Annotated in this window: 119 protein-coding genes, 2 tRNA genes, 1 other RNA gene and 1 pseudogene (1 of these 123 cut by a window edge); 48 read left to right on the forward strand and 75 right to left on the reverse strand. The window is 70.6% G+C overall.

Annotated elements, in window-relative coordinates; all coding sequences use genetic code 11:
• Window positions 1–76, forward strand: partial view of a carboxymuconolactone decarboxylase family protein gene (locus ACNAYW_RS01150; protein WP_415847922.1) — the 3' portion only. It extends 335 nt beyond the left edge of the window; the window shows 76 of its 411 coding nt (coding positions 336–411); the start codon falls outside the window, past its left edge; it ends in the stop codon at window positions 74–76.
• Here the strand turns inward: ACNAYW_RS01150 and ACNAYW_RS01155 are convergent.
• Complete coding sequence (locus ACNAYW_RS01155) at window positions 24–734, reverse strand: phosphatase PAP2 family protein (RefSeq protein WP_415847923.1); 711 nt, start codon at window positions 732–734, stop codon at window positions 24–26. The genes ACNAYW_RS01150 and ACNAYW_RS01155 overlap by 53 nt on opposite strands.
• Window positions 735–828: 94 nt before the next feature.
• Between ACNAYW_RS01155 and ACNAYW_RS01160 the strand changes: the two genes are divergently transcribed.
• Entirely contained in the window at window positions 829–1,527 is a 699-nt protein-coding gene (locus ACNAYW_RS01160) for a hypothetical protein (RefSeq protein ID WP_415847924.1), read from the forward strand.
• A 481-nt stretch (window positions 1,528–2,008) separates the two neighbouring features.
• On the opposite strand, the gene exaC is transcribed toward ACNAYW_RS01160, so the two are convergent.
• From exaC to ACNAYW_RS01175, 3 genes are all read right to left on the reverse strand, one after another.
• Window positions 2,009–3,532 (reverse strand): acetaldehyde dehydrogenase ExaC, encoded by a 1,524-nt coding sequence (gene exaC / locus ACNAYW_RS01165; protein ID WP_415847925.1) that lies wholly within the window; start codon window positions 3,530–3,532, stop codon window positions 2,009–2,011.
• 135 nt (window positions 3,533–3,667) lie between these two features.
• A complete protein-coding gene (locus tag ACNAYW_RS01170) occupies window positions 3,668–4,900 on the reverse strand; it encodes a GAF domain-containing protein (protein ID WP_415847926.1) in 1,233 nt (410 codons plus the stop codon).
• Between the two features lie 31 nt (window positions 4,901–4,931).
• The gene (locus ACNAYW_RS01175; protein WP_415847927.1) at window positions 4,932–6,959 is read right to left on the reverse strand and encodes a CocE/NonD family hydrolase; all 2,028 of its coding nucleotides are present in this window, start codon (window positions 6,957–6,959) and stop codon (window positions 4,932–4,934) included.
• Between the two features lie 201 nt (window positions 6,960–7,160).
• On the opposite strand from ACNAYW_RS01175, the gene ACNAYW_RS01180 reads away from it, so the two are divergent.
• From ACNAYW_RS01180 to ACNAYW_RS01190, 3 genes are all read left to right on the forward strand, one after another.
• A complete protein-coding gene (locus ACNAYW_RS01180) occupies window positions 7,161–7,601 on the forward strand; it encodes a DUF6918 family protein (RefSeq protein WP_415847928.1) in 441 nt (146 codons plus the stop codon).
• A gap of 2 nt (window positions 7,602–7,603) precedes the next feature.
• A complete protein-coding gene (locus ACNAYW_RS01185) occupies window positions 7,604–7,996 on the forward strand; it encodes a RidA family protein (RefSeq protein ID WP_415847929.1) in 393 nt (130 codons plus the stop codon).
• Between the two features lie 121 nt (window positions 7,997–8,117).
• Window positions 8,118–8,732 (forward strand): putative glycolipid-binding domain-containing protein, encoded by a 615-nt coding sequence (locus ACNAYW_RS01190; protein WP_415847930.1) that lies wholly within the window; start codon window positions 8,118–8,120, stop codon window positions 8,730–8,732.
• 13 nt (window positions 8,733–8,745) lie between these two features.
• Here ACNAYW_RS01190 and ACNAYW_RS01195 read toward each other — a convergent pair whose 3' ends face one another.
• A complete protein-coding gene (locus ACNAYW_RS01195) occupies window positions 8,746–9,705 on the reverse strand; it encodes a prephenate dehydrogenase (RefSeq protein WP_415847931.1) in 960 nt (319 codons plus the stop codon).
• A 79-nt stretch (window positions 9,706–9,784) separates the two neighbouring features.
• Here ACNAYW_RS01195 and ACNAYW_RS01200 point away from each other — a divergent pair, with 79 nt between their 5' ends.
• From ACNAYW_RS01200 to ACNAYW_RS01210, 3 genes are all read left to right on the forward strand, one after another.
• Window positions 9,785–10,303, forward strand: a complete 519-nt coding sequence (locus ACNAYW_RS01200) for a tRNA adenosine deaminase-associated protein (RefSeq protein WP_415847932.1) — start codon at window positions 9,785–9,787, stop codon at window positions 10,301–10,303.
• A 29-nt stretch (window positions 10,304–10,332) separates the two neighbouring features.
• Window positions 10,333–10,767 (forward strand): nucleoside deaminase, encoded by a 435-nt coding sequence (locus tag ACNAYW_RS01205; RefSeq protein WP_415848207.1) that lies wholly within the window; start codon window positions 10,333–10,335, stop codon window positions 10,765–10,767.
• Window positions 10,768–10,813: 46 nt separating this feature from the next.
• Window positions 10,814–10,901, forward strand: a tRNA-Ser gene (locus ACNAYW_RS01210).
• Here ACNAYW_RS01210 and ACNAYW_RS01215 read toward each other — a convergent pair.
• Together ACNAYW_RS01215 and ACNAYW_RS01220 are read right to left on the reverse strand one after the other, a co-directional pair.
• Window positions 10,883–11,572 (reverse strand): DUF2306 domain-containing protein, encoded by a 690-nt coding sequence (locus ACNAYW_RS01215; RefSeq protein ID WP_415847933.1) that lies wholly within the window; start codon window positions 11,570–11,572, stop codon window positions 10,883–10,885. The two genes, ACNAYW_RS01210 and ACNAYW_RS01215, sit on opposite strands and share 19 nt — an antisense overlap.
• A 221-nt stretch (window positions 11,573–11,793) precedes the next feature.
• Window positions 11,794–12,189 (reverse strand): hypothetical protein, encoded by a 396-nt coding sequence (locus ACNAYW_RS01220; protein WP_415847934.1) that lies wholly within the window; start codon window positions 12,187–12,189, stop codon window positions 11,794–11,796.
• A gap of 229 nt (window positions 12,190–12,418) precedes the next feature.
• Between ACNAYW_RS01220 and ACNAYW_RS01225 the strand changes: the two are divergent.
• From ACNAYW_RS01225 to ACNAYW_RS01240, 4 genes and pseudogenes are all read left to right on the forward strand, one after another.
• A pseudogene (locus ACNAYW_RS01225) lies at window positions 12,419–14,629 on the forward strand (MMPL family transporter); the annotation flags it as partial.
• Window positions 14,630–15,187: 558 nt separating this feature from the next.
• Window positions 15,188–16,498 (forward strand): tRNA guanosine(34) transglycosylase Tgt, encoded by a 1,311-nt coding sequence (gene tgt / locus ACNAYW_RS01230; protein ID WP_415848208.1) that lies wholly within the window; start codon window positions 15,188–15,190, stop codon window positions 16,496–16,498.
• A 34-nt stretch (window positions 16,499–16,532) separates the two neighbouring features.
• A complete protein-coding gene (locus ACNAYW_RS01235) occupies window positions 16,533–17,522 on the forward strand; it encodes a GlxA family transcriptional regulator (protein ID WP_415847935.1) in 990 nt (329 codons plus the stop codon).
• A 57-nt stretch (window positions 17,523–17,579) separates the two neighbouring features.
• Window positions 17,580–17,798, forward strand: coding sequence for a hypothetical protein (locus ACNAYW_RS01240; RefSeq protein WP_415847936.1), 219 nt, complete (start codon window positions 17,580–17,582; stop codon window positions 17,796–17,798).
• On the opposite strand, the gene gluQRS is transcribed toward ACNAYW_RS01240, so the two are convergent.
• The 4 genes from gluQRS to ACNAYW_RS01260 form a co-directional block, all read right to left on the reverse strand.
• Entirely contained in the window at window positions 17,787–18,644 is an 858-nt protein-coding gene (gene gluQRS / locus ACNAYW_RS01245) for a tRNA glutamyl-Q(34) synthetase GluQRS (protein ID WP_415847937.1), read from the reverse strand. The two genes, ACNAYW_RS01240 and gluQRS, sit on opposite strands and share 12 nt — an antisense overlap.
• The gene (locus ACNAYW_RS01250) at window positions 18,641–19,018 is read right to left on the reverse strand and encodes a GNAT family N-acetyltransferase (protein WP_415847938.1); all 378 of its coding nucleotides are present in this window, start codon (window positions 19,016–19,018) and stop codon (window positions 18,641–18,643) included. The genes gluQRS and ACNAYW_RS01250 overlap by 4 nt, the downstream gene beginning before the upstream one ends.
• 134 nt (window positions 19,019–19,152) lie before the next feature.
• Window positions 19,153–19,401 (reverse strand): type II toxin-antitoxin system TacA family antitoxin, encoded by a 249-nt coding sequence (locus tag ACNAYW_RS01255; protein WP_415847939.1) that lies wholly within the window; start codon window positions 19,399–19,401, stop codon window positions 19,153–19,155.
• Window positions 19,402–19,479: 78 nt separating this feature from the next.
• Entirely contained in the window at window positions 19,480–20,439 is a 960-nt protein-coding gene (locus ACNAYW_RS01260) for a helix-turn-helix transcriptional regulator (protein ID WP_415847940.1), read from the reverse strand.
• 63 nt (window positions 20,440–20,502) lie between these two features.
• Here ACNAYW_RS01260 and ACNAYW_RS01265 point away from each other — a divergent pair, with 63 nt between their 5' ends.
• From ACNAYW_RS01265 to ACNAYW_RS01290, 6 genes are all read left to right on the forward strand, one after another.
• Window positions 20,503–21,033: a DinB family protein gene (locus ACNAYW_RS01265; RefSeq protein WP_415847941.1), complete on the forward strand. Its 531-nt coding sequence runs from the start codon at window positions 20,503–20,505 to the stop codon at window positions 21,031–21,033.
• A 55-nt stretch (window positions 21,034–21,088) separates the two neighbouring features.
• A complete protein-coding gene (locus tag ACNAYW_RS01270) occupies window positions 21,089–22,117 on the forward strand; it encodes an ATP-dependent DNA ligase (RefSeq protein WP_415847942.1) in 1,029 nt (342 codons plus the stop codon).
• The gene (locus tag ACNAYW_RS01275; protein ID WP_415847943.1) at window positions 22,117–23,205 is read left to right on the forward strand and encodes a DNA polymerase domain-containing protein; all 1,089 of its coding nucleotides are present in this window, start codon (window positions 22,117–22,119) and stop codon (window positions 23,203–23,205) included. Before ACNAYW_RS01270 ends, ACNAYW_RS01275 begins: the two co-directional genes overlap by 1 nt.
• 51 nt (window positions 23,206–23,256) lie before the next feature.
• Window positions 23,257–24,780 (forward strand): esterase-like activity of phytase family protein, encoded by a 1,524-nt coding sequence (locus ACNAYW_RS01280; RefSeq protein WP_415847944.1) that lies wholly within the window; start codon window positions 23,257–23,259, stop codon window positions 24,778–24,780.
• Window positions 24,781–24,854: 74 nt separating this feature from the next.
• Window positions 24,855–25,205: an ArsR/SmtB family transcription factor gene (locus tag ACNAYW_RS01285; protein WP_415847945.1), complete on the forward strand. Its 351-nt coding sequence runs from the start codon at window positions 24,855–24,857 to the stop codon at window positions 25,203–25,205.
• Window positions 25,202–25,843 (forward strand): SRPBCC family protein, encoded by a 642-nt coding sequence (locus ACNAYW_RS01290; RefSeq protein ID WP_415847946.1) that lies wholly within the window; start codon window positions 25,202–25,204, stop codon window positions 25,841–25,843. The genes ACNAYW_RS01285 and ACNAYW_RS01290 overlap by 4 nt, the downstream gene beginning before the upstream one ends.
• Window positions 25,844–25,847: 4 nt before the next feature.
• Here the strand turns inward: ACNAYW_RS01290 and ACNAYW_RS01295 are convergent, their stop codons facing one another.
• Window positions 25,848–27,347 carry a PE-PPE domain-containing protein gene (locus ACNAYW_RS01295; protein WP_415847947.1) on the reverse strand — a complete coding sequence of 500 codons (1,500 nt, stop codon included), beginning with the start codon at window positions 27,345–27,347 and terminating at the stop codon, window positions 25,848–25,850.
• 129 nt (window positions 27,348–27,476) lie between these two features.
• Here ACNAYW_RS01295 and ACNAYW_RS01300 point away from each other — a divergent pair, with 129 nt between their 5' ends.
• Window positions 27,477–27,917 carry an SRPBCC family protein gene (locus ACNAYW_RS01300; RefSeq protein WP_415848209.1) on the forward strand — a complete coding sequence of 147 codons (441 nt, stop codon included), beginning with the start codon at window positions 27,477–27,479 and terminating at the stop codon, window positions 27,915–27,917.
• Between the two features lie 28 nt (window positions 27,918–27,945).
• Here the strand turns inward: ACNAYW_RS01300 and ACNAYW_RS01305 are convergent, their stop codons facing one another.
• The 16 genes from ACNAYW_RS01305 to ACNAYW_RS01380 all read right to left on the reverse strand — a co-directional run bounded on the left by ACNAYW_RS01305 (window position 27,946) and on the right by ACNAYW_RS01380 (window position 44,585).
• Window positions 27,946–28,239: a DUF1330 domain-containing protein gene (locus ACNAYW_RS01305; protein WP_415847948.1), complete on the reverse strand. Its 294-nt coding sequence runs from the start codon at window positions 28,237–28,239 to the stop codon at window positions 27,946–27,948.
• Window positions 28,240–28,674: 435 nt separating this feature from the next.
• Window positions 28,675–29,352, reverse strand: a complete 678-nt coding sequence (locus ACNAYW_RS01310) for a glycine-rich domain-containing protein (protein ID WP_415847949.1) — start codon at window positions 29,350–29,352, stop codon at window positions 28,675–28,677.
• Window position 29,353: 1 nt separating this feature from the next.
• On the reverse strand, window positions 29,354–31,045 hold the full coding sequence (locus tag ACNAYW_RS01315; RefSeq protein ID WP_415847950.1) for a phage upper tail fiber protein: 1,692 nt from the start codon (window positions 31,043–31,045) through the stop codon (window positions 29,354–29,356).
• A complete protein-coding gene (locus ACNAYW_RS01320; RefSeq protein WP_415847951.1) occupies window positions 31,029–31,358 on the reverse strand; it encodes an LtfC-like domain-containing protein in 330 nt (109 codons plus the stop codon). Before ACNAYW_RS01320 ends, ACNAYW_RS01315 begins: the two co-directional genes overlap by 17 nt.
• The gene (locus tag ACNAYW_RS01325; protein ID WP_415847952.1) at window positions 31,355–31,642 is read right to left on the reverse strand and encodes a hypothetical protein; all 288 of its coding nucleotides are present in this window, start codon (window positions 31,640–31,642) and stop codon (window positions 31,355–31,357) included. Before ACNAYW_RS01325 ends, ACNAYW_RS01320 begins: the two co-directional genes overlap by 4 nt.
• The gene (locus ACNAYW_RS01330) at window positions 31,639–32,805 is read right to left on the reverse strand and encodes a hypothetical protein (RefSeq protein ID WP_415847953.1); all 1,167 of its coding nucleotides are present in this window, start codon (window positions 32,803–32,805) and stop codon (window positions 31,639–31,641) included. Before ACNAYW_RS01330 ends, ACNAYW_RS01325 begins: the two co-directional genes overlap by 4 nt.
• 2 nt (window positions 32,806–32,807) lie before the next feature.
• Complete coding sequence (locus ACNAYW_RS01335) at window positions 32,808–33,146, reverse strand: hypothetical protein (RefSeq protein ID WP_415847954.1); 339 nt, start codon at window positions 33,144–33,146, stop codon at window positions 32,808–32,810.
• A complete protein-coding gene (locus ACNAYW_RS01340) occupies window positions 33,143–33,601 on the reverse strand; it encodes a hypothetical protein (protein WP_415847955.1) in 459 nt (152 codons plus the stop codon). The genes ACNAYW_RS01335 and ACNAYW_RS01340 overlap by 4 nt, the downstream gene beginning before the upstream one ends.
• Window positions 33,598–33,996 (reverse strand): phage holin, encoded by a 399-nt coding sequence (locus tag ACNAYW_RS01345; RefSeq protein WP_415847956.1) that lies wholly within the window; start codon window positions 33,994–33,996, stop codon window positions 33,598–33,600. The genes ACNAYW_RS01340 and ACNAYW_RS01345 overlap by 4 nt, the downstream gene beginning before the upstream one ends.
• Before the next feature lies 1 nt (window position 33,997).
• Window positions 33,998–35,557, reverse strand: coding sequence for a hypothetical protein (locus tag ACNAYW_RS01350; protein WP_415847957.1), 1,560 nt, complete (start codon window positions 35,555–35,557; stop codon window positions 33,998–34,000).
• Window positions 35,554–36,408: a hypothetical protein gene (locus ACNAYW_RS01355; protein WP_415847958.1), complete on the reverse strand. Its 855-nt coding sequence runs from the start codon at window positions 36,406–36,408 to the stop codon at window positions 35,554–35,556. Before ACNAYW_RS01355 ends, ACNAYW_RS01350 begins: the two co-directional genes overlap by 4 nt.
• A complete protein-coding gene (locus ACNAYW_RS01360; protein ID WP_415847959.1) occupies window positions 36,405–36,830 on the reverse strand; it encodes a phage gene 29 protein family protein in 426 nt (141 codons plus the stop codon). The genes ACNAYW_RS01355 and ACNAYW_RS01360 overlap by 4 nt, the downstream gene beginning before the upstream one ends.
• 11 nt (window positions 36,831–36,841) lie before the next feature.
• Window positions 36,842–38,548, reverse strand: coding sequence for a Gp37-like protein (locus ACNAYW_RS01365; RefSeq protein WP_415847960.1), 1,707 nt, complete (start codon window positions 38,546–38,548; stop codon window positions 36,842–36,844).
• Entirely contained in the window at window positions 38,545–39,498 is a 954-nt protein-coding gene (locus ACNAYW_RS01370; RefSeq protein ID WP_415847961.1) for a phage tail protein, read from the reverse strand. Before ACNAYW_RS01370 ends, ACNAYW_RS01365 begins: the two co-directional genes overlap by 4 nt.
• Window positions 39,495–44,096, reverse strand: coding sequence for a tape measure protein (locus tag ACNAYW_RS01375; RefSeq protein WP_415847962.1), 4,602 nt, complete (start codon window positions 44,094–44,096; stop codon window positions 39,495–39,497). The genes ACNAYW_RS01370 and ACNAYW_RS01375 overlap by 4 nt, the downstream gene beginning before the upstream one ends.
• A gap of 6 nt (window positions 44,097–44,102) precedes the next feature.
• Window positions 44,103–44,585, reverse strand: coding sequence for a DUF7426 family protein (locus ACNAYW_RS01380; RefSeq protein WP_415847963.1), 483 nt, complete (start codon window positions 44,583–44,585; stop codon window positions 44,103–44,105).
• Window positions 44,586–44,694: 109 nt separating this feature from the next.
• On the opposite strand from ACNAYW_RS01380, the gene ACNAYW_RS01385 reads away from it, so the two are divergent.
• On the forward strand, window positions 44,695–45,024 hold the full coding sequence (locus tag ACNAYW_RS01385) for a hypothetical protein (protein WP_415847964.1): 330 nt from the start codon (window positions 44,695–44,697) through the stop codon (window positions 45,022–45,024).
• Here the strand turns inward: ACNAYW_RS01385 and ACNAYW_RS01390 are convergent.
• The 10 genes from ACNAYW_RS01390 to ACNAYW_RS01435 all read right to left on the reverse strand — a co-directional run bounded on the left by ACNAYW_RS01390 (window position 45,021) and on the right by ACNAYW_RS01435 (window position 50,058).
• On the reverse strand, window positions 45,021–45,683 hold the full coding sequence (locus ACNAYW_RS01390) for a DUF7426 family protein (RefSeq protein ID WP_415847965.1): 663 nt from the start codon (window positions 45,681–45,683) through the stop codon (window positions 45,021–45,023). The genes ACNAYW_RS01385 and ACNAYW_RS01390 overlap by 4 nt on opposite strands.
• 9 nt (window positions 45,684–45,692) lie before the next feature.
• Window positions 45,693–46,208 carry a phage tail tube protein gene (locus ACNAYW_RS01395; protein WP_415847966.1) on the reverse strand — a complete coding sequence of 172 codons (516 nt, stop codon included), beginning with the start codon at window positions 46,206–46,208 and terminating at the stop codon, window positions 45,693–45,695.
• Complete coding sequence (locus ACNAYW_RS01400) at window positions 46,205–46,663, reverse strand: hypothetical protein (RefSeq protein ID WP_415847967.1); 459 nt, start codon at window positions 46,661–46,663, stop codon at window positions 46,205–46,207. The genes ACNAYW_RS01395 and ACNAYW_RS01400 overlap by 4 nt, the downstream gene beginning before the upstream one ends.
• Entirely contained in the window at window positions 46,660–46,977 is a 318-nt protein-coding gene (locus tag ACNAYW_RS01405; RefSeq protein WP_415847968.1) for an HK97 gp10 family phage protein, read from the reverse strand. The genes ACNAYW_RS01400 and ACNAYW_RS01405 overlap by 4 nt, the downstream gene beginning before the upstream one ends.
• Before the next feature lie 11 nt (window positions 46,978–46,988).
• The gene (locus ACNAYW_RS01410; RefSeq protein ID WP_415847969.1) at window positions 46,989–47,318 is read right to left on the reverse strand and encodes a hypothetical protein; all 330 of its coding nucleotides are present in this window, start codon (window positions 47,316–47,318) and stop codon (window positions 46,989–46,991) included.
• Entirely contained in the window at window positions 47,315–47,719 is a 405-nt protein-coding gene (locus ACNAYW_RS01415) for a hypothetical protein (RefSeq protein WP_415847970.1), read from the reverse strand. Before ACNAYW_RS01415 ends, ACNAYW_RS01410 begins: the two co-directional genes overlap by 4 nt.
• A complete protein-coding gene (locus tag ACNAYW_RS01420; protein ID WP_415847971.1) occupies window positions 47,716–48,009 on the reverse strand; it encodes a hypothetical protein in 294 nt (97 codons plus the stop codon). Before ACNAYW_RS01420 ends, ACNAYW_RS01415 begins: the two co-directional genes overlap by 4 nt.
• Window positions 48,010–48,082: 73 nt before the next feature.
• Entirely contained in the window at window positions 48,083–48,394 is a 312-nt protein-coding gene (locus ACNAYW_RS01425) for a hypothetical protein (RefSeq protein WP_415847972.1), read from the reverse strand.
• Window positions 48,394–49,368 carry a major capsid protein gene (locus ACNAYW_RS01430; RefSeq protein ID WP_415847973.1) on the reverse strand — a complete coding sequence of 325 codons (975 nt, stop codon included), beginning with the start codon at window positions 49,366–49,368 and terminating at the stop codon, window positions 48,394–48,396. Before ACNAYW_RS01430 ends, ACNAYW_RS01425 begins: the two co-directional genes overlap by 1 nt.
• Before the next feature lie 54 nt (window positions 49,369–49,422).
• Complete coding sequence (locus ACNAYW_RS01435) at window positions 49,423–50,058, reverse strand: hypothetical protein (protein WP_415847974.1); 636 nt, start codon at window positions 50,056–50,058, stop codon at window positions 49,423–49,425.
• An 88-nt stretch (window positions 50,059–50,146) separates the two neighbouring features.
• Here ACNAYW_RS01435 and ACNAYW_RS01440 point away from each other — a divergent pair, with 88 nt between their 5' ends.
• Window positions 50,147–50,311 carry a hypothetical protein gene (locus ACNAYW_RS01440; RefSeq protein WP_415847975.1) on the forward strand — a complete coding sequence of 55 codons (165 nt, stop codon included), beginning with the start codon at window positions 50,147–50,149 and terminating at the stop codon, window positions 50,309–50,311.
• Window positions 50,312–50,492: 181 nt separating this feature from the next.
• Here the strand turns inward: ACNAYW_RS01440 and ACNAYW_RS01445 are convergent, their stop codons facing one another.
• The 4 genes from ACNAYW_RS01445 to ACNAYW_RS01460 are packed head-to-tail and all read right to left on the reverse strand — an operon-like array spanning window position 50,493 to window position 55,009.
• A complete protein-coding gene (locus ACNAYW_RS01445) occupies window positions 50,493–51,572 on the reverse strand; it encodes a phage minor capsid protein (protein WP_415847976.1) in 1,080 nt (359 codons plus the stop codon).
• 6 nt (window positions 51,573–51,578) lie between these two features.
• On the reverse strand, window positions 51,579–53,198 hold the full coding sequence (locus ACNAYW_RS01450) for a phage portal protein (protein ID WP_415847977.1): 1,620 nt from the start codon (window positions 53,196–53,198) through the stop codon (window positions 51,579–51,581).
• On the reverse strand, window positions 53,199–54,488 hold the full coding sequence (locus ACNAYW_RS01455; RefSeq protein ID WP_415847978.1) for a PBSX family phage terminase large subunit: 1,290 nt from the start codon (window positions 54,486–54,488) through the stop codon (window positions 53,199–53,201). It lies immediately after the preceding gene.
• Complete coding sequence (locus tag ACNAYW_RS01460; protein ID WP_415847979.1) at window positions 54,485–55,009, reverse strand: hypothetical protein; 525 nt, start codon at window positions 55,007–55,009, stop codon at window positions 54,485–54,487. Before ACNAYW_RS01460 ends, ACNAYW_RS01455 begins: the two co-directional genes overlap by 4 nt.
• A 449-nt stretch (window positions 55,010–55,458) precedes the next feature.
• Here ACNAYW_RS01460 and ACNAYW_RS01465 point away from each other — a divergent pair, with 449 nt between their 5' ends.
• Window positions 55,459–56,007, forward strand: coding sequence for a hypothetical protein (locus tag ACNAYW_RS01465; RefSeq protein ID WP_415847980.1), 549 nt, complete (start codon window positions 55,459–55,461; stop codon window positions 56,005–56,007).
• Here the strand turns inward: ACNAYW_RS01465 and ACNAYW_RS01470 are convergent, their stop codons facing one another.
• The 14 genes from ACNAYW_RS01470 to ACNAYW_RS01535 all read right to left on the reverse strand — a co-directional run bounded on the left by ACNAYW_RS01470 (window position 56,008) and on the right by ACNAYW_RS01535 (window position 62,965).
• Window positions 56,008–56,688, reverse strand: coding sequence for a hypothetical protein (locus tag ACNAYW_RS01470; RefSeq protein WP_415847981.1), 681 nt, complete (start codon window positions 56,686–56,688; stop codon window positions 56,008–56,010). It abuts the gene before it with no gap.
• A gap of 258 nt (window positions 56,689–56,946) precedes the next feature.
• The gene (locus ACNAYW_RS01475) at window positions 56,947–57,219 is read right to left on the reverse strand and encodes a hypothetical protein (protein WP_415847982.1); all 273 of its coding nucleotides are present in this window, start codon (window positions 57,217–57,219) and stop codon (window positions 56,947–56,949) included.
• The gene (locus ACNAYW_RS01480; protein WP_415847983.1) at window positions 57,216–57,581 is read right to left on the reverse strand and encodes a hypothetical protein; all 366 of its coding nucleotides are present in this window, start codon (window positions 57,579–57,581) and stop codon (window positions 57,216–57,218) included. Before ACNAYW_RS01480 ends, ACNAYW_RS01475 begins: the two co-directional genes overlap by 4 nt.
• On the reverse strand, window positions 57,578–57,973 hold the full coding sequence (locus tag ACNAYW_RS01485) for a hypothetical protein (RefSeq protein WP_415847984.1): 396 nt from the start codon (window positions 57,971–57,973) through the stop codon (window positions 57,578–57,580). Before ACNAYW_RS01485 ends, ACNAYW_RS01480 begins: the two co-directional genes overlap by 4 nt.
• The gene (locus tag ACNAYW_RS01490) at window positions 57,970–58,392 is read right to left on the reverse strand and encodes a hypothetical protein (RefSeq protein ID WP_415847985.1); all 423 of its coding nucleotides are present in this window, start codon (window positions 58,390–58,392) and stop codon (window positions 57,970–57,972) included. Before ACNAYW_RS01490 ends, ACNAYW_RS01485 begins: the two co-directional genes overlap by 4 nt.
• A 320-nt stretch (window positions 58,393–58,712) precedes the next feature.
• Window positions 58,713–59,246, reverse strand: coding sequence for a hypothetical protein (locus ACNAYW_RS01495; RefSeq protein WP_415847986.1), 534 nt, complete (start codon window positions 59,244–59,246; stop codon window positions 58,713–58,715).
• Window positions 59,243–59,530 carry a hypothetical protein gene (locus tag ACNAYW_RS01500; RefSeq protein WP_415847987.1) on the reverse strand — a complete coding sequence of 96 codons (288 nt, stop codon included), beginning with the start codon at window positions 59,528–59,530 and terminating at the stop codon, window positions 59,243–59,245. The genes ACNAYW_RS01495 and ACNAYW_RS01500 overlap by 4 nt, the downstream gene beginning before the upstream one ends.
• 1 nt (window position 59,531) lies before the next feature.
• Window positions 59,532–59,858, reverse strand: coding sequence for a hypothetical protein (locus ACNAYW_RS01505; RefSeq protein WP_415847988.1), 327 nt, complete (start codon window positions 59,856–59,858; stop codon window positions 59,532–59,534).
• Window positions 59,855–60,286 (reverse strand): hypothetical protein, encoded by a 432-nt coding sequence (locus ACNAYW_RS01510; RefSeq protein WP_415847989.1) that lies wholly within the window; start codon window positions 60,284–60,286, stop codon window positions 59,855–59,857. The genes ACNAYW_RS01505 and ACNAYW_RS01510 overlap by 4 nt, the downstream gene beginning before the upstream one ends.
• Window positions 60,286–60,438 carry a hypothetical protein gene (locus ACNAYW_RS01515; protein WP_415847990.1) on the reverse strand — a complete coding sequence of 51 codons (153 nt, stop codon included), beginning with the start codon at window positions 60,436–60,438 and terminating at the stop codon, window positions 60,286–60,288. The genes ACNAYW_RS01510 and ACNAYW_RS01515 overlap by 1 nt, the downstream gene beginning before the upstream one ends.
• Window positions 60,439–60,559: 121 nt before the next feature.
• A complete protein-coding gene (locus ACNAYW_RS01520) occupies window positions 60,560–61,042 on the reverse strand; it encodes a hypothetical protein (protein ID WP_415847991.1) in 483 nt (160 codons plus the stop codon).
• The gene (locus ACNAYW_RS01525) at window positions 61,039–61,956 is read right to left on the reverse strand and encodes a hypothetical protein (protein ID WP_415847992.1); all 918 of its coding nucleotides are present in this window, start codon (window positions 61,954–61,956) and stop codon (window positions 61,039–61,041) included. The genes ACNAYW_RS01520 and ACNAYW_RS01525 overlap by 4 nt, the downstream gene beginning before the upstream one ends.
• The gene (locus tag ACNAYW_RS01530) at window positions 61,956–62,504 is read right to left on the reverse strand and encodes a hypothetical protein (protein WP_415847993.1); all 549 of its coding nucleotides are present in this window, start codon (window positions 62,502–62,504) and stop codon (window positions 61,956–61,958) included. Before ACNAYW_RS01530 ends, ACNAYW_RS01525 begins: the two co-directional genes overlap by 1 nt.
• Window positions 62,465–62,965, reverse strand: a complete 501-nt coding sequence (locus ACNAYW_RS01535; protein WP_415847994.1) for a single-stranded DNA-binding protein — start codon at window positions 62,963–62,965, stop codon at window positions 62,465–62,467. The genes ACNAYW_RS01530 and ACNAYW_RS01535 overlap by 40 nt, the downstream gene beginning before the upstream one ends.
• A gap of 37 nt (window positions 62,966–63,002) precedes the next feature.
• On the opposite strand from ACNAYW_RS01535, the gene ACNAYW_RS01540 reads away from it, so the two are divergent.
• Window positions 63,003–63,131 (forward strand): hypothetical protein, encoded by a 129-nt coding sequence (locus ACNAYW_RS01540; protein ID WP_415847995.1) that lies wholly within the window; start codon window positions 63,003–63,005, stop codon window positions 63,129–63,131.
• Between the two features lie 29 nt (window positions 63,132–63,160).
• On the opposite strand, the gene ACNAYW_RS01545 is transcribed toward ACNAYW_RS01540, so the two are convergent.
• From ACNAYW_RS01545 to ACNAYW_RS01585, 9 genes are read right to left on the reverse strand one after another with little or no spacing between them, the layout of a single operon-like run.
• Entirely contained in the window at window positions 63,161–63,409 is a 249-nt protein-coding gene (locus ACNAYW_RS01545; RefSeq protein ID WP_415847996.1) for a hypothetical protein, read from the reverse strand.
• On the reverse strand, window positions 63,406–63,672 hold the full coding sequence (locus tag ACNAYW_RS01550) for a hypothetical protein (RefSeq protein ID WP_415847997.1): 267 nt from the start codon (window positions 63,670–63,672) through the stop codon (window positions 63,406–63,408). The genes ACNAYW_RS01545 and ACNAYW_RS01550 overlap by 4 nt, the downstream gene beginning before the upstream one ends.
• Window positions 63,669–63,896, reverse strand: coding sequence for a hypothetical protein (locus ACNAYW_RS01555; protein WP_415847998.1), 228 nt, complete (start codon window positions 63,894–63,896; stop codon window positions 63,669–63,671). The genes ACNAYW_RS01550 and ACNAYW_RS01555 overlap by 4 nt, the downstream gene beginning before the upstream one ends.
• On the reverse strand, window positions 63,893–64,801 hold the full coding sequence (locus tag ACNAYW_RS01560) for a hypothetical protein (RefSeq protein ID WP_415847999.1): 909 nt from the start codon (window positions 64,799–64,801) through the stop codon (window positions 63,893–63,895). The genes ACNAYW_RS01555 and ACNAYW_RS01560 overlap by 4 nt, the downstream gene beginning before the upstream one ends.
• Window positions 64,801–65,751, reverse strand: a complete 951-nt coding sequence (locus ACNAYW_RS01565) for a lambda-exonuclease family protein (protein WP_415848000.1) — start codon at window positions 65,749–65,751, stop codon at window positions 64,801–64,803. Before ACNAYW_RS01565 ends, ACNAYW_RS01560 begins: the two co-directional genes overlap by 1 nt.
• On the reverse strand, window positions 65,748–66,017 hold the full coding sequence (locus tag ACNAYW_RS01570) for a hypothetical protein (RefSeq protein WP_415848001.1): 270 nt from the start codon (window positions 66,015–66,017) through the stop codon (window positions 65,748–65,750). Before ACNAYW_RS01570 ends, ACNAYW_RS01565 begins: the two co-directional genes overlap by 4 nt.
• Window positions 66,014–66,235, reverse strand: coding sequence for a hypothetical protein (locus tag ACNAYW_RS01575; RefSeq protein ID WP_415848002.1), 222 nt, complete (start codon window positions 66,233–66,235; stop codon window positions 66,014–66,016). Before ACNAYW_RS01575 ends, ACNAYW_RS01570 begins: the two co-directional genes overlap by 4 nt.
• On the reverse strand, window positions 66,232–66,507 hold the full coding sequence (locus tag ACNAYW_RS01580; RefSeq protein ID WP_415848003.1) for a hypothetical protein: 276 nt from the start codon (window positions 66,505–66,507) through the stop codon (window positions 66,232–66,234). Before ACNAYW_RS01580 ends, ACNAYW_RS01575 begins: the two co-directional genes overlap by 4 nt.
• Window positions 66,504–66,866, reverse strand: a complete 363-nt coding sequence (locus tag ACNAYW_RS01585; protein WP_415848004.1) for a hypothetical protein — start codon at window positions 66,864–66,866, stop codon at window positions 66,504–66,506. The genes ACNAYW_RS01580 and ACNAYW_RS01585 overlap by 4 nt, the downstream gene beginning before the upstream one ends.
• A 566-nt stretch (window positions 66,867–67,432) precedes the next feature.
• Between ACNAYW_RS01585 and ACNAYW_RS01590 the strand changes: the two genes are divergently transcribed.
• The 3 genes from ACNAYW_RS01590 to ACNAYW_RS01600 are packed head-to-tail and all read left to right on the forward strand — an operon-like array spanning window position 67,433 to window position 69,097.
• A complete protein-coding gene (locus tag ACNAYW_RS01590; RefSeq protein ID WP_415848005.1) occupies window positions 67,433–67,921 on the forward strand; it encodes a helix-turn-helix domain-containing protein in 489 nt (162 codons plus the stop codon).
• 59 nt (window positions 67,922–67,980) lie between these two features.
• The gene (locus ACNAYW_RS01595) at window positions 67,981–68,421 is read left to right on the forward strand and encodes an ImmA/IrrE family metallo-endopeptidase (RefSeq protein ID WP_415848006.1); all 441 of its coding nucleotides are present in this window, start codon (window positions 67,981–67,983) and stop codon (window positions 68,419–68,421) included.
• A 55-nt stretch (window positions 68,422–68,476) separates the two neighbouring features.
• A complete protein-coding gene (locus ACNAYW_RS01600; RefSeq protein WP_415848007.1) occupies window positions 68,477–69,097 on the forward strand; it encodes a hypothetical protein in 621 nt (206 codons plus the stop codon).
• Here the strand turns inward: ACNAYW_RS01600 and ACNAYW_RS01605 are convergent.
• Together ACNAYW_RS01605 and ACNAYW_RS01610 are read right to left on the reverse strand one after the other, a co-directional pair.
• Window positions 69,094–70,212: a tyrosine-type recombinase/integrase gene (locus tag ACNAYW_RS01605; protein ID WP_415848008.1), complete on the reverse strand. Its 1,119-nt coding sequence runs from the start codon at window positions 70,210–70,212 to the stop codon at window positions 69,094–69,096. The genes ACNAYW_RS01600 and ACNAYW_RS01605 overlap by 4 nt on opposite strands.
• An 84-nt stretch (window positions 70,213–70,296) precedes the next feature.
• Window positions 70,297–70,385, reverse strand: a tRNA-Ser gene (locus ACNAYW_RS01610).
• A 61-nt stretch (window positions 70,386–70,446) separates the two neighbouring features.
• On the opposite strand from ACNAYW_RS01610, the gene ffs reads away from it, so the two are divergent.
• The 7 genes from ffs (at window position 70,447) to ACNAYW_RS01645 (ending at window position 79,199) form a co-directional block, all read left to right on the forward strand.
• An RNA gene (ffs, locus tag ACNAYW_RS01615) (signal recognition particle sRNA small type) lies at window positions 70,447–70,541 on the forward strand.
• 35 nt (window positions 70,542–70,576) lie between these two features.
• On the forward strand, window positions 70,577–71,863 hold the full coding sequence (locus tag ACNAYW_RS01620; RefSeq protein ID WP_415848009.1) for an aminotransferase class I/II-fold pyridoxal phosphate-dependent enzyme: 1,287 nt from the start codon (window positions 70,577–70,579) through the stop codon (window positions 71,861–71,863).
• A gap of 28 nt (window positions 71,864–71,891) precedes the next feature.
• Window positions 71,892–73,196 (forward strand): glycosyltransferase 87 family protein, encoded by a 1,305-nt coding sequence (locus tag ACNAYW_RS01625; protein ID WP_415848010.1) that lies wholly within the window; start codon window positions 71,892–71,894, stop codon window positions 73,194–73,196.
• Window positions 73,186–74,409: a threonine/serine exporter family protein gene (locus tag ACNAYW_RS01630; RefSeq protein ID WP_415848011.1), complete on the forward strand. Its 1,224-nt coding sequence runs from the start codon at window positions 73,186–73,188 to the stop codon at window positions 74,407–74,409. The genes ACNAYW_RS01625 and ACNAYW_RS01630 overlap by 11 nt, the downstream gene beginning before the upstream one ends.
• Window positions 74,410–74,474: 65 nt before the next feature.
• The gene (gene phoA / locus ACNAYW_RS01635; RefSeq protein ID WP_415848012.1) at window positions 74,475–75,944 is read left to right on the forward strand and encodes an alkaline phosphatase; all 1,470 of its coding nucleotides are present in this window, start codon (window positions 74,475–74,477) and stop codon (window positions 75,942–75,944) included.
• Window positions 75,945–76,182: 238 nt separating this feature from the next.
• Window positions 76,183–76,761, forward strand: a complete 579-nt coding sequence (locus ACNAYW_RS01640) for a hypothetical protein (protein ID WP_415848013.1) — start codon at window positions 76,183–76,185, stop codon at window positions 76,759–76,761.
• Between the two features lie 77 nt (window positions 76,762–76,838).
• Entirely contained in the window at window positions 76,839–79,199 is a 2,361-nt protein-coding gene (locus ACNAYW_RS01645; protein WP_415848014.1) for a DNA polymerase III subunit gamma and tau, read from the forward strand.
• Window positions 79,200–79,229: 30 nt separating this feature from the next.
• On the opposite strand, the gene ACNAYW_RS01650 is transcribed toward ACNAYW_RS01645, so the two are convergent.
• Entirely contained in the window at window positions 79,230–80,531 is a 1,302-nt protein-coding gene (locus tag ACNAYW_RS01650; protein ID WP_415848015.1) for a class I SAM-dependent methyltransferase, read from the reverse strand.
• 1 nt (window position 80,532) lies between these two features.
• Window positions 80,533–81,984: an FAD-binding oxidoreductase gene (locus tag ACNAYW_RS01655; protein ID WP_415848016.1), complete on the reverse strand. Its 1,452-nt coding sequence runs from the start codon at window positions 81,982–81,984 to the stop codon at window positions 80,533–80,535.
• Between the two features lie 135 nt (window positions 81,985–82,119).
• Between ACNAYW_RS01655 and ACNAYW_RS01660 the strand changes: the two genes are divergently transcribed.
• Together ACNAYW_RS01660 and ACNAYW_RS01665 are read left to right on the forward strand one after the other, a co-directional pair.
• On the forward strand, window positions 82,120–82,569 hold the full coding sequence (locus ACNAYW_RS01660) for an SRPBCC family protein (protein ID WP_415848017.1): 450 nt from the start codon (window positions 82,120–82,122) through the stop codon (window positions 82,567–82,569).
• A gap of 28 nt (window positions 82,570–82,597) precedes the next feature.
• Window positions 82,598–83,545: a pseudouridine synthase gene (locus ACNAYW_RS01665; protein ID WP_415848018.1), complete on the forward strand. Its 948-nt coding sequence runs from the start codon at window positions 82,598–82,600 to the stop codon at window positions 83,543–83,545.
• Window positions 83,546–83,569: 24 nt separating this feature from the next.
• On the opposite strand, the gene ACNAYW_RS01670 is transcribed toward ACNAYW_RS01665, so the two are convergent.
• Entirely contained in the window at window positions 83,570–84,394 is an 825-nt protein-coding gene (locus tag ACNAYW_RS01670; protein WP_415848019.1) for an Rv3717 family N-acetylmuramoyl-L-alanine amidase, read from the reverse strand.
• 94 nt (window positions 84,395–84,488) lie between these two features.
• On the opposite strand from ACNAYW_RS01670, the gene ACNAYW_RS01675 reads away from it, so the two are divergent.
• Genes ACNAYW_RS01675 through ACNAYW_RS01700 form a run of 6 tightly spaced genes read left to right on the forward strand, consistent with a single transcriptional unit; the run spans window position 84,489 to window position 87,661 of the window.
• Window positions 84,489–84,797: a YbaB/EbfC family nucleoid-associated protein gene (locus tag ACNAYW_RS01675; RefSeq protein WP_415848020.1), complete on the forward strand. Its 309-nt coding sequence runs from the start codon at window positions 84,489–84,491 to the stop codon at window positions 84,795–84,797.
• 10 nt (window positions 84,798–84,807) lie between these two features.
• Entirely contained in the window at window positions 84,808–85,455 is a 648-nt protein-coding gene (gene recR / locus ACNAYW_RS01680; RefSeq protein ID WP_415848021.1) for a recombination mediator RecR, read from the forward strand.
• A 4-nt stretch (window positions 85,456–85,459) separates the two neighbouring features.
• Window positions 85,460–86,008 carry a uridine kinase family protein gene (locus ACNAYW_RS01685; protein WP_415848022.1) on the forward strand — a complete coding sequence of 183 codons (549 nt, stop codon included), beginning with the start codon at window positions 85,460–85,462 and terminating at the stop codon, window positions 86,006–86,008.
• 32 nt (window positions 86,009–86,040) lie between these two features.
• A complete protein-coding gene (locus ACNAYW_RS01690) occupies window positions 86,041–86,637 on the forward strand; it encodes a DinB family protein (RefSeq protein ID WP_415848023.1) in 597 nt (198 codons plus the stop codon).
• Between the two features lie 9 nt (window positions 86,638–86,646).
• On the forward strand, window positions 86,647–87,135 hold the full coding sequence (locus tag ACNAYW_RS01695; RefSeq protein WP_415848024.1) for an SRPBCC family protein: 489 nt from the start codon (window positions 86,647–86,649) through the stop codon (window positions 87,133–87,135).
• A 1-nt stretch (window position 87,136) separates the two neighbouring features.
• Window positions 87,137–87,661 (forward strand): methylated-DNA--[protein]-cysteine S-methyltransferase, encoded by a 525-nt coding sequence (locus ACNAYW_RS01700; RefSeq protein ID WP_415848025.1) that lies wholly within the window; start codon window positions 87,137–87,139, stop codon window positions 87,659–87,661.
• 217 nt (window positions 87,662–87,878) lie between these two features.
• Here ACNAYW_RS01700 and ACNAYW_RS01705 read toward each other — a convergent pair whose 3' ends face one another.
• Together ACNAYW_RS01705 and ACNAYW_RS01710 are read right to left on the reverse strand one after the other, a co-directional pair.
• Window positions 87,879–88,586, reverse strand: a complete 708-nt coding sequence (locus ACNAYW_RS01705; RefSeq protein WP_415848210.1) for a type 1 glutamine amidotransferase — start codon at window positions 88,584–88,586, stop codon at window positions 87,879–87,881.
• 26 nt (window positions 88,587–88,612) lie between these two features.
• Window positions 88,613–89,854 carry a Mur ligase family protein gene (locus ACNAYW_RS01710; RefSeq protein WP_415848026.1) on the reverse strand — a complete coding sequence of 414 codons (1,242 nt, stop codon included), beginning with the start codon at window positions 89,852–89,854 and terminating at the stop codon, window positions 88,613–88,615.
• 38 nt (window positions 89,855–89,892) lie between these two features.
• On the opposite strand from ACNAYW_RS01710, the gene ACNAYW_RS01715 reads away from it, so the two are divergent.
• A complete protein-coding gene (locus ACNAYW_RS01715) occupies window positions 89,893–90,639 on the forward strand; it encodes a class I SAM-dependent methyltransferase (RefSeq protein ID WP_415848027.1) in 747 nt (248 codons plus the stop codon).
• Here the strand turns inward: ACNAYW_RS01715 and ACNAYW_RS01720 are convergent.
• Window positions 90,526–91,521, reverse strand: coding sequence for an EamA family transporter (locus ACNAYW_RS01720; RefSeq protein ID WP_415848028.1), 996 nt, complete (start codon window positions 91,519–91,521; stop codon window positions 90,526–90,528). The two genes, ACNAYW_RS01715 and ACNAYW_RS01720, sit on opposite strands and share 114 nt — an antisense overlap.
• A 139-nt stretch (window positions 91,522–91,660) precedes the next feature.
• On the opposite strand from ACNAYW_RS01720, the gene ACNAYW_RS01725 reads away from it, so the two are divergent.
• From ACNAYW_RS01725 to ACNAYW_RS01735, 3 genes are read left to right on the forward strand one after another with little or no spacing between them, the layout of a single operon-like run.
• The gene (locus ACNAYW_RS01725; protein ID WP_415848029.1) at window positions 91,661–92,383 is read left to right on the forward strand and encodes an SDR family oxidoreductase; all 723 of its coding nucleotides are present in this window, start codon (window positions 91,661–91,663) and stop codon (window positions 92,381–92,383) included.
• Between the two features lie 22 nt (window positions 92,384–92,405).
• A complete protein-coding gene (locus tag ACNAYW_RS01730; protein WP_415848030.1) occupies window positions 92,406–93,296 on the forward strand; it encodes a LysR family transcriptional regulator in 891 nt (296 codons plus the stop codon).
• Between the two features lie 33 nt (window positions 93,297–93,329).
• Window positions 93,330–94,604 carry an MFS transporter gene (locus ACNAYW_RS01735; RefSeq protein WP_415848031.1) on the forward strand — a complete coding sequence of 425 codons (1,275 nt, stop codon included), beginning with the start codon at window positions 93,330–93,332 and terminating at the stop codon, window positions 94,602–94,604.
• Here the strand turns inward: ACNAYW_RS01735 and ACNAYW_RS01740 are convergent.
• Complete coding sequence (locus tag ACNAYW_RS01740; RefSeq protein WP_415848032.1) at window positions 94,560–95,144, reverse strand: TetR/AcrR family transcriptional regulator; 585 nt, start codon at window positions 95,142–95,144, stop codon at window positions 94,560–94,562. The two genes, ACNAYW_RS01735 and ACNAYW_RS01740, sit on opposite strands and share 45 nt — an antisense overlap.
• A gap of 90 nt (window positions 95,145–95,234) precedes the next feature.
• On the opposite strand from ACNAYW_RS01740, the gene ACNAYW_RS01745 reads away from it, so the two are divergent.
• Together ACNAYW_RS01745 and ACNAYW_RS01750 are read left to right on the forward strand one after the other, a co-directional pair.
• Complete coding sequence (locus ACNAYW_RS01745) at window positions 95,235–96,947, forward strand: FAD-binding dehydrogenase (protein ID WP_415848033.1); 1,713 nt, start codon at window positions 95,235–95,237, stop codon at window positions 96,945–96,947.
• Window positions 96,944–97,750 (forward strand): SDR family oxidoreductase, encoded by an 807-nt coding sequence (locus ACNAYW_RS01750; protein WP_415848034.1) that lies wholly within the window; start codon window positions 96,944–96,946, stop codon window positions 97,748–97,750. The genes ACNAYW_RS01745 and ACNAYW_RS01750 overlap by 4 nt, the downstream gene beginning before the upstream one ends.
• 388 nt (window positions 97,751–98,138) lie before the next feature.
• Here ACNAYW_RS01750 and leuA read toward each other — a convergent pair whose 3' ends face one another.
• Window positions 98,139–100,007, reverse strand: a complete 1,869-nt coding sequence (gene leuA / locus ACNAYW_RS01755; RefSeq protein WP_415848035.1) for a 2-isopropylmalate synthase — start codon at window positions 100,005–100,007, stop codon at window positions 98,139–98,141.
• A 562-nt stretch (window positions 100,008–100,569) separates the two neighbouring features.
• On the opposite strand from leuA, the gene ACNAYW_RS01760 reads away from it, so the two are divergent.
• The coding region (locus tag ACNAYW_RS01760) for a condensation domain-containing protein (RefSeq protein WP_415848036.1) at window positions 100,570–101,921 on the forward strand (1,352 nt) is incomplete at its 3' end.
• Between the last annotated feature and the right edge of the window lie 73 nt (window positions 101,922–101,994).

Here is a 101,994-nt window from a genome sequence, read left to right on the forward strand (position 1 = left end):
GTACGCGGGCTTCCCGCGCGCGATCAACGCGACGCTGGTCGCGCGGGACGTGTTCGCGGAGCGCGAGAACGCCTGACGGTGTCGCCCGCCCAGCGGTCCCACCGCGCCCACGACGCGGGTGGGAGCAGGGCGAGGCCCACGGCGACGCCGGCGAGGCCGATCGCGAACCCGGCCGCCGTATCGGAGAACCAGTGCACGCCCAGGTACAGGCGGCTCGCCGCCACGGCGCCGATCACCGCGGCGGGGACGAGGAGCGCGAGCAGACGCCGGCGGGCGGCCCAGCCCGCGGTGACGGCCACCGTCGTGGCCAGGAGCAGGGCCGTCGTGCCCGTGACGTGGCCCGACGGGAAGCCGTAGTCCGTCTCGTTCGCGAGGTGGTCGACGAGCGGCGGCCGCTGTCGCGCGAAGGCGTCCTTCAGCGCCAGGGTGGCTGCCGACGCGACGGCGGTGCTGCCGAGCACGAAGGCGGCGGAGGCGGCGGACCGTCGCCACGCGAGGAGCGCGGCGACGAGCACGCCGAGCGCGATCGTGCCGCCCGGCGAGAAGACGTCGGTGATGAGCCGCATCGCGGTCGTGACGGCCGTGTCGCGGTGCTCGATCATCTCCTCCAGCACCTCGCCGTCGGCCTCGGTGACGGGCCGCCACCCGACGAGCAGGCCGAGGGCGACCACGGCGCCGAGGAGCGCGACGGCAGCGGCCAGGTAGGGCCGGCCGCGCCGGTCGAGAGTGGGCATCGCACCAGATTGCCCGCGCGAAAGTCGTTCGCGCAACCCAAGACCGGGTAAAGCGCCCCTCATGACCGGGGGTGGTGCGGGTAGCGTGGACGGTGTGAGGAAGCGACTGAGGCGGGCGCGCGCGGCGCGGTTGCAGCGCGACACCCTGTACGCGGACGTCTCCGAATGGCAGCCGGAACTGCCCGAGAAGTATCCCTACCGGTGGGTCGCGATCCGCTCCAACGACGGCACCTACCGCGACCGCCGGTTCGCCGCCAACTGGGACACGGTGCGGCGGATGCTCGACGACGGCCGGCTGGTCGGCGCCATCGTGTACGCGGTGGTGCGCCCCAACTGGCAGGACAGCCTCGCCGTGCACGTGGAGATGCAGGGCGAGGACCGCCCCGACGTGGTGACGATGGCCGACGCGGAATCCTGGGGCGGGCAGATCGTCGGCGATCACTCGGAGGCCTTCAACGGCTTCACGTGGGGCGCCTCGGACTGGCGCGGCGGTGGCGCGGATCCGCGGCCCACCCGCTGCATCGGCTACCTCAACCCCAACGACATCGGCATCTGGCCGACGCTGCCCGAGATGCCCTTCGTGGTGCCCTCCTACGGCGCGCTGCCCGACTTCAGTCGGGCGCCGGAACTGGGGCGGCGCTTCGCGATCCACCAGTACACCGACGGCAGCGGGTACGGCGGTGGGCTGCCCGAGGGCTACGGCCGCGTGCGCTGCGACATGAACGCCGCCAACGGCCTCGACCCGTGGCAGCTCGGCGACCTGCTCGGCACCACCACGATCCCGGTGGACTGAGTCAGCCGCCGTACGCGGTGTAGTACCCCTCCGGGGCAGTGGGCAGCCGTCGACCCACGCGCCGGCGTAAGCCCCAGTCGCCGCCCGCGTGGTCCACAGCGCGGTGCTGCTGTAGTCGCTGATCAGCCGAACCTCGGTGCGTGTCGGCGACGATCCACCGGCGTGTCGTCGCAGGATTGCACCGAGGATCGGAAGGCGTGCGAGAGCCCGAGGGCTCATCCGGTCGGATCGTGCGGCGGCGGATGCGGGGGTATGCGCGCCACGCATCGCTCGCTCCCCCGAAATGGCTGTGAACTGCGCATTCAGGGGTATGCGCGGCACGCATGGCTTGCGTGGACAACACGGCACCGTCAGCGTGCCGCCGCCCTGCCGCCCTGCCGCCCCGCGCACCGTCGGGCAGGAGCACCCGGACGTGCGAGCGGCGCCGTCCCCGGATGGGGGACGGCGCCGCGGACACCCTCAGGCGTAGCCCGGGCAGGGATCAGAAGAAGCCCTGCGCGCCCGGTGCGTACGAGACCAGCAGGTTCTTGGTCTGCTGGTAGTGATCGAGCATCATCTTGTGGTTCTCACGGCCGATGCCCGAGTCCTTGTAGCCGCCGAACGCCGCGTGCGCCGGGTACTGGTGATACGTGTTCGTCCACACGCGACCGGCCTGGATGTCGCGGCCCGCGCGGTAGGCGACGTCGCCATTGCGCGACCAGACGCCGGCGCCGAGGCCGTAGCGCGTGTCGTTGGCGATCTCCATCGCGTTGTCGTAGCCGTCGAACGACGTGACCGCGAGCACCGGGCCGAAGATCTCCTCCTGGAAGATCCGCATGTCGTTGGTGCCGGAGAAGATGGTCGGCTGGATGTAGTAGCCGCCCGAGAGGTCGCCGCCCAGGTCGGCCGCCTCGCCGCCCGTCACCAGGGTCGCGCCCTCGTTCTTACCGATCTCGATGTACGACAGGATCTTCTCGTGCTGCTCCTTCGAGGCCTGCGCGCCGATCATGGTGTCGGTGTCCAGCGGGTCGCCCTGGATGATCGACTTGGTGCGGATGGAGCCGAGCTCGAGGAACTCGTCGAAGATCGGCTTCTCCAGCAGCGCGCGCGACGGGCAGGTGCAGACCTCGCCCTGGTTGAGCGCGAACATCGTGAAGCCCTCGAGGGCCTTGTCCTGGTAGTCGTCGTTCGCGGCCATGACGTCCTTGAAGAAGACGTTCGGGCTCTTGCCGCCCAGCTCGAGGGTCACGGGGATGAGGTTGTCGGCGGCGTAGCCCGCGATCAGCTTGCCGGTGGTGGTCTCACCGGTGAAGGCGATCTTGCGGATCCGCTTCGACGAGGCCAGCGGCTTGCCGGCCTCGAGGCCGAAGCCGTTGACGATGTTGACCACGCCCGCGGGCAGCAGGTCGCCGATGAGCGACCACAGGTACAGCACCGACACGGGGGTCTGCTCGGCGGGCTTCAGCACGATCGCGTTGCCGGCGGCCAGCGCGGGCGCCAGCTTCCACACGGCCATGAGGATCGGGAAGTTCCACGGGATGATCTGGCCGACCACGCCGAGCGGCTCGTGGAAGTGGTACGCGACGGTGTTCTCGTCGATCTCGGAGATCCCGCCCTCCTGGGAGCGCAGGCACGACGCGAAGTACCGGAAGTGGTCGATGGCGAGGGGGATGTCGGCGTTGAGGGTCTCGCGGATCGGCTTGCCGTTGTCCCAGGACTCGGCGAGCGCGATCGACTCGAGGTTGGCCTCCATCCGGTCGGCGATCTTGAGCAGGATCCCCGCGCGGACGGCCGGCGCGGTCTTGCCCCAGGCGGGGGCGGCCGCGTGCGCGGCGTCGAGCGCCAGCTCGATGTCCTCGGCGGTGGACCGCGCCACCTCGCAGAAGCCCTGGCCGGTGACCGGGGTGACGTTCTCGAAATACTGGCCCTTGACGGGCGCGACCCACTCGCCGCCGATCCAGTTGTCGTAGCGGGACTGGTAGCTCATGAGGGAGCCGGGGGCGCCGGGGCGTGCGTAAACGGTCATGAAGGACCTCCAGATGAGTGGCGTGATGTCAGTCACATTCCACCCTACGCAGTGACCGTTGCAACAACGTTGCAGTCGGTTGCTACCCCGATCGCCCCTGGTCAAGCGGACGACGTACGGTGCGCTACGGCCCAGTCAGGCCAGATCGATGGCGATGGCCGCGAGGCGGCCGTCGGCCTCGGCGCGGGCCCGGGCGTCGCCGTGCGCGCGCAGCACCCGCCAGCCGTGCTCGTCGTCGCGCGCATCGGGCAGATCGAGCCACCGCCGGAGCAGGCCCAGGTCCCGGCTCGCCAGTACGGCCGAGCGGAGGCTCTCGGCCAGCTCGGTCCGCAGCCGCGCGACGCCGGGGGCCGCGGAGTTGGGCAGCAGGGGCCCGCGGTAGACCGCCAGGGCGTCGGCGACGCGGCCCGCGCGGATCGCGCGCGCCGCGTCGTCGGCGTCGGAGGCCAGTGGGCCGAGCAATCGGTACGGGCGCGAGCCCAGCAGGTCCGCTCCGACCGTCTTCCGCAGCCGGGAGACCTCCGCGCGGACGGTCACGACGTCGAGGTCGCGCTCGTCGAGCAGCAGGGCCAGGTGATCGGCGGTCAGGCCCTCCGGGTGCCGTGCGAGCAGCGCGAGGATATCGGCGTGCCGGCCCGTGAGCGGCACCTCGCGACCGTCCTTCTCCAGCATCGGGCGGCCGCCCAGCAGTCGCAGCCGCGGCCCGGCCGCAGGGGTGGGCGGGGCGAGCCGGAGGATCGCCAGCTGCCCCTCGACGGCCAGCGCCGCGGCCCGCACCAGGGCCAGGGCCTGGGGCGTCGCCACCTCGGGCCCGCCGGTCACGTCGAGCACGCCGATCGGCGCGCGCGTCACGGGGTCGTGCACCGGGACGGCAGTGCAGTTCCAGCGGTGTGCGCGCCGGGCGAAGTGCTCCGACCCGGCGATCTGCACCTCGGTGTCCAGCGCGAGCGCGGTGCCCGGCGCGTTGGTGCCGGCCGCGGTCTCGCTCCAGTTCGCGCCCGGGATGAAGTTCATGGCGGCGGCCCGGCGGACGGCGGTGCCGTCGCCCTCCACCCACAGCAGGGTCCCGTCGCGGTCGCCGACGGCCACCATCGCGCCGGCCGAGTCGTCCACGAGGAGCCGGCGGATCACCGGCATCACGCCGGACAGGGGGTTGCGGGCGCGCAGAGCGTCGAGCGCACCGTCGCCCGACGGTGCCTCCCCGTCCGGGTTCACGCCCAGGTCGCGGCTGCGCTGCCAGCTCTCGGCGATGAGGTGCCGCAGCTGGGACGCGCGCAGCGCGGCCTCGTCGACCGCACCGTCGACGAACATGCTGTGCAGCCGCGCGGCCGCACCCGCGGACGCGACGGCTCGGGAACCGGTCACCATCGTGCCTTCGACGATAGCCCGGAAGGGGCGGTCACCAGCCCGGATCGCCCACGATCTGCAGGCTCACGTAGGACGGCTGCTCGGGGCTGAGCAGGACGGTCTGCTTGCCGAACCGGGTCTTCACCAGGTCGGGGACCGTCGCCAGGTAGCGGGGCACGCTGCCGGCGTAGACGTCCACGCGCAGGCGGTGGCCCTCCTCGAGCACGGCATCGGTGGGCACCACGTCGACGTCGAGCTCGATCGTCTCGCCCGGCACCACCCGCTGCTTCGCGGACCAGGTCAGCGGGTGGAACGCGCCGAGCAGCTCGCCGCCCAGGTCGTAGGTGCTGCGGGCGGGGTCGAGCGCACGGTTCGAGGCCATGAGGGCGCCGCCCGAGAGCACCGTCGACGTGCCGTCGGGTGCGACGTCGTTGACGGTGACCGTCCAGATCGCCTCATCGCCCTCGCACTGCGTCACGAGGTGCACGTTGACCGCGCCGCTGAGCTGCACCGGCGCCGCTGCGGGCGGCGAGGTGAAACAGATCGCGCCGCGCTCCTGCACGCCGGCGGTCTCCAGCGCCGGGACGGCCTTCGTCAGCCCGGCGAGGACCTGCGTCAGGTCGGGCGAGGCGAGGCCCCGCAGGTCGATCCGCGTGGACGCGGACGCGCGCCGGCGTTCCGGGACGGTGGCGAGGCCGCCGTCGTACCGGGCGTGCGGCGCCGTGCCCGACGGCGCCGGGGTGGCGTAGAGCCGCTGGGTGCGGGCTCCGGCGCGGGGGAACGACTCGCCCGCGCTCCAGCCGCCGCCCTGCTGCTCCAGGGTGACGGGCCCGTAGCGGTCGACGCCGTTGTCGATGCCCTTGAGCCAGCGGTCGTACCAGGCCCGCTCGAGCACGTCGATGCGCGGCGGCGCCTGGGTGCCGCCGAAGCCGGCGCCCATGTCGAAGTGGTAGCCGTTGGTGATCACCATCTGCTTACGTCCCGCGGGCAGGTTGAGCCGGGCGAAGACGCGCGGCGTGCTCCGGCCGAACAGGTCGTGCCAGCCGCCGAACAGGAAGGTCGGCGCGGTGATCGACTCGATCTTCGCGTTCCGCTCCGTGAAGTACGGGTTGTCGTTCACGCGCGGATCGCGCCCGGTGAGCACGCCCGTCACCACCGACGGTATCTCGGTGGCGGGCGAGACCAGGCGGCTGTGCAGCCAGCGGAAGATGTTGCCGTTCACGGTGTCGCGCAGGAGGGTGCGCGGGTTGTACAGCCACTTGAGGGCGTTCACGGCGCCGAGCCACAGCGGGATGAACACCGACGGGAGGCCGCCCGTGATGTAGATGTCGCGGACGATGTCCTCGCTGCCCTCGATCGCGAAGACCGCGCCGAGGCCCTCCGGCGCATGCCCCGCGGCCTGCAGCGAATTGATCGCGGAGTACGACCAGCCGCCCATGCCGAGCGCGCCGTCGCACCAGTCCTGCGCACGGGTCCAGCGCAGCACCTCCACGGAGTCCTGCTGCTCGCGCGGGCCGAGGATCTGCCACACGCCGTGCGAGGTACCGGTGCCGCGGACGTCGACGATCACCTGCACGTAGCCGCTGCGCACCAGCCGGCGGTTGATGCCGAAGCCCTGGAGCAGGCCGCCCGAGAAGTCGACGGTGCCGCCCGTGAGGGCCTTCGAGGCGTTGGTCAGCGCCGGCCCGACGAAGGCGGCGTGCGTGGTCTCGTCGATCGCGTCGACGACCATCCGGTTGTACGGGTTCAGGTTGAGGATCGCGGGGTACGGGCGTTCCACGGGCACGCCGTCGATCTCGGCGGGCCGCACGACGGTGGCGCGCAGGACCACCCCGTCGGACATGCGGATGTCGACGTTGCGGTCGATGTGGACCCGGGGGTAGGTGAGCCGGCCGTCGACGGCCTCGCGCCAGGCGAGGGCGTCGGCGCCGCCGGTGGGATCGCCGAGGGGGAGGGTGTGGTCGACGCGCGGGTGGTGCCGGCCGCCCGCGGGGGCGGGCAGCGCGGGGCTGCGGTCCCAGAGCGGGAAGCGCACGCCGGACAGTCGTGCGTTCGCTCTACCGGATCGGCTGGTCACCATTGCAACCCCTTCCTTCAACCGTCAACCTAGAGCACGGGTGACGTACCTCACAAACCGCGGGTGCGGTTGTTGCAGATCCGATGCAGAACAGTTGCATTCCCGGCAGGTCCCGATCAGCGCGGATGCAGCACTCCACACGTCGCCGGAAGGCCCGATAAGCTCGTTCTCGCAATCGACCGCGCCAGACCCGGAGGTACCCCCATGTCGCTGACCACCACGCTCCTCGATCCCGCGCGCCAGCCGGCCGTCGTCGCCGACTTCGCGTCGGTCGTCGAAGCCGAGGTCGGTGACAAGAGCGGGCTGTCCGGCACCGTCATCAAGACCGCCTACAGCGCGGTCAAGAAGGTCTCGCCGAACGTCATCGAGTCGGCGCTGACCAAGCTGCTGCCGGACTTCGCCGCCGCGCTCGACCCCTTCTGGACCGAGTTCCAGGCCCAGGGCCCCGGCGACTTCGGCCAGTTCCTCGCCGCCCGCGGCGACGCGGTCGGCGACGCGCTGCTCGCCGTCACCGACAGGAAGGCCGAGTCCACGAGCCAGCCCGCCCTGCGCAAGGCCTACTCGAGCCTGCGCGGCAAGGCCAAGGAGAACGTCGTCGCGGCGCTGCCCCGCGTCGGCGCGGCCGTGCAGAAGAACGCCGCCTGATCATGGCTGAGGTGCGACTCCACGGCTCGGACCGGCTGACCACCGCGGTCGGGCACGCGTACAGCGCGACGGTGCCCGCGGGCGCCACCCTGCACATCGCGGGCGTCGCCCCGCTCGACCAGGGCGGCACCACCGTCGCCCCCGGCGACGTGCAGGGCCAGGTCCGCGCGGCCGTCGGGAACCTGCGGGTGATCCTCGCGGAGCGCGGCGGGCAGTTGTCCGACGTCGCGCGCCTGACCGTCTTCGTCGCCGAGCACCTGCAGGTGGACCTGCAGGTGGCGGGGGAGACCCTCGCCGAGATCTTCGTGGATCTGCCGCCCGTGTCGATCGTCGGCGTCAGCCGGCTGCGCTACGACGATCAGGTCGTCGAGCTCGAGGCCGTCGCGGCCCTGTAGGCGTCCGGGACCGGCGGCTCCCCCGGCCGCCGCCGTGTGAGCGCCGGCACAGCGGCGGCGCGGAGCGAGCGGCGGCCACAGGGGTTCGTTGGGGCCGGATGCGAGGAGTTACCGTAGGGGCGTGAGTACCCCTTCATCCGCAGACGCAGTGGCCACCGTGATCACCGGCGCGAGCTGGCCCAGGATCCTCACCTGGCGGTCCGAGGACGGCAACCTCCTCGAGTCGGTCCGCGTGCAGCTCACGGGCGACCGGATCCGCGCGTACGGTCGCATCATCGCGGCCCCGTCGGCCGACGGCCCCGCCTTCAACGCCTCGTACGACCTGGTCACCGACGACGAGGGCGTCACCAAGCGGCTCTCCGTGCACGCGCTCACCGCGGCCGGCGAGTCCCAGGTGACGATCGCCCGCGACGGCGAGAACCACTGGCTCGTCCAGGGCGCGCAGGGCGCTGAGCGCGGCTTCTTCTCCGGCGCGCTGAGCGTCGACGTGCTCAAGTCCGCGTTCTTCAACGCCCTCACGATCCGCCGGTTCGACCTGCAGAGCCATCCCGAGGAGATCGACGTGCCGGTCGTGTACGTGGACCTGCCGAGCCTCGCGGTCAAGGAGACGGTCATCAACTACGACGGTGCCGCCGACGGCATCACGGTGATCTCCCCGATCAGCAGCTCGAAGATCTCGGTCGACGCCGACGGCTTCGTCGTCGACTACCCGGGCCTGTCGCGCCGCGTCGAGTAGGTCTCGCGCAGCGTCATCGGAGAGCGGTGATCACGCCTCCGGCGTGACCGGCCTCGCGCAGCGCCCGCTGCCACCCCGCCCCGTCGAGCACGGGGGAGAACGAGGTGCGGCGGGCGTTCTCGTACCGCTTGCGCGCCGCGTAGCCGCGCTCGGTGATCGCTCCGACGGTGCCCCGCTCGGCCAGCTCGGCGCGGGCCGCGATGAGCTCCGCGATGGTGTCGTCCAGGGCGTCGAGCAGCGCGCCCGCGTTCGCCTCGCACATCGCGTTCACCAGCGACGGTGCCGTGCCGGCGACACGGGTGACGTCGCGGAAGCTGCTCGCCGCCAACGAGAGGGCCAGCTGCTTCGCGGCCGGGTCGAGCTCGGCGGTGATCGCGACGGCCTCGGCCACCACGTGCACCGAGTGCGAGATCCGCGCGACGGCCGCGTCGTGCTCGGCCGAGCCGGCGGGCACGATCACCGCCCCGCAGTCCAGCCCGACGGTGGCGGCCAGGCGCCAGGCCTCCGCGGGGGTCTCGTCGTCGGCGGTGACCACCCACGTCGCGCCGTCGAACAGGGTGGCGTCGGTCGCTTCCCAGCCGGAGTGGGCGGTCCCGGCCATCGGGTGACCGCCGGCGTACCGGTCCGTCAGGCCGGCGGCCGCGACGCGGCGCGCGACGTCGGCCTTGACGCTCACGGCGTCGGTCAGCCACGCGTTCGGCGCGTGCTCGGCGACCGCGGCGAGCACGCCGTCGAGTGCGGGGACGGGCACCGCGACGACGATGACGTGCCCGCCCGCTTCGGCCCGACGCAGCGTCGCCACCAGGTCCGACGAGGCGTCGAAGCCCGCGGCCCCGGCGTCGTCGACGGCGGCGGCCGAGCGGTTCCAGCCGTGGGCGGGTCGCCCCGCGCGGCCGAGGGCGCGGAGGATCGAGCCGCCGATCAGGCCGAGGCCGAGGACGCACACGGGGACGCCGGAATGAGGTGTGGACACCCCGCCAGCGTTCCACACCGGCGTGAGGAAGCCGTATGAGACGTGTCGCGGACGCGCGTTTACGGATACGGTTTCACCCATGGCCGCAGAGACCTCACCGGAGCGCTACGACGACACCGACGGCTACGCCGTGGCCGTGACCCGCGGGGAGACCGCCTGGACGGTGCACCTGCTCGACCCGGGCGCGCTGGGCAGCATCGCCAAGGCCGAGCAGGAGCTCAAGGCGCTGCGTGCCACCGGCGCCGTGATCGGGCTGCTCAACGTGGACGACGAGTACTTCGTCATCGTGCGGCCCGGCCCGTCGGGCACGCGGCTGCTGCTCTCCGACGCGACCGCCGCGGTCTTCGACGAGCTCGCGGTCCAGGCGCTCGACCGGCTCAACGTCGACGTGCCGGACATCGACCCCGAGGAGATCGAGGACACCGATCCCTGGCCCGAGGGCGACCTCGGCATCCTCGGCGACCTCGGCCTCGGCGAGCAGGAGCTCAGCGTGCTGCTCGCCGACCCGGACCTCTACCCCGACGAGCAGCTGCAGGTGATCGCCGAGCGGCTGCGCTTCGACGGCGAGCTGGGCGCGATCCTCGATTCGCTGGGCTAGTGGCGCTGCTCGACGCCGAGCGCGCGGCGATGGGCTTCGCGCTCGAGGCGGCGGGCCTCGCGGGGCCCGACGACGTGCCCGTCGGCGCCGCCGTCATCGCGCCCGACGGTGCCGTGCTCGCGCGGGCCGGGAACCGCCGGGAAGCGCTGGGCGATCCGACGGCCCACGCCGAGATCCTCGCGATCCGCGCGGCGGCGGCGACGTTCGGCGACGGCTGGCGGCTCGAGGGCTGCACCCTGGCCGTCACCCTGGAACCCTGCGCGATGTGCGCCGGCGCGCTCGTCTCTGCGCGCATCGGCCACCTCGTCTTCGGCGCCTTCGAGCCGAAGACCGGGGCGGTCGGCTCGGTGTGGGACGTGGTCCGCGATCCCCGCGTGACGCACCGCGTCACGGTGCGCGGCGGCGTCCGGGAGGCCGAGTGCGCCGCGCTGCTGCACGAGTTCTTCCGGCCGCACCGCTCCTGACCTGCCGATTTAACGCCTGGGTCGTCGTCCGGTAAAGTACTCCGACGGTGGCGTGTCCGAGCGGCCGAAGGTGCAGCACTCGAAATGCTGTGTGCGGTAACCCCGTACCGAGGGTTCAAATCCCTCCGCCACCGCTGAGGGAAACCCTCTCCGATTCCGATCGGAGGGGGTTTCTCCCGTTCCGGGGCCACGTGCCCGGGCTACGGCGCCGGCCCCGCGGGGTGCGCCGCAGCCACCACTCGCAGAAGCCGATCGCGATCAGCCAGCTCGGCCACGCGACGATCGCCGGCCCCCACGCGTCCATGAAGGACTCCGGCACGCCGGCGGCGTCGAGCATCAGGAACGAGATCGGACCCAGGATCCGGTTGATGATCACCGAGTACATCAGCGCCGCGCTGCGCAGCATCCAGCGCCGGTGGGACGCCACATCACCGCCGACGATCGCCCGCACCCCCAGCGCCGTGAAGAGCAGCATCAGCGAGCCCAGCGTCACGTTGGAGGCCGCGTTGACCGGCCCGAAGGGCGTGACCGTGCCGATCGCGATGGCCGCGAGCCCGACCGGCAGCGCGCACGCCACGTAGATCCGGCCCGCGATCCAGTGGTACTTCGCGAACCAGCGGCGGCCGAGCTGCACCAGCCCGGCGAGCATCGCGACGGACCCGAGCAGGATGTGCCCGACGAGCAGCCCGTAGTACCAGTTGGGCTGATCGTCGAGCGGGACGCGGCTGCCGCCCGTGAGGTAGGGCGGGAGGGAGTAGGCGAGGAAGACGAGCACCAGCAGGGCGCCCACCAGCAGTTTCTTCATACGGGGAACGCTAGGGAGGGAGCCCGCGGCGGCGGATCACCCGCGCGGGTGGACCCGCGTAGTCCGCGCGGGTGAGGCACCACGATCGCGGCCGCTGGTGAAAACCGCCGAATCCTGCGGTACGAGGCCGATATCGGCTTCGTGCCACCCGAATCGGCCGATTTCACGACGGCTTTCAGCGGGAGGGGATCGATGAACGACGACGAGCGCGCTCGCGGCCGTCAGTGGGAGCTGAAGAAGCCGATCGCCTTGTCGCCGCTGTCGCAGCGCGCGAGCATGCCGGGGGTCTGCGGGAACGTGCAGTTCCAGCCGTCGACGGTGACGGGCTTCGCCATCGCGATCTGCGGGCCGAAGGCGTTCGCGACGCGCATGGCCTCGGCGCAGTCCACCTTCGCGGTGCCGAGCGCGTGCACGTACAGCGCCCCGTCGGGGCCGCGGGTCTGCCCGCACATCTCGGCGCGGTTCTCGGCCGTCGTGGCGGAGGCCGACGGTGCGCCGGACGACGCGGGGCTCGCTGCGGGGTCGGACGAACTGCCGCAGCCCGCGAGGAGCAGGCCGCACACTGTTGCAGTAGCGACGGCTGTGACAGGCGTTGCGAAGCGTTGAAATGCGGTCATGTCCTGCACGCTACCCGCGACCTGGTGATGAGCCTCACAAAAGTGCCGGTCAGCGATATTATTGCGGGCGGCAACGATCGGTACACTCGACAGCGACCCGTATCGCGCAGCCCGTCGGGCCTCGACGACCTGGAGTGACCGCATGGCACTGTTCCTGTACCGGCTGGGGAGGTTCGCCTACCTCAACCGCTTCAAAGTCATCGTGGTGTGGCTGCTGATCTTCGCCGGCATGCTCACCGGCGGCGCCCTCCTCAAGGGCGCCACCGTCGACAACTTCTCGCTGCCGGGCCTGCCCTCGGCGAAGGCGACGGACATCGTCTCCGAGAACTTCGGCGACAGCGGCGGCGACCCGTTCACCACCGCCTCGGCGACCATCGTCTTCCACACGAAGGACGGCAAGCTCACCGATCCGGCGGCCGCGGCGGGCATCGACCGGACCATCGCCGACATCAAGAACCTCACCAAGGACGAGAACGGGACCAGGGTCTCCGTGGTGCAGGACCCGGAGCTCCTGCACAACCCGACGGGCAAGCTCGATGAGGGCGCGATCACCCCGGAGCAGCGGTCGAAGCTCGAGGCGGTCACGGCGCAGGCCAAGGACATCGCGTCGACCAAGACGCAGGCGCAGAAGGACGCCGACGCGGCGGCCACCTCGTCGGTGAGCCCCGACGGCAAGACCGCCAAGATCACCGTGAACTTCGTCGGCAAGGTCACGGACCTGCCGGACACCCTCTCCGAGGACATCAAGAAGGCCCGCGAGGCGGGCGAGGCCGCGTCGAACGGCACCCTGCAGGTCGAGGCCGACGGTTCCGCCGCCCGCGGCGCCGAGGACATGGGCCTGACCAGCGAGATCATCGGCATGATCGTCGCCGCGATCGTGCTGATCATCACCTTCGCCTCGCTCGTCGCCTGGGGGCTGCCGCTGCTGAACGCGATCATCGCCGTGCCGGTGGCCATCGGCGGCGTCATGATCGCCTCCCACTTCATCGAGCTCGGCACCTTCCCCACGGTCCTGACCTCGATGATCGGTCTGGCCGTCACCATCGACTACGCGCTCTTCATCGTCTCCCGCTACCGACACGAACTGCGGCGCCTCGGCGCCACCACCAAGGAGCAGCGGGCCGAGGCCGCGGGCATCGCCGTCGGCACCGCCGGCACCGCGGTCATCTTCGCCGGCCTGACGGTCATCATCGCGCTCGCAGCGCTCGCCTTCATCGGCATGGACTTCCTCGGCCAGATGGGCGTCGCCGCCGCGTGGGGCGTGTTCATCGCCGTCATCGTCGCGCTCACGCTGCTCCCGGCGCTGCTGGGCCTGTTCGGATCCAAGGTCTTCGCCGGCCGGGTCAAGGGCCTGCACCCGCAGGACACCGACCAGGGCGAGGGTCGCGTCGCCAACGGCCTGCGCTGGGCGAACCTCGTGAAGAAGGTCCCGGTCGTCACCCTCATCGCCGGCGTCGCCGTGCTCGGCATCCTCGCCATCCCGATGAAGGACATGAAGACCGCCCTGCCCGGCTCGGGCATGAGCGAGAAGAGCACATCCGAGCGGCAGGCCTACGACCTCATCTCCGACGCCTGGGGCAAGGGCACCAACGGCACCCTCCTCGTCGCGGTCGACGGGGCCGGGGCCCAGCCGAACCAGCGGCTCGGCGCCTACAAGCAGATCGTCGATCAGCTCAACTCGAATCCCGCCATCGCGCCGCTGATCGCGAACGCGCAGATCGCACAGCTCGCGTCGGACAACAAGGCCGCCACCATCATGGTGACGCCCAAGTCCGGACCCAACGACGACGACACCAAGACGCTCGTGACCAAGCTCCGGAACATGGTCAACGGCGACGCCGGCACGAAGGCCCGGCTCGGCGTGGACCTCGGCGTCGCGGGCAGCACCGCCATCGAGATGGACATCTCGGACGAGCTCAACAAGAACGCGCTGCCCAAGTACCTGGCGATCGTCGTCGGGCTGGCGTTCCTGTTGCTGCTCATCGCCTTCCGCTCGATCCTGGTGCCGCTCACCGCTGCGCTGGGCTTCCTGCTGTCCGTGGTCGCGACCTTCGGCGTGACGTCGGCGATCTTCACCGACGGCGCCCTCGGCCTCATCGACAACACGCAGCCGCTGGTGTCGTTCCTGCCGATCTTCATGATCGGCATCGTCTTCGGCCTCGCGATGGACTACCAGGTGTTCCTCGTCTCCCGCATGCGCGAGGAGTTCGTGCACACCGGCGACGCGACCGGATCCGTGGTGACGGGCGTGCAGTACGGCGCCCGCGTGGTGACCGCAGCGGCGATCATCATGATCTCGGTCTTCGCCTCGTTCATCCTCAACGAGCAGGTGTTCATCAAGGAGATCGGCTTCGGCCTCGCGGCCGCCGTGCTGCTCGACGCCTTCGTCGTGCGCCTGGTGCTCATCCCGTCGGTGATGATGCTGCTCGGCAAGTGGGCCTGGTGGCTGCCGAAGTGGCTGGACAAGATCCTGCCGAACGTCGACATCGAGGGCGAGGCGCTCGTCGCCCAGCTCGGCCGCGGCGACGCGAACGCCGACACCGCCGCGATCCCCGCGACGATCACGGCCGAGATCCCGGTGCCCACCGAGCAACTCGTGGCCGCCGGCGCGACCGACGTCCACGCCCGCGGCAAGGCTCGAGTCGAGCAGGCCGGTACGAACGGTCGCACCAACGGCACGGCCAACGGGGCCGAGCTGCCCACGGCCGCCCCCACGGTGCCCGTGCCGCTGGTGCCCCTGGGCAAGGACGACGAGCACGTGACGGAGCAGGCCCCGGTGTACGCCGACACGGAGCAGGTGGCCGCGGCGGCGCCGGACACGGCCGCACCGGACACCGGCGAGTACCCCGTCGCGCGGCCCGGCGTCCCCCGCCCGGACCAGACGTCGACCGGACCCATCCGCCCGCGCGACCGCACCCGCGACGAGATCGCCCAGTTGCGCGAGCAGAACAAGGCGATCGCGGCGGAGCTCAGCGCGCTGCGCTCCGACTACCGCTCGATGGCCGGCCGCACCCGCCTGCAGAGCGAGCACATCAGCGATCCCACGCGGTTCGAGATCGAGGGCCGCCTCGAGGGGCCCGATGGTCCGCTCGGCCGCGCCGGCCGGCTGCTGACGCCGCACGGCGAGATGCTCACGCCCGCCTTCATCCCCGTCGGGACCAAGGCGACGGTGAAGACGGTGCTGCCCGAGGCCGTCTCGGAGCTGGGCGCGCAGGCGGTGCTGGCGAACGCCTACCACCTGTACCTGCAGCCCGGCCCGGAGATCGTGGAGCAGGCCGGTGGCCTGGGCGCGTTCATGAACTGGGACGGCCCCACCTTCACCGATTCCGGTGGCTTCCAGGTGATGTCGCTCGGCTCGGGCTTCAAGAAGGTCATCGACATGACCGGCGGGGACTCCGGCGACGGGCCGCTCGGCGACGACGCGATCGCCGAGGGCAAGGACCGGCTCTCCCGCGTGGACGACGAAGGTGTGACCTTCCTGAGCCATCTCGACGGCACGGAGCACCGGTTCACCCCGGAGCGCTCGATGCAGATCCAGCACCAGCTGGGCGCCGACGTCATCTTCGCCTTCGACGAGCTGACCACCCTGCACAACACCCGCGCGTACCAGGTGGAGTCGCTGGAGCGCACCCGCCTGTGGGCGCGGCGCTGCCTCTCCGAGCACAACTGGCTCACCGCGCAGCGGCGCGACGCGATCTCCCTCTGGGGTGTCGTGCAGGGCGCGCAGTACGAGGATCTGCGCCGCAAGGCCGCCCGCGATCTGCGGGCGCTGAGCGACGAGGACCGGCTCTCCGGCGGCCTCGGCTTCGGCGGCTACGGCATCGGCGGCGCGCTGGAGAAGGCGAACCTGTCGACCATCGTGCGCTGGGTGAACCAGGAGCTCGAGGAGGACAAGCCGAAGCACCTGCTGGGCATCTCCGAGCCGGACGACATCTTCGCCGCGGTGGAGCAGGGCATCGACACCTTCGACTGCGTCTCGCCGTCGCGGGTGGCCCGGAACGGCGCGATCTACTCGCTGGACGGCCGCTACAACGTGACCAATTCGCGGTTCAAGACGGACTTCCGCCCGCTGGACCCGGAGACGCAGAACTACACCTCGCAGTACACCCGCGCCTACATCCATCACCTGTTCAAGGCGAAGGAGGGCCTCGCGGCCACGCTGTGCACCATCCATAACGAGCAGTTCGTCGTCTCCCTGGTCGCGAAGATCCGGCAGTCGATGCTCGACGGCACGTACTGGGAGTTCAAGGAGGAGTTCCTGGGCCGCTACTACAAGGGCACCCAGCAGCACCTCGCCAAGTCCGACTAGCGCGGCGGGCGCCGTCCCGCCGTAGGATTCGGACATGCCCCACGTCGTCGCACTGCCCGTCTGCGACGGCATGACGATGCTCGAGTACGGCACCGTCATCGAGGCGCTGGGCTTCGCGTGGGCCGACCTGCCGTCGCTGGGGTACGACGTGCGCGGCTGCGGACCGGCCGACGGCGTGCAGACGCTCGGTGGGGCCGTGCTGCACCCCGCGTTCGGGCTCGACGAGATCGCCGGCGCCGACACCGTGATCGTCACGGCGGTCACGGATCCGCGCACCGACTCCAACCCGGAGTGGCACGAGCCGCTGCGCGCCGCTGCGGCGAACGGTGCGCGGATCGTCTCGATCTGCACCGGCGCCTTCGCGCTCGCGGCGGCGGGCCTGCTCGACGGCCGGCGGGCCACCACGCACTGGCGCCACGCGGGCCTGCTGCAGTACCGGTTCCCGCGGGTGCACGTCACGCCGTCGGAGCTGTACATCCAGGACGGCCCGGTGCTCACGGGCGCGGGCTCCGCGGCGGGCCTGGACCTGTGCCTGCACCTGATCCGCTCCGATCACGGCGCGGGCACCGCGAACGAGGTGGCGCGCCGCCTCGTCGTGGCGCCGCACCGCGACGGCGACCAGTCGCAGTTCGTCAACATCGACACCCTGCGGCCCGACATGGACAAGCGCTTCGCCGACTTCCTACAGGGCCTCGCGCACGGCATCGGCGGCGTCCGGGGGCTCGATGACATGGCTGCCCGCGCCGGCGTCTCGCGCCGCACCCTGCATCGCCGGTTCCGGCAGTACACCGGCGTCGCGCCGCTGGAATGGCTGATGCGACAACGGGTCTACCGGGCCATGCGGCTGCTGGAGACCACGAACGACTCCGTCACCGCGATCACCGGCCGCGCGGGCTTCGACGCCGAGGAGACGCTGCGCTACCACTTCAAGCGGCAGACCGGCCTCGCGCCGACGGCCTACCGCGACCGCTTCCGCGGCAGCGAGGTGGGCCGCAGTTCCGGCCGGCCCGTGGCCGGATCTTGAGGAATTCCGGCACCGCACACCTGGGCGGCGCACCACGGCCCGGATAGCGTTTCGGCCATGAGGATTCAGCAGATGAGGAAGGTCTTCGGCGGCACCCGGGCGGCCCCGACGACGGTGAACGGAAACCGGGGATGGATGCGCGAGTTCGCCTCCGGCATCGCGGCGGGCAACCTCGTGCGGCACGGCGCCGGCGTGCCCGGCGCGCACGCCTCGCGGATCTGCGAGCGGCCCCGGCTGGGGCCGGCGCCCGCCGGGCGGCACGCGTCAGAGCGGTAGGGTCCAGGGCTCCCGCGGAAGCCGATCCGGGTCGAACGACTCGAGCATCTCCCGCGGGGTGCGGCCCCGCAGCCCCAGGCTCGCGGCCAACTCCGGCAGCACCACCGGGGCCCCGCCGCGCTCGGCGAGGGTGACGGCACCGTCGCGCTTGGCGAGCCGGACACCGGTGGGCCCCAGCACCATCGGCACGTGGGCGTAGGTCGGCGGCACGCCGCCCAGCAGGCTCGTCAGGTACGCCTGACGCGGGGCGGAGGAGAGCAGGTCGTCGCCGCGCACCACCTGGTCGATGCCCTGGGCCACGTCGTCGACCACCACGGCCAGGTTGTAGGCGTACGTCCCGTCGCCCCGTCGGAGCACGACGTCGTCGACGGCCCCGGTGTACTCGCCGTGCAGCAGATCCGTGACGGTGAAGGACGGGACCGTCGCGCGCAGGCGCACCGCCGCGGGCCGCTCCCGCCGCCGGACCTCCCGTTCGGCGTCCGTGAGGTCGCGGCAGGTGCCGGGGTACGCGCCCTCCGGGGCGTGCGGCGCCGACGGTGCCGCGAGGATCTCCCGCCGCGTGCAGTAGCACTCGTACACGTCGAGTCGCTCCAGCGCCGCCGCGTAGCGCGCGGTCCGCTCCGACTGCCGCACCACGTCGCCGTCCCAGTCGAGACCGAGCGCGGCGAGGTCGGCCAGCTGCCGGGCCTCGGCACCATCGGCTGTGCGCCCGGTGTCCAGATCCTCGACGCGCAACAGGAAGTCCCGCCCCGTCGAGCGGGCGAAGAGCCAGGCGAGCAGGGCCGTCCGCAGGTTGCCCACGTGCAGATCGCCCGACGGGCTCGGCGCGTACCGTCCAGCTGTCACCGCAGGCCCAACGTCCGTCGGATGTCTTTCACGAGGAGGACGAGATGTAGCGGATCCGTCGGGCTCTGCTCGAATTCAGGGACGAGGTGCAAGTAGAAGTCGCGGGCGGCATCGGATTCCGCATGGACGAGCAGGCCGCGACACCCGATCTCGTCCGACAGCGCGGCGACTCGCAGGATGACGTCCGTGAGCAGTCCGGCACCGAGTCCACGTCCTTCGTGACCGTGGTCGACCCCGAGTCGGGCGAGGAGGGCGACCGGCTGCGGGTACTGGCCGGCGCCGCGACGCAACCGGGACGGAGCGTCGTCGACCTTCGCCTGCGCCATGCACCACGCGTAGTAGGCGACGACGCGATCCGAGCCCGATTCGGTCACCGCGAACACCTTGGTGGAGCCCGCGGATGCGGACTGCCGCGCGTATCGCCGGAGCCACGTGGTCTGTTCGGTGGAAGGGCAGTCGAATTCGTCGAGGACGTGGTGGGACCCGAGGGGGACCGGGGCGCTGTACGTCACTCGGCGAACGGGGACGGGCGGCGGAACAGAGCGGCGAGCCCGGCGAGCTCACGTGCGGGGCGCGAGTTCACGTCGTCCCACTCGGCGCGGGCCTCCGGGGTGAGGACGAACGTCTGCCGGTCGGCGAGGACGCGACGAGCGGCGTCCGAGGCGTGGGAGATGACGAAGTCGGTGAGGTCCGTTCCCGATGCCGTCACCGCACGATCGATGAGCCGTCGCTCCTCGTCTGTCGTGCGCAGTTCCATGCGCCGATTACGGCGGCGTGTGTTCACGTCGGCCATGACACCTCCTTCGCGTACGTCCATTGTACGGCCGTGGGTCTTCTACGACAACGGTCCGGTCGTGCGCGCGAGGTTGCCGGCCCAGCGCGCGAGGTGCGCCGTCAGCTCGGCCGGCTCCACGACGGTGACCTCGGCGTCGAGGACCGCGATCGCCATCGCGGGCCAGTCGAGCGAGTCGGCCTCCATCCGCACGACGGTGACGTCCTCCGATTCCTCCAGCCGCGCGTACCGGCCGATGAGCGACCGCACGTGTTCGACGGGCGCGGCTACGCGGAACTCGATGCGGTGGGCCGGCGAGCGCTGGCCGACGGACGCGCGGACGTAGGCGGCGGCATCCTCGGCCGGCAGCTCGCGCGGGCGGAACCGCACGCCCGTCCGCGACGGTCCGCTGATCCGATCGAGCCGGAAGCTGCGCCAGTCGTGCCGGTACAGGTCGTACGCCACGAGATACCAGCGGCGCCCGAGCGGCACGAGCCGCATCGGCTCGGCGAGCCGGTCGGTGCGTGCGCCGTCGGCGGCGGTGTAGCCGAATTCGATCCGCTCCTCGGCGCGGCACGCCTCCGCGAGGCCCGTGAGGACGCGCGGGTCGACGGCGGGGCCGCCGGTGAGGACGGCGGGCTGGGTGACGGCGCCCAGCGCCTCGACGCGCTTGCGCAGCCGGGGCGGCATCACGGCGGCCACCTTGCCGAGCGCCCGCACCGAGGTCTCGGCGATGCCGGCGATCCCGCCCTGCGCGGCGGTCTGGAGGCCGACGGCGATCGCCACCGCCTCCTCGTCGTCGAGGACCAGCGGCGGCAGCGCGGCGCCGGCGGCCAGCTGGTAGCCGCCGTCGAGGCCCCGGGTCGCGGAGACGGGGTAGCCGAGGTCGCGCAACCGCTCGATGTCGCGCCGCAGGGTGCGCACCGACACCTCGAGCCGGTCGGCCAGCTCGGTGCCCGGCCAGTAGCGGTGCGTCTGCAGCAGTGACAGGAGCCGCAGGGTTCGGGAGCTCGTGTTCGCCATGTTTTCCAGTGTGTTCCGCATTAAGGACAGAAACTGACACTAATACCTCATAGCCTTCTTCACATGACCGAGACACAGAACCTCTCCGCCGAGCGCAACGACATCCTCAGCCTCCTCGCCGAGCGCCGTCATTTCCTGCGTTTCACCGCGCAGGGCCTGACCGACGAGCAGGCCAATACCCGCAGCACCGTCAGCGAGCTGACCGTGGGCGGCCTCATCAAGCACGTCACCGAGGTGGAGAAGGGATGGCAGGACTTCGCCCAGGGCAAGGGCCACGCGATGGACGGCATCGACTTCGAGAACATCACCCCGGAGCAGCAGGAGGCCTTCGCGAACACGTTCCGCCTCACCGACGGCGAGACCATCGAGGGCGCCCTCGCCGAGCACGAGCGCGTCGCGGCCGTCACCGACGAGCTGGTGCGCGCCCTCGACCTCGACACGGCCTTCGAGCTCCCCGAGGCGCCGTGGCAGCCGCCGGGCGTCTTCTGGACCGTGCGCCGGGTCTTCCTGCACATCGCCGGCGAGACCGCCCACCACTCCGGCCACGCCGACATCATCCGCGAGAGCATCGACGGCCAGAAGAGCATGGGCTAGCGGGATTTCCCCGCGGCGGGGCCACGTGTCGGTGGCCCCGCCTACGATCGTGGCTGTGGACCTCCCCGTGAACCCGCCGTTGGACCCGATGCTCGCCAAGGCCGCGAAGGCGGTCCCGGGCGAGGGGTATTCGCACGAACCCAAGTGGGACGGCTTCCGCGCCCTGATCTTCCGCGACGGCGACGAGGTCTTCATCGGCTCCCGCAGCGGCAAGGACCTCGGCCGCTACTTCCCCGAGGTCGTCGCCGCCGCGCGGGCCGAGCTGCCCGAGCGCTGCGTGCTCGACGGGGAGATCGCGGTCGCCGTGCGCCGCGAGGGTCGCAAGCGGCTCGATTGGGAATCGCTCTCCGCGCGCATCCACCCCGCCGAGTCGCGCATCACGAAGCTCGCGGAGGAGACGCCGGCGATCTTCATCGGCTTCGACGCGATCGCCATGGCCGACGTGGATCTCACGGGCAAGCCCTTCAGCGCGCGCCGCCAGGTGCTCGTGTCCGCGTACGCCGGGACGGGGACCTGCAGGATCAGCCGGGTCACCACCGACGCCGCCGCCGCCGCGGACTGGTTCGAGCGGTTCGAGGGCGCCGGGCTCGACGGAGTGATCTCCAAGCGGATCGACGGGCACTACCTGCCCGGCAAGCGCGAGATGATCAAGGTCAAGCACGCCCGCACCGCCGAGGCCGTGGTCATCGGCTACCGCCCGCACAAGTCGCAGCCGAACGCCGTCGGCTCCGTGCTGCTCGGCCTGTACCGGGACGGGGAGCTGCTGCCGATCGGCGGCATCGGCGCCTTCACCGCCGCCAAGCGCGAGGAGTATCTGCAGCTCCTCGAGCCCATGCGCACCGCCGACTCCGTGCAGGGCGAGCCCAACCGCTGGGCCACCCCGGAGAAGACGGGGGAGTGGGTGCCCGTGCGCCCCGAGCTGGTCGTCGAGTTCGATTACGACCAGATGGAGGGCATGCGCCTGCGGCACACCGCCAAGTTCCAGCGCTGGCGCCCCGACCGCGACCCGTCGAGCTGCGGCTACGAGCAGCTCGAGGTTCCCGTCAACTACGACCTCGACGATGTGCTGCAGGAGGGCGAGTGATGGCGAAGGCCCCGGCAGCCGAGGTGGTGGTCCCCGGGCCCGACGGTGACCGCGCCGTCCGGGTCTCGAGCCCGGACCGGATCATCTACCCGGCGACCGACCTCACCCCCGAGGTCTCCAAACTCCAGGTGGCGCAGTACTTCGCTGCCGTCGGCGAGCCACTGCTCGCGGCCATCGGCGACCGCCCCACGGCGCTCGAGCGGTGGCCCGGCGGCGTCCACCCCGGCGGCCGGCTCGCCCAGGGGCCACAGGACAGGGACGCCGACGGCTTCTACCAGAAGCGGATGATGAAGGGCGCTCCCGACTACGCACAGACGGTGCGCATCGCCTTCCCGTCCGGCCGCCCCGCCGACGAGCTGTGCCCCTCCGAGATCGCGATCCCCGTGTGGTGCGCGCAGATGGGCACCATCACCTTCCATCCCTGGCCGGTGCGCAGCGCCGATGTGGACCACCCCGACGAGTTGCGGATCGACCTCGATCCCCAGCCCGGCACCGACTTCCGCGACGCCGTCCGCGTCGCGGGCATCGCCCGCGAGCTCGCCGACGACCTCGGCCTGCGGGCGTACTGCAAGACCTCCGGCAACCGCGGCGTGCACGTCTTCATCCGCATCGCGCCGCGGTGGGACTTCGTGGACGTGCGCCACGCCGCCATCGCCTTCGGCCGCGAGCTGGAGAAGCGCGACGACGGCGTCACCACCGCGTGGTGGAAGGAGGAGCGCGGGGAGCGGATCTTCGTGGACTACAACCAGAACAGCCGCGACCGCACCATCGCGTCCGCCTGGTCGCTGCGCGCCGTGCAGGGCGCCACGGTCTCGACGCCGCTGACGTGGGACGCGCTGGCCGAGCTGAAGGACCCGCACGAGCTCAACCTGTTCACCGTGCCCGAGCGCCTGGCCGATGGGAACCCGTGGGCCGACATGGACGAGGTGGCCCACGACCTGACGCCCCTGCTGGAGAAGTGGGAGCAGCACCCCGTCGAGCTGAACTACCCGCCCGATTACCCCAAGATGCCCGGCGAGCCCCCGCGCGTGCAGCCCAGCAAGAAGGTCGCCGAGCACTGGGACGCCGAGGGCAACCGGATCGAGTAGGTGGGCGATCGGCGGCACGCGCGGTTCACGGTGGTCTGGTAAGCACAGGGCATGCGTTCGAACCGCCGCCTCGCCGTTGCCCTCGTCGCCGTCCTCGCGGGCGGCTCACTCGTCGCCTGCTCCTCGGGCGGAGGAGAGGACGCCGCGAAGCTCGACCTCAAGACCGGCACGAACTCGCCGATCACCATCACCGCCGCGCAGCTCGCCGGGCTCGCCCAGGGCGGCGCCGTGGTGGACGTCAAGCCCACGGCCGACGGAACCGTCGAAGCGGCGAAGGGCGGCGCCCTCGTCTTCAAGCCCAGGGCCGGATTCACCGGCTCCGTGCAGCTCAAGGCGGTCGTCTCGCCGGCGGTCGCGCTGTACTCGTCGAACATCCCGCCGCTCGCCACCGTCGGCGGTGTCTCCATCGACGGCAGCGGCTACGGCTCGTCGTGGACGCCGGTCCCCGGCGCGCCCGGCGAGTTCTACGGTCTCACCGACCGCGGCCCCAACGTGGACGGCCCGAACAAGGACGAGAAGGTCGTCGCGACGCCGGACTTCACCCCGCAGATCGGCCGGTTCAAGCTCGAGGACGGCGCCGCCGTGCTGCAGAGCGTCATCACCCTCAAGGGCCGCGACGGCCGCCCGCTCAACGGCCGGAACGACACCGCGGCGCCGACCGGCGAGAAGATGCTCGACCTCGACGGCGTGGAGCTCCCGCCGACCGACCACGGCATCGACTCCGAGGGCCTCGTCGCCCTGCCCGACGGCTCCTTCTGGGTCTCGGACGAGTACGGCCCCTTCCTCATCCACTTCGACGCCAACGGTCAGGAGCTCGAGCGACTGCTCCCGGGCCGAGGGCTGCCCGAGGTCCTCAAGAGCCGCACGCCCAACCAGGGCATGGAGGGGCTCACCGTGACGCCCGACGGCAAGCGCCTGGTGGGAATCATGCAGTCCGCCTTGAACGTTCCCGGACTGAGCGGCAACGCCAAGGAGGTGCCCGTCACGCGCATCGTCGCGATCGACCTCGCCACCAAGGCCGTCCAGCAGTACGCCTACCTGCTGGACAACCCGAAGGACACCAAGAAGGCCGTCTCCGAGATCACGGCGATCTCCGACACGGAGTTCCTCGTCGACGAACGCGATGGGAAGGCCGCCCCCAAGGCGAACAAGACGATCTACCGGATCAGCCTCGACGGCGCGACGCCGCTCGGCGAGCAGAACCCCGAGACGATCGCCGGCGTGACCACCACCGCGGAGGCCGAGGCGGCGCTCAAGGGCGCGGGCATCACCCCGGTCCGCAAGACGCCAGCCCTCGATCTCAGCGGCCTCGTCGACAAGCTCAACCCCGCCGGGAAGTTCTTCGGCCACGACAAGGTGGAGGGCCTGGCCTCGCCCGACGGCGGGAAGACCCTGTTCATCGCCAACGACAGCGACTTCGGCCTGGCCGGTATCGCCGGTCCCAAGACCCCGTTCCAGCTCAAGGCGAAGACCCTCGCCAACGGCCTGCAGGACAGCCTCGAGGTGCTCAAGGTCGACACCACCAAGCTGAACGAGCCCGCCGCCGAGCGCACGATCACCGTCACCGTCGGGTAGCCCGACCAGGTATTTCCCGCCTCGACCTATTTCATCCTTGACTTATATAAGTCAAGGATGAAATAGTCGTTCTCGTGCACGCCTTCGACATCCTCGGTGACCCCGTCCGCCGCCACCTGATCGAGCTCCTCGCTCGTGGGGAGCTCTCGGCGGGGGAATTGAGCGACGAGGTGCGTGCGCGTTTCGGCATCAGCCAGCCCGCGGTCTCGCAGCACCTCAAGGTGCTGCGCGAGGCGGGCTTCGTCACCGTCCGGCCGGAGGGGACGCGCCGCCTGTACGCGGTGCAGCCCGAACCCCTGCGGGAGGTCGACGACTGGCTGGTCCCGTTCCGGCACTTCTGGGAGCCCAAGCTGTGGGCCCTGGGAACGGAGATCTCGCGCGGCAAGAAGGCGCGCCGAACGGCTACCGAGAAGGACGAACAATGACGTACGACATCGACGATCTCGCCGCGGCCCAGCCCGCAGCGGTCACCCGGCGCGCCGAGGTGCGCGACAGCGGCGAGGGAGACGTCTTCGTCTCCGCCTCGCTCAGCCAGACCTACCCCACCGACGTCGCCGACCTCTGGGACGCGGTGACCAGCGCCGAGCGCCTGCCGCGCTGGTTCGCCCCCGTCCACGGCGATCTCGCCCTCGGCGGTCGTTTCCAGGTGGAGGGCAACGCCGCCGGCACCGTCCTCGAGTGCGACGCCCCGCGCCGCTACCTCGTCTCCTGGGAGATCATGGGCGGCACCTCGCAGGTGGAGGTCGTCGTCGAGGCCGACGGTGACGGTGCCCGCCTCACGCTCACCCACTCGGGCGAGAACGTGCGGGACTTCTACGAGCAGTTCGGCCCCGGCGCCACCGGCGTCGGCTGGGACCTCGCCTTCCTGGGCCTGAGCGCCCTCCTCCGGACGGGCCAGGACCGCCCGGAGGACGCCGAGGCGTTCTTCGCGACGCCCGCCGCCAAGGGGCTGGTCGCGGCGTCGGCGAAGGCGTGGACCGAGGCGACGATCGCCGCCGGCGTGCCTGTGGATCAGGCTGTCGCGCAGGGCGAGCGCACCGCCGCCTTCTTCTCGGGCGAGTAGTCGCTCAGGCCGCGGCGGCCGCCACCACCGGCTCGTCCGCGGCGGGCTCGTCCGCCTCGGGCTTCGACTCGGTCGCCGTCGGTGCGGTGGTCTTCTCCGCCGAGGTCGCCGCGGGGGCGGCGGTCTCCTCGGCCGTCGTGCTCGGCTCGGCCGGTCCGCTCGTCTCGACGGTGCCGGTCGGCGCGGCCTCCGAGGACGGATCGGACTGCGGCTCCGTGGTCTTCGGCTCCGCGGTCTTCGCGAGCTGCAGCAGGGGCGACTGCTCCCGCGTGGTCTGCGGGGCCGACGGTTCCGGGGTCGTCGTCTCGGCCGTGTCCGCGGCGCCGGTCGTCGCCGGAGCGTCGCTCGTCGCCGGGGCGGTCGGCTTCGGCGCGAGGAACTTCGAGGCGTCGCCCGTGCCGGTCACGGCCTGCCCGACGCCCTGCGCGGCGGCACCGATCAGGTCCACGCCGAGGCGCAGCGGGTCGATCACGGGGAACAGCCCGAAGGGGCTCGCGGCGCCGTAATCGCGGCGGTCGTAACCGGTTTCGATGAGCACGCGGGCCACGGGTGAGACCAGGTCGACGAAGGGCGTGACCAGCCCGGTGGTGCCCGTTGCCTCGCCGAGGTCCAGCAGTGGCAGCATGAGCGGCAGGATCTTCGCCGGCAGCGTCACGTAGCGGGTGTCGCCGCTCACCTGGCAGTGGGTGCCGGCGGTGCAGTTCGCGGTGGCCGCCTCGACGGCCGCGCGCACCTCGTCCGGGGTGTAGCCGATCGGGGTCGCCGACGGATCGTCGGAGCCCTTGGGCGCCAGCATCTTCCCGTGGACGTACCAGAACCCGGCGAGCGCGTTGGCCGTCGCCAGCAGGTTGCCCGGGTACTTGGGGAAGTCGGTCACGCCGTCGTACTGGAAGCCCACGTCGGTGGTATTGACGGGGCGGGTCGGGGTGCCGGTGTTCGTCGGCGTACCGGGGCCGAAGGTCACGTCGAGGATCGGGATGTGCCCGAGGAACGAGGGCCGGGTGAAGAGGCCGCCGTTGGGCCGGCTCGCGTTGCCGATGAGCACGAAGGAGACGGTGTCGGGCACGCCGCCGTTCTCGGCCAGCTGCTTCTTCATCGCCGTGACCACCGTGCCGCCCTGCGAGTACCCGAAGATCACGATCGGCGAGTCCTTGTCGGTGGCGGCGTACTGCTCGTTCAGGCTGGTCACGCCGCTCGCCACCGAGTCGTCCCACTTCGCGCCCTGCAGGCCGCCCCAGCCCTCGAGCGGGACCGGCCAGAACTCGGCGATGTAGGGCACCGGCTTCGCGACGCAGTCGGTGACGCCGCACGCGCCGGTCGGTGCGACGTAGTAGCCGATCGCGTGTTCCTGGTAGCCGGTGACCTTCGACGGGTCCTTGGTCCCCGTTCCGGGGACGACGAGCACCGTCGTGGCCGCCCAGGCGACCGCGGAGGTGAACGTGAGGGCGATCGCACCGAGCAGTGCGACCAGGACGTATCCGAGCTTGCGGGCGGTTTCGCGCATGACGGTGCGACCTCTCGTGTTCAGGTTGCGCTCAGTTTCGCACGACGTGCCTCGTTGCGCTTGCGAACCGCATCGGTGCGAACCGCCCGAGCGGGGACCGGACCGTGCTTCACTGGTCGCGTGTTCGAGATGGAGCGCGACCCGACGATCGTCGAGCTGGACCGCTTCGTGCCGCGGGCCCCGGCAACGGTCTGGCGCGCCCTCACCGAGCCCGAGATCGTGGAGCAGTGGCTGGTGCGGTCCGTCGGGCTCCGGCCCGAGGAGGGCACGACCTTCATCCTGGAGATCCCGTCGGACCCGCCGGGAGAGGTGTCCTGCGAGGTGATCACCGCCGTTCCCGCCGAGCGCTTCACGCACAGCTACACCGATCTCCGTGCCCCGCGCCCTGCACGGTGGGTCGTGGACTGGCGGCTGGTGCCGGAGGGGAAGGGCACCCGCGTCGTGATGACGATGTCGGGGTTCGACGCCGGCGACCGGAAGCAGATGTTCGCCCGCAACGCCGCGGAGCGCGGCTACCGCAACACGCTGATCCCCAAGCTGGCCGACGCCGCGGCGGCCATCACCGACTGACGGGTCGCGCTGCGATGCGGTGTCGGGATCAGCCGAGGCCCTCGACGATGCGGAAGTCACGCTCCACGGCGTCGCCGAGCGCGGCCAGCGCCTCCTGATACGCCGCGCTCTCGCGGGCGGCGACGGCCTGCTCGAAGCTCGCGAACTCGATCACGATCGTTCGCTCGGCGACGCCCTGCTCGTACGGGGCGACGCGACCGTCGCGGGAGAGGAGCCGCCCACCGCCGGCCTGGACGGCCACGCGCGCCAGTTCGTCGTAGGCGGCCAACTTCTCGGTGTCCTTGATGGCGTGGTAGACGCTCACCCAGTAGCCCTTGGCCACGGTGTCTCCTTGCTCGGAGTGAGGGTTCCCACCGATCAACCGACGGGGTGCGCCCGTTATGCCGACGAACGACTCAGGGGCGGCTCCGATGACATCGGAACCGCCCCTGATCTGCGGAGGATAGGGGATTTGAACCCCTGGTCCTTCCTGGTGTTTTCATGCCTTGACCTCAGTCTATTCGGTTTTCGGGGGTGTTGACGGGAGGTCTAAACCCACAGGTCAGATTCGAGCCCGTTGACGGCGTCAACAGGAGGTTTGGCGGCTCGCGCTGGAGTACTTCGAGAACCACCCGAAGGTCAGTCGCCCCCACGAACGATGGAAGCGGCCCCCGACTGGTGAGAGCCGAGGGGCCGCCCGCGATGTGGCATGATGCGTCTCACGCCTATTTAGTTGTGGTGCACACCTTACCGAGTTCGTGCGCGCCCGGGAACCGAATCAGTACGAGCGGAAGCGGTACCGGATTTCGCCTCGCCCGCCCGCGCCGGAGTACTTGTTCAACCCGTTCTGCGTCCACCCGACGCTCGGGCCGCCGAGCCCGCCGCCGCCCGGCGGGTTGCCGTCGACGATCGTGGTGTCGTCGGCGTTGCCGGGCGAGTTCACGTCCGACGACCCCGGCAGGCTCAGCGCGGCGACGGATGAGGCGGCCGCGCCCCGGCCGGTCCGGGTGTTGTTCGCCGTGTTCCCGGCGGGACCGAGCGAGCCGGCCGACGCGATCACCGTGCTCCCGCCCTTCGTGACCGTGGAGGCGGTGCCGTCCTCGCCCTTCGTCTTCACGCCGTTGCGGCGCGTGCCGCCGGTACCCACGGTGTAATTGAAGACGTCGCCCGGCTTGACGGGCACCGTGGTCGATTGCCACACGGCGGCCGGGGCGCCTGTGCCCGCTGCGGTGGTGATCCCGTTGTCGCCCGTCGAGCCAGACGCGGCGCCGCCGATGGCGCCCACGTCCATGAAAGCGGCGTACGAGGGCGCGGTGAACGAGCCTGACCCGGAAGTGAGCACCGTGTCGACGGGATCGCGGCGCCAGACCTCGACGGTGCCGAGGAAGGCGCGGAGGACTGGCGTGGTTCCGCGGTAGATCGCTCGGACGAGGCTCCCGCCCCGGTAGATGGGCACGTCAGACCACCAGGTAGACGGTCGCGCTGTCTTTGGTCCCGATGGCGTCGTAGTTCGCCTGTGTGCCGTCCCACAGGGTGCGGCTCGCCGGGGTGCCGTTCGCGGAGCCGGTCACGCGCCCGGTGCCCATCTTCGCCGGGGTGATGGCGCCGTCGGCGACCTTCGCGGTGGTCACCGAGTTGTCCGTCGGCACGCGCTGGTCGCTGAGCCGCGGGTCGTTGCCCTGCGCCGAGGTCCCCGCGGTGGTGCCGTACGGGACGGAGAGTGTCCGGTCCGTGGTGAGGTCGCCGCCGCCTGCGAGGCCCGTGCCCGCGATGATCTTGCGCGCGGCCGGCGCCTTCGCGTCGAGCGCGGCCTGTGTGGCGGTGCTGACCGGCTTGGCCGCGTCGCTCGTGTTGTCGACGGCGCCGAGGCCGACGTCCTGCTTGCCGAGCACGACCGGGCCGTTGTACCCGTTCACGGACGTGACTGCGTCCGTGGGGGCGACGGCGAGCACCCACGAGGCATCCTGCGAGGGGTCGGCGTCCTTGAGGAAGTACGTGCCGCGCCCGGGATTCTGTAGCTGGACGCACCGGTCGCCCGGCTGCACGTCGGTGCTGGTGAGGGCGAGACGTTGCGCGGTGGTGTCGACCACCTTCGTCTCGATGGTGGCGAGCGCCGGGATCTGCGACGACGGGATCTTCCCGTCGACCAAGTCGGCCTTCTTGTTCCAGCCCTTGACGGTGGGGTGGTCCCACGTGCCGCCGAGCTCGCCGTCCTGACCGCCGGGGAGCAGGATGCCGCCCTTGGTCATCGCGGTCGCGTCGGCCACGCCCGCGTTGACCGCGCTCTCGGCCCGCGTAGCGGCGTCCTCGGCGCGCTGCGCGTCGGCACTGGCGGAGTTCGCTCGAGACTCCGCGTTCGCGGCGCTCGCGCCGGCCTCGGCCGCCTTGCTCGTCGCGGTGTCGCGCGACGCGGCGGCGTTCGTCTCGGACGTCGAGGCCTTGCTCGCGTTGGTGGTCGCACCAGTGGCCGCGGTCTCGGCGCGATCGCGCGCCGCGGTGGCCGCGATGGCCTGCGCGCTCGCGTCGCTCGCGCTCGCGGTGGCGGCGTCGCGCGCCTGCGTCGCCTCGTCGGCCTTCGTGGTGGCGACATTGCGGGCGGTGTTCGCGTCCGCGGCGAGAGCTGCCGCCCCCGCCTCGCTGTCCGCGGCCTCCTCGGCGGAGGACTGCGCGGCGGCGCGCGACGCGGCGGCCTGAGTGGCACTGTCGGCCGCCGCCTGCGCGCTGGCCGAGGCGGCGGCGATCTGCGGGACGGTTACCCGGTCGGCCGTGCCGTCGCTCGCGGAGAACGCGAGCTTGTCGCCCGCGATCGTGACCCCGGTGTACCCGCGGCCGGTGTCGCCCTTGTCGCCCTTGAACGGGGAGCCGTTCGTCTCGGCCGGCCACTCGGTGCCGGACCAGACGAACAGCTTGCCCGCTGCAGGTGAGCCCTCGGGACCCTGGACAACGTAGGACGCGCCAGCCTTGCCAGGGTCCACCGGGAGGTCGGCGTACGTGGCGACGGCGCCCGTGAGGTTCACGCCCGCGCCGTCCTTGCCCTGCACGACGAGGATCTCGACGCCCTCGATCGACGGAGCGTCGAGCACGGACACGTCGGTGCTGGGCACCTCGATACTCAGGTCCGGGTCGGACCAATCAAGCGGGGTCGACACGCTTCACCTTCCCGGTCGTGATGACCTTGGGGTTGCCGTTCGGGGTCTCGGGCGTCTTGATGTAGAACCAGAACTCGGTGCCGTCGGGGATGGTGTCGGCGGTGGCGGCCTCGATGTGCGCGGTGAGGGTGCCGTCGGTGATGGCGACCTCGATGTCGAGCGGCGTAGGCAGCCATGCGCGGAACCACGCGGTGGTGCCCGTCGGTGGGATCCACGGCTCGCCCTTGCGGAGGAACCGGGCGGCGACGTCGATGTCCTCGCCGCGATGGAGGGTGATGTCGCGCTTGGGCGCGCGACTGCGCCACGTGCTCATGGCTGCTCCTGTTCGGTGACGGTCCAGCCGAGCTGGCCGAGGATGTTGGCGTGGGTGTCTACCTCGTAGCCCTGGGCGAGTGCCTCGACGCTGTCACCCGGGATCACGCCGTCGGAGTTGACGCCGACGGCCTGCCATCCGGCGTTGTGCCAGCCTTCGGGCGTGGGGATCACGGTCATGGCGACGTGGTCGAATCCGCCCCACGGGGTGTCGAGCTCGTAGAGGCGGGTGTTCCCCATACCCCCGGCCCAGGTGCCGAGGTCGGCGCGTTCGATTGCGATCATGCTGCGGTCTCCATCGTGTAGAAGGTCCAGACGTCGACGCGTCCGTTGCGGCCAGGGCCGCCGTTTCCGGGGTTGTACGGGCCGCCGCCCCACGGCTTGGTGCCGACGGCCGCGCCGCCTCCGCCGCCTCCGCCCCCGGGGTCGCCTCCCGGTGCACCGTTCTGCCCGTCGGCGTTGGCGCCCGCCGCACCGCCGCCAGCGCCGCCGCCGCCAGAGGCGAGGCTGTCGTCGGAAGCTGCGTCGGCGCCGGCCTCCGGCGCGGTGCCGGGTGACGTCGAGGGGAACCACCCGCCGCTGTTCGTCGCGGGCGCGCCGCCTCGGCCGCCAGCGGCGCCGGAGGTGGATTCGCCGTTCTCGCCGAACGCGGCGGCGTAGGTCACGGTGACGTCGGTGACCGCGCCGTCGGCGTTCTTGGTGGTAGCGATCTTGCTGACGTAGACGCCGCCGCCACGCCCGCCATCGCCAGGACGCGCGGCCGAGCCCATGACCCCCTGGACGGTCTGGATCGAAGTGCCACCCGGGACCGACGCGAGCAGGTTCGAGAACTTGGAGAGCCCGCCGAGCTGGCCGTAGCCCGGCGAGCTCGCACCGACGCCACCCGCGCCAACCGTGACGTCACGCTCGCCGGTCCCCATCTGCGCGGGAGTGACCTGCCGGTAGGTGAGGCCGCCGTTTCGCCCACCCGGCGGGCCGTCGCCCGCGCCGTTCGCGTTCTTCCCGCCGCCCTCGGCGCCGCCGATGCACTGGATGCCATAGCCAGTGCGCTTGGCTCCGGGCGGGATCGCGGGCGGGGTCCACTTGCCGTTGGCGACGTAGGTCTGTCGGATGAAGTACTGACCGTCGATGAATCCTGTTGTGACGGCGATGTTCGCGGTCGCCGCTGCCACGGATCCGGCCTGCGCGGCGACCTTCTCGACGGTGCCGACGCGGCCGGTGAGGAGGTTGACTGCCCCGCCGATGATGTTGATCGCGTCGCCGAGCACGGGCACTTTGGAGAGCGGCGAGTTCTGAAAGTCTCGGAACCAGTTGCCGATTCCCTGGTAGGGCTTCTGGTGCTGGCCGAGCATGTCCTCCTTCCACTCGGCCTCGGTGGTCTGCGCCCACGTTGCGTACGACTCGGCGTTGGCGGCGGTGCTCGGTGTCTGGCCGTTCGGCGTGGTCATAGCTAGATGACCCGCTTGACGGTCGAATTGGCGCGACGCAGTGCCGCCGCGGCGAGCGGGTGGTCCGCTTCCAGTAGGGGGAGAACCTCGTCCACTCGCTCGGTGAGGTGGTCAACAGCCTCGCGGGTCTGACGCATCTCGGTTCGCACGGTTGAGAGCTCCTCTCGAACCAGCCCGAGCTCCTTGTTCACCTCAGCCGCGAGACTTGCGGCGGTTGTGGTGATGATCTGGGCCGCCTCGGCGCGCGACTTCCCGCGGCCGGCGATCGCGCCGATCAGGGCCACGACGATGGACCCGATGACGCCACCGCCGCCGAGGCCGACGATCAGGTCGGTGGTCATCGCACCCCCTGGGCGCGCAGTGCTCGCGCGAGCACGCGGGTCTGGTGGATGCGGCGGCCGTCGCGGAGGATGATCGCCGCGGTGCACACGGTGAGGCCGACGTAGCCCCACACGGCGAACACGCCGGTTCCCCACCATGGGGACTGCAGGACCGCGGCTACGTAGGTCGCGAGGCACGTGACGACGCCGAGGTTGCCGCCGAGCTGTAGCCACAGGCCGGACCACTTGTTCGGGACGCGGGTCCCGATGAACACGACGAGCGGGCAGGCGATCATGAGCGCGATCCAGGTGTAGTGGGCGTGCGCGCCCATGGCCTGCTGGATCGTCGAGGGCGCGCGGCCGAACGACGCCATGTACACGCCCGCGAACAGGTAGCAGGTGTACATGACCGCCTGGTAGAGGCGGACGGTCTCGCTGTCGATGAGCTGCCAGAATCGAGCGATCACGGGGCTCACCAGTTCTCACCCCCCTCGGCCGGGGTGGTCTCTGTGTTCGCGCCGGCCACGCCGCCGCCGAGCAGAATCGGCACGATGGCGGAGACGATGGCCCACTGCGCATTGGTGACGACGCCGACGAGGGCGAGCACGGTGCCGAGGGCTGCGAGCACGGGGTAGAGCCAGCGGCGGAAACCGCTCGCGGTGTTGACAGCTGCGAGGCTCGCGTCGGTGACGGCAACGACGAGGGCGACCGCTGCGGCAACGATCTGCGCAGTGTGCGCTGTGAATGCCGACGTGCCGAGCAGGATGCCGGCGACCGCGGGCGCGGCCGAGTGGATGAACGCACGCACGTCGCCCCACGTGCGGATGTTGAGCAGCGATGCGGGGTTGGTGGTTTCGGGGAGGCGGTGCATTTCAGGCGTCCTTTCCGATGGTGACTACGCCGTCGGGCGACCACGTAGCGGTGACGTGCTCGAACGACTGAATCCGGGTGCCGTCGGGGCCGTCGGTCTCGTTGGTGATCGGCCATCCCCACGGGCCGGCCTCCCAGCCGGTGGCGGCGTAGCGCTTGCCGATGGCTCCGGTGACGTACGCGCCGCGCTCCGAGTCGTTCTTGCGGAACAGGACTCCGCCCTCGAAGGCCTGCACACCACCGTCGGGGAGCACGGTGTGCCCGCGGGCCGGGAAGCCGAGCGGACCGGCTTCGTAGTCGAGGGCCGCGTACGCCTCGAACAGGCCGCCCTTGGGGACAGGGATCGCGGCGGGAGCGCCCTGCTTGTAGTAGATGGCGCCGTTCTCGAACAGGGCGACCTTGCCGCTGCCCGCCGGGCGGGTGTTGCCCTCGCCCTGCGTGATCCGTTTGCCGAGCCAGTTCGCGGCCACCTTCGCGGCGATGTCGATGAGGTTCGGCGCCGGGGTGAGGAGGGCCTGAGCTCGGCGAAGGAGCTCGTCCATCGGGAAGCCGTCGCCGGGGTCGGTGTGGCCGCCGCCGCGCTGTCCGAAGTCGCGGTGACCGACGTTGCCGCTCGCCTTCACCGGCCAGCCGGAGCGCCCACCGTCGCCCACGTACGTGAGCGGAACGCCGAACTGCTGGTTCACGGCGACCGCGATGCGCGCGCCGCGGTCGAGGGCCAGCGACTCGGACAGGCCGTCACCCGAGTCGTCGCCGTCGTCGAGCCACTGGTTGCGGGTCCACTCGGCGAACGATCCCGCGAAGCACACGTGCACGCCGATGTCGTTTGCGGCGGCGGCGGCCCACGGGCCTTCGCCGACGGGGACAATCTCGACGGTGTCGCGGCCGTCGACGGCGAAGTTGTACGCGACCGGGTTGGGACCCTCGGCGCTGTTGATGCAGAACGTGGCGAGGTTGACCGCGGTGCTCTTGGCCTGCTGCGTGTGCCACACCAGGTATGGGGTGCGCGTGCGGGGGCCGTTGCTGTTGCCGATGCCGGCGCTGTCGGCGTTGTAGCCGTGCATGACCTTGGTGATGCCGTAGTCGGGCATGGGGGCGCCTCCTGTGGTGGGTGCGGGATTCGGGGCCGCGGTTGTGGCGAGCCGGTCGTAGATCCGCTGCGCCTCGCCCATGCGGGTGGCGTAGCGGTCGGGGTAGGCCGACTGCTGGACCTGCTGGGCGATTCGGCCCGCGGCAGCATCGGTCGTGGCGGTGGCGTACGGGAGCTTCACGAGCTCGGCGTAGAACAGGCGCGAGCTCAGTGTCGGATCCATCCGCTCGCGGGCGGACGTTCCCCACCACGGGGCGCGCTGCTGGAGCGGGCCGACGCTGTTGGCGTCCGACCCGACGGCGTCGTGGGGCTCGTTCATCGAGGCCGGGTCGGCGCGGTTGGCGTAGACCGTGAGGTTGGACTCGACGAGCCCGGTCGCGATGCAGATCACGATGCCGCGGGGCGCCACGTCGAGGCGGCGGCCCTCCGCGATGAACTCAGCGGCGACCTGGTCGGGGGTGCGGTAGGTCATGCGATGGCCTTCTCTCGAGAGATGCGCCAGGCGATCTGGCGGGCGAGGAGCTCGATGCCGGAGACGGGCCGGTTGGCGCTGTCGCGCCACATCGGCAGGCCGTAGTCGAGCGTGTGAGTGCGCTGCATGAATGCGGCGAGGTCGCCGATCCACGTCCACCAACGGGGGTTCGCCCAGTTGCCCACGTTCGCGAGGTTCTCGACGATGCCCTCGATGCCGCCTTCGCGGAGCTGCTCGACGAGGTCGCCGGGGCGCCGGAAGTCGAAGGCCATGACGGGGCCAGCGAACGCGTGCAGTGGGGACACTGCGGGACACGAGGTCATGACGTCGCTGGGGTTGGCGATTTCCACGAGCGGGACCGCGGTGCCGAGGGAGTGCACGGCGGTCCCGGTGCCCTGCGTGGCGTAGATCCCCGAGCGGCGGTCGTTGGCCCGGGTCATCGGGTTGTGGTCGAGCCCCTCGGGGAGGCCGTAGATCGTGCCGGCGCGGCGTGACGGGCTCGCGATGTGCCCGTACATGAGGCAACGGTGATCGCCGCCGTAGAGCTTGAGGTGGCGCGCGGTGCCCACTGCGCCGAGGCTGTAGCCGAGCACGATGTACCGGTCGTCGGGGCCGAGTTGCGCGATGCGGGCGCGGAGCCACGCGACGATCTGGTTGGCGGAGTTGTTGCCTGACGGGGCGAGCGGGTCGCGAGTCGCGTTGTTGAGCGAGATGGATGCCGCGTGCACGACGTGCTCGACCCGGACGTCGGGGTGCGCTCTGCGCACGAGCGCGATCACGTGGCCGAGCATGTTGCCCTCGTACGGCTCCGTAGTGCCACGGGCATCGAAGATGAAGAACCGCTGGGTCATTGGGCGCCGCCTTCCAGCTGCGTGTTGTTGGCCTCGGTGAGCTTCTTGATGAGCACGGAGCGGTCGTAGGGCGACATGTTCTCGACGACGGCGTCGAGCTTGTCGGCCTGCGTGCCGCCCTCGGGGTACGGGCCGTCCTTCCAGACAGGCGGGTTGTAGAGCTGGTGGACACCGCCGTGCGCGGGCATCTCCAGGTGCTTGCGCGGGCCGGGCTCGTGCCCGCACTCGGGGCAGCGGATCATCGCGCCGAGCTCCCACCAGTGCTTGGAGAGCATGCGCAGGTAGCCCGTGGTGAACGGGAGCGCGCCGCCGGTAATCATCGGCGCGCCGACGAGGAGCCACAGAAACATCTCCTCCGGGTCGTCGAGGTTGCAGTTCTCGCGAGTCGGGAAGGTGTCGGGGCCGAAGGTAACGTTGGGCATTTTGTTGTCTCCTAGAAGATTCCGAGGTCCTTGAGGGATGCCTGGAAGGTCTGCGCGTGGCGCATGATCCGAACCTCGGGCCGTTCGAGCTGCTTGTCGCGGCCGACGGTCACCTTCCAGTTCGGCGACTTGTCGCGGTCCCACGCGAGCACGAGCTCGGTCACCTGGTCGACGTAGATGCGACCCTTCTTCATCCCCTTGATCGTGGCGCCGATCCGGTCGCCCAAGAAGAAGTGACCCTCGCCCCGCTCGCCGACGAGATACGGTCGTCCGTCGGCAATTTCAAGCTTGTAGCTGGTCTGCTGATCGGTGGCGATGAACGCCATGCGCATGACCATCAGCGAGGTGATCGTGTACGCCTTGTCCGCGCCGGTCTGGAAGAACTCGTTGTAGCGGGACCACCCGAGAGCGTTGGCTCGCATGAGCGACTTGAACGCCATGAACGCGAGGATCACGTCCTCGTAGAGCGGTTTGAGGAGCGCGTCGATCGCGCCGCCTTGCGCGCCGATCCCCCACCCGTAGAACTGGATGTTGGATGTGACGATGTCGCCCGCGGCCTGAATGCCGGCGCTGATCGCCTCATTGACGCCGGGCATCGAGTGGCCGCCCGCGTTGATCTGTGTCGCGGTGGCCGGGCTGTGCGCGAGCTCGGACGACTGAATCCCGGTGATCTCGCCCTCGCGGTAGACCACCCACGGCGAGCGCGGGACGGTGCCGAGCCAGAACGGGCTCTTGTACTCGACGAGGTCGTTGGGGTCGTCAACGACGTTGACCCATTCCTCAATGTAGTTGGGCTGGAACGTCTGCAGGGTGTTGATGAAGCCCTCGAAGATCGTTCCCGAGAACACGCCGCCGCTCGTGGTGTTGCGCAGGGAGCTCTTGTCGAGGATGTCGACGACGAGCTGTCCGTTGCGCATGTTGCGGACGTCCGCGCCCTCCCATGGCGGGTCGTCCCCAGTGAGCCATCGGCGGCACTCGACGTACAGCTGCGCGTCCTCCAGGGGCGCGGCGCAGAGGTCGTGCCACGACTTCCAGCGCGACCCCATGACGGTCCACGTCGAGGAGTCGCCGAGGAAACTCGACGGCTTGACGATGATGGGCCAGTTCTTGAAGTCGGCGAAGCGGAAGTACTGCGCGGGGTCGATCGGGTCGTCGGGGAGCTGCCACAGGTTCCCTTGCAGGCGTAGCAGGTTCGAGAAGAGCATCATCTTGCAAACCCAAATCGCAGGGCCCGCGAGGATGAACACCTTGGGGAACTGGAAGATCGCCGGCAGGATCGGATTCGACCAGCAATCGATCCACTTGAGCTCCTCGTAGTCGTGCATGAAGTTCACGACGACCGTGGTGTTGCTCTCGGTCTTCTTGACGATGAAGTTCTTCATGCGCCCGCCCCACCGCGCGCCGTCCTTGTCGACGGTGATGTGCACGTTCTTTTTGGGGCGGCCGTCGTAGTCGACGATCCACTTGGCGATGTAGTGGTTCTCGGGGAGCTCGATGGTTCCTGTGCCGGTTTCGTTGAGCTTCCAGTGGAACTCGCCCATGTACTCGGCCTGCACCTCGCCGCGGAGGTTCCAGTCGCCGTCCCAGATCCGCACCCACGGGCGCGCGAGACGCTTCCGGCGCCGCGCTTCCTTCCGGTTCTGGGATCGCTTGTAGACCCCGTCCAGGAGGTCGATCGGATTCTCGATCGCTGGCGGGGTCGTGGTGGGCGCCGTCACGCGCTGATCACCTCAGGGCTCCGGTCGATGAGCCGGGTCCGCTGGAGGCCCCACGGGCGCGACCAGCGCCGCCGCATGCGCACGCGCGCCGTGGCGCCCACGGGGCCGCCCGTGACGCGCACAGGGAGCTCGATGGGCGCGGTGTACGGCGGCACCGGATAGAGGAACTCGATCGCGCGCATGCGCGCCCACACGAGCGACTCGTCGTCGGCGTCGACGCGCTCGTTGTCCGGGTAGGTGTCGAGGTTGACGTGCTGTCCGGTGCCGAGGCTCGGGAGGACGATGACGCGGTTCGCGTGCTCGACCGCCCACCCCTTGGAGTTGTCGCCGAAGCTGTAGTCCGGGAGGCGCCAAATGCCCGGCGCCGTGAGCTCCCATTGCAGCCACAGCTTCTGGTCCGTGGGGTTGGAGATGGTCACGGTGCCGCTGGCGTCGTTGCTCGTCGTCGCGGTCCAGTGGTCGAGCGCGTCGGGCTCGTAGAAGAACGGATCGCCCGCGGCGAGCGTGAGCACGACGTTGCACCGGTCGATGAGCCGCATGTCCTTGCTCAGCGGCGTGATGACGTCGGGCTCCTTGCCGAGGCGGAGCTTGATCGTGCGCACGGACGGCCGAGCGCCGTCGGTACTGATCCGGATGATGGTGTCGGTGTCGTAGTCCCAGGCCATGCGCCATCGAGACTCGGTGTCCGCGACTCCGTCGCCGCGGTCGTAGCACTTCACCATGAGCACGGGGTTGCGCATCATGACGCGCTTGCCGCCGTAGGTCGCTCCCTCCTGGAAGGCGGTGGCGTTGTAGATCGTCTTGACCGGCACGTCGCCGAGCTCCTTGGGGTCGACGCCGAGCTGCGCACCCTCGACGCCCGACTCGAACGGGTCGTCGGACTGGATGCACCAGTAGGAGCCGTCGGCGCCGAACACTTCCCACTTGGAGATGGGATCGCGGCCGGTCACGGGAGCTTGCCCTCGAAGGCGGCGGCGTCGCGGTTCTGCTTGGTCTGCCACTGGCGGAACGCGTCGTCGGTGTTCGTGGCGTTGATGGTGACGTTGTTGACCACCTGGTTGCCCCCGTTCTGGCTGCCGCTCGATGCGGTCTCGGTGCGCTGGTTCTGCTGCGAGGACTGGAGGCCGTCGCCGATGGACTTGGCGAGCCCCACGGAGTTGGTGAGGATGCTCGGGAGGGCACCGCCGGGCACGAGCGTCTGGATGGCGGCGTCCTTGGCGATGCCGAGCATGTCGACGCCGAGCTTCGTGAGGCGCTCCTGCGTGTACTTGGCGCCGTCGAACGTGGTCGCGGGCGCCTGGGAGTCGGCGAGCTGCGGCGCCCCGGCCCCGTCGGCGATCGGCAGAGCCATGCCCGGGCCGAGGACGGGCGCCTTGACGTCGATCTTGGGCGCCTCGATCTTCGGCGCGGCGATACCGCCCGCGGCGAACGCGTTGACGCCGAGGCGCTTGCCGGTCTGCTGCCAGATCGCGAGCGACCGTGCGCGCTTGGCGGGCGAGAGCGGGATGTAGGCCTCGCCGCCGGTCTCGGGCTCGCCGAACACGCGGAGCTTGTCGGTGATGTGCGCCGTGTGGTCCTCGATGCCGCCGTTGGCGAACAGGGAGAAGCTGACGCCGGGCGAGCTGTTGCTCGTCGACCCGGTTCCGATGCTGTCCAGGCGGCCGCCCGTGACGTACACGCGCTGCCCGTCGCCGCTCGGCGTGGCCTTCTTGCCGTCCTCGTCGGCGCCGGAGCCCCCGGACGTTGGCGAGCCGGTTGTCGCACCAGGGTCGCCCGTTGTGCCGCTGTCGCCGAGCATGAGGTAGGCCTGGTTCGAGAACTGCGGGTCATCGGCGCCGGCCGCCTTGCCGCCGACCTGACCGTTGCCGCGCGCGCCGCCCATCTCGACGTTGGTGCCGTCGGGCAGGGTGCCCGCGGTGTGGCCTCCACCGGGGCCGCCGTTGACCCATCCGAAGCGGAGGGAGCCAGCAGGGCCGCGGCCGGTCTTGAAGCCGCGCTTGGCGAGCTCGGCGCCTTCCGATGCGGTGGCGAACCGGGAGGCGAACGGCGCGAGCCCGACGGCGAAGTTGGCGATGGCCGACATGGCGCCGGAGCAGTCGCCCCAGTTGACCCCGCCCCACTTGTACGGCGAGCCCTCAAGGCCGCCGGAACGCGGAAAGTCGTTGATCGCGGCGGCGGTGCGGAGGCCGCCCTCGGCGAACGACTGTGTCGGCCCCACGAGGGTCATGCCGAACAGCCGGGCGACCTCGCCGAGGATCGCGGTCGAGCGCCCGCGCTTGCCGCTGGCGAGCGGGATGTAGGCCTCGCCGCCGGTCTCCTCCTCGGCGAAGATCGTTCCCGCACCACGGCCGGCGTAGATGCCGGCGATCTGCGGCTTGGCGATCTGGCGGAGTCCGCCCTGGGCCATTGCGACAATCGCACCGAAGGCCCGCCCGCTCACCGCACTCGTCACGCCCGGCGCCATGGGGATCTGCGACGGATCCGGCGTGAAGTTCGGGTTAACGTTCCCGCTGTAGGTGACTCGAATCCGCTTCTCGCCTGGAATCTGTTCGATGGTGGCCTTGAGGCCGTTGAGCATGTTGAGGGTTTCGGTACCCCCAATAGACTTGACGCTGATCGTCTTGTCGTTGTTCTGGCGCACCTCAATGCCGAGCTGCTTGAGTGTTTCGAGCACGCTTGGGGCCAACGGCGAAGCGACACTGATGTTCTTGTCGTTGTTCGTTGTAACCTCGACGCCCATCGATTTGAGCAGGTCGTAGACAGCCTGCCCGCCCGGCGCCGATACATTGACCGGCTTGTCGCCAGGGATATCCGTGGTCACGACGTGCTGGATGTCGGCTAGACGAGCCTTGGCCTCGTCAGTGTTAGCGGTGATCGTTGTCGTGCCGTCCGGGAGGCTCTGGACGGTGAAGCCGACCTTGCGGAGGCTCTCTTCAATCCCGGCAATATCGTTGGTGCGCAGGGTGATTGTTTTGGCGTTCGGGGTGGCCTCAAACGCGCGTCCCACCGCTGCGAGCTTCTGCGTGGCCTCGGGTGCGCCCGCGAGGCGGACGACCATGTTGATGTCCTTGCCACCGAGCGTGTTGTATGCCTGCTCTACCTGCTGCGCGGTAAGGCCGTACTGTGCCGCGAGTTGCTTGAACGCGGCGGCGTTCTTCGCGTTCACCTCGGCGATCGGCTGCCCCTTGCTGGCAGCCTCAGTCGAGGCGTCGACAACAGACTTAAGGGCGTCGCGGAGCGCATTGCCGTTGGCGGTAGTGGTGCTGATAGCGCCGCCTACGCCGATGAGCTGGTCGCCAAACCCCTTGGTGCGGTCGGCCGCCTGCTGCGACGACTCGGCGACCTGCTGTAGCACCTTGTCGTGCGCGGCGATCGCGTCTCCGGTGGTGCGGGCGGGGTTCAGGGCGTCGAGTGCCGCCTTGAGTGCACTGCTCTTGTCGGCGGCGGAGGCGGTCTTGTCGCTGAGCACCTGCATCGCCTTGGAGAGCTCTGAGATGCCAGGCGCGACTTTCGAGGCGACGGCTCGCTGCTGCTCAAACTCACGGCGCGCAGCCTGCATGTCGCTCGCAACTCGGCGGCCGGCGTCACCGGAGGCATTGAGCTTGGCGACCATCGCGTCGAATGCGCCCTGGCTGCCGTAGGTCACGTCTGCAAGCGACTGCTGCGTCATCTTGAGCTTGTCGAGCTCGGCGATCGCGCCCTTGGCTGCGTTCGCCTGACGCTCGATGATCTTCTCGTACTTCTGGTCGTCAGACGCCCCTCGTCCGAGGAAGCTATGATCCGCGCCGCGGAAGTTGTCCCAGAAGGTTCCAGTTCGCTTGGACTCGGCTTCGAGCTGCTCGCGGTAGGCCTTCATCCGCTCAACGCCTGCGTTCTTCACGTCGGCGTCCGTGCTTGACCCGCGCGAGGTCATGATGGCCTCATTGAGTGCGATCTGAGCCTTGCCGACGTTCTTGGTGGCCTGCTCGTAGGCCTCCATCGACTGTGTCGCCTTCTGGTTCTTGGCCGAGATGGCGGCGAAGGCGATGCCAGCCCCAATGAGGGCAGCGGAGAACGGGCCGCCAAGCGCCCCAACAACACCGGAGGCACCGGCCTTGAGCATGCCCAGGCCGCCGGTTGCTGCGGCGGATGCGTTCGCGCGAAGCACCTGCATGTGCGCGCCGGCCGTGGAGATGGTCGGGTTTGCCTGGCGCACCCAGGTCATCGACTGGCGGTACGCCTCGCCGAAGTCGCGGACGCCGCCCACTGCGCCCGTGAATCGCGATCCCATGGTCTGCGCTGCCCCGCTGACGGGGGCGATGGCGCGGGTGACGTTGGAGAGGAGGCCGGGGACTGTCTTGAACAGCAGCCAAGCTCCGACGGCTGCGGTGACCACGGCCTGGTTGTCGCGCATGAGGCCAGCGACGCCGGAGATGAGCGGCTCCAGCGTGCTGAGTACGCCGACCGCGGCCTCCAGGCCAGTGATGAAGAGCTGCCACGTCGACACGCCGAGCGCGCCGGATGCCTGCGCGAGCGATCCGGCGATCTGACCGGCCGCGGGCGCGAGGTCGCGCACCACCTGGAGGAACGACGCGCCGAGCTGCGACGCCTCAGTGAGCCCGGCACGCACCTCGGGGTTGTTGAACGCCTTCTGCGCGGCGGGAATCCACTGATCGAACACCTTGGCGTCGAGGCCCTTGGTGAATTCCTTGACGCGCGGTGTCGCTCCGTCGAGTGCCGCTGTGATCGACCCGAACGCGGTGGGCAGGCGGTTGAACGAGGGCTCCAGCGCGGCGGCGCCGAGGCGGCCGAGGGCGGCCTTGACGTTGTTGAATGAGCCGGTGACAGTCTTGCCCGACTCAAGGGCGGCGCCCGCAATGTTGCTCTGGACAGCCTTGAAGAAGATCTCCGACGAGACCTTGCCCTCGGATGCGAGCCCCTTGACCTCGCCCGCGGAGACCTTCATCTCCTTGGCGAGCCACTGGTAGATCGGGATGCCGCGATCGGCGAGCTGGTTGAGGTCGTCGGTCATGGCCTGCTGGCCGGTCTGGACCTGGTTGAAGATCGAGCCCATTTCGCCGAGGCTCGACCCGGCGATCGTCGCGGCGTCGGCGGTGGTCTTGAGGTACTTGGTCAGCTCCTGGCCGGGCTTGATACCTGCCGCGATGGCCGATGCGGAGATGGTCGCGGCGTCGCCGAGGCCGAACGCCGTGCCCTTGACCGAGGCCATCGCGGAGTCCATGATCTTGGCCTGCGCGGCCGCGTCATGGCCGAGGCCGCGAAGCTTGCCCTTGGCGTCGTCAATGGCGGTGAGGCGGTCGAAGCCGAGCTTGAGCGCCGTGCCGAAGGCCGCCGCCCCTGCCGCGCCCGCTGCGGTGGCGCCGGCCACCACGCCCGTGCGGAGCTTCGAGCTCAGGGCCGATGCCTGGCGAGAGCCAGACTCACCCATCGCACGCTCCTGCGCGGACAGGCTGGACCGGGCTGCCTGCTCAGCATTGCGGAGACCGCGCTGATACTCGGAGGTATCGAGACGCAGTTGCGCGAGGAGTGTGCCGACGTCAAGGGCCACGTGAGGCTACTTCGCGCTCTTGCGGGCGGCGGTCTTCGCGGGCGCCTTCTTGGGCGCCGCCTTCTTCGCGGGCGCCCGGCGAGCCTGGGCAGCCTTGGCGGGTGCGGCCTTCTCCGGCTCCGGCGGGGCGCTCAGGGCGGCGGAACCGTTCGCCCAGAACAGCGCCGCGGCCTCCTCGCCGAGCGCGAAGTGCACCATGGCGGTGGACCCCACATGCATGAGCTCGTCCCAGCTCACGCCGTCGGCGACCATCTGCTCAGCGACGCCACCGCTGACGACACCACTGTCGGGGTCGAGCGAGCCGCCGAGGAGCTTGAGGTTCTCCACCATGTGCTGCTCGTCGCTGAGCTCCATGTCTGCGCTGGTGAAGAACTTGCGAATACGGAGGTGCTCGCTGACGACCGGCGCCTCGATGCGGTACTCCGTGCCATTCACGGTGAGCAGGAGGGCGGGGTCGAAGAACTCGCGAAGATCGGGGAACGTGGGCACGTTGGGGCTCCTTAGCGGGATTGGGTTGAAGGCGACGGCTCGAATCGAGCCGAGAAGGTGGTCCGAAGGAAAATCAGGAGTTCGGCGCGCGGACCGCTACGATCGCGGCATGAAACTCAAGGAGTTCTGGAGAGCGCCGGGCGGGAAAGCTCTGTCGGTCGCGGCGGTGGGGGTGGTCCTCGTTGCGGTCTACGCTTTGTGGCCGCTCACCAACCCCTATGGGACCGCTTGCGGGTCGTGGCTCTTCCCCGACGACAGCAAGGCCAGCCTTGAGGACTTTGGGATCTTCGAGAGCACGACCTACCAAGTGGATGGTTGTCAGAACACACGCTCAGGCAGCACCGGGTATGTGCTGTTCTTGGCCGGCGTGACCGTTGTGGCCCTCGTTGTGGGCCTCATTCAGCGCTACAAGCCGCGGACTGCAGTAGCCTCCGGCTAAGCCTTGCTGAGTGTGAGGTACTGAATCCGGGAACCGGAGATGTGCGGCAGGCCGTCAATGCGCTGCGCCAGCCACGCGATGGTGCGGGTGTCGAGCACATCGTCGAGGTCCACGCCGTAGTGCTGCTGAAAGTCGTCGACGACTAACGTCCAGTTCGCGATGAGGCGATCCCAGCTCAGCGCGACGGTAAGATCGCGGGGCGCCGGGGCGTCGTCGTACCAGTCGCGGATGCCGGTGTCCGGGTTGTACGGGCCGCCCCCCGGGTCGTCCTCGCCGTAGGCGCCGGGCGCCGGATCGTATGGCCCGTACGGGCCGTCGAGGAGTTCGGGCTCGGCCGCTTTCGGTGATGCCTTCTGGCCGGTCCACACGCGCTCGGCGGCGTCGCGGCCCACGCCGAAGAACGCGAGCGCGGTCCAGGCGCAGCGTTCGAGTTCACTGACGGCGACATTCGGCGCCTTCTCTGCGAGCTCGTGTGGCGCAATACCGAGGAGCAGCTCGGTCGGGTTGATCGGCTCAGTCGGCCGATCTGCGAGGAGATTCGCGTAGAACCGCTTGCAGCGCAGTCCGACGCGGATGGTCGGGTAGGGGACGAGCACGTCGACCCCGCCCACCGGTAGGCGGAGGACGGGGTCGAGCTGCTCGTCGAGTGCGTCGAGCACCCGCGGGTGTTACGGGGTGGCGGTCGGCTTGGTGATGTTCTTCGGCCGGCCGCGGCCCGACAGGGAGCCGTTCCACTTCTGGAGCTCGTTCGGCTTGCCTCCGGCCGGGCTGATCTTCACCGCGAACAGGCTCTCGCGAGCCTCCGGCACCTCGTCGCGCCGCCAGTAGCGGATGTGCGCGTAGTTGTCGAAGCCGGTCTCCTCCGCCTTCGCGAGGAGGATGGCGAGGCCCGGGTCGGTGACGCCCTCGTCGACGAACTTGAGGAAGCCCTCGACGTCGACGGAGAAGCCGTTGCCCGCGGCGACCTCGGACTTGTAGTTGTCGCCGTAGATGTCCGAGTCGTCTTCGAGCTGAGCGTCGAACTTGGGTTCCCACTTGCTGATCCCGTTGATGAACACCCACGTCGGGGTGCCCGCGGTGTCGGCGTTGGTGTTGATCTGCACGGCGTACCGACCGGCCGAGACGGTCTTGAGCATGCGCGAGTCGGGCGGCTGGAGCACGTTCGCGGGGGCGGGAGTGGTCATGGGGTGTTACCTCCAGGGTGGGGGTTGAGGATGAGCTGGTAGCTGTCCGCCCTGGTCCACAGGCCGTTCGAGTCACGGACCGCGGGAGCGGCTACGGCGCGCGTCACGTTCTGGACGGCGACGCCTCCCGGCCAGATGCCGGAAGTCTGTTGCAGGACTTGGAATGCGTCGTCGGCGAGCTGCTCGACGGAACGTGGTGGGCCGGGCGATCGCCAGTTGAGCTGGATCCACACGAACGGATTCCAGTCGTCCTGGTCGGTGTTGGTGTTGTACCGGTTCACGGTGACGGCGAGGTCCGGGCCGGCCTGCGGCGCCTCGGGGAACGGTCCGAAGTACACGGCGGGGTGCGGCACGTCATCGGGGTAGACGCCGTCGGGAAGGTAGGTCACGAGGCCGTGCTCGTCGAGGAACGCTGCGATGGCCTCGGGTGCGGCGGCCGGGTTCGCGACGCTCATCCGAGCTGCTGCCTGACGGTGGCGGCGATGGTTTCGAGGATCGCGTCGCTGTGGTTGTTGAGCGCGTTCTCAAGCCATTTCGCCTCGCGGCCGTCGTCGTGCTGGTAGCCGAGTTCCTCGTGCTGGCGGGCCGCGTATGGGGTGTTGTACCCGACGGCGGCCTCGTCGCCGGAGGCTCGAGCGACACCGGACCGGATGAGGTCGCCCGTCTCGATGGGCGCCTTGCGGTTCGCCTCTTCGAGGAGGTGTTCAGCTCCAGCCTGCAGGGCGGCCTCGGTGTTGATGTCGGGGTTGCGCCAACTCACGGATGCCATGGGCAGACCTCCTAGTCGAGGGCGATCGAGTAGTAGTCGGGCGTGAGGCCTGTGCCGCTCTCGTGCCGCTCCTCCGCGATGACGGTGCGGGCGCGGTCGCCGATGCGTACGGTGACGCGGGAGCCCGCGGGGATTCGTGGGGTGTCGAGTGGCATGGAGAGCTGTGCTTGCGAGACGACCTCGGCCCCGGCAGTGTTGCGGACGAGCTTGTTGCCGTAGCGAACTCGGGCCTTGATCGTGGTGTCGGGCGCCGCGTACTTGGCTCCGGTCGCCCCGGTGCCGACGAGGCGCTCGACCTTGGCGACTGGGATCCGCCACCACGGCGAGAGGAGGTCGGTCACTGGACGGCCGCCGACGCGAGCCCGGCGGCCCGGAGGATGGCGTAGGCGGCGCCGCACAACGTGTTGGTCTGCGCGGCTGCGCGGCGCGTGGCGGCGATGCTGGTGTCGAGCTGGACGGTCGCGCCGTCGATGCTGCTGCTGGTGACGATCCCGCCGCCGGGGAGCGCTGCCACCTCGGCGGCGTCTTCGATGCGCTGCGCGACCTGGGCGCATGTGGCGCTCCGCAGAGCTTCGCGCACGTCGTCGTCGGACGGGAGCCCGTTCGGCTGGACACGGTAACGGTCGCTGCGGGTGGCGACCTTGACGGCCGCTGTCGCTTCGCGGAGCCGGCGCTCGATGCCCTCGGGCGCGCTGGCGCCGGTGTAGGTCTCGAACTCAGCGACGGTGGCGTAGAGGATCACGCCTCGTCCTCGATCGGCACGTCGTCGTAGATGTCGGGCGCCACCTCGATGAGGGGCTCGTCGCCTGCGGCGTGGATGTCGGTGTCGGCCGGTGCCGCGGGGCGCTTGGCGAGGGGGATGAACGCCTCGTCGTCGTGGGTGACGGTCCAGCCCCTGACGGCGGTGACCACTGCCTCGGCGGCGGCGTTGAGCTCATTGACTCCGGCGGAGCCGTTCTTGAAGTCGAGGGCGACGCCGGCCACGACCTCGCAGCCGGTGAACGTCGGGATGGTGTGGTGGACGATCGGCACGGCGTGCTCCTGGGGTAGAAGGGAACGCACAGCGCCCCGGCCCTGTGGTGGGCCGGGGCGCTGTGCGGTCGGGTCACTCGGCGGCGGGCGCCGAGCTCTTGGTCGCCGCGGGCTTGGCCGCGGGCTTGGGGGTCGACGCCTTCGCGTCGGCCTCGGCCTTCGCCTTCTCGGCCTCCTCGGCGGCAAGCCGCTCGGCCTCGGCCTTCGCCTTCTCAGCCTCAGCCTTCGCCTTGGCGTCGTCGTCCGCCTTGGTGTCGACCTCGTAGCCGTGGCGCTCGAAGTAGGCGAGCGCACGGGCGTCCTTGGTCTCGCCGACGCCGTCGTCGAAGGTGACCCCGGCGACGGTGCCGGAGAAGCCCTTGACAGGCGTCTTCACGCGCGCCATCACGCGACCTTGATCCCACGCAGGACCGCCGCGGCCTTGGTGGCCTTGAGGGCGACGGCCACGGGGCCGAGCTCGACCTCGCCGCGCTTCACGGCGCCCGCGGTGGAGAAGTCCGGGAGCCACGTGCTCACGAGCTGGCCGCCCGTGGTCGAGACGCCGTGGAAGCCGTCGAGGCCGGCGCGGATCGCGTACAGGTCCGTCTTGCCCGCGGTCACGGGGATGACGGGGTCGTTGGACCCGGCCTTGGTGCCGGCGTCGATGAGCACGATGCCGCCGTAGGTCTCGCGCTCGATCGGCCGCCCGCCCGCGCCGACGAGGCCCTCGACGGGGTCCTTGACGTACTGGCCGGCACGGCGCACCGCGGCGCGGACGCGGGCGAGCGCCGCCTTGTTGCCCACGATGAACGTGGGCGCGCCGTCGAGGACCGAGAGGAACTCGTCGATGGTGTCCAGGGCCTTGTGCTCGGCGCGCGGGTTGGTGTCGAAGTCGGACCAATCCGCAGTGGAGACGATCTCGGTCGAGGAGCCGGTGAGCGCCTTGTCGAGGCCGTCGAAGCCGTTGGCGTCGACGGCGGTGTCGCCGTTGATGACGGCGTCCTGGAACAGGGCGGTCGCCGACTTGATCTTCTGGCTCATGTTGAGCTCGACCGCGGCCGAGGCGGCGGGGCCGAGCTTGGCGATGACGCGGTCGACGGAGAACGAGCCACCGAGCGGCGCGAGCGTCACGTTGTACTGCGCCGTCTCGACGTTCTGGTCCGTGTACTCGGTGTTGAGCGCACGGAACGCGGCGGTCGCCTGGGTGATGAGGCGACGGTAGCCGTACGTCAGCGTGGCGCCGCCGCCCGCGGGGTTGACGGCGTCGTCGAAGGTCAGGCCATCGAGCAGTCCCGAGTACTTGCGGAACTCGTCGATGACGAAGGGGTCGTAGTCCTCCTGCGTGTTGAGCTTGGCTTCTGCGAGGGTGACAGGGGCCATGGTGGTGTGCTCCTTTGTTCAGCGCCTCGCGAGCGCGAGGACGTGTTGGGGTGGTTAGCGGCTGTAGTGCGCGGCGAGGGCGCCGCGGAGTGAGGTCGGCTTGAGGTCGCGCTGAGTGCCGTTGTGCTCGGCGCCGGATGCGCCGGCACCGGCAGCCTTGGTGCGAGCGGCGAGCTTCTTGGCGCGGTCGGCGATCTTGTCGGCCGGCACGTCTTCCAGGAGCTCGATGTCGTCCTTGGTGAGGCCGTGGTCGATGACGGCGTCGCGGATCGCGGCGCGGCGCTCGGCGGCCTCGGCGCGCTCGTTGGCGGCCTTGGTTGCGGCCTCGGCCTTCTCCTGCTCGCTCATCTGCGCGGCCTTGATCTGCGCGAGCTCGTCGGCCGCGGTCTTGTTGTCCTTGGCGCGCTGCTCGTGCTTGCGGGCGTGCGCGAGGGTCTCCTCGTACTTCGCCTTCCAGTCGACCTTGTCGTCGGTGGCCTTCTGCTGCTCGGCGCCCTGCGGCTCCGGCTTCGCGGCCCCGGCGTTCTGGGCGCTGTCGGCGCCGTCGCCAGTGGGAGTGTCGCCCGTGTTGCCGTCGCCCTCGCCGCTGCCGCCGATGGCGGGCCAGACGGGGCCCCGTCGGGTCACGCCGAGGGCGCGGAGACCGGTAACGGGATGGATGGGCAGGGCAGTGGTGGCGTCATCGGCCATGGTGTTCGTCTCCTGTGCAGGATCGGTGAGGGGCGCCCGTGCGGGCAATCCCGCCCAAGGAGTGAGCGGGAAGCATTAGAGTCGGCGCATGAGTCTGCGTGTCGAAGAAATCGAGCACCCGGAGCTGCCGTGTGAAATCTGCGGGGATCCGAAGATCGAGAAGGTCAACTACGTGTCGTCCTGGGGCGGCGGCGCCGAGCAGGAGGCAGGCCGGACGCCTCCGCGGTGCTACAGCGCTTACAAGCACGTATAGGACGCACGCCATGTCCGAATACGAAAACGAGCGGGCTGTCGGTGCCTACCCCGGCAAGTGCCCGAACTGTAAGCACCCCACGCGGACGTTGTACGTCCGAACTCGGAAGTCGAACGGCAAGGAGAGTCGCATCTGGCGGTGCGACAATCTGCCCGGCGACCACTTCGGCACGCCGGACTAACTAGAGCGCGGAGCCGATCTGCTCGCGCTGGCGCTGGCGCTTCGCGGACGTCGACGCGACGTGCTCACGGATCTTCGCCTGCGCGGTGGCGGCCTTGGCGCGGGCGGCCTTCGCCGCCTGCTCGTCGAGTGCGACGAGCTCCTCGCGCTTCGCGGCGCGCACCTGTCGCTCGAGAGCCCGAAGCCGCTGCCGCGCCTTGTCGCCCTCGGGATCCGCGGTCTCGCCGAAGCTGCGCATGTTCGGACGCCACTGCGAGAGCGAGTGGCGGCACCCGGGATGGAACAGGCCGGCCGATCGCGCCTCGGTGAGCGTCCCGGTGATCCGGGGCCGCTTGCCGTCGACGATGTAGTCGATGTGGTCGTTCCGTAGAGCGAGCGTCTTGCCCTCCCAGGGGCGGCACTTCTCGCACTCCTGCGGCACATCCGAGACGACGACGAGGGGGACGTCGGTGGCGCCGATGCGGTCAACGTGGCCCTGCACCGCGGCATTCATGGTCGCGGAGCGGGTGACCGCCTCGACGTAGCTCTCGATGCGCCACTGGCGCCCGGTGCGGCCCACGTACGACGTGACGCCGCGCTGCGCGAACTCGTCGAGCGCCTGTTGTGCGGCTTCGCGGCGCGTGATGGCGCCGAGCGTGGCCGACGGCGTCGCCTTGGCGACCACCTGCCGGTACGCGTCGTCGACCACGCGGAGGATCGGCGACCCGGCGCCGGAGAGGGTGCCGGTCAGCTCCTGGGCGACGCGGAGGATCGCGTGCGTGTCCACGGGGACCGCGGCAATCTCCTCGGGCGTGAGCTTGCGGCCGAGCTCGGCGAGCGCGCCGGCCTGGCCGCGGGCGGCCGCGAGGTAGACGGCGTCGTGGCCTGCCGTCGCCGCCTGGCGCTGCAGGGTGGCGAGCACCTTCTCAGCCTCGGCGCGGTACCGCCGGATGTTGAGGAGCTGTTGCTCGGCCCACTGCGGCGAGTCGATGCCGCGGGCGATGCTCTCTGCCATGCGGCGGAGGAGCTGAGCCTCGGCGTCGCGGTACAGGTCAGCGACCTTTGCGACGAGGGTCTCCACGTGGTCCGCCGGGGTGAACATGGGTGCCTACTCGCCGTCCGTGCCGTCGGCCGGCGCCCTCGGGTCCGCGTTGAGGTCGTCCACCGGCTCCTCGGCGGGATCGTCGCCCTGGTTGGTCGCGAACGGGTCTCCCTGGTTGCCCTCGTCCGGGAACGCGGGCACGCTGCCGCGCGTCTCCTCCTGAATGAGCGCGACCTCGTCTCCCACCTGCTCATCGTCCCACTCGGGGTGGATCATGCGCACCTTGGTCTCGATGCTCGCGGCGTTCGCGCGGTTGTACATGTCGACGGTCTCGGCGATCTGCTGCGCGGACTGCTGGTGTGCCGGAGGGACATCCACTTCAAGGAGCTCGTCGGGGGCCTTGCCGCCCTCGCCCGGGAACTTGGCGGCGTCGACCTCCAGGAGCACGGTGGCGAGCTGCGCGAGCGGCGAGGTCCACAGCCGCAGGCGCGACGCGCGGGTCGCGTTGGTGTCGCGCTCCTTGGCGTCCACCTCGGTCGCGGTGACCGCGGCCTCGTCCTGCAGGCCGAACGTGATGGGGGAGAAGCCACAGTAGGAGATGGCGCGGCGGAGGAGGGCCTCGAACGTCTGGCGGTGCTCCTCGACGCGGATCTCGAACTGGTGCGCCTCGATGAGGGTGGCCTCCTCGCCGTCCTTGATGGCGTTCTTGACCGGCGAGAAGACCTTGGTGTCGGTGTCGAACCGTGCGCCGTCGCCCGGCTTGCCGTACGTCAGGAGCGACTCCGAGACGACGATCCGGCCCTTGCCGAGCTCAAGGTCGCGCATCCACGACGACCAGCACTCATCCATCTTGTCGAGGAGGTGGAGGACAGGGCTCGTCAGGTCGGAGCGGCCGAGCGGCGCGAGCTCGGGGATGTTGCGCCACCCGGGGTTCGGGCGGTGGTTCGGGAAGTACGCGGCGGTGAGCTTGTCAGTACCGGTGTGCACCGACGGCGCGAGGTCCTTGGTCGCCGGGTGCGCTTCGAGGCTGCGCTCCTCGCCGACGTTGGACGGCGTGCCGACGTAGAGCCGGTTCTCGACGCGGCCCGGGTAGTACAGCTCGAAGTGGCGCCACACCTGGCGGTCGTCCGATCCGGCGAGCTCGGTGAAGAGCATGACGTCGACGAGCTGCCCCCACTTGAAGGTGGGCACGGCGCGGTCGGCGTCGACGAAGTCGATCCACGGCTTGGCCGCGAGCTTCTCGTCCCACACGATGCGGCCGAACACACCGGAGAGCATCGAGGCGGACTCGGCGGACGTCAGGAGGCGGGAGTGCATCTCCGGCGTGTTGAGGAGCTCGTCGATGCGCTTCTGCACCGTCTCGTCGCCGTTCGGGTCACGAAAGGCCGGCGGCTCGGAGAACAGCGTCGAGGCGGCCACGCGGCCGATGTCCGCGGCGATCGGCACGTGCAGCCGGTCGGGGTCCTGCGTGAGGTCGTGCCCCTTGGACCAGTACCCGCCCGTGATGAACCGGAACACGCGCGCCCGGACGGACTGCGGGCGGCGGCCCGTGCCGCGCTTGCCGCTGTAGAACTCCGCGAGCGCCTGCGGGTCGCCCTCCCACCACACCTGGCGCTCGGAGCAGGCATCGAGCACGACGCCGTGCGGCTCGGGCGGCCAGTTCGTGTTGCTTGCCGGGAAGGGCATCTACGCGGCCTCCTTGTCGTCGGGCTGCTTGGCGACCTCGCGGAGGTCCGGTAGGTGGTCCCGCCACATGTGGCGGGAGGAGAAGACGGCGTAGCGCAGGGCATCGGTGGCGTGGTCGTTGAGCTTGACGGGCGCGTCCTCGCCCTTCTCGGTGGCCTTGGAGTCCCACACGTAGCCGGGGAGCTCGTCGATGAGCTCGGTGCAGCTCTCGTGGATCCGCAGCTGGTCCATGGCGAACAGGGACGCGACGACGCCGATTCCGTCGAGCACGGCGTTGTTGGCCTTGAGGATCATCTCGAAGCCGTCTCCGGTGAGCTGCCGGCGGAAGCCGGGCGCCGCGGGATCGACGTACGTTCGGTCGGGGTAGCCGCGGTCGTTGTAGAAGTTCTGCAGGCTCGCGGAGCGCTCGACGTTCGTCCCGTTCGTCGGCGCCCACTCGTTGACCACGTACAGCCGGTCGTCGACGCCGAGCCCGAGGAGCTCGCCGCGGGTCGCATTGGTGTCGCCGTAGTCGATGCCGCACGCGAGGAGGCGGCGCATCGGCGGGAGGTCGGCGACGACGTGGCGCGCGGGGTCGAACATGCTGTAGATCGCGCCCTCGGCGAGCGACCACTCGCCGTCGATCATGCGCTTCTTCCAGAGGCCGGTGTACTGCGCTTCGTAGGCCTCAATGAGGCCGTCGGGCAGGTAGGCGACGTTGTCGCGCAACGAGAAGTGGAAGATCCGGTGTCCGCGCTCGGCGGCGCGGTCGATCCAGTTGACCTTGAGCCAGTGCCGCGGGCCGTCGGGGTTCGTGGTGGCGAACACCTGCGCGCCGTCGACGGAGCAGCGACCCATGAGCTGGTTGAAGAACTCCTCGCTCACGAGCGAGACCTCGTCGACGTAGGCGACGCACACGGTCAGGCCGCGGATCACGTTCTCTGCTCGGGCGTCGCTCGCACCGATGACGTGGACGGTGCGGCCGAAGATGGTGGCCGTGGGCGCACCGCGGTTGTAGAGCACCTGCTCGGCGAGTGCGCCGAACATGCTGCCGGTCTGCATGGGGGCGATGACGTTACGGAACAGCGTGTCGCGGGTGCGCCCGATGAGCACGATCTCGCCGTGGTCGGGCGCGGCGGCGATCGCCATGAGGAACTTGACCAGCGACCCGATGGTCTTGCCGGAGCGGATCGCGCCGTGCCACAGGTTGATCTGCTGCTTCGAGGCGAGGGCGTCAGCCTGCGCGATCGAGCGAAGCTGCTTCCAGCTCAGGCCGAAGTCGACGCGGTGGGCCTCGCTCGCGATCGTCACTCAGTCTCCTCGAAGTCGATCGACTCGATGCCGCGCTGGAGCTTGGCGATCATGCTCTTGGCCGCGTCGGCGGTGCGGTTGCCGCCGAGGTTCTCGATCTTCTGCACGGCGCCGAGGAGCTTGTCGACGGCGCCGACGAACGACTCGGCCGCCTTGGCGTCCGGTAGGTCGAGGGTGATCGTGCGCGGGCCGTCCATGCCCGGGACGATCACCTCGTACTCCTCCCAGATCCGCTGGCGCATCGCGAGGGCGTCGGCGAGGAGCTCCTCGGCGAGCTGCTCGCGGTGCGCGAGGATCCGCTCGCGGCGCTCGTCGTTCGCGGTCTGTCCCTGCATGCGGTTCGGGAGTAGGCCGAGCTGTTTGCAGCGGTGCGCGACCTGCTGGTGTGTGACGTCGATGCCGTAGTCGGCGTCGAGGATGTCGGCGGTCTGCCGGTAGCTGTTGCCTTGGGCGTGGACCTCGCGGAGGCGAGAGTCTTCGTCTGGCGCCCAGCCGCCTTCTCGACGGAATGCTCGTGCCATGAGGCCTCCCGTCCTTGCCGGTCGGCCATGCGGCGTCTGCGGTGTGCCCGTGCGGGCGGGGGATGGTCTGGTGGTGCGCGCCGGGGCGGGGCGACTGCCTCAGCGCCCCGGCACGCAAAAGACCGGCCACCCGAAGGTGTACCGGTCTCGCACGCGAAGCGTACCATAGAGGGGTGGACTAAGGCCGTCGCGAGCGAGAATTACAGGCGTGAAAGACCACAATCGGAGGTCCGTTTAGGCAAACACGCAGGTCAAAGCCGTAGCAAGATGCTCAACTAAGACGGTATGGTGTGGCAACAGCCAAAAAGGCTGGTAGTTAGCAGAGGGAGATGAAATGCTTCGGACCCATGACTCCGACATCGCCAGCGGTTCCTACTTGGAGCAGGTCGGCACTTCGGTCTCGTCCGAGTACGTAGAGGTGCTGTCCACCCTGGTTGCTGTCTAGCGCAGTGACAACGACTGCTGCTCCGATCTGGAGCTTCGAACCTCTTGAAAGCGTGCACGACTGCGCGCACATCAACACTGGCCGCCCTGACATCGACCAGTGGTTCGCAAATCACGCTCCTCGGTTGCAGGCAGATCGGTCGGTTCGCACGATGGTGTGGGCGGATCAGGCTCCGTTTGTCAGTGCATTCGCGAGCCTGACCCCCCATCGTGTGATCGACACCGATGCGCGCATCCCAGGCCACTCGGGTGGCCCATTGACCGGCTACCTCGTGGCGAAGCTGGGCATCGACATGCGCGCCAAAGATCTGACGGTTGACTTCGTGGCGAGTACGCAGACGATCAAGCTCAAGGCAGTCGACATGCTGCTCGTCAATACGGTGGCTACTGCGATGCAGGCCTCCCGAGCGGGCGGTGGACGCCTGCTGTTTCTCGACACCCGGGACGAGCCGCAGCACATCCTCGAGGCTATGAAGCGTGTGGGATTCCGCTCAATCAGCCCGATGGGTGATCCTCTTCACTTTATGAAGATCGACGGCTACGAAGGCGCCTAGTTAGGCAGTGCTTCGCAGGCGCATATCGATCCGATGGTGTGCGTCAAGCACCTCACCCAGGCGGTAGAAGTGCGCGCCGCTGTCCTTGTCCGTCGAGCACGGCGCGATGTGCCCCTTCTTGCGCAGGAGCCGCACCCGGGCCGCGGTGAGCCCCTTGCCGAGCTCGCCGAGGCGCCCTGCGATGCGCTCGGCCGCGTCGGCGGTGACCACCTGACGGTTCGCGGCCGCGATGCGGTCGCGGTCGATCACCACGCTCCGCTCCGTCGGTAGGTCGACGACATCGAGGCACCGGTCGATCGCCCGCATGATGCCATCGCGTAGTTCCTCCGCGGCCGGCATGAGCGCGAGCGCGATGACGTTGATGCGGAGCCACCGCGCGACGCCGAGGAGGTGCTCGTCGCCGTCGTAGGTGATGCCGCGGGTCTCGCACATGTCGCGGGCGACGGTGCCGAGCTCGTTGGCGAGCTCGTCGAGCCGGTCGCGGGCCTCGACGTTGAGGGGGCACATCTCTTCGAGGAGCGCCTTGCCTCCCTTGCCGCCGAGGGCGGGCGGGCGCACGCGGTCCTGGCTCGTGAGCGTGACCGCGTAGTTGTCGACGATGGTGGACACCTTGGTGAGGTGCCGGCGGAGCTCCTCGATGTCGGGGTCGGCGAGGTAGAAGCCGTCGCGCTTATTCGGCATGGGCAACTCCAACCAGTCGGGCACCTTCGAGACGACGGAGGACATCCAGCACCCAGGCGTGTGGGCCGATGAGCGCGTACTGCTTGCCGTCGTGACCGAGGACGACCCTGCGGCCGTGCAGCGCGACGGGGCGGTACGGCCACGGCCCGCGGAACACCACCGTCCAGACATGCCACGGGCCGTGGTAGTTCGAGAGCTGAGGCAGCTCGGAGCTGGGGTTCGGTGGGAGTTGCGCGAGCTGAGGGAGTGGGAGGTCGGTCACTGGGCGACCTCCCGCACCTCGGCGACAACCTCGATGGGCCGGTCGGCGCGGATGGCTCGACCGCTCCATCGGAGCTCCGGGTCGTCGGCGGTGACGGTGGCGGACTCGATGCGCATGCCGCGGAGGCTCGGCATGTCGGGCCTGAACCGGGTGTGTGTGGACGCTACGGGCATCCACGCCGCGTCCCATAAGGTGATGCGCGGCCCGCGGCGCTTGCGGGCGCGGTGCTTCATCCGCGGGAAGTTCGCGGGGGTGCGGGGCAGGCTCACGGCTTCTCCTCCGGTCCAAGCTGCGTGACGGTGTCCTCGTAGTAGCCGGTGTCGATCCGGTACCGCGGCCGGCACACGCGAGCCTCGGCGGGATCGAGGTCGACGTGCCGGAGGATCGCGACCACCTGGTGCGGGCTCCGCCACTTCACGGCGTCGAGGATGGCCTGCAGGTCGTCGTCCCAGATGCCGCCGCCTCGCTTCCCGGCTGCGTACAGGTAGCTGCAGAACGGGCGCGGGCCGTTGGCCTCGGTGTTGATCGGGAGGACGTAGCCCTCGTCGATCGCGTGCAGCCGTTCGTTGAAATCGTCGAGTGCGGTGGTCTCGTAGCCGGTGTACAGCAACAGGTCCGAGCTCGTGCTCATGGTCGGTCCTCCTCGGTGTCGGTGAGCGGCAGGGGCGGCCAGATGAGGAAGCCGGAGAGCATCGTCGAGTAGTCGGTCGCCCTGACGGTGAGCTCGCGGCGCCCGTGCCGGCCGTGCGCCGGAGCCAGCGACCAGGACTTGAGCACGCCCACGAACCGGCTGTCCCCGCCCTCGACGGTGACGTTGATCCGGCCGTCGCGGCAGTCGAGGAGGACTCGCGCAGCGTCGGTGTTGGCGTCGATGACGACGCGGGCGGCGCCGCGGGTGATGTGCTCGTCGAGGATGTCGTCGGTGCTCGCGAGGTAGCGCCAGTTCTCGGACCAGAGCCGGAACCGTGGCGGCGCGGGCGGCTTCGGGTGCGGCGCGTCGACGAGGACGATGCCCCCGCTCATCGGGTCACCAGCCACGGCGCCGAGGGCTCGAGCGACTCGCCCGGCTCGCCGATGGTGATCGAGTACTCGGGCACGGTGCTACCCCAGGGCGCGACGGCGTACGCGAGGCGGTGCCACCTTCGGCGTTGCAGCGGCTTCCACCACGGCGGCCGGGGCGGCACGTTCACGCGCGCGGCGGTGGCCGGCCGAACGTTCACAGCGTCGACGGTGCCCACGATGTAGACGCCGCCCCTGTGCTGCACGGCGATCTTGTCGCCGAGGTGGAAGTCTCGGCCGAACTTGAACGGCTGGTCGGTCACGGTGCCTCCTCGGCAGTCGCGGTGGTCGGTGCGTGGGCAGGCGGTGGCGTGGGTGACGGCGTCGTCGATGGAGGTCCAGGTGGCGCGAACGGCGGCGAGCGTGCGCTCCTCGGGCGTCATGCGGGGCACCCACACGGGAGGCGCTTCGGCGGGTGCCGGTGCTCGTCGGCGTCGAGGCGCCACGGGGCGACGCGACGGAGGCCGCAGGTCCAGCACCACCGGTACGAGCTCGCGCCGCCACCGGACCCGCCGCCGAGCAGAGTGAAGTCCGTGAGCTCGCCCGTGCGCCGCGACGTGGTTGCTGATGAGCACCGCTGCCTCGTGCCACGACGGCGGCAGGTCGGCGCCGGATCCGCCGCCGTTGAGTAGTGCGAGGTTGCCCCGGTACCGCTCGGCTGCGCGCTTCGGGATGAGGGACTCGCGGCGCGGCCTCACGGGGGTCACCATCGGCCGGCCCCGTACACCGCGTCCATGACGGCGTCGACGTCCTCGTCGCACCGCTCGCGCGGCATGACGTCGTCGAGGCGCTGCCACATCGGGTTGGCGCTCCGGCGGGCCTTGAGCGCGAGCTCGGCGATGTGCGCGGCGTGCCGGCGCTCAGCCTCGGCGTGCTCGCGATCCAGGCGATCGGCCTCGGTGTTGAGGTCGTCCCGCACCGAAATGGCGGCACCGGTTGGCGCACCGAGACGGAACCGGAACCGGCCCACGAACGCCGCGACCTGCCGCAGGTGTTCGGGGTTGCCCGGGTCCAGCGGGGCGGGAGCGCTCGCGTACACGTTGACCAGGTCCGCGGCCTCGGCCTCCTCCTGCGTTGCGTAGTCCCAGTCGTGCGCCCGCAGGCCGTAGAACCGCGCCCACCGAAACCCGACGCCCGACGGATCGCGCTCGCTGGTCACCCACCAGACGAACCCGTCCGGGCGGTCCACGAAGAACGTGCCCGGCCGCGCGCCGACAGCGGGGTTCGGGGCGCTCAAGATGCACCGCCCTTCGCGTCGAGCTGCTCGACCACCGCACGCGCCACGGCGTCCGTGTCGACGTGCAGTGCCAGGTCCGCCACGATCGGCGAGAATGCGCCCGCCTCGACGGTGAGCTGCACGCGGACCGCGATCTGGTCGCGGTCGAGCTTGGCCGGCCGATTCTGCAGGGCGCGGACGACCTTCACTCCGCAGACATCGGGCAGCTCGCCCGAGGCTACGGTCCAGTCGGGGCGCCGTCGGGCCTCGATAACGAGGTAGGTGTCCGTCTTCAAGGGGGACATGTCAGCGCCTCCGGTTCGTCTTGGCCGCGAGCTTCTTCGGATCCGTCTTGGCGTCCAACGCCTTCCATAGATCCGTGTGCTCGCGGCACAGGTACAGCCGGGTCTTGTCGGGCATCGTGCGGGTGGCGACGACCCGGCGACGCGGGCCGAACTCGCCGCGGCTCTCGTGCTGCGAGGCGAAGCACTCGTCGCACGTGGTGGCCTGCTTGCTGTTGGCGTACTTGGGCCGCCACGTCTTGGTGGCCTGGTAGGGCGTGCGCTGGAACTGCTTGGAGAGCGATCGTTCGAGTTGTCCGAGCTTCATGGGGTGCGTGTAGGCCTCGGTCATACCGGCACCACCTCCTCGACGTCGGCGTCGGCCCACGAGACGACGAGCCACGCGCGGCGGGTGCCGCCCTTGGCGGGCTTGTGCTGCACGGGGTCGGGCTTGCCCATGTACTGCGGGGTGTCGTCGGCGACGACGGGGTGCTTCCAGCCGCGCCCGCGGCCGTGGAGCGCGTCGTAGGCGGCCTTCCAGATGCCGGCGCCGCGGACGTTGTCGTCGTCCCAGGGGCGGGCGGGCTGGAAGTGCGCTTCGACGGTGATGTGGTCGAGCCCGGCGGGGATGCCGGCGCCGCGCGCCCGCCAGGCGACGGCCTGACGGATGCGGGCGACCTTGGCGGCGTAGGCGCGCGGGTGGTGGCGTTCGTTGGGGGAGAGGATGGGGAGGCCGCCGTCCTTGGGGTCGACGGGGAGCTCGATGGTCACGGTGGGCATCAGGCGTGCACCTCGCGGTTGTGCTTGTCGGCGGCGGCCTGGGCGGCGAGGTCGTCCTCGACGGTGGCGCTGTGCCAGTCGCAGGCCTCGCACTCGGCCTCGAACGACTCGATGGTGCGAACCTGCGCACTGGGGGTGTTCTTGCTGGTCATGGGGGATTCCTTCCGGTTCTTCTGTGCCCGTTGCAGCGGGCGTTGAGGCGAGTCTAGCGCATTCTAGGGTCGCAGGTTGGAGTAATGGATTCCGCGATATGCGTGCGCGCAATAAGCCAGGTCAGAGGGGGTTTCCCGCCCTCGTTGCGGCGCGCTTGGCGCCCCAGACGCGGTCCTTGCACGGGCGGCGAGCCGGGCGAACCTGGCCGGTCGGGCTGTCGATCACGCACCGGTCACCCCGGACGACCAGGCATTCCGGGCAGTCGACCGCGAGCACCTCGGGCGTGAACGGGTCGGGCTCGGCTGCAGTGGAGGCGATCGACCGCGCGTCGAGGTCCGCGTTGGTGCGCTTCGATCTGACCGCCAGTGCGGCCGTGATGACTTCGGCGAGCTCGGGGGCGTGCAGGGCCGGGTTTGCCATGGCGCGGGACTCGACGCCGGCCAGTGCGTCGGCCAAGGTCACGCCGTGCGCGGTCATTGCGCGCGCCCAGCCTTCGGCAACGAACATCGCGGCTTCCTCATCGTCGGCTCGGAGTGCGGTTCTGGTGTGCCACACCGTGATCGCCATTTGGACGCGGGCTGCGTCGGCGGGGGTGACGGTCATGCTTCGATCTCCTTCTGTTGTGCTGCTTGGGTTTCGAGCTTCTGGACGAGGTTGGCGTACGTGCGCTGCTTGGCCTCAGGGCGAGCGCTGGCCGCTCCCGGCTTGCCTCCGGCTCGCGCCTTGGCGGCGTCGGTCACCAGGCTCGGTAGGAGCCGCGGGCCGGCGTCCGAGCGTCCGCGCCAGACGGTCAACGCGGCTTCGAGGTCGACCCGCTCGACAGCGTCGTCGTCGATGAGCTCTTGCACGACGGCGGCGAGGGCGCGGATCTGCATGCCGGGGGTGCCCGGTGGGCAGTGCATCGCCGCGAGGGCGTTCGCGGTCGACGACGGCGCGGGGCCGCGATCGCGACGGAGCGGGACCACGGCGGCGGATTCGCCCGGGATGGGCGTGCCATCGGCGAAGTGCGTCGAGGCCTCCTGCGGCGGCCCGCTCGCGCGTTCCGGAACGTGAGCAGCAGAAGCTACGTAAGTAGCTTCTGTACTGTTACTGTTCTGTGTTCCCGCGCGCGTAGAGCGCGACTGTCGCGCGACATTTCGCTTCTCGGCGACCCGCTCGCGATCGGCTTTCTTCTTCTTGACCTGCGCTTCTAGCGGAGCGTTCCACCGCTCCCATGCCGGAAATACGTACCCGGTTGGTGTCTCACTTCGTTCACGAATGGTGTCGTACTTCGGGCTCAGTTCGTGCACCACTTCGTGCGTACTTCGGACCATGATTCCGGCTTGTTCAAGCTCGTCGATCCGACGCTTGGCGGCCCGTAGTCCGAGCTTCGAGACGGCCGAGAAGGGCAGGAACCCGCCCGTCTCGTTGAGCGCCATGTACGCGCACGCGCGCACCAGGAACGTCTGCGCCTGCTCGCTGACGCCCTTGTCGTCGAGGTCCATGTAGAACTTCGCAGAAACCGCGAACCAATCCATCAGAAAAGGGCCTCCTGCCCGGCCGGTTGGCCGGCGTAGTGAACCTCGCCTGCGAGCGCGTCGCGCACGAGGGCCTGGTAGTCGGTGTCGAGGACGCGAGCACGGTTGCGGATCACGTCGGGGAGCTGCTCGGCCCATGCCGCGAGGCGACGGTGTGTGAGCTTCGCAGTGCGGACCGGCCCGTCGTCGCGGCTCCAGCGCTTCACGTGCGCACCGTCGCGGTGCCACGCCTCCGCGGGTGTGAAGTAGCCGGGCTGGCCGCAGGTGGCCGGGCACTCGCCGAGTTCGACGGGCACGGGGTTGTACCACCGACAGACGATGGCCGAGCCCTCGACCCAGTGCGTGGTGCCGAACGCATCGCCGCTGCGCTCGTGGCTGGTCCGTATGTCCTCGATACCGGCCGCAGGGTTTGCGACGACGCGGCGCAACCTCCAGTGGTAGCCCACGGCCTCGATGACGGCGCGCTCGTCGTCGGTGAGGACGAACGGGCGCGCCGCCCGGCCTCCGGTCAGAACGGCGGCTCGTCGTTGCTCGGCGCGCTGCCCCACGGGTCGTCGGCGGGCGCCTGGGTGCGCCGCTGGTACCCGCTGCTGTTCCCGCCGCCCTGGTAGCCCTGTCCGCCACCCCCGCCGTTGCTGCCCTGCCGCTGGGTGCGCTGCGGCTTAGCGGTCGCATACCGGAGCGACGGGCCGATCTCTTCGACCTCCAGCTCGACGACGGTGCGGCGCTGGCCGTCGCGGTCGTCGTAGGAGCGCTGCTTGAGGCGGCCCGAGGCGATGACGCGCGTGCCCTTGGTGAGCGAGTCGGCGACGTTTTCGGCCGCCTCGCGCCACAGGTTGCAGCGCAGGAACAGCGCGTCGCCGTCCTTCCACTCGTTCGTGTTCCGGTCGAACGTTCGCGGCGTTGAGGCGATGGTGAAGTTCGCGACCGCGGCGCCCGACGGCGTGAACCGGAGCTCGGGGTCGGCAGTCAGGTTGCCGATGACGGTCAGGGTGGTCTCGTTCGCCATATCAGTTCTCCTAGTGTGGGATTGAGGATTCGAGGACGTGGACGTGAAGGTTGATCGCGGCGAGCTCGCGGTCGAGCTCGGTGCACCGTGCGATGGCCCCGCGCTGCGCGGCGCCGCAGTACTCGCGCCAGACCCGCGCCGCCTCGTCCTGCGCGAGGTGAAGTAGCCGGATGAGCCGGGCGCTCGCTCCGGGGTTCATCGGATCCGGCTCTTGCGGCCGGTCGAGTGGTACTCCGCCGACTTCGCCGTGCGCCCGGCCGGCGCTCCGCCCGCGGTCGCGGGGACCTTCTCGGCCTCCTCGATCGCCGCGAGGTCGTCGTCGGTGAAGTAGTACACGCGGCCGCTGCGGTGGTGCTGGTAGACACCTGCCGCGCATCGGTGGCGGAGCGTGTCGACGTGGATACCGAGGTCGTCGGCGACGGCGTCGGCGGTGTGGCGATTCATGGGCGGGCTCCTTCCCAAATGGTGTTGACGTTGCCGTGGCGGATGATGCGAGAGCTGTTGCGCCATCCCGCTTTGCGGATGCTCCCGCGAGCCTTGGCGGACTTGAAGCAGTTGCCGAGACGACTGCCGTTCTCGCCGAGCCACGCGATGGTTTCGGTAGGGAGCTCGCGCCGCACGTCGTCGGCGGTGAAGCTGCGCCCGGCGGCGGCAAGGCGGTCGATGCGGTCGGCGACGATGGCGGGGTGGGCGTGCTCGGCGATCACGACGCCCTCCCCTCGTGCCACTCGCGGTGCTGCTCGCGGCTGTAGCCGTGCGGGTGTCCCTGGTGCCAGTAGGTGCCGTCGACGGGGCACTTGTAGACGCGCATACCCGCCTTGAAGGGGTTGTTTCGCAGTGCGGTCTTGGCGTCCTTCTTGCTCGGGTAGGCGTGCTTGTCGCACGAGCGGCAGGTGAACCACTTCTTGCCCCCGTGGTGCGAGCCGGTCATGCCGGGGCCGCCTCGGTCTCGGCGTCGATGGTGGCCTGTTCCGGCTCGACGGTCTCGACGTCGACGACGCCCTCGTTGTCCTGCGGCTTGGCGAGCTCCTCAGCCCGCGCGTTCCAGATGGCCCGGAGGTCGGCGGCATGCTCGGCGAAGTCGAGGCCGGCCGCGGTCTTGAGAACCGCGTCGAGGTCGTCTTGAGTCTGCGCCTCGGCGATGAGGCGCAGGGTCGTGTCGAGCTGCTCCTGGGTGACGAGGGGCTTGGCGCGCGAGCTCGCGGGCGCCTCGTTGTGCTCGTCGGTCGGCGCGGTCGACTCGCTCGCGGGTCGCTCGGCCGGGCGCTGCGTGGGAGGCACGACCTCGCCGTCGATGATCGGCGATCCGCTGTCGTCGACCGGTGCGCCGAGCTCTTCCGGCGTGTACACGACGCCGAACAGGGCCTCCGAGGCCCACATGCGCGCAGCCTCGGTGATCGCACGGGACCGGAGCATCGCGCCGGGGTACTTCCGCCATACGTCCTTCCCCGTCAGCCCGGCGTTGCGGGCGCGTGCCATGTCCCAGCGGATCGGCTCGGGGATGAACTCGGGGTCGTCTGCGCGGATGATGAGCGCGGTCGCGTAGGTCTCGTCGCCCTGGACGCGCAGGGTGTGACCCGCCTTGCGGACCAGCGCGCCGATGAGGTCGGCGCTCGCGGTCGGCTTGCCGTCGACGATGTGCACCCCGGTGAGCGCGGCGATCCGCGGGATACCAAGGCTGTCGGCGTATTCGAACGCGACGAGCAGTGCGGCGGGGTTGCCGCGGTACTGGCGCGGGAGTGCCTGGTCGGCAAGCTGCATCATGCGGGCGCGCTCGGCGTTAACGGCGAGTGCGCGAGCGTCGGGGGTGTCGATGGTCGCAAGGTCGATGGACATCAGGAGGCCTCCTTGAGGGGCGTGGGGTTGAGGAGGGCCACGGGGTCGAGCCCGGTGGCCTTGGAGAAGCTCGGCGGGGTGGTGCGGCGGCGGGAGCCGAGCTTGGCGCCGCGCCACTCAGCGGTCTTGCCGGTGCCGAGGAACTCGACGAGAGCACCGCGGGTGCGGGCCTCCGTCTTGGCCGCCTCGTCGGCGGCTGCGAGTGCTTCGAGCCAGGGGATCGCGAGCTCGTCGGGGATGTCGACGCCCGCGGCGGAGACCTCGCGGTTCTTGAACTTGAGCGCGCGGTAGTCCTCGTCGCGGTAGAAGTCGGGATCCGGCTCGACGCCCATGGCGACGCTCATACGGAAGGCGTTCATCTTCGAGCGCAGGCGGGCCGCCTCGGCGGCGTCGTACTCGATCACATACTCGGCGGGCTTGCGTTCCATGAGCTCGCGGAAGCCGCAAACGGCGAAGATGACGCGGTCGAGGCCGAGGGTGTCCATCTGCCAGACGGCCTGCACCCGGTAGTAGTCGGGCACCTCGTCGGTGCCGGGCTTGCCCCACCCGGCCGAGCCGAGGTAGTCGTGCACGCACTTCACTTCCAGCCCGGCGAACGCGGGTGCATGGTCGTCGTGCGCGAGCGCGGCGTCTCCGGCGTACAGGAGCCCGTCGGGGTCGGCGGTCTGCCACGGCCGCGCGTCGTTGCGCCAAGTCGTCGTCTCACCGACGAACCACTCGGGATGCGCGTCGGCGAACCACTCGCGAATCTCTGGCTCCCAAAACGTGCCGTCGTTCTGGACCTGCGTTTCCTTCTCGCGCGGCGTGGTGCCGGCCATGTCGTGCCACAGGCTGTAGGCGGTGGCCCACGGCGAGAGACCGAGGATCGCGGCAACCTTGCTCGCGCTGATCGTCTGGAGCCACTCGGACGAGCCGGGCTCGAGAGGCTCGGGGAGGAGGGTGGCGGTCACCGGATCACCTTTCGGACGAGGGCGACCACGAGGTCGCGGAGGATGGATCGGTTGGGTGGCGCGGTATGCGCCGGATCGGGCGTGGGCGTCCAGGCGGCGGGCTCGCGCGGCCCGCTGTCGGCGAGTGCGCGGCCCGCTGGATGGTTGGCGAGGGCGGTGAGCCGCGCGATCCCCTGCGCCATCCACGTGACGGTGGCGGGGTCGCGGCGGTCGAGTGCGGTGACCATGCGGCGCGCGCGTGCCTCGTCTTGCTGCTGGCGGCTCACGCTGCGGCCTCCGCAACCTGCGGGTGCCGCTCGGCGTTGTGCTGGGCGGCGGCGGCCTCGGCGTCGGCGCGCTCCGTCGCCTTCCACGTCGGGCGGAGGAACGTCGGCTCCAGTCCGTCGCTGTGCGGCCAGCACGCCGTGCAGGCGATGACGAGGTCGTCGTCGGGGCGCGGGAAGCCATCGCCCCACACGCGGACGGATTCGACGGTGGCGCTCATCGCTTCACCTCGTGTCGCTCGCGGACGATGCCCTCGGCACCGGGGAACAGGCGGGCGGCCTCGTCGAGCGAGGCCTCGGACAGGTCGCGCACCCGGCGCATGGCCCGCTGGTGCCAGCGGATGAGCGCGGCGAGCAGCCACAGGCCGAGGAGCGCGAGCGCGATGGGGCCGAACACCTCGGGCTCGGAGCGGACGAGCTGGCCGCCGACGTACAGCGCGGCGACCCCGAGGACAACCCAGGCGAGCGCGAGGCCCGCGTCGTCGGCGCTCACTGTTCGCCCCAAGGCTCGGCGTAGCCGTTCGCCACGTCCTGATCGCAATGCGGTGCGCAGCCGCAGCGCGGCGGGCGGGCCGGGGCCTCCGCGGCCACCGCTCGCGCAACGAGGTCGGCGCGGGCCGAGATGAGCGCGACGATGTCCTCGAACTCGGCGATGTGCTCGGCGTCGATTGCGTCGTGCGCCCACGACAGGGTGCGCAGGCGGCGGGCCGCGGCGCGCATGTCGGCCTCAGCGTCGTTCGCGGCGCGCGTGAGTCGGGCCTCGCGGTCCTGCGCGGCGATCATTCGAGACGTGGTCGACGGCAGCTCGATGACCTGGCCCGTCGCGGGCTGTGCGGTATTCTGTGTGTGCATCGAGGTTGTTCCTTCCTTCTGGTTCCGGTCTTGGTGCGATGGCCGTCCCGTTGCAGCGGGGCGGCCCTTTTTTGAATCCGTTACTCGGGTCGCGGGTTGGAGAAACGAAGCGCGAAGATCTCCCGCTCGCGGCCGAGAACTCGCTCGATCGCGTCGGCGCGATCCGGGTGGGTGTTCTTTGTGAGCCCGTTCGCCAGCTGGGAGATGAGCGCGTGCGAACAGGTCTGAGGGCGCGAGGGGTCGCTCGCTCGGCCGCGGCGCTGCCGTCGGAGCGTGTGCTCAACATCGCTCGCGAAGGTGCGGTACGTGTGGTCGCGCTGAACCAGCCTCTTGAAACTGGCCGCCGGGACGGTGAGCTCTGCGTATTCCTGGGGGTTCAACTTGGCTCCTGCCTTTCATACTCGAACCTGCGACCAGAGTATCGGAGCTTTCCCGTCTTGTAAAGCCGTGCGGCCTAATACGTGGGGTCCAACCTGCGTGACCAGTAATTACACGCTGGAGATTCCTACCCATCTTGGAAAGTTGATAGGTTGCGACGACGGCTTCGCGCATCGGAAGGTCATCGCATGGCAGCACCACCGAAGGACCTGCCCCCGAAGTACCTCGCGTTGGCAGAGGCGAACGGGGTGGAGATCCACACTCAGATTGAGCTCCAGCGCGCAACAGGGGTGTCGACCTCGACCCTCACGGACTTTCTGGCTGGCCGTCGCAACGCGAAGCCGGCGACCTACCAGGCGATCGCTCGGGCGCTGAAGGTGACCGTGGCGGAGCTGCGCGAGGTGCGCGATGGGGTACCTCGGGAGCTCGGCCCGTTTGAGTTGCCAGCGGAGGCCCATTTGCTCAACAAGCGGCAGCGCACCGCAGTCCTTTCTATAATTCACGAGCTCGCAAACGCTCAGCGGCGCCCGCAGGCCACCAGGCCTGCGGGCGAGCTCGGCAAGGTTCGTGCCCTGCGCCCTGAGGATCAGTGGCAGCACGAGCATGACCTCGCCGCGTTGCACCACCCTGACGCGCCAGATGCCGACCTTCAAGGGCTCGACGACGGCGAGGAATGACACCCGTGTAGTTCCTGGTCAGCGCGTTTTTGTCAGTCGGCGCCGCTAGAACATGCGGCATGACAACAACGGGGGATACGCGACGCTGGCACCCATGGCGGGCTCTGCGCGAGGAGTTCGACGGCGTCACGCTCTGGTGGAGCAGCAGCCTGCCTACGGGTATCGACGGGCTCACCGACGGCCACTCGAACATTTGGCTCCGACACGGCCTCTCACAGGTGCGTCGCCGCTGCGCGCTCACTCACGAGCTTTGGCACATCCGACGCGGGATCCTGCCGGCCGACGCTGCCGAGGAGCGGATCTGCGATGAGCTCGCGGCTCGTCAGCTCATCCCGCTACCGGAGCTCATCTCCGGCTTCATGTGGTCCCTGGAGTCGGTCGACCTTGCAAAGCATCTGTGGGTGGACCAGCGCACGTTGCAGGTGCGTTTGGACACGCTCGACCCGGGGGAGGTCGCCGAGCTGGAGGAGGCGTTAGAGGGCGCGTGGTGGCAGGCGTGAGGTTAGATGGTCCGAAAGCGTCCAGATTGGGGCGCACGACTCGAAGGATCGCGCGATGAATCCGCAGCCTCCGCAGTACCCCTCCGGCTACCCGCCGCCGCAGCCGCCGAAGAAGGCGACGAGCCCGTGGGTGTGGATCGGCCTGATCGTCTTGGTGCTCGCGCTCCTGCTCGGGGCGTGCGTCGGGCTCGGTTCGATGGTCTCGGACTCGAAGGTGAAGGTGGAGAGCACTGTCGCCACGTTCGGGGCCGCCCCGACGTCCGACAAGGCGGTCGCATCGGGGGTGCCGACGACGCCCCGCGTCGCGGCGCGCTGCGAGGAGGTGCCGAGCGGCACGCTGGGGTTCCTTGGCGCCGTGTTGGGGAACGAGGGGCTGTCGCTCGCGATGCCGCAGCAGGTGACGGCGCCCAATGGCGACCGCTACGTCGCCGGGCACATCATGCGCGGCGCCGAGCGCGTCTCTTCGTCGGACGTATGGCTGGTCCGCTCCGACGTCACCTACGCCCTGACGACCGACGCACGGAAGTACTCCGGCCTCGCGGACGGCCGTCGGATCGGTGGCGGCGCCGACCGCACGATGACGGGCGCGGTCTCGGCCGGCGACGCCTACGGTGAGGCGGTGCAGGCCTGCGTGCTCGCCGCCACTCAGGCCGCGAACGGCGTTCGCCCGCGCTAGACCTTCGTCGGCGGCGGCTTGCCGATTGCCGCGTCGATCGCCACGGCGGCCCGGTTCATCGCAGCCCGGTCGAGGTGGCCGTACACGCCCACCGTGGTCTGGATGCTCTCGTGCCCCAAGTGCTCCTGCACGACGGGGAGGGGAGTGCCGGCCTGGATCATCCAGGAGGCGCAGGTGTGCCGCAGGTCGTGCACACGAGGCTTCTTCTGCGTGGCCTCGAAGGCGGCGGCCCGCGCCCGCTCCCACGGCTCGTAGAACATCTTCTGCTTGACCCGCTCGCCGCTCGCGTTCACGAACAGGAGCGAGCTCGCCGGTCGGTCGAGGTCCAGCACTGCGAGGGCGGACTCGGGGACGCTGATCGTCCGCACACCCTTGCGGGTCTTCGTAGTGCCGATCGTCTGCGCCTTGGTGGAGCTCGCATACTTCCACGCCTTCGTAATCCGCACGGACTTCGTAGCTGCGTCGACGTCGCCGACGGTGAGCGCGGTCGCCTCCGAGAAGCGCATGCCGGTCGAGACCAGCCACACCGCAAGCGGACGCCAGCGCGCCGCGAGCTCGCCGTGGATCGTCCAGAACTCGGGCGCGGTCAGGAACACCATGTCGGCCCGCTGCCCCTCGGGGAGTCGCGTGGACGCGCACGGATCCGTCTTGATGAGCCCGCGGCGATGCGCCGCCTTGGTGGCGCCCGCGAGGAACCCGTGCTTGTTCGCGATGGTCTTGGCCGCGGGGAGCTTGCCCCGATACTCGGTGCTCGCGAGGGTGTTGACCCACGCGCCCACCGCGGTCTCATCCACCGCTGTGAGCGGCAGCTCGGCGATCGGCCGGCCGACGATGTCGCGGTCGATGAACCGGGTGTAGCGGTCGCGCGCCGCCTTCTCAATGCCCGTCAGGCCGGTGACATAGCCGCGGAGGTACTCGACGAGGGTCTGCGTGCCGTCGTCGGCGCGGTCGATGCGGCGGGCCACGTCGCCCCCGTAGAGCTCGACGAGGCGCTTGAACCCCTCGGCGCGCTCGGGGGTGCCGAAGCTGTCGGAGGTCTGCGTTCCGTCGATCCGATGGAGCACTGCGAAGTACTCGCGGCCGTCTGAGCGGACACGTCTACGGATGGATGCCATGTGAACCGACTTTAGTCGTGTTGACCCGATCGTTGACGAGAAAAGCCTCGTGCCTGCGTTCGTGCAGGTCACGGGGCTTTCCCATGGCGGAGGATAGGGGATTTGAACCCCTGAGGGCTATTAACCCAACCCGCGTTCCAGGCGAGCGCCATAGGCCACTAGGCGAATCCTCCGTGGACCACTGTAGACGAAGGCCCCCGTCGACCCAAACCAGCCCGGACCCGTATAGTGGTCCACGGACTCCGCGCGGCGTCCATCCTGTGAACTCCCCCAGGGCGGGAACGCAGCAAGGGTCAACGGGCTCTGGCGGGTGCGCGGAGTCCCCTTTATGTCCGGGCCCGAGAATCCGCCGGAGGCGCACCCGATGTCCACGTACGTGTCCCTGAGTCAGTCCGAACTCGCCGACGTCCACGCGAAGCTGACGGGGCTGTTCGAGACGCTGAAGGCGCAGGGGCTGAAGCTGGACCTCACCCGCGGCAAGCCCGCCCCCGACCAGCTCGACCTGTCGAACGGGCTCCTCGCGTTGCCGGGGGAGGACGACTACCGCGCCGCGGACGGCACCGACACCCGCAACTACGGCGGCCTCGCCGGTCTTCCCGAGCTGCGCGCGATCTTCGGCGAGCTGCTGGGCATCCCCGTCGCGAACCTGTACGCGCAGAACAACTCCAGCCTCGAGATCATGCACCGCCTGATCACGCTTGCGTGGATCCACGGCACCGTCGACGGCGAGCGTCCGTGGGGCGCCGAGGAGAAGGTCACGTTCCTCTGCCCCGCCCCGGGCTACGACCGGCACTTCGCGATCACGCAAGAGTTCGGCATCGAGATGATCGTGGTGCCGCTGAACCCCGACGGCCCCGACATGGCCGTGGTCAAGGAGCTCGTGGCGAACGATCCCTCGATCAAGGGCATCTGGACGGTCCCGAAGTTCGCCAACCCCACCGGCTCGGTGTACTCCGAGGAGATCACCCGCGAGCTGGCGTCGATGCCCACCGCCGCGCCCGACTTCCGGATCTTCTGGGACAACGCCTACGCCGTGCACCCGCTGGTGGGCGACGCACCGTCGGACCCCGACATCCTGGGCCTGGCCGCCGAGGCCGGCCACCCGAACCGGCCCTACGTGCTGGCGAGCACCTCGAAGATCACCTTCGCGGGCGCCGGCGTCAGCTTCTTCGGCGCGTCCGCCGAGAACCTGGCCTGGTACGGCAAGTACACGGGCCTGACCTCGATCGGCCCCGACAAGGTCAACCAGCTGCGGCACGCCCGGTTCTTCGGCGACGCCGAGGGCGTGCGGTCGCACATGCGCAAGCACCGCGACCTCATCGCGCCCAAGTTCGCACGCGTCCTGGAGATCCTCGAGGACCGGCTCGGCGCGGCGAAGGTCGCGTCCTGGAGCGAGCCCACGGGCGGCTACTTCATCAGCCTCGACGTGCTCGACGGCACGGCCGGGCGGACCGTCGCCCTGGCGAAGGAGGCCGGCATCGCCCTGACCGCCGCCGGCGCCACCTTCCCGCACGGCGAGGACCCGCACGACCGGAACATCCGGCTCGCGCCGACCTTCCCGTCCATCGCGGAGCTTGAGACCGCAATGGACGGCGTGGCGACCTGTGTACTCTTGGCTTCTGCTGAAAAGCTGATGTCGCAGCCCGAGTAGGGCGCGCCTGAGCAGGAGGATCGCGCCGGTGGCGGACGAGAACAGCCGGCGGTTCCCCCGGCAGTGGTGGGTGCTGGCCCTTTTCGCGGTGTCCGCGGGGCTGGCGGTCTGGCAGCAGTTCGTCCGGATCCCGTTCTCCACGCCGATGTACGGGCTCTTCCACAACCAGATCGACGCCGAGGTCTACCGCAAGGGCGGCGAGATCGTCGCGCACGGGGGCGACGGGCTGTACGACGGTCCGCTGCTCAACGGCATCCTGCCCTTCACCTACACGCCCTTCGCCGGGGTGCTCTTCGTGCCGCTGAGCTGGATGTCGACCGACGTGCTGCGGTGGGTGTGGTCCATCGCGGTGCTGCTGGCGCTGCTCGCCTGCATCCTCATCGCGTTCCGGCTCGTCGGCTTCGTCCGCGACGGCCGCGTGTGGTTCGCGGCGATCTGCCTGACGCTGGTCGCCACTGTCCTCGAGCCCGTGCGCACGACCATCTGGTTCGGCCAGATCAACGTCTTCCTCATGCTGCTCCTGCTGTGGGACCTCGGCCGGCCCGCGGGCGCGCGGTTCAAGGGCTTCAGCATCGGCATCGCCGCGGGCATCAAGCTGACCCCGCTGTTCTTCCTCGCGTACCTCGTGGTCACCCGGCAGTGGCGGGAGGCCCGCACCGCCCTGGTGACGTTGGCGGGCACCGTCGTGATCGGATTCCTGGTGATCCCGCAGGAGTCCTGGCAGTACTGGTCGGGCACCTTCCTCGACGCGAACCGCGTCGGCGAACCCAACCAGGTGGGCAACCAGTCCATCAACGGGCTCATCGCCTTCCTGACGGACGCGGAGAAGCCGTCGACGGTCGTCTGGCTGGCGGTCGCCGTCCCGGCCGCGCTCGCGGGCCTCGCTATCGCGGCGTGGGCCTACCGCCGCGCCGAGGTCCTGCTCGCGGTCACCGTCGTGGGCCTCACGGCCTGCGCGGTCTCGCCCTTCTCGTGGGGACACCACTGGGTGTGGATCGTGCCGCTGCTCGTCCTCCTGATCGGGCGCGCGCTGCTGACCGCCGACCCGCGGCGCCGGGTGCTGGCGCTGGTCGCGGCGGCCGCGCTGGTCGCGGCCACCTTCATCTGGGTCACGTACTTCCCGACCCTGCAGCCGACCGGCGTCGAGGACGTCCACGACACCTACGCGATCGGGATCTTCCTGCGGCCGATGGACAATCCCGTGCTCAAGGCGCTGGCGGGCGGCGTCTACGTGTGGATCTTCGTGGCCACGCTCGTCGGGTCGGCCTGGTACCTGCGGAGCACGGACGGGTCCGTGCCGGCGAGCGCGGAGCCGGCCGCCCGTGCAGCCTGACCGGGTCGACGACGACCGCCGCCTCCTCGCCTATCTCGGCGCCGCGATGATCGCGGGCGGCCAGCCCGTGCACGAGGTGGAGGACGAGCTCAAGAGCGTCGCCACCGCGATGGGGCACCCGCTCGCGCAGATCGGGGCCACGCCCACGGGGCTCACCCTGGGGCTCGAGCCCGGCGCCGCCGCCACCTTCGAGTCCGTGGACGGGCCCCTGCGGCTCGACCAGTCGGCCGTCGTCGCGGACGTCCGACGGGGCCTCGTCGCTCGGACGCTCTCGGTCGACGAGGCCTTCGCCCGGCTCGGCACCCTGCGCTCGCTGCCGCACCATTACCCGCAGTGGGTGCAGGACGTCTCGTGGCCGGTGATCGCCATCGGCATCGCGATGCTGCTGCAGCCCGGATGGCCGAACGTCGCCGCCGCGGCGATCGGCGGAGTGATCGTGATGCTGCTGGTCAAGCTCGCGGGGCGGGTGCGGCTCGCGGCGACGCTGCTGCCCACGATCGCGGCCTTCACGGTGGGGGCGGGGGTGTTCGCCGCCGCGCAGGCCGGGTGGCTCGACGGTCCGCTGCGCACCCTCCTCGCGCCGCTCGCGGTGCTCCTCCCGGGCGCGCTGATGGTGACCGGGATGTCGGAGCTGGCGGCGGGCGCGATGGTCGCGGGCAGCGCCCGGCTCACCTTCGGCACGGTGCAGCTGCTGATGTTCTCGCTCGGCATCCTCGCCGCGACGACCGCGCTGGGCGTGGGGCCGGAGCTGCTGGTCAACGAGCGCGTGAACCAGCTGGGCTGGTGGGGCCCGCCCGTGGGCCTGGCGCTGATCTGCGTGGGAGTGTGCCTCAACGAGGGGGCCTCGATGCGGCTGCTGCCGGCCATCGGGCTGGTCGTGGCCGCCGCCTTCGGCGCCCAGATCGCGGGGCAGCACGTCTCCGGGGCGGTGCTCGGCGGCTTCCTCGGCGCGATCGCCGGCAGCCTGGGCGCCTCGCTGGTGGCCTACCTGCGGCCGCAACTGCCGCGCCTCGTCGTTTTCCTCCCGGCGTTCTGGGTGCTCGTGCCGGGCAGCCTCGGGCTGCTGTCGGTCACGTCGGTGGGGATCGATCCCGAGCAGGGCGCGCGCACCGTCGTGGACGTGGCCGCCGTGATCTGCGCGCTCGCGCTGGGCCTGCTGTTCGGTTCGGCGGTCGCGCAGGCGGTAATCGCGCGGGCGGAACGGACTCGTTAGTCACGATCACGAGAAGTTCACCCGGCCATCGAGATATGTTCACATGCGCATGTTTCGCTGCAGCAATGACGAATCTCGGTAGGGCTAAGACTCGGACGGCGCTGGCCGTCAGCGCGGTGGCGGTGCTCGGCATGGTCGGTGCGTGCGGCAGCAACGACGGTGGCCCGGGCACGTCCGGCGACACCGCCGCGAAGGTGGAGATCAACCGCCAGGCGGCCGGCGACGTCACCGCGCACGGCGGCGCCAAGCGCCTCGCCGGCGACCAGACGCAGGCGATCGCCGAATCGATCCAGCGCGCCAATGCCAAGAACGTGATCCTCGTGATCGGCGATGGCACGGCCAACCAGGAGCTCACGCTGGCCCGGAACTACGAGTGGGGCGCGGGCGGGAAGATCCCCGGCATCGACGAGCTCCCCCTCTCGGGCGACTACACCACCTACGCGCTGGACAAGAACACCAAGAAGCCCGACTACACCACCGACTCCGCCGCCTCCGGCACCGCGTGGTCCACCGGCACCAAGACCTACAACGGCGCCGTCGGCGTCGACGTGAACGGCAAGCCGCAGCGCTCGATCCTCGAGATCGCCAAGGCCAACGGCCGCAAGACCGGCAACGTCACCACCACCGAGCTGCAGGACGCCACCCCGGCCGTCCAGGTGGCGCACGTGGCCCAGCGCAAGTGCTACGGCCCCGTCGCCACCAAGGAGAAGTGCAGCTCGGACGCGCTGGAGAACGGCGGCCTCGGGTCGATCACCGAGCAGCTGATCGCCGCCCGCGCCGATGTCACCCTCGGCGGCGGCTGGAAGACCTTCCAGGAGACCGCCACCGCGGGCGAGTACCGCGACAAGACCCTCGAGGCGCAGGCCAAGGAGCGCGGCTACCAGATCGTGCGGTCGGGGTCCGAGCTCGATGCGATCTCCTCCGCCGGCCAGGACAAGCCGGTGCTCGGCGTCTTCGCCGACGGCAACCTGCCGCGCCTGTGGGACAAGGCGACCGCCACCAAGGAGGGCGGTAAGGAGCCGGCGGTCACCTGCGCGCCCAACCCCGCGTTCGGCGCCACGCCGAAGCTCGCCTCGATGACGAAGAAGGCCATCGACCTCCTCAAGGGCGACAAGGGCTTCTTCCTGCAGGTCGAGTCCGGCTCCGTCGACAAGGCCAACCACGACGCCGATCCCTGCGGCCAGATCGGCGAGACGGTGCAGTTGTCCGAGGCCGTCACCGCGGCACTCGAGTTCGCCAAGCAGGACAAGGACACCCTGGTCATCGTCACCGGCGATCACGCGCACACCAGCCAGATCATCGAGTCCGGCACCGTCACGCCCGGTCTCACGCGCACGCTCAACACCAAGGACGGCGGCGTGCTCACCGTCAACTACGGCACGTCGCTCGACCCGGGCGAGGAGCAGCACACCGGCGGCCAGGTGCGCATCGCCGCGTACGGCCCCGGCGCCGCCAACGTCGTGGGGCTGACGGACCAGACCGATCCGTTCTTCTACATCACGGACGTCCTCGGCCTGGACCGCGACAAGAAGTAAGCAGGTGGGGCCGTTCGATCATCACGACGTCCTCGGCCTGGATCGCGACAAGAAGTAAGCAGGTGGGGCCGTTCGATCATCACGACGTCCTGGGCCTGGATCGCGACAAGTAGTAGCACCTCCGATCGTGNGGCGGCCCGGATCCGTTCCGGGCCGCCGCCCGCGTTCTCACCCTTCTCCGCCGACGGTCCGCCCGCTACCGTGGGTGCGGACGCAAACGTCGAGGGGGAGGGCCCACATGTATCCGAACGCAGTGCCGGTGCCACGCATCTATCGCGCGCTCGCGCTGATCCAGGCGGTGATCGCCGCGCTCACCCTGGTGGGCCTGGTGATCTGGTGGATGGCGTCGTACTCGTCGACGACGGACGACTACGACTACGACAGCGACCTCGGCGGGATGTTCTTCGTTCTGCTGGCGCCCACGCTGGTCCAGGTGGTGCTGCTGTTCGTCCCGCTCATCGGCCTCGCCGTGTTCGTCGCGCGCGGCTCACTGCCCGCCCGCGTCGCGAGCTGCTGCATCTGGGGCGTGATGCTGCTGCTGGGGCTCGCCGCGGTGCAGGTGCACCCGGCCTACGTCCTCGTGCTCTTCGTCGCGCTGTGCATGCTGCTCGCGCTGTCCTTCGCCGCCCGCCTCGGCGGCGCCCGCCCGGCGGGACCTCCGATGCCGGGGCCGGGCGGTTTCGCGCCCCCGCCGCCGTACCCGACGGGGCAGTTCCCAGCGATCCCGCCGCACCCGAGCGGGCAGTTCCCCGTCGATCCGCCGCACCCGTCGGGCCGTTTCCCCGCGAACCCGCGGCAGGAGGACGAGCGGCCGTGACGAGGCCGTCCGCCGGACGTGCGGACGGTGCCGGAGCGAGCTGCGCCGCTGTCGGACCCTCCCGGTAGCCTGGCACCGTGGCTCTCTACCGCAAGTACCGTCCAGCGACGTTCGCCGAGGTCGTGGGGCAGGAGCACGTCACCGAGCCGCTGAGCACGGCGCTCGATTCCGGACGGGTGAACCACGCGTACCTGTTCTCGGGCCCCCGCGGCTGCGGCAAGACGTCGTCGGCGCGCATCCTGGCCCGCTCGCTCAACTGCGAGCAGGGCCCCACGAGCACGCCCTGCGGCGTCTGCAACTCGTGCGTGGCGCTCGCGCCCGGCGGCCCCGGCAACCTCGACGTCACCGAGATGGACGCCGCCAGCCACGGCGGCGTGGACGACGCGCGCGAGCTCCGCGACCGCGCCTTCTACGCCCCCGCCGAGTCGCGCTACCGCGTCTTCATCGTGGACGAGGCGCACATGGTCACCCCGCAGGGCTTCAACGCCCTGCTGAAGATCGTCGAGGAGCCGCCGGAGCACCTCATCTTCATCTTCGCCACCACGGAGCCGGAGAAGGTGCTCACCACCATCCGCTCCCGCACGCACCACTATCCGTTCCGGCTGCTCGCGCCCAACGTCATGCGGCCGCTGCTGGAGAAGATCACGGGTGCCGAGCACGTCGCGGTGGAGCCCCAGGTGTACCCGCTGGTCATCCGCGCGGGCGGCGGGTCCCCGCGTGACTCCCTGTCGATCATGGATCAGCTGCTCGCCGGTGCGGGGCCGGAGGGCGTCACCTACCAGCGGGCTCTCGGCCTGCTCGGCGTCACCGACACCGCGCTCATCGACGCCGCGGTCGATGCGCTGGCCACCGCCGACGGCGCGGCCCTGTTCGGCGCGGTCGAGCGGGTGATGGAGGCCGGACACGACCCCCGCCGCTTCGCCACCGACCTGCTCGAACGCCTCCGCGACCTCATCCTCCTGCACACCGTCCCCGACGCCGCCGATCGCGGGCTCATCGACGTGCCGCAGGACGTGCTCGAGACGATGCGCGGGGAGGCCGCGAAGCTCGGCCTCGCGACGCTCACCCGGTGCGCCGAGGTCACGCACGCCTCCCTCGCCGAGATGCGCGGCGCCACCTCGCCGCGCCTGCTCCTCGAGGTCATGTGCGCCCGCATGCTGCTCCCGGCCGCCGAGGACTCGCAGGCCGCGCTGCTCCAGCGCATCGAGGCGCTCGAGCGCCGCCCGGCCGGCACCGTCGTCGACGGCGCCGCGCCCGCCACCCCGGCGTCCGTCGCCGCTCCGGGCGGGGCGGGTCCCGCCGCCGGTGCCGCCCCGTCGTCCGACGGTCCGCCGTCCCGTTTCGTCCGGCCGAGCCAGAAGCAGGCGGAGCCCGCGGCCGCGCCGGCTGCGGCCGCTGCCCCCGCATCCGCGCCGGTGGCGCCGCCCGAGCCGTCGCCGCAGCCGGCCGCCTCGGCACCCGCGACCCCTGCGGCGGTCACTCCGCCCGTCCAGCAGGCACCGCCTTCACCGCCGACACCGCCGGCGGAGCCGGCTCCGGCAGTCGAGCCTGCGCGAGCGGTCGAGTCCGCTCCGGCGGCGGAGTCCGCACCGGCCGAGCCGACCGCGGCCGAGCCCGCACGGGCCGTCGAATCCGAGCCCGTGCTGCACCGGCCCGAGCCGGACCCGGAACCCGTCGCACCGTCGCGCCCCGCTGAACCCGTCGCACCGTCGCGCCCCGCCGAACCCGTCGCTCCGCCGCGCGCAGCGGAGCCGGAGCCCGTGCCTCCCGCGCCGGAGCCCGAGCGCGTCCCGGAGCCGGAACCCGCATCCGCACCGGCGGCGCAGGCACCGTCGGGCCCCTCCGTGGAGGAGGTCCGCACGGCGTGGCCCAAGGTGCTCCGCGCCGTCAAGGACCGCAGCACGGTGACCTTCGCGCTGATGCCGAACGTGCAGGTGCTCGGCCTCGCCGGCGACGTCCTGCATCTCGCGCTGCCGATCCCCGCGCTGCTGAGCCGGTTCAGCGATCAGCAGCACGTGGGCAACCTGCGCGACGCCGTCCGCGAGGTCTTCGGCACGCAGTGGAACGTCGAGGTCGGCGACGGCAGCGGCGCCCGCGCGCAGGGCGCGCCCGCCGCCCCGGCGCAGCAGCAGCGCCCGGCCGCCGAGCAGCGGAAGGCGCCGCCCACCTTCGAGCGTCGCAGCCGCGCAGGCGATCAGCGACCCGACCCGCGGCCGGCGGGCCGGGAGAACCGCGCGCCGTCGCACCACGACGACATCCCGCTCCCGCCCGAGCCGGACCCCGAGCCGGCGCCGGTCGAGGAGGTCTCCGAGGAGGAGATGATCGACGCGGCGCACCGCGAGGACGCCGTCTCCGGCGGCACCAGCGCGCCGCGTCGCGATCCCGACGAGATCGCGCTGGAACTGCTCAAGAACGAACTCGGCGCCCGCCCCATCTGAGCGGGACGAGCGCCGGGTTCCGGTGTCGGACTACGCGTCCCACCAGGGGCGCAGCGGCAGGTCGCCCGCGCCGCCCTTGGCGTCCAGCTTCACCGCCAGCACCTGGTGCAGCTGGACGACGTTGCGCTCGAAGCCCAGTCGCGATCCGGCCATGTACAGGCCCCACACGCGCGCGGTGCCCAGGCCCACCTCGGCGACGGCCTCGTCCCAGTTCTCGACCAGGTTCTTGCACCACTCGGCGAGGGTGAGGGCGTAGTGCTCGCGGAGGTTCTCCTCGTGCCGCACCTCCATGCCGCCGATGTCCTGGATCGCGGCGATCACGCGGCCGGACCCGGTGAGCTCGCCGTCGGGGAAGACGTAGCGGTCGATGAACTGGCCGCCCTTGCCCGACAGCTTGTTGTCGTGCCGCGTGATCGTGTGATTGAGCAGCAGTCCGCCGGTCTTCAGCTTCTCGCGCAGCGAGGTGAAGTACGACGGGTAGTTGTGCACGCCGATGTGCTCGGTGAGGCCGATCGAGCTGATCGCGTCGAACTCGCCCTCGGGCACGTCGCGGTAGTCGCTGTAGCGCACTTCGGCGAACTCGCCCAGGCCCTCCGCCTCGATCGCGGCCTGCGCCCACTCCGCCTGCTCCTTCGACAGCGTCGCACCGATGACGTGCACGCCGCGCCGGGCGGCGTAGCGCACCATGCCGCCCCAGCCGCAGCCGACGTCCAGTAGTCGGTCGCCCGGCTTCAGGCGCAGCTTCTCGAAGACGAGGCGGTACTTGTTCTCCTGCGCCTCCTCCAGCGTCGCATCGGAATCCGGGTAGCAGGCGCAGGTGTAGGTCATCGACGGCCCGAGCACGAGTTCGTAGAACCGGTTGGAGACGTCGTAGTGGTGGTGGATCGCATCGGCGTCGCGGGTCTTGCTGTGCCGCAGGCCCTCCGCGATCCGACGCCAGCGGGGGATCGCCTCCTGCGGCGGCGGGGCGATCGGGATCATGTGCTCGGCGCCCACCGAGCGCGCGATCTGCGCGATCAGTCGCGGTCCCGGCTTGGCGAACTTCAGGTCGTCCGACAGGGCGCGCAGCGCCTCGTAGGGGTCCCCGGGGGGTGCGCCGGTGAGTTCCAGGTCGCCGGCGATGTACGCCCGGGCGAGCCCCATGTCGCCGGGGGCCGTTGCGAGGTACGTGGTTCCGCGCGGGGTGAGCAGGTCGAGGCCGTAGGGCGCGTCGTCCGGGCCGGCCGACGAGCCGTCGTAGGCCTTCACCCGGATGGCGAGCTTCCCGCCCGCCACCTTCTCGATGATCTCGGCGAGGCTGAGCTTGGGGAGATGCTCAGTGGATCGCGTCAATTCACTGCCTCCTGACTGTCTTGTCGTACAGCCCCAGCAGGCGATCCTCCGGGTCGTAGCGGGACTTGTACTTCTCCAAGTGGATTCCGCCGTAGAGCTCGTCGAATTCGGCGCGCTCGTAGAAGGCCTCGGAGTACAGGGACTTGTGTCCACCCAGCTCCGACACCTTCTCCTCGATGAGGCGGTTCGCCCGGCCCTCGATCTGGCCGGGTTGCTTCGGGACCGCGGACCAGAAACCGACGTTCACGTAGGTCTCGCGGGGTTCCAACGGGTACAGGGGCCACGGCCGGTCCGGATCGGCGCCGGGCGGGAGCGGATCGCGCAACCGCAACGGGCACAGCCAGATCGGCTCGATGGGGATCTCGTCGAGGAACCATTCGAGGAAGTCGACGGTCTCGTCGATGTGCACCTCGATGTCCTGCACCACGCGTTCGCCGGGCGGCTCGCCCTTGCGCGCGGCGAGTCGGTCGCCGATGTCCCACCGGCGATCCAGCGCCACCAGCTTCCAGTAGAAGCTGCTGCGCAGCAGGTGCTTCGGCCAGAGGCGCCGCACCTTCGGGTTCTGCGCACCGAACGCGCGCGAACACCAGAACCAGTCGGTGTCCCAGCGCCACAGGTAGTCGTGCGTGGTGAGTCGGTCGCGGATGATCCCGTCGTCGTGCTGGATCGACCGGTAGTAGATCTCGCGGCCCGTGTAGTCGCTGAGCGGGCCGGGCTCGTCGGTCTTGCGGCCGAGCACCAGGTAGGACTCCGCGGCGGAGAAGACCACCCCGTCGAGGTAGTCGACGGCCTCGCCCTCGTACTCCCGCGCGTCGACGATGTCCGCCATCGTCTCCTGCAGGTCGTCGAGGGTGTGGAAGCGCACGTGCCGCAGCTCGACGTAGCGCGCGACGGGCTCCAGGGCGACCGTCAATCGCGTCGAGTAGCCGAGCGTGCCGTACGAGTTGGGGAAGCCGAAGAACAGCTCCGCGTCCGGCCCGTCGGGCGTGGCCGTCACGACCTCGCCGGCGCCGGTGAGGATGTCCATCGACAGCACGGCCTCGTGCGGCAGGCCCGCGCGGAAGGAACTGGACTCGATGCCCATGCCGCTCACGGCGCCGCCGAGGGTGATCGTCTTGAGCTGCGGCACCACCGTCGGGGCGAGGCCGAACGGCAGCGTCGCCGCGACGAGGTCCTCGTAGGTGCACATGCCGCCCACGTCCGCGGTCCGGGCCTCGGGATCGATGGAGATGACGGCGGCCAGGCCGGAGACGTCGAGTCCGGGGGCGCCGGTGGCCGCGCGGGCGCGGAACAGGTTGGAGGTCTTCTTGGCCAGGCGGACCCGCGCGCTCGGCGAGATGGCGCGGTAGCTGTCGCGCAGCCTCGCGAGGCCCTCCTGGTAGGCGGCTTCGCCTGCGATCGGGACCGTCGACGGGGTTCGCGCCGGCGGGACGTTGCGAGCACTCACGATCATCGACGCTATACCCCTCGGGCGCGACGCGCGCGGGCCGTTACCGATTGGTTAGGCTGGCATCGAACACGTCGGCGGTGCCGACATCCACGCCTCCGACCTCGTCGGGGGCACCGATACTCAGAGGATCGAAGTACGTTGGCCCAGGTAACCGCCACAAAGTCCATCACCATCGCCGCCGCGCCCGAGAAGGTCCTGGCGGCCATCGCGGACTACACCCGCCGCGCCGAGATCCTGCCCCCGAACTACCGCGAGTACCGCGTCGTCGAGGGCGGCCAGGGCTCGGGCACCGTCGCCGAGTGGATCCTGCAGGCCACCGAGAAGCGCTCGCGCGACGTGCGCGCCACCGTCACCGTCGACGGCGCCACGGTGACCGAGACCGACGCGAACAGCTCGATGGTCACCACGTACCGCGCCGTCGCCGCGGACAGCGCGGGCGAATCCACCACCGCCACCGTCACCACCACGTGGCAGGGCGCCGGCGGCATCGGCGGCTTCTTCGAGAAGACCTTCGCGCCCAAGGGGCTCGGCCGCATCTACGACGAGCTGCTCACCAACCTCAAGGTGCAGGTCGAGTCCAACGGCTAGGCGCCCCCGGCGGCACCGCGGAGCGCCCGTGGCGCCGCTGCCCCTGCGGGACGGCGTCGACCCGACGCGGCTCGTCATCGCCGAGGAGGAGGCCGGGCGCTCGCTCGGCGAGATCCTCGAGGCCCGCTTCCCGGGCACCGCGGAGTACGTCGCGCGCGAGAGCGCGGCCGGGTGCGTCCTCGGGTCCGACGGCGCGCCGCTCGGGCCCGGGGCGGTGCTCGCCGCGCGGCAGGCGGTGTGGATGTACCGCGAGCTGCCGGTCGAGATCGACGTGCCCTTCCCGATGCCGGTCCTGTACCAGGACGAGCGGATCGTGGTGGTGGACAAGCCGCACTTCCTGGCCACCATGCCGCGCGGAGCCCGTGTCGTGCAGAGCGCCCTGGTGCGGCTGCGCCGCGAGCTCGACGAGCCGCTGCTCTCGCCCGCGCACCGGCTCGACCGGCTGACCGCCGGCGTGCTGTTGTTCACCCGGGATCCCGCGGTGCGCGGCCCCTACCAGCAGCTCTTCGCGACCGGCGGCGCACGCAAGGAGTACGCGGCGCTGGCCCCGATCCGGCGTGACCTCGACCTGCCGACCGTCGTGGAGTCCCGGATCGAGAAGACGCCGGGCATCATGCGGGCCTACGAAGTGGACGGCCCCGTGAACGCGCGCTCGCACGTGGAGCTGGAGGCCGAGGTCCGGGACGGGCGGGGCGGCACTGTCGGGCGGTACCGGCTGCGCCCGGAGACGGGCAAGACGCACCAGCTCCGGCTGCACATGTCGGGCCTGGGCGTGCCGATCGTCGGGGACCCGCTGTACCCGGAGCCGCGCGAGTTCGTGGACGGCGACTTCTCCGACCCGCTGCGCCTGCTGGCACGCACGCTCGCGTTCACCGACCCGGTGGACGGGACTGAGCGCGAGTATGTGAGCGGGCGGGAGCTGACGGTCGTGAATTCGGCGGCTCAGCGCATCAGGAAGCCGGATTCGGCTTCGTAGCCCCGAATTCGGCCGGATTCACGACTACCGGGTCTGCGGCGCGGCGAGGTAGGCGGCGAGCCCGGCGCCGATCGCGTCGGCGAGCCGCTGCTGGCCGTCGGCCGATTCGAGCAGCTTCGCCTCGGTCGCGTCCCGGAGGTTGCCCGCCTCGACCAGCACCGACGGCACCGTCGCGAGGTTGAGTCCGGCGAGGTCCGAGCGCGGGTAGAGGCCGCCCGACCCGATGTATGTGGCGGGCGTGAAGCCACCCGCGACGAGCGCGTCCCGCATCTTCGCGGCATACGCGGGGCTCGCGGTCTGCTGCGCGGGGTTGAGCGGCGGCGAGGAGAGATTCACGTGAAACCCGCGGTTGCCGGGGGCGGAGCCGTCGGCGTGGATGCTGACGGCGGCGTCGGCGCCCCACTTGTTGGCGGCCTCGGCGCGGGCGTCGATGCACGACGCGACGGACGTGTCGTCGTTGCGGGAGAGCATCACCTGCGCGCCCGCGGCCGTGAGGGCCTGGTAGAGCTTGTACGCCACGGCGTAGTTGAAGGTGTGCTCGGGAACCCCGTTCACGCTGGTCGTCCCCGTCGTCTGGCAGGGCTTGGTGCCGCCGCGGCCGGTGGGGACCTGCTTGTTGATCGAGTCGTCGTTCGCCCCGTTGTGGCCGGGATCGACGAAGATCTTCTTCCCGCTCAGCGCACCCGCGGTGAGTGGCGCCGCGTTGTTCACGAGGGCGGGCCCGGCGGGCGATAGGCTGGAGGGCGCGGCCGCGTTCCGCTGCTGTCCTGCGTCACCGATGGTGCAGCCGGAGAGGACCAGTGCGGGGAGCACGGTCGCGGCTAGAAGGGCGGAACGGCGGTTCGTCACGGATCGCACTGTACCGCCCCAACCGGCACAGCGGTAACACAAGTAACACGAATCGGACATAGCGGGTCACCTGACCGGCGGAGGGAGACGGCACATGCAGCCCGGAGGCTCGATGGAAGACCTGATGGCACAGGTCGGCGCGATGCAGCAGCAGCTCATGGCGGCCCAGGAGGAACTCGCGGTCACGACGGTCGAGGGCCAGGCCGGCGGCGGCCTCGTCACGGTCACCGGCACCGGCGACGGCCAGGTGAAGTCCGTGACCATCGACCCCAAGGTGGTCGACCCGGAGGACGTCGAGACCCTGCAGGACCTGGTCCTCGGTGCGCTCTCGAACCTGGCGGAGAACACCGCCGCCGTCGCGCAGCAGAAGATGGGGCCGCTGGCCGGCGGCCTGCCCTTCTGACGGTCGGCACGTGTACGAAGGACCCGTTCAGGAGCTGATCGACGAGTTGGCGAAGCTCCCGGGGGTGGGGCCGCGCGGCGCGCAGCGCATCGCGTTCCACCTCCTGGGGGTGCAGCCCACCGACATCGATCGGCTCACGAACGCGCTCACCCGCGTGCGCAACGACGTGCGCTACTGCGAGGTGTGCGGCAACGTCTCCGCCGAGACCCGGTGCCGGATCTGCTCCGATCCGCGCCGCGACGCCTCCAAGATCTGCGTGGTCGAGGAGGCCAAGGACGTCCAGGCCGTCGAGCGCACCCGCGAGTACCGCGGGCTCTACCACGTCCTCGGCGGCGCGTTGAACCCGATCAAATCGATCGGTCCGGACAAACTGCGGATCCGCGAGCTGCTCGTCCGGCTCGGTACCTCGGTCGACGGCGTCGATGTCGACGAGGTGATCATCGCGACCGATCCGAACACCGAGGGCGAGGCCACCGCGGCCTTCCTCGTCCGGATGCTCAAGGACTTCCCCGGTCTCACCGTCACGCGCCCCGCCGCGGGCCTGCCGATGGGCGCCGAGCTCGAGTTCGCCGACGAGCTGACCCTCGGCCGCGCCATGAGCGGCCGCCGCTCGCTGTCCGAGCCGCCCCGCGTCCTCGAAGAGACGCCGCCGAGCTGAGCCGATGGACGCCGCAGAGCTGTTGGCCCGGTTGGGCGCGCCCGAGGGCATCGTCGCGATCGACGGTCCCTCCGGGGCCGGCAAGTCGACCTACGCGCAGCGCCTCGTCGGCGATCTCCGGGCCGACGGTGCCCGCGTCGCCCTGATCCGCACGGACCACTACGCCGCCTGGGACGACCCCGTGTCGTGGTGGCCGCAGCTCGTCGCCGAGGTCATCGACCCGCTGGTGCGCGGCCGCGACGCCTTCTATCGCCCCATAGTCTGGCGCGACGGGGTGCCGACGCCGGGCGAGGAGCTGCGCGTGCCCCGCGCCTCGCTCATCGTGGTCGAGGGCGTCTCCAGCGCACGCCGTTCCTTCGCCGACCGCCTGTCGCTGGGGCTCTGGCTGGACGGCGGTACCGCCGAACAGCGACTCGAGCGGGCCGTGGCGCGGGACGGGGAGGAGTCGCGCGCCGAGCTCGTGCGCTGGCAGGAGTTCGAGCGCGGCTGGTTCGCGGTCGACGGCACGCGCGAGCGCTGCGTCGTCGTCGAACCCCGGGCGGTCGGGGCGTAGAACCTGTCGGTGCGGTGTGGCACCGTCGGGGCATGGCAGATCCGTCGCACGACGCGGCCCTCAAGGCCGACATCCAGCACTACCTGGACCAGGCGCGCGACGCGCTGATCTGGAAGCTCGACGGCCTCGGCGAGTACGACCTGCGGCGGCCGCGCACGCCCACGGGCACCAACCTCCTCGGGCTGATCAAGCACTGCGCGATGGTCGACTCGGGGTACCTCGGGGGCTGCTTCGGCCGGCCCTTCTCGCACCCGTTCCTCCCCGATCCGGAGTCGCCCGATCACCTCCCGGACGACGATCTGTGGGTGCGGGCCGACGAGCCGACGGCGGCGATCGTCGACCTGTTCGCCCAGTCGCGGGCGCACGCCACCGCGACCCTCGCCGAGTTGCCACTCGCGGCCACGGGCACGGTGCCGTGGTGGGGAGAGCGGGGCCGGTCGGTCACGCTGCACCGCCTCGCGATGCACACCTTCTTCGACCTCGACCGGCACGCCGGGCAGGCCGACATCGTCCGCGAACTGATCGACGGCGCGGCCGGTCTGCAGCCCGGCAACACCAACCTCCCGGACGGCGTCGATCGGGTCGCCTACCGCGCGAAGATCGAGGCCGCTGCGCGGGCCGCGGAATAGGATCACAGCATGCGCCTGCGCGACCATCCGATCATCGAGGTCACCCGGAAGCTCTCCTGCAGCCCGGAGGAGGCGTGGCGTCTCGTCACCGACATCACGCTCCCCGCGCGGGCCGAGGGAGAGCTGCTGCGCGCCGAGTGGCTCGACGGTGCCGACGGCGTCGCCGTGGGAGCGCGGTTCCGTGGGCACAACGCCGACCCCGAGATCGGCGAGTGGTTCACCGAGCCCGAGGTCACCGAGCTCGAGGAGGGCCGGCGCTGGGTCTGGCGCGTGGGCCCGGCCGGTGATCCGCTGGCCACGTGGGGATTCGAGGTCGAACCCGCCGAGGGCGGCGCGCTGGTGCGGCAGTGGGCGCGCGCCGGCACGGGGGCCTCGCCTCTGAGCGAGTACATCGCGGAGCACCCGGAGCAGGAGGCGCAGATCATCGACTTCCGCCTCGGCCTCTGGCGCGACTACATGACGGCCAACCTCGACCTCCTCGCGCGCGAGGTGGGCTGACGTGCCCGCCGGGTTCGCCCTCTTCGACACCGCTGTGGGGCGGTGTGGGATCGCCTGGGGCGCCGACGGTGCCGTGACCGCGGTCCGGCTGCCGGAGGAGTCCGACGAGGCCACCGCGCAGCATCTCGGCGAGGGCGCGGAGCCGGCCGCGCCGCCGCCCGCGATCGAGCGGGTGATCACGGCCGTCGTCGACCTGGTCTCCGGCGCGAACCTCGACGACGACCTCGGCTGGGTGCCCCTGGACATGCAGGGGCTCACCGACTTCCAGCGCTCCGTCTACGACGTGGCCCGCCGGATCCCGCCCGGCTCCACCCGCACGTACGGCGAGATCGCCACGGAGATAGGGCTTCCCGGCTCCGCGCGCGCCGTCGGCCGGGCGCTGGGCGAGAACCCCTTCCCGCCGGTCGTGCCCTGCCACCGCGTGACCGCCGCGAACGGCAGGACGGGCGGCTTCTCCGCCGGCGGCGGGGTCACGACCAAGATGCGCCTGCTCTCCACCGAGCAGGCGGTGCTCGGCCTCTGGTGACTACTCCGCGCCCGGCGAGACGACCGGCAGCCCCTCTGCTCGCGCCGCGTCGAGCAGGCATGCGTCCGGCGCATGGCTCGCTCCGGAGAAATGCGCTCTGAACTGGTCAAACGAAGCCATGCGCGGCACGCATGGCTTCTCGGGGAGACATGCACCTCAACTCGTTCGGGCCCTCAGCCGCGCCCACACGGGCAGGGCACCGTCCGCCGCGCAGGCACTACTTCCGCAGGCGCTCGCGCCGCAGCAGATCCACGTCCGGCAGGTCCAGCGGCGCGAGCGAACGCCCTGTCGCGCGGGCCAACAGGTAGTCGGCCAGCTCCGGGTTCCGCGCGAGGGCCGGGCCGTGCATGTAGGTGCCGAGCACGCTGCCCTGCACGACCCCGTCGACCGCGGCGCCCGCACCGTTGCCCGTGCCCCGGACCACGCGCATCAGCGGCGCGGCGTCCGGGCCGAGAGCCGAACCGCCGCGGTGGTTCTCGAACCCCGTGAGCGGAGCGGAGAGCCCGTCGATCAGCGGCACGCCCTCGATCTCGCCGATCGAACGGGTCGCCTGCGGTGTCGTGGTGAGGTCGAACAGCGAGATGCCGTCCACCCGCTCGCCCTCGGACGTCTCGTACCAATGGCCGAGCACCTGGATCGCGGCGCAGATGGCCAGCACGGGCGCGCCCTTCGACGCCGCCTCCTGCATGCCGGGGTACTGGGTGAGGTGCCGGGTGGCGAGGCGCTGCGCGTAGTCCTCGGCCCCGCCCAGGGTGTAGATGTCGCACGTCGCGGGCACCGGGTCGGCCAGCGTGATCGGCAGGACCTCGGCGTCGATCCCGCGCAGCCGCGCGCGCTGGCGCAGCACGAGGGCGTTGCCGCCGTCGCCGTAGGTGCCCATCACGTCGGGCAGCACCAGGCCGATGACCAACGTGGATTCGGTGATCCGGGCCTCGGATCCGGAGAAGTCGATCACGCGCGCCGCCCTTCCAGTGCCGTGTTGAGGTCGCGGAACGCCGTGTAGTTCGCGAGCACCTCGACGCGCCCGGGAGGGCACGAGGCGATCGCCGCGAGCGGATCCGCCACGAGGGAGTGCTCGGCGCCGGCGTACGTCAGCCGGACGGCGAGGTCGGCGCCGCGCTCGCCGGACGCCACGACCTTCCCGTTCTCGAACCGCTCGAACTGCACGTCCCACAGCCAGGAGAGGTCCTCGCCGTCGGGCACCTGCCCGTTCACCGCGATCACCAGGCCCTCGGCGGTGCCGTCGATCATCGACATCGCCTCCTGCCAGCCGGCGGGATTCTTCGCCAGCAGCATCCGCACGGTGTGCTCGCCGACGGTGACCGTCGCATACCGTCCGGCGACCTCGCCGACGGTGCCGACGGCCTCGACCGCTGCCACCGGGTCGGCGCCCATCGCCACGGCGGCGGCCACGGCCTGCGCGGCGTTGCCGCGGTTGGCGCGGCCCGGCAGGCGCAGCGTGAGCGGGGCGACGAAGCCGTCGGGTCCGTAGATGGAGGTCTCGTCCACCCACCAATCGGGCTCGGGCCGGGAGAAATCGGTCCCCGTCGAGTACCAGTGGGCGCCGTCGCGGACGATGGGCTCCCCCGAGCGGGGGCACGAGGTGGAGTCGCTGGTCCAGCCCGCGCCGGCAGCGACCCAGACGACGTTCTTCGCGTCGTACGCGACGGAGGTCACGAGCACGTCGTCGCAGTTGGCGATCACCGCGAGCTCGGGGTGCGCCTCGACGCCCGCGCGCAGCCGGCGCTCGATGGCGTTGATCTCGCCGACCCGGTCGAGCTGGTCGCGGGACAGGTTCAGCAGCACCAGCGCCTCGGCACCCGTCGCGTCCAGGACGTGCGGGACGTGCAGCTCGTCGACCTCGAGGGCCGCGAGCGGCGCGCGCCGGTGCGCGGTGAGCGTGGCGACGATGCCGGCGTCCATGTTGGCCCCGTCGGCCTGGGTGGCGACCTCACGGCCCAGCGTGCCGAGCGCGGCGGCGGTCATCCGGGTGGTGGTCGACTTGCCGTTGGTGCCGGTCACGACGACGGTCCGCTTGCCGGCGGCGAGCCGGGACATGAGGTTCGGTTCGATCTTGAGTGCGACGAGGCCGCCGATCATCGAGCCCTTGCCGCGTCCGGCGCGCTGCGACGCCCAGGCTGCGGATCGGGCGGCGAGCAGCGCCGCGCGGGCGCGGAGGGGGAGTCCGGGCATGCGCTCCAGGATAGGGCACCCCGGCCTACCCTGGACTCATGCCCGAACTCCATGAAGATCGGCGCCGCGCCCTCTCCTTCGGGGCGATCGCCGACGCCTACGACCGGCTCCGTCCCCGCTACAGCGACGTCACGCTCGACGCCGTCGCGACCGCGGGCGCGGCCCTCGACGTCGGCGCGGGCACGGGCATCCTCGCCCGGCAGCTCCGCGACCGGGGAATGGACGTGCTGGCCGTGGAGCCCGACGGTGCCATGGCCGACGTCGCGCGCGCCTCCGGCGTGCCCGCCGAGGTCGCGACCTTCGAGGAGTGGGACGCGCGCGGCCGGACCTACGACCTGGTCACCTTCGGCCAATCCTGGCACTGGGTCGACGCCGACACCGCGGTCCCGCGCCTGGCCGGCCTGCTCAACCCGGGCGGTCGCGTCGTCCTGCTCTGGAACAGGCTGCGGCCGACCGCACCGTCGAACGACGAACTGCGGGCCGCGAGCGAGGACTACGTGAACGTCGAGGCCGCGGGTGCGGGCACCCCGCACGACCAGATGTACCGGATGGCCGAGCTCCGTGGCCGGTTCGAGGCCGCGGGGTTCACGGTGACCGAGCGCGAGGACTCCTGGACCGAGACGCAGGAGAAGGACCGCTGGCTCGACCTGGTCTTCACCTACTCGGGCCACTCAACCCTGCCGGACGACCGCCGGATCGCGTTGCGCGCCGCGCTCGCCGAGGTCATCGGCGACGGTGACGTCGAGCTCGCCGCCGGCACCATCGCCCTCATCGCCGAGCGGTAGCGGCGCGGGCTTGCGCAGCATCCCCAGCAGGCAGCCGGTGATCACGATCGCGGCGCCCGTCAGCGCGAGCGCCGTCGGATGCTCGCCGAGGACCACCGCGCTCGCGGCGATGCCGACCACCGGGACCAGGAGCGTCGCGGGCGCGACCGTCGACGCCGGGTAGCGGGCCATCAGCGAGCCCCACAGCCCGTATCCGACGACGGTGCTGAGGATCGCGATGTACGCGACGCCCAGCAGCGCGAGGCGGCCGTCGGCGCCGTCGAGGCTGTGGGCCAGGGCCTTCCAGCCCGTGGTGGGGCCCTCGATCGCGGCGCTGAGCGCCAGCATCGGCAGGGGCGGGATCACCGACATCCACAGGGTGAAACGGAAGGGCTCCGACGGTGCCGCCAGCCGCTGCCCGATGTTGCCGAACGCCCAGCTGAGCCCGCCGAGCAGCGTGAGGATCACGCCGAGCACCCCCACCCCGGCCGCGGCGTCCGCGCGGTCGGCGATGATCAGGCCCATGCCGACGACGGCGATGCCGATGCCGGCGACCTGCCGGACGGTGAGCTTCTCGTGGAGCAGCACGGCGCCGAGGAGAACCGTGAACGGGGCGGAGGACTGCAGCACCAGCGATGCCAGGCCCGTGGGCATCCCGATGTGCATCGCGGTGAACAGCAGGCCGAACTGGAAGGTGCCCGAGCCGATGCCGTAGAGCAGCAGCCATTTCACCGGTCCCTTCGGCGGCCGCACGAAGAGCAGCACCGGCAGCGCCAGCACGAGGAAGCGCAGCGCGCCCAGGAACAGGGGTGGGAAGTAGTCGAGGCCGTAGCGGATGGCGAGGAAGTTCAGCCCCCAGAGCACGACGACGGTGAGGGCGACGAGGCGGTGGCGGGGGGTCATGCCCTCCACTGTGCTGGCCCCTGAACGGAAGGACAATCGAATACTTCTTGACCGTCCATTTAGCTTGACTACATGGACCTGGAATCACGCGGCGCGGAGCACTGCCGCGCGCGGGGGCGTGGTCGTTAGATTTCGCGGCATGACCTTCGCGCTGCGTGACCGTACCGTCGTACTCATTGGGGGAGGCAGCGGAATCGGCCTGGCCGTCGCCCGTCTCGTCGTGGCCGACGGCGCCCGGGTCGTGCTCGGGGGACGCTCGCAGGAGCGGCTCGACGGTGCGGTCGCCGAGCTCGGTCCCGCTGCGACGGCGCGGACCGTGGACACTGCGGATCCCGACTCGGTGGAAGACTTCTTCGCCGAGGTCGAGGCGGTCGACGCGCTGTTCACCACGGCGGCCACCTACACCGTCGGGTCGTTCCGGGATCTTCCCGTCGAGGATGCGCGCAGTCCCTTCGAGTCGAAGTTCTGGGGCCAGTACCGCGTGGTCAGGGCCGCGCTGCCGAAGCTCACCGCCGACGCCGCGATCGTGCTCACCTCGGGTGCGGACAGTGTGCGTCCGGCGGGCCCGGCGGCTCCCTACGTCGCTGCGAACGCGGCGATCGAGGGCCTCGCCCGCGGCCTGGCGGTCGAGCTGGCGCCCGTGCGCGTCACCGCGATCGCGCCGGGCACCGTCGACGGGAATCTCTGGGCGGGCCGGCCTCCGGAGGTGCGCGAAGCGGCCTTCGCGCACATCGAGCGCGAGGCCGTGCTCGCGAGGCCGGGGACCGAGGAGGAGATCGCCGCCGCAGTGGTCCACCTGTTCACGAACACGTACACGACGGGCTCGACGCTGTACGTCGACGGCGGGTACGCCCTGCGCTGAGGCCCGCGTACTCTCGGTGCGCATGGACGTGCACCGCTTGCGGATCCTGCGCGAGCTCGCCGATCGCGGCACCGTCGTCGCGACGGCGCGGGCGATGGACATGACGCCGTCGGCCGTGTCCCAACAGCTCAAGGTGCTCGCGCGCGAGGCGGGCGTCGACCTGCTCGAACCCGACGGCCGGCGGGTGCGCCTCACCGACGCCGGAATGGCGCTCGTGGTCCGCGCGGAGTCGGTCCTGGGCGAGCTCGACCGGGCCCGGGCGGAGATGGACCGCTACCGCTCGACGCCGATCGGCGTGGTCCGGTTGACGCTCTTCCCCTCGGCCGCCGAGCTCCTCCTGCCGGGTGTGCTGCGGCGTACTGCCGCGGCCGGGATCCAGGTGGCCGCCGCGGACGCGGACCTGCCCGGCACGGAACTGCCCGCGATGCTCGCCGACGCGGACGTCGTGGTCGCGCACCGCGACGAGCGGGCGGCGCCGCTGGGCGGTCCGCGGATCGCCTCCCGCGTCCTCATGCGCGAGCCGATCGACCTCGTGGTGCCGATGGACCATCCGCTCGCCGCAGTCGGCCGGGTCGACGCGTCGCAGCTCGCCGACCTGGATTGGATCAGCGTGCGGGACGGCTTTCCCGTCGACGACGTGCTCCGCTCCCTCGCGACGATCACGGGCGTGCAACCGCGGGTGGTGCAGCGGATCAACGACTTCCACACCATCCAGGCGATGGTCGCGGGCGGCCTCGGCGTGGCGCTCGTCGCGCGCCACGCGGTCACGCACCCCGGTGTGCGCGGCCTCGAGATCGTCGGCGTCCTCGCCGCCCGCATCCTCGAGGTCGCCACGCGGCCGGGGGCCGAGCGCCGGCCCGCGGTGGCGGCGGTGCTCCGCGCCCTCGACGAGGAGGTCGCGGCGGTGAGTTGACGGGCGCCGCCGATTCATCCCATGATTTCGGGGATGACGCCGCGGCCGCACGATCCCGCCCCCGCCCCGCTCCGGGCGGTCGGCGCTCTCACCTGCGCGGCCGCCCTCGTGACGATGGGCATCTGCCTGCGCCTGATCTTCGGTAGCTCGTCCGCGGTGCTCGACGAGATCCGCGACGCGTACGGCCTCAGCGGCGCCGAGGTGGCGCTGCTCACCACAGGGCCCGTGATCTGCCTCGGCCTGTTCTCCGCCGCGGCACCGCGCCTGGCCCGCCGGTACACCGCGGTCGTGGTGGCGACCGCCGCGGTCGCGATGATCGCGGTCGGCAGCGCTCTACGGATAGCGCCGAGCTGGGCCGTGCTGCTCGGCGGCACCATGCTCGCGGGCGCGGGCATCGCGCTCGGGAACGTGCTCGGCCCGGTGCTCGTGCGGATCTTCTTCCCACACCGGATCGGACTGATGACCGGCATGTTCACCTCGATGGTGTGCCTGTCCACCGGCTTCGCCTCGGCGCTCACGGTTCCCGGCGCGACGGCGCTCGGCGGCAGCTGGCGCGCCTCGCTCGCGCTGTGGGCGATCCCCTCGCTGGTCGCCGCGGCACTGCTCGCGACGGTCACCGTGCGGTACCTCCGGTTCCGGCGGGACGTCCCCGAGGTCGACGGTGCCGCCGACCGCGGCGCCGCCCGGACGGTGCTGCGCAGTCCCGTCGCATGGGCCGTCACCGGGTTCATGGGGCTGCAGTCGCTCCAGGCCTACGCGCTCATCGGATGGATCCCCACGATCTACCGGGACCGCGGGATGTCCGCAGAGGCCGGCGGCGCGATGCTCGCGATCGGCGGCCTGCTCAGCGTGGTCACGGCGCTGACCTTCCCGCAATGGGCGGCGCGGCGCCGCGAGCAACGGATCGTCGCGGTCGCGGCCGTCGGGCTGCAGGGGCTCGGGGTGCTCGGCGTCCTCGCGTTCGGGAACGGGGTCGGTGCGTGGATCGCCAACATCTTCGTGGGCTTCGGCCTGGGCGCGATGATCTCCCTGGCCGTGACGATGATGAACCTCCGCGCCGCGACCACCGCCGAAGCCGTCTCGCTGTCGGCGATGTCGCAGACGGTGGGCTACCTCTTCGCCGCGTGGGGCCCGATGCTCATGGGTGTCCTGCACGGCGTGCGCGGAGACTGGACCCTCCCCCTGATCAGCCTGCTGATCCTGCTGGTGCCACTCCTGCTGTGCGGGGTGTTCGCCGGCGGCGATCGCGCGGTGGGGGCGCCGTCAGCGCTCGACGACGGTGTGCAGGCCCGCCGGGAGGAAGCGTAGGAGCAGCTCCCGGGCCGCGGCGGAGTCGCCGTCGACCAGATGGGTGAGCTGTACTCCCTCGTACAGCGCGACGGCGAACCGCGCGAGCGCGGCGGCGTCGTCCGCGGAGACGAACCGGGCGAGTGCTCCGGACAGGCGATCCCGGATCGCGCGGTCGCGCTCGGTGAGCCGCGCGGCGGCGGCCGTATCGCGCGCGGCGAAGATGGTGAACTCGGTGGAGAGCAGCCCCCACCGGCGCTCCTCGGGATCGTCGGGCGCCGCGGCGAGAGCGGCGGCGGCGATCGCGTCCTCGAGTGAGCCGGCCCCGTCGATCACCGCGGCGACGCGGCCGATCTGTCGGTCCGTGTGCCGGTCGAAGAGCGCGAGGAACAGTGCCTCCTTACCGGAGAAGTTCGAGTAGAAGGCGCCGCGGGACAGGGCTGCACGGCGGCAGATCTCGTCCATCGAGGCCGCGTGGAAGCCGCGCTCCGCGAACACGTCCAGCCCCGCGTCGAGGAAACGCTCCACGCTGCGCGCGCGGGTCTGCTCGCCCTTGGCCACCGCTCCTCCGTTCCGTTGACGACCGGTGTGATGCGTGCCATGCTAGCGATAAGTAGAACGACGAGTCTAGTTATGGATCGAGGGGCGGGCATGACCGAGGAGATGTCGAGCGGATCGGACGGTCCCGCGCCCGATGCGATCGTGGTGGGTGCCGGTCTCGCCGGTCTCGTGGCCGCGTACGAACTGTCGCGGGCGGGACGGCGCGTGCTGATCCTGGACCAGGAGAACCGCAACAACCTGGGCGGCCAGGCCTTCTGGAGCCTCGGCGGGCTGTTCCTCGTGGACTCGCCCGAGCAGCGGCGCCTCGGGATCAAGGACTCCTTCGAGCTGGCCTGGCAGGACTGGACCGGGTCGGCCGGCTTCGACCGCGAGGACGAGGACCACTGGCCCCGGCAGTGGGCGCGCGCCTACGTCGAGTTCGCGACGCACCGCAAGCGCGATTACCTGCGCCGCCTCGGCCTCGGCTTCACGCCCGTGGTCGGCTGGGCGGAGCGGGGCGGGGGCGCGGCCGACGGCCACGGCAACTCCGTCCCCCGGTTCCACCTCACCTGGGGCACCGGCCCCGAGGTGGTCCGCGTCTTCCGCGAGCCCGTCGAGCGCGCCGAGGCGCAGGGGCTGGTGCGCTTCGCCTTCCGGCACCGCGTCGACGAGCTGGTCACCGAGGACGGCGCGATCGTCGGCGTCCGCGGCGCGGTCCTCGAGCCCACAGAGCTCGAGCGCGGCGTCGCCAGCGGCCGGGAGACGATCGGGGAGTTCGAGTTCCGCGCACCGACGGTGCTCGTGACCTCCGGCGGCATCGGGCACAACTTCGATCTCATGCGCACGTACTGGCCCACCGAGCGGCTCGGTCCGTTCCCGCAGCACGTGATCGCCGGCGTACCCGCGCACGTCGACGGCCGCATGCTCGCGATCTCCGAGGCGGCGGGCGCGAACATCGTGAACCGCGAGCGGGTCTGGGCGTACACCGAGGGCATCCACAACTGGGACCCGATCTGGCCCGACCATGCCATCCGCATCATCCCCGGGCCGTCGTCGCTGTGGTTCGACGCGAACGGGAACCGTTTCGCGGCCCCGAACTTCCCCGGATTCGACACCAACGCGACGATGAAGGCGATTCTCGGGACGGGGTACGACTACTCGTGGTTCGTGCTCACCCAGACGATCATCGAGAAGGAGTTCGCGCTCTCCGGTTCGGAGCAGAACCCCGACATCACCGAGAAGGACTTGAAACTCGCACTCGGCCGGGTGAAGTCGAAGGGCGCGCCGGGCCCCGTCGAGGCCTTCAAGCAGCACGGCGAGGACTTCGTCGTGGCCGACACCCTGGAGGAGTTGGTCGCCGGCATGAACGCGATCGGCCGCGGCGGGCACGTCGAGCTCGAGCGTCTGCGTACCCAGATCGAGGCGCGCGACCGCGAGACCGCCAATGCCTTCAGCAAGGACGCGCAGCTGCAGGCGATGCACAACGCCCGGAACTACCTGGGCGACAAGGTGGTGCGGGTGGCCAAGCCGCACCGCATACTGGACCCGGAGCACGGCCCCCTCATCGCGGTGCGCCTGAACATCCTCTCCCGCAAGACCCTGGGCGGACTCGAGACGGACCTGTCGGCGCGCGTCCTCGGGCCCGACGGTGCGCCCGTACCCGGCCTGTACGCCGCCGGCGAGGTCGCCGGGTTCGGCGGCGGTGGCGTGCACGGGTACAACGCACTGGAGGGCACGTTCCTCGGCGGATGCATATTCTCGGGGATGACGGCGGGCCGCGCGGCAGCGGCCGCCACCGGTGGACGAAAGGGAGTGGGCGCGTGAGCGGACGTACCGCACTGGTGACCGGGGCGACCTCCGGCATCGGCTACGAGACGGCGAAGCTGTTGGCACAGAAGGGGTATCGAGTTATCGGTACCAGTCGCGATCCGGAGCGGGTCGCGGCGGACAAGCGGATCCCCGGGGTGGAGTACCTGGCGCTGGATCTGGCCGACCGGGCCTCGGTCGCCGCCTGCGCCGCCGCGGCGGGCCACGTCGACATCGTGGTCAACAACGCGGGCGAGAGCCAGTCCGGCCCGCTGGAGGAGCTCCCCGCGGACGCCGTGGATCGCCTCTTCCAGACGAACGTCTTCGGCGCGGTGCAGCTGACCCAGCGCCTGCTCCCGGCGATGCGCGAGCAGCGGTACGGCCGCGTGATCATGGTCGGCTCGATGCTCGCCAGCTTCCCGCTCGCCTACCGCGGCTCCTACGTCGCGGCGAAGGCCGCGCTCAAGGGCTTCGCCTCCGCGGCGCGGCAGGAGCTCTCGCCCTTCGGCGTCGCGGTGTCCACCGTCGAACCCGGCTCGATCGCGACCGGCATCGGCGAGCGGCGCACCAAGTACATCGCCGACGATTCGGTGTACCGCACCGACTTCGACACCATGATCGAGAACCTCGACGCCAACGAGCGTGCGGGCATCACCCCGAAACAGGTGGCGGAGGTGATCGTGAAGACGATCGAGGCCGACAAGCCCCGCGAGTTCGTCGCGGTCGGGAGCAACGCCCCGCTGGTCTTCCTGCTCAAGCGCCTGGTTCCCGTCGAGGTGGTCTCCAGCATCGTCGCGCGCAAGCACGGGCTCAGGCGGTAGACATCCCTGGTCGTCGGGGCATCCGTCCCTGAGGGATCGTCTCCGCGTGGGGGACGGCCGAACCCCGATGAGGAGCCAGGTGTTTCGCGTGGGACTCGGCTTCCGATGTGGGAGAGATGGCTTCTGGTGGGGGAGTTGGCGTCGCGCGGGGGACGGCCGAACCCACACGGAACGCCGTTCTTGAAGTGGGGGAGCGAACGCCCGGTGGGGGATTCGGCGCGGCGCGGGGGACGACGGCAGTCGGATGTTCTGCGACACGAGCCTCACGCCTGACCTTCGTGCCGTGACCGATCGGTGCCGCTACCGACCTCGTCGGGCGCGACAGAAATCCCCGCTCGCCACGCGGACGTGCGGGGCGAGCGGGGATGTCTGGTGCGACCGGAGAGTCCTACGGAGCCCAGGTCCGCGTCGATGCCTCGCCGACCGCTTCGGCGGCGGCCCGGCGACTTCCGTTGGCGCGGTTCACCGCGGAGACCACGGCGCGCAGCGAGGCGGTGGTGATCGACGGCGCGATGCCGACGCCCCAGACCGTGCGATCCTCGTCGCCGACACGCACGATCGCCTCGACGTAGGCCGCGGCCTGCGCGTCGTCGCCCGCGGAGAGCGCGTGCTCGCTGTAGTCCAGCACGCGGACCTCGAACCCGACGGAGCCGATGGCGTCGACGAACGCAGCGAGCGGGCCGTTGCCCTCGCCCGAGATCTCCTGCTCCTTGCCGTCCACCTTCACCACTGCGTCGATGCGGTCGACGCCGCCGTCGACCTCGGAGGCGGTCACCTTCTGGCGCATGCGCTCCAGCGGCAGGATCGGATCGATGTACTCGCCGGCGAAGACGTCCCACATCTCCTTGGGCGTCACCTCGCCGCCCTCGCCGTCGGTGATCTTCTGCACCGACTGGCTGAACTCGATCTGCAGCCGCCGCGGCAGCTGCAGGCCGTGGTCGGCCTTCATGATGTAGGCGACGCCGCCCTTGCCGGACTGGCTGTTGACGCGGATCACGGCCTCGTAGTTGCGGCCCACGTCCTTGGGGTCGATCGGCAGGTAGGGGACCTGCCACACGATGTCGTCGATGTCCTTGTCGGCGTCGTCGGCGTCGATCTTCATCTGGTCGAGGCCCTTGTTGATCGCGTCCTGGTGGCTGCCGGAGAACGCGGTGTAGACGAGGTCGCCGCCGTACGGATGCCGCTCGGGCACCGGCAGCTGATTGCAGTACTCGACGGTGCGCCGGATCTCGTCGATGTCCGAGAAGGTGATCTGGGGGTCGATGCCCCGGCTGTACAGGTTCAGGCCCAGTGTCACCAGGCAGACGTTGCCGGTGCGCTCGCCGTTGCCGAACAGGCAGCCCTCGATGCGGTCCGCGCCGGCCAGGTAGCCCAGCTCGGCCGCCGCGACGCCCTCGCCGCGGTCGTTGTGCGGATGCAGCGACAGGATGACGCTGTCGCGGCGGGCCAGGTTGCGGCTCATCCACTCGATCGAGTCGGCGTAGACGTTCGGCGTCGCCATCTCGACGGTGGCGGGCAGGTTCAGGATGATCGGCTTCTCCGGCGTCGGCGCGATGATCTCGGTGACCGCATCACAGACCTCCTTGGCGAAGGAGAGCTCGGTGCCCGTGTAGGACTCGGGGGAGTACTCGTAGCGCCACGCGGTGTCCGGGTACTTCTTCTCCTCCTCGAGCACCTTGTGCGCGGCATCGGTGGCGATCTTCTTGATCGCCGCCTTGTCCGCGCGGAAGACCACGCGGCGCTGCAGTACCGAGGTCGAGTTGTAGAAGTGCACGATCACGTTCTTCGCGCCCTGGCAGGCCTCGAAGGTGCGCTCGATCAGCTCGTCGCGGCACTGCACCAGGACCTGGATCGTGACGTCGTCCGGGATGGCCCCGTCATCGATGATCTCGCGCACGAAGTCGAAGTCCGTCTGGCTCGCGGACGGGAATCCGACCTCGATCTCCTTGTAGCCCATGCGGACCAGCAGGTCGAACATGCGGCGCTTGCGCGCGGGGCTCATGGGATCGATGAGGGCCTGGTTGCCGTCGCGCAGGTCCACGGCGCACCACAGCGGTGCGGTGGTCGCGACCTTGTCGGGCCACGTGCGATCGGGAAGCGCGATCTGCTCGACCTCGTCGCCGAAGGAGCGGTAGCGGTGCGCGGGCATGGCGCTTCCGCGCTGCTGGTTCCACGCGGGCTGGCCCGGGTTGCGGGGGCCGGCGGGAGCGGTGATCTTGGATACGCCGGAGGTGTAGGAATCGGCTGCAGGGCTCATGGTGAAAAAGGTTACTTTCTCGCAGCGCCCCTGCGGCTGGCAGGGACGGAATCGGTCGTCGTGCGACCTGAGGGTCTCGACCGGCGCTGCCGCTGTTCCCACGGCTCAACCCGCGACGGGGAGCCGGTCTGGATCAGACCCCGCCGCGGCAACCGAGGAGAAGAGCGCGCCACTGCACGAGTCGAATGTAGCGCATCGGCGCGAGGCCTGGCAGGGGGCGGTGGGATCGGGTTCGGAACGCCGGCCGCCGACCCCGGCGCGAACCGGACATTCCGCGTGTGACATGGAACACGTTCTCCTTCGGTGCGGACGCCGCTCGGGGTGGCGATATTTCGAATAGTGAAGTCGATACTGGACATCGCGGCTTCAGGACGAAGTAAACCTGCAGGATGCTGACGGTCCGGTGAATAGTGTTAAACACGACCCTTGCGACCTGCGCAGTTTCTGTGACCTTCGCTTACAGGAATCGCGATTGAAGATGTTGCAATTTCAAGCACGGCATCCCTACAATTCTGCGATTGCAACCGTTGTGCGTTGCGATCGTGATGTAGAGGAGAGCTTGGTGGACCACGTGGTGCACTCCCTGACCGGAGCCCAGTACGGAATGTGGCTCGGTCAGCAGATGTCCCCGGACGTCGCCTACACCGTCGCGCAGTACGTCGACATCACCGGTCCGTTCGACGTCGAGATCATGCAGGCCGCGACGCGTGAGACCAGTGACGAATTCCTCTCGCCGTACGTCCGCATCGAGGTCGACGAGTCCGGCGCTCCGGTGCAGTGGCTCGACCGGAGCATCGACGGTGCCGCGCAGGTGATCGACCTGGGTCTCGCCGATCTGCCCGACGACCAACGGATCGACGCCGCTGTCGCGTGGATGCGCGCCGAGTACTCCCGGCCGATCGACCTCGCGACCGACGAACTGATCATCAACCGCCTCATCCGCGTCTCCGAGGACCGCTGGCTCTGGTACGCCCGCGCGCATCACGTGGTCATCGACGGCTACGGCGCATCGATCCTCCAGCGCCGCGTCGCCGAGCGGTACACCGCCAAGGCCACCGGTGGCGAGGTCCCGCCGCTCAAGCCCGCTCCCCTCGCCCCCGAGGGCTTCGTCACCGCCGAGGAGAAGTACTTCGCGTCCGCGCGCGCGGACGGGGACGCCGAGTACTGGGCCGGGGTCGTCGCGACGCTCCCCGAGGCGGCCGGTCTGAGTCGCGTGGTGGCGGCACCGTCGAGCCTGAACCTGCGGCGCAACGGCGTCCCCAGTGCCGAGGCGGGCGCCCGCCTGGAGGCGGCGGCCGAGCGTCTGGGCACCAACCGCACCGGCCTGGTCATCGCCGCGTTCGGCGCGTACGTCGCCGCCGTGTCGGGGCGCGAGGAGATCTCGGTCGCCGTCCCCGTCGCCGCCCGTACCACCGCCGCGCTTCGCGGTTCGACCGGTATGACGGCCAACGTGCTGCCCGTGCCGGTACGCGCCGGCTCCGGCGCCACCGTCTCCGACATCATCGACGGCACCGGCCTCGACCTTCGTAACGGCCTCCGGCACCAGCTGTACCCCGCGGCCCGGATGGAGGCGCCCACGCTGCGCGAGGGGGTGGTCGGATCCACCTTCGGCGACACCATCAACATCATGATGTTCTCGTCGGCGGTCACGTTGGGCGAGGCCGCCGGCACTCTCAACCTCCTCACCTCCGGCCCGGCCGAGGACGTGGCGGTCACCGTCTACGAGTCCGAGCAGGGCGCGCTGCGCATCGACATGGAGGCCAATCCGTCCTCCTACACCGTCGCTGATCTGGACGCGCACTTCGAGCGGTTCATGGCGTACCTCGAGCGGTTCGCCGCGGCTCCCGGCGGCACGCCACTCTCGGCGCTCGCCGTCGCCACCGACGCCGAGACCGCCGAATGGAACCGCTTCGCNNNCGNGGTACGCCATGAACCGCTCGAAGTGCGCGTCCAGATCAGCGACGGTGTAGGAGGACGGATTGGCCTC

Source organism: Tsukamurella ocularis, from assembly GCF_965138335.1.
Taxonomy (GTDB): Bacteria; Actinomycetota; Actinomycetes; order Mycobacteriales; family Mycobacteriaceae; genus Tsukamurella; species Tsukamurella ocularis_A.

Coding starts and splice junctions, on each gene's coding strand:
- ACNAYW_RS01745 (WP_415848033.1), top strand. CDS start 95,235: ATGACCGAGGAGATGTCGAGCGGATCGGACGGTCCCGCGCCCGATGCG.
- ACNAYW_RS01435 (WP_415847974.1), bottom strand. CDS start 50,058: ATGGCCGATGACGCCACCACTGCCCTGCCCATCCATCCCGTTACCGGT.
- ACNAYW_RS01295 (WP_415847947.1), bottom strand. CDS start 27,347: ATGCGCGAAACCGCCCGCAAGCTCGGATACGTCCTGGTCGCACTGCTC.
- ACNAYW_RS01600 (WP_415848007.1), top strand. CDS start 68,477: ATGAATCCGCAGCCTCCGCAGTACCCCTCCGGCTACCCGCCGCCGCAG.
- ACNAYW_RS01425 (WP_415847972.1), bottom strand. CDS start 48,394: ATGGCGCGCGTGAAGACGCCTGTCAAGGGCTTCTCCGGCACCGTCGCC.
- ACNAYW_RS01720 (WP_415848028.1), bottom strand. CDS start 91,521: ATGACCCCCCGCCACCGCCTCGTCGCCCTCACCGTCGTCGTGCTCTGG.
- ACNAYW_RS01460 (WP_415847979.1), bottom strand. CDS start 55,009: ATGGCACGAGCATTCCGTCGAGAAGGCGGCTGGGCGCCAGACGAAGAC.
- ACNAYW_RS01445 (WP_415847976.1), bottom strand. CDS start 51,572: ATGTTCACCCCGGCGGACCACGTGGAGACCCTCGTCGCAAAGGTCGCT.
- ACNAYW_RS01180 (WP_415847928.1), top strand. CDS start 7,161: ATGTCGCTGACCACCACGCTCCTCGATCCCGCGCGCCAGCCGGCCGTC.
- ACNAYW_RS01520 (WP_415847991.1), bottom strand. CDS start 61,042: ATGACCGTCACCCCCGCCGACGCAGCCCGCGTCCAAATGGCGATCACG.
- ACNAYW_RS01715 (WP_415848027.1), top strand. CDS start 89,893: ATGCCCGAACTCCATGAAGATCGGCGCCGCGCCCTCTCCTTCGGGGCG.
- ACNAYW_RS01170 (WP_415847926.1), bottom strand. CDS start 4,900: ATGGTGACCGGTTCCCGAGCCGTCGCGTCCGCGGGTGCGGCCGCGCGG.
- ACNAYW_RS01710 (WP_415848026.1), bottom strand. CDS start 89,854: ATGCCCGGACTCCCCCTCCGCGCCCGCGCGGCGCTGCTCGCCGCCCGA.
- ACNAYW_RS01260 (WP_415847940.1), bottom strand. CDS start 20,439: ATGGCGAACACGAGCTCCCGAACCCTGCGGCTCCTGTCACTGCTGCAG.
- ACNAYW_RS01240 (WP_415847936.1), top strand. CDS start 17,580: ATGAGGATTCAGCAGATGAGGAAGGTCTTCGGCGGCACCCGGGCGGCC.
- ACNAYW_RS01205 (WP_415848207.1), top strand. CDS start 10,333: ATGGGCTTCGCGCTCGAGGCGGCGGGCCTCGCGGGGCCCGACGACGTG.
- ACNAYW_RS01515 (WP_415847990.1), bottom strand. CDS start 60,438: ATGACCAGCAAGAACACCCCCAGTGCGCAGGTTCGCACCATCGAGTCG.
- ACNAYW_RS01355 (WP_415847958.1), bottom strand. CDS start 36,408: ATGACCCAGCGGTTCTTCATCTTCGATGCCCGTGGCACTACGGAGCCG.
- ACNAYW_RS01185 (WP_415847929.1), top strand. CDS start 7,604: ATGGCTGAGGTGCGACTCCACGGCTCGGACCGGCTGACCACCGCGGTC.
- ACNAYW_RS01585 (WP_415848004.1), bottom strand. CDS start 66,866: ATGCACACACAGAATACCGCACAGCCCGCGACGGGCCAGGTCATCGAG.
- ACNAYW_RS01430 (WP_415847973.1), bottom strand. CDS start 49,368: ATGGCCCCTGTCACCCTCGCAGAAGCCAAGCTCAACACGCAGGAGGAC.
- ACNAYW_RS01595 (WP_415848006.1), top strand. CDS start 67,981: ATGACAACAACGGGGGATACGCGACGCTGGCACCCATGGCGGGCTCTG.
- ACNAYW_RS01545 (WP_415847996.1), bottom strand. CDS start 63,409: ATGAATCGCCACACCGCCGACGCCGTCGCCGACGACCTCGGTATCCAC.
- ACNAYW_RS01345 (WP_415847956.1), bottom strand. CDS start 33,996: ATGCACCGCCTCCCCGAAACCACCAACCCCGCATCGCTGCTCAACATC.
- ACNAYW_RS01300 (WP_415848209.1), top strand. CDS start 27,477: ATGGAGCGCGACCCGACGATCGTCGAGCTGGACCGCTTCGTGCCGCGG.
- ACNAYW_RS01485 (WP_415847984.1), bottom strand. CDS start 57,973: ATGAGCGGGGGCATCGTCCTCGTCGACGCGCCGCACCCGAAGCCGCCC.
- ACNAYW_RS01690 (WP_415848023.1), top strand. CDS start 86,041: ATGGCAGATCCGTCGCACGACGCGGCCCTCAAGGCCGACATCCAGCAC.
- ACNAYW_RS01385 (WP_415847964.1), top strand. CDS start 44,695: ATGAAACTCAAGGAGTTCTGGAGAGCGCCGGGCGGGAAAGCTCTGTCG.
- ACNAYW_RS01590 (WP_415848005.1), top strand. CDS start 67,433: ATGGCAGCACCACCGAAGGACCTGCCCCCGAAGTACCTCGCGTTGGCA.
- ACNAYW_RS01155 (WP_415847923.1), bottom strand. CDS start 734: ATGCCCACTCTCGACCGGCGCGGCCGGCCCTACCTGGCCGCTGCCGTC.
- ACNAYW_RS01235 (WP_415847935.1), top strand. CDS start 16,533: ATGCCCCACGTCGTCGCACTGCCCGTCTGCGACGGCATGACGATGCTC.
- ACNAYW_RS01620 (WP_415848009.1), top strand. CDS start 70,577: ATGTCCACGTACGTGTCCCTGAGTCAGTCCGAACTCGCCGACGTCCAC.
- ACNAYW_RS01605 (WP_415848008.1), bottom strand. CDS start 70,212: ATGGCATCCATCCGTAGACGTGTCCGCTCAGACGGCCGCGAGTACTTC.
- ACNAYW_RS01330 (WP_415847953.1), bottom strand. CDS start 32,805: ATGACCACGCCGAACGGCCAGACACCGAGCACCGCCGCCAACGCCGAG.
- ACNAYW_RS01725 (WP_415848029.1), top strand. CDS start 91,661: ATGACCTTCGCGCTGCGTGACCGTACCGTCGTACTCATTGGGGGAGGC.
- ACNAYW_RS01480 (WP_415847983.1), bottom strand. CDS start 57,581: ATGAGCACGAGCTCGGACCTGTTGCTGTACACCGGCTACGAGACCACC.
- ACNAYW_RS01500 (WP_415847987.1), bottom strand. CDS start 59,530: ATGTCCCCCTTGAAGACGGACACCTACCTCGTTATCGAGGCCCGACGG.
- ACNAYW_RS01175 (WP_415847927.1), bottom strand. CDS start 6,959: ATGGTGACCAGCCGATCCGGTAGAGCGAACGCACGACTGTCCGGCGTG.
- tgt (WP_415848208.1), top strand. CDS start 15,188: ATGGCCGGCCGCACCCGCCTGCAGAGCGAGCACATCAGCGATCCCACG.
- ACNAYW_RS01350 (WP_415847957.1), bottom strand. CDS start 35,557: ATGACCTACCGCACCCCCGACCAGGTCGCCGCTGAGTTCATCGCGGAG.
- ACNAYW_RS01675 (WP_415848020.1), top strand. CDS start 84,489: ATGCAGCCCGGAGGCTCGATGGAAGACCTGATGGCACAGGTCGGCGCG.
- ACNAYW_RS01280 (WP_415847944.1), top strand. CDS start 23,257: ATGCGTTCGAACCGCCGCCTCGCCGTTGCCCTCGTCGCCGTCCTCGCG.
- ACNAYW_RS01290 (WP_415847946.1), top strand. CDS start 25,202: ATGACGTACGACATCGACGATCTCGCCGCGGCCCAGCCCGCAGCGGTC.
- exaC (WP_415847925.1), bottom strand. CDS start 3,532: ATGACCGTTTACGCACGCCCCGGCGCCCCCGGCTCCCTCATGAGCTAC.
- ACNAYW_RS01575 (WP_415848002.1), bottom strand. CDS start 66,235: ATGAGCGCCACCGTCGAATCCGTCCGCGTGTGGGGCGATGGCTTCCCG.
- ACNAYW_RS01395 (WP_415847966.1), bottom strand. CDS start 46,208: ATGACCACTCCCGCCCCCGCGAACGTGCTCCAGCCGCCCGACTCGCGC.
- ACNAYW_RS01640 (WP_415848013.1), top strand. CDS start 76,183: ATGTATCCGAACGCAGTGCCGGTGCCACGCATCTATCGCGCGCTCGCG.
- phoA (WP_415848012.1), top strand. CDS start 74,475: ATGACGAATCTCGGTAGGGCTAAGACTCGGACGGCGCTGGCCGTCAGC.
- ACNAYW_RS01265 (WP_415847941.1), top strand. CDS start 20,503: ATGACCGAGACACAGAACCTCTCCGCCGAGCGCAACGACATCCTCAGC.
- ACNAYW_RS01505 (WP_415847988.1), bottom strand. CDS start 59,858: ATGACCGAGGCCTACACGCACCCCATGAAGCTCGGACAACTCGAACGA.
- ACNAYW_RS01220 (WP_415847934.1), bottom strand. CDS start 12,189: ATGACCGCATTTCAACGCTTCGCAACGCCTGTCACAGCCGTCGCTACT.
- ACNAYW_RS01470 (WP_415847981.1), bottom strand. CDS start 56,688: ATGCCGAATAAGCGCGACGGCTTCTACCTCGCCGACCCCGACATCGAG.
- ACNAYW_RS01695 (WP_415848024.1), top strand. CDS start 86,647: ATGCGCCTGCGCGACCATCCGATCATCGAGGTCACCCGGAAGCTCTCC.
- ACNAYW_RS01730 (WP_415848030.1), top strand. CDS start 92,406: ATGGACGTGCACCGCTTGCGGATCCTGCGCGAGCTCGCCGATCGCGGC.
- leuA (WP_415848035.1), bottom strand. CDS start 100,007: ATGAGCCCTGCAGCCGATTCCTACACCTCCGGCGTATCCAAGATCACC.
- ACNAYW_RS01555 (WP_415847998.1), bottom strand. CDS start 63,896: ATGACCGGCTCGCACCACGGGGGCAAGAAGTGGTTCACCTGCCGCTCG.
- ACNAYW_RS01655 (WP_415848016.1), bottom strand. CDS start 81,984: ATGATCGTGAGTGCTCGCAACGTCCCGCCGGCGCGAACCCCGTCGACG.
- ACNAYW_RS01560 (WP_415847999.1), bottom strand. CDS start 64,801: ATGTCCATCGACCTTGCGACCATCGACACCCCCGACGCTCGCGCACTC.
- ACNAYW_RS01360 (WP_415847959.1), bottom strand. CDS start 36,830: ATGCCCAACGTTACCTTCGGCCCCGACACCTTCCCGACTCGCGAGAAC.
- ACNAYW_RS01490 (WP_415847985.1), bottom strand. CDS start 58,392: ATGACGCCCGAGGAGCGCACGCTCGCCGCCGTTCGCGCCACCTGGACC.
- ACNAYW_RS01440 (WP_415847975.1), top strand. CDS start 50,147: ATGAGTCTGCGTGTCGAAGAAATCGAGCACCCGGAGCTGCCGTGTGAA.
- ACNAYW_RS01685 (WP_415848022.1), top strand. CDS start 85,460: ATGGACGCCGCAGAGCTGTTGGCCCGGTTGGGCGCGCCCGAGGGCATC.
- ACNAYW_RS01335 (WP_415847954.1), bottom strand. CDS start 33,146: ATGACCACCGACCTGATCGTCGGCCTCGGCGGCGGTGGCGTCATCGGG.
- ACNAYW_RS01525 (WP_415847992.1), bottom strand. CDS start 61,956: ATGGATTGGTTCGCGGTTTCTGCGAAGTTCTACATGGACCTCGACGAC.
- ACNAYW_RS01255 (WP_415847939.1), bottom strand. CDS start 19,401: ATGGAACTGCGCACGACAGACGAGGAGCGACGGCTCATCGATCGTGCG.
- ACNAYW_RS01510 (WP_415847989.1), bottom strand. CDS start 60,286: ATGCCCACCGTGACCATCGAGCTCCCCGTCGACCCCAAGGACGGCGGC.
- ACNAYW_RS01215 (WP_415847933.1), bottom strand. CDS start 11,572: ATGAAGAAACTGCTGGTGGGCGCCCTGCTGGTGCTCGTCTTCCTCGCC.
- ACNAYW_RS01400 (WP_415847967.1), bottom strand. CDS start 46,663: ATGAGCGTCGCGAACCCGGCCGCCGCACCCGAGGCCATCGCAGCGTTC.
- ACNAYW_RS01450 (WP_415847977.1), bottom strand. CDS start 53,198: ATGCCCTTCCCGGCAAGCAACACGAACTGGCCGCCCGAGCCGCACGGC.
- ACNAYW_RS01325 (WP_415847952.1), bottom strand. CDS start 31,642: ATGATCGCAATCGAACGCGCCGACCTCGGCACCTGGGCCGGGGGTATG.
- ACNAYW_RS01735 (WP_415848031.1), top strand. CDS start 93,330: ATGACGCCGCGGCCGCACGATCCCGCCCCCGCCCCGCTCCGGGCGGTC.
- ACNAYW_RS01200 (WP_415847932.1), top strand. CDS start 9,785: ATGGCCGCAGAGACCTCACCGGAGCGCTACGACGACACCGACGGCTAC.
- ACNAYW_RS01320 (WP_415847951.1), bottom strand. CDS start 31,358: ATGAGCACGTGGCGCAGTCGCGCGCCCAAGCGCGACATCACCCTCCAT.
- ACNAYW_RS01535 (WP_415847994.1), bottom strand. CDS start 62,965: ATGGCGAACGAGACCACCCTGACCGTCATCGGCAACCTGACTGCCGAC.
- ACNAYW_RS01405 (WP_415847968.1), bottom strand. CDS start 46,977: ATGGCATCCGTGAGTTGGCGCAACCCCGACATCAACACCGAGGCCGCC.
- ACNAYW_RS01275 (WP_415847943.1), top strand. CDS start 22,117: ATGGCGAAGGCCCCGGCAGCCGAGGTGGTGGTCCCCGGGCCCGACGGT.